Origin of the sequence: Paraburkholderia susongensis (assembly GCF_900177725.1) — a bacterium.
Lineage (GTDB): Bacteria > Pseudomonadota > Gammaproteobacteria > Burkholderiales > Burkholderiaceae > Paraburkholderia > Paraburkholderia susongensis.
Genome location: NZ_FXAT01000006.1, coordinates 344859 through 457389 on the forward strand (window position 1 = coordinate 344859; position 112531 = coordinate 457389).

90 protein-coding genes and 3 pseudogenes (1 of these 93 running past the window's edge) are annotated in these 112531 nt (G+C 62.1%); 63 read left to right on the forward strand and 30 right to left on the reverse strand.

The genetic code is table 11. The features are described from left to right. Positions 1-1214: the 5' portion of an ABC transporter substrate-binding protein gene (locus B9Z01_RS20425; protein ID WP_244196093.1), read on the reverse strand. Its footprint begins 313 nt before the window's first position; 1214 of the gene's 1527 nt are visible here — the first part of the coding sequence; the start codon lies at positions 1212-1214; its stop codon lies beyond the left edge, outside the window. A 129-nt stretch (positions 1215-1343) separates the two neighbouring features. Between B9Z01_RS20425 and B9Z01_RS20430 the strand changes: the two genes are divergently transcribed. Beyond that, positions 1344-2234: a LysR family transcriptional regulator gene (locus B9Z01_RS20430; protein WP_167387533.1), complete on the forward strand. Its 891-nt coding sequence runs from the start codon at positions 1344-1346 to the stop codon at positions 2232-2234. A gap of 239 nt (positions 2235-2473) precedes the next feature. Beyond that, positions 2474-2773, forward strand: coding sequence for a hypothetical protein (locus B9Z01_RS20435; RefSeq protein WP_085486331.1), 300 nt, complete (start codon positions 2474-2476; stop codon positions 2771-2773). A gap of 425 nt (positions 2774-3198) precedes the next feature. Here the strand turns inward: B9Z01_RS20435 and B9Z01_RS20440 are convergent, their stop codons facing one another. From B9Z01_RS20440 to B9Z01_RS20480, 9 genes are all read right to left on the reverse strand, one after another. After that, positions 3199-4626, reverse strand: a complete 1428-nt coding sequence (locus tag B9Z01_RS20440) for an aldehyde dehydrogenase family protein (protein ID WP_085486333.1) — start codon at positions 4624-4626, stop codon at positions 3199-3201. 13 nt (positions 4627-4639) lie between these two features. Continuing rightward, positions 4640-5404 (reverse strand): SDR family NAD(P)-dependent oxidoreductase, encoded by a 765-nt coding sequence (locus B9Z01_RS20445; protein ID WP_085486335.1) that lies wholly within the window; start codon positions 5402-5404, stop codon positions 4640-4642. An 18-nt stretch (positions 5405-5422) separates the two neighbouring features. Continuing rightward, positions 5423-6397: a carbohydrate kinase family protein gene (locus B9Z01_RS20450; protein WP_085486337.1), complete on the reverse strand. Its 975-nt coding sequence runs from the start codon at positions 6395-6397 to the stop codon at positions 5423-5425. A gap of 15 nt (positions 6398-6412) precedes the next feature. Beyond that, positions 6413-7411 (reverse strand): ABC transporter permease, encoded by a 999-nt coding sequence (locus B9Z01_RS20455; protein ID WP_085486339.1) that lies wholly within the window; start codon positions 7409-7411, stop codon positions 6413-6415. Next, entirely contained in the window at positions 7408-8442 is a 1035-nt protein-coding gene (locus B9Z01_RS20460; protein ID WP_085486341.1) for an ABC transporter permease, read from the reverse strand. Before B9Z01_RS20460 ends, B9Z01_RS20455 begins: the two co-directional genes overlap by 4 nt. Beyond that, positions 8439-9974, reverse strand: coding sequence for a sugar ABC transporter ATP-binding protein (locus B9Z01_RS20465; RefSeq protein WP_208626111.1), 1536 nt, complete (start codon positions 9972-9974; stop codon positions 8439-8441). The genes B9Z01_RS20460 and B9Z01_RS20465 overlap by 4 nt, the downstream gene beginning before the upstream one ends. Positions 9975-10114: 140 nt before the next feature. Next, positions 10115-11131 carry a sugar ABC transporter substrate-binding protein gene (locus tag B9Z01_RS20470; protein WP_085486343.1) on the reverse strand — a complete coding sequence of 339 codons (1017 nt, stop codon included), beginning with the start codon at positions 11129-11131 and terminating at the stop codon, positions 10115-10117. Between the two features lie 24 nt (positions 11132-11155). Continuing rightward, positions 11156-11800 carry an L-fuculose-phosphate aldolase gene (locus tag B9Z01_RS20475; RefSeq protein ID WP_085486345.1) on the reverse strand — a complete coding sequence of 215 codons (645 nt, stop codon included), beginning with the start codon at positions 11798-11800 and terminating at the stop codon, positions 11156-11158. A 14-nt stretch (positions 11801-11814) separates the two neighbouring features. After that, entirely contained in the window at positions 11815-12603 is a 789-nt protein-coding gene (locus B9Z01_RS20480; protein ID WP_085486346.1) for an SDR family NAD(P)-dependent oxidoreductase, read from the reverse strand. Between the two features lie 422 nt (positions 12604-13025). Between B9Z01_RS20480 and B9Z01_RS20485 the strand changes: the two genes are divergently transcribed. The 9 genes from B9Z01_RS20485 to B9Z01_RS20525 all read left to right on the forward strand — a co-directional run bounded on the left by B9Z01_RS20485 (position 13026) and on the right by B9Z01_RS20525 (position 22618). Then, complete coding sequence (locus B9Z01_RS20485; RefSeq protein WP_085486348.1) at positions 13026-13829, forward strand: GntR family transcriptional regulator; 804 nt, start codon at positions 13026-13028, stop codon at positions 13827-13829. Between the two features lie 173 nt (positions 13830-14002). After that, the gene (locus tag B9Z01_RS20490; protein ID WP_085486350.1) at positions 14003-15967 is read left to right on the forward strand and encodes an acetoacetate--CoA ligase; all 1965 of its coding nucleotides are present in this window, start codon (positions 14003-14005) and stop codon (positions 15965-15967) included. Beyond that, positions 15964-17121: a thiolase family protein gene (locus B9Z01_RS20495; RefSeq protein ID WP_085486352.1), complete on the forward strand. Its 1158-nt coding sequence runs from the start codon at positions 15964-15966 to the stop codon at positions 17119-17121. The genes B9Z01_RS20490 and B9Z01_RS20495 overlap by 4 nt, the downstream gene beginning before the upstream one ends. After that, the gene (locus tag B9Z01_RS20500) at positions 17118-17558 is read left to right on the forward strand and encodes a Zn-ribbon domain-containing OB-fold protein (RefSeq protein WP_085486354.1); all 441 of its coding nucleotides are present in this window, start codon (positions 17118-17120) and stop codon (positions 17556-17558) included. The genes B9Z01_RS20495 and B9Z01_RS20500 overlap by 4 nt, the downstream gene beginning before the upstream one ends. 9 nt (positions 17559-17567) lie before the next feature. Further along, positions 17568-18743, forward strand: coding sequence for a thiolase family protein (locus tag B9Z01_RS20505; RefSeq protein ID WP_085486356.1), 1176 nt, complete (start codon positions 17568-17570; stop codon positions 18741-18743). A 40-nt stretch (positions 18744-18783) separates the two neighbouring features. Then, positions 18784-19230: a MaoC family dehydratase gene (locus B9Z01_RS20510; protein ID WP_085486358.1), complete on the forward strand. Its 447-nt coding sequence runs from the start codon at positions 18784-18786 to the stop codon at positions 19228-19230. A 78-nt stretch (positions 19231-19308) separates the two neighbouring features. After that, on the forward strand, positions 19309-20643 hold the full coding sequence (locus tag B9Z01_RS20515; RefSeq protein ID WP_085486360.1) for an MFS transporter: 1335 nt from the start codon (positions 19309-19311) through the stop codon (positions 20641-20643). Between the two features lie 28 nt (positions 20644-20671). Beyond that, positions 20672-21931 carry an MFS transporter gene (locus B9Z01_RS20520; protein WP_085486362.1) on the forward strand — a complete coding sequence of 420 codons (1260 nt, stop codon included), beginning with the start codon at positions 20672-20674 and terminating at the stop codon, positions 21929-21931. A gap of 75 nt (positions 21932-22006) precedes the next feature. After that, the gene (locus B9Z01_RS20525; RefSeq protein WP_085486364.1) at positions 22007-22618 is read left to right on the forward strand and encodes a TetR/AcrR family transcriptional regulator; all 612 of its coding nucleotides are present in this window, start codon (positions 22007-22009) and stop codon (positions 22616-22618) included. Between the two features lie 167 nt (positions 22619-22785). Here B9Z01_RS20525 and B9Z01_RS20530 read toward each other — a convergent pair whose 3' ends face one another. Further along, positions 22786-23478 carry a GntR family transcriptional regulator gene (locus B9Z01_RS20530; protein ID WP_085486366.1) on the reverse strand — a complete coding sequence of 231 codons (693 nt, stop codon included), beginning with the start codon at positions 23476-23478 and terminating at the stop codon, positions 22786-22788. Between the two features lie 239 nt (positions 23479-23717). On the opposite strand from B9Z01_RS20530, the gene B9Z01_RS20535 reads away from it, so the two are divergent. The 5 genes from B9Z01_RS20535 (at position 23718) to B9Z01_RS20555 (ending at position 29209) form a co-directional block, all read left to right on the forward strand. After that, complete coding sequence (locus B9Z01_RS20535) at positions 23718-24608, forward strand: dihydrodipicolinate synthase family protein (protein ID WP_085486368.1); 891 nt, start codon at positions 23718-23720, stop codon at positions 24606-24608. A gap of 125 nt (positions 24609-24733) precedes the next feature. Further along, positions 24734-26077: an MFS transporter gene (locus B9Z01_RS20540; RefSeq protein WP_085486370.1), complete on the forward strand. Its 1344-nt coding sequence runs from the start codon at positions 24734-24736 to the stop codon at positions 26075-26077. Between the two features lie 97 nt (positions 26078-26174). Further along, positions 26175-27176: a dihydroxyacetone kinase subunit DhaK gene (locus tag B9Z01_RS20545; protein WP_085486372.1), complete on the forward strand. Its 1002-nt coding sequence runs from the start codon at positions 26175-26177 to the stop codon at positions 27174-27176. Next, positions 27173-27781 carry a DAK2 domain-containing protein gene (locus B9Z01_RS20550; RefSeq protein WP_085486374.1) on the forward strand — a complete coding sequence of 203 codons (609 nt, stop codon included), beginning with the start codon at positions 27173-27175 and terminating at the stop codon, positions 27779-27781. The genes B9Z01_RS20545 and B9Z01_RS20550 overlap by 4 nt, the downstream gene beginning before the upstream one ends. 240 nt (positions 27782-28021) lie before the next feature. After that, entirely contained in the window at positions 28022-29209 is a 1188-nt protein-coding gene (locus B9Z01_RS20555) for a porin (protein ID WP_085486376.1), read from the forward strand. A gap of 91 nt (positions 29210-29300) precedes the next feature. Here B9Z01_RS20555 and B9Z01_RS36665 read toward each other — a convergent pair whose 3' ends face one another. Then, positions 29301-29423, reverse strand: a complete 123-nt coding sequence (locus B9Z01_RS36665; protein WP_275937509.1) for a hypothetical protein — start codon at positions 29421-29423, stop codon at positions 29301-29303. Between the two features lie 324 nt (positions 29424-29747). Between B9Z01_RS36665 and B9Z01_RS20560 the strand changes: the two genes are divergently transcribed. The 18 genes from B9Z01_RS20560 (at position 29748) to B9Z01_RS20645 (ending at position 55749) form a co-directional block, all read left to right on the forward strand. Beyond that, complete coding sequence (locus B9Z01_RS20560) at positions 29748-30371, forward strand: nucleoside/nucleotide kinase family protein (RefSeq protein ID WP_085486378.1); 624 nt, start codon at positions 29748-29750, stop codon at positions 30369-30371. A gap of 370 nt (positions 30372-30741) precedes the next feature. Then, entirely contained in the window at positions 30742-31386 is a 645-nt protein-coding gene (locus tag B9Z01_RS20565) for a response regulator (RefSeq protein ID WP_085486380.1), read from the forward strand. Positions 31387-31655: 269 nt separating this feature from the next. Continuing rightward, positions 31656-32195, forward strand: a complete 540-nt coding sequence (locus tag B9Z01_RS20570) for a fimbrial protein (RefSeq protein ID WP_085486382.1) — start codon at positions 31656-31658, stop codon at positions 32193-32195. Between the two features lie 90 nt (positions 32196-32285). Then, positions 32286-33059, forward strand: a complete 774-nt coding sequence (locus B9Z01_RS20575) for a fimbria/pilus periplasmic chaperone (protein WP_085486384.1) — start codon at positions 32286-32288, stop codon at positions 33057-33059. 12 nt (positions 33060-33071) lie between these two features. Continuing rightward, positions 33072-35912, forward strand: a complete 2841-nt coding sequence (locus tag B9Z01_RS20580) for a fimbria/pilus outer membrane usher protein (protein ID WP_085486386.1) — start codon at positions 33072-33074, stop codon at positions 35910-35912. A gap of 83 nt (positions 35913-35995) precedes the next feature. Next, on the forward strand, positions 35996-36556 hold the full coding sequence (locus B9Z01_RS20585) for a fimbrial protein (RefSeq protein ID WP_244196094.1): 561 nt from the start codon (positions 35996-35998) through the stop codon (positions 36554-36556). Positions 36557-36610: 54 nt separating this feature from the next. Further along, entirely contained in the window at positions 36611-37294 is a 684-nt protein-coding gene (locus B9Z01_RS20590) for a DotU family type IV/VI secretion system protein (protein ID WP_244196102.1), read from the forward strand. Then, positions 37291-38964 carry an OmpA family protein gene (locus B9Z01_RS20595; RefSeq protein WP_085486388.1) on the forward strand — a complete coding sequence of 558 codons (1674 nt, stop codon included), beginning with the start codon at positions 37291-37293 and terminating at the stop codon, positions 38962-38964. The genes B9Z01_RS20590 and B9Z01_RS20595 overlap by 4 nt, the downstream gene beginning before the upstream one ends. Positions 38965-39168: 204 nt before the next feature. Then, positions 39169-39702, forward strand: coding sequence for a type VI secretion system contractile sheath small subunit (tssB, locus tag B9Z01_RS20600; protein WP_085486390.1), 534 nt, complete (start codon positions 39169-39171; stop codon positions 39700-39702). Between the two features lie 46 nt (positions 39703-39748). Beyond that, a complete protein-coding gene (gene tssC, locus B9Z01_RS20605) occupies positions 39749-41251 on the forward strand; it encodes a type VI secretion system contractile sheath large subunit (RefSeq protein WP_085486545.1) in 1503 nt (500 codons plus the stop codon). 108 nt (positions 41252-41359) lie between these two features. Further along, positions 41360-41842 carry an Hcp family type VI secretion system effector gene (locus tag B9Z01_RS20610; protein WP_085486392.1) on the forward strand — a complete coding sequence of 161 codons (483 nt, stop codon included), beginning with the start codon at positions 41360-41362 and terminating at the stop codon, positions 41840-41842. Between the two features lie 141 nt (positions 41843-41983). Next, positions 41984-42529 carry a type VI secretion system lipoprotein TssJ gene (tssJ, locus tag B9Z01_RS20615; RefSeq protein ID WP_085486394.1) on the forward strand — a complete coding sequence of 182 codons (546 nt, stop codon included), beginning with the start codon at positions 41984-41986 and terminating at the stop codon, positions 42527-42529. A 5-nt stretch (positions 42530-42534) separates the two neighbouring features. After that, positions 42535-43884 carry a type VI secretion system baseplate subunit TssK gene (gene tssK / locus B9Z01_RS20620; RefSeq protein ID WP_085486396.1) on the forward strand — a complete coding sequence of 450 codons (1350 nt, stop codon included), beginning with the start codon at positions 42535-42537 and terminating at the stop codon, positions 43882-43884. Continuing rightward, positions 43881-45215 carry a type VI secretion system protein TssL, long form gene (tssL, locus tag B9Z01_RS20625; RefSeq protein ID WP_085486398.1) on the forward strand — a complete coding sequence of 445 codons (1335 nt, stop codon included), beginning with the start codon at positions 43881-43883 and terminating at the stop codon, positions 45213-45215. The genes tssK and tssL overlap by 4 nt, the downstream gene beginning before the upstream one ends. A gap of 13 nt (positions 45216-45228) precedes the next feature. Beyond that, positions 45229-49245 carry a type VI secretion system membrane subunit TssM gene (gene tssM, locus B9Z01_RS20630; RefSeq protein WP_085486400.1) on the forward strand — a complete coding sequence of 1339 codons (4017 nt, stop codon included), beginning with the start codon at positions 45229-45231 and terminating at the stop codon, positions 49243-49245. Positions 49246-49313: 68 nt separating this feature from the next. Next, a complete protein-coding gene (locus B9Z01_RS20635; protein WP_085486402.1) occupies positions 49314-51956 on the forward strand; it encodes a type VI secretion system Vgr family protein in 2643 nt (880 codons plus the stop codon). Between the two features lie 84 nt (positions 51957-52040). Beyond that, entirely contained in the window at positions 52041-52307 is a 267-nt protein-coding gene (locus B9Z01_RS20640) for a PAAR domain-containing protein (RefSeq protein ID WP_085486403.1), read from the forward strand. Positions 52308-52323: 16 nt separating this feature from the next. Continuing rightward, positions 52324-55749 (forward strand): RHS repeat-associated core domain-containing protein, encoded by a 3426-nt coding sequence (locus B9Z01_RS20645; protein WP_085486404.1) that lies wholly within the window; start codon positions 52324-52326, stop codon positions 55747-55749. Here B9Z01_RS20645 and B9Z01_RS20650 read toward each other — a convergent pair. The 8 genes from B9Z01_RS20650 to B9Z01_RS20685 all read right to left on the reverse strand — a co-directional run bounded on the left by B9Z01_RS20650 (position 55654) and on the right by B9Z01_RS20685 (position 64257). Further along, entirely contained in the window at positions 55654-57060 is a 1407-nt protein-coding gene (locus tag B9Z01_RS20650; protein ID WP_420814703.1) for a GlcNAc-transferase family protein, read from the reverse strand. The two genes, B9Z01_RS20645 and B9Z01_RS20650, sit on opposite strands and share 96 nt — an antisense overlap. 85 nt (positions 57061-57145) lie before the next feature. Further along, positions 57146-58090 carry a fimbrial protein gene (locus B9Z01_RS20655; protein WP_244196095.1) on the reverse strand — a complete coding sequence of 315 codons (945 nt, stop codon included), beginning with the start codon at positions 58088-58090 and terminating at the stop codon, positions 57146-57148. A gap of 152 nt (positions 58091-58242) precedes the next feature. Then, entirely contained in the window at positions 58243-59352 is a 1110-nt protein-coding gene (locus B9Z01_RS20660; protein ID WP_085486410.1) for a type VI secretion system protein TssA, read from the reverse strand. A gap of 17 nt (positions 59353-59369) precedes the next feature. After that, entirely contained in the window at positions 59370-60416 is a 1047-nt protein-coding gene (tssG, locus tag B9Z01_RS20665; protein WP_085486412.1) for a type VI secretion system baseplate subunit TssG, read from the reverse strand. Beyond that, the gene (gene tssF, locus B9Z01_RS20670; RefSeq protein WP_085486414.1) at positions 60417-62297 is read right to left on the reverse strand and encodes a type VI secretion system baseplate subunit TssF; all 1881 of its coding nucleotides are present in this window, start codon (positions 62295-62297) and stop codon (positions 60417-60419) included. Position 62298: 1 nt separating this feature from the next. Then, a complete protein-coding gene (gene tssE / locus B9Z01_RS20675) occupies positions 62299-62817 on the reverse strand; it encodes a type VI secretion system baseplate subunit TssE (RefSeq protein ID WP_085486416.1) in 519 nt (172 codons plus the stop codon). After that, positions 62814-63650 carry a type VI secretion system accessory protein TagJ gene (locus B9Z01_RS20680; RefSeq protein WP_085486418.1) on the reverse strand — a complete coding sequence of 279 codons (837 nt, stop codon included), beginning with the start codon at positions 63648-63650 and terminating at the stop codon, positions 62814-62816. Before B9Z01_RS20680 ends, tssE begins: the two co-directional genes overlap by 4 nt. Then, positions 63634-64257 (reverse strand): TagK domain-containing protein, encoded by a 624-nt coding sequence (locus B9Z01_RS20685; protein ID WP_085486547.1) that lies wholly within the window; start codon positions 64255-64257, stop codon positions 63634-63636. Before B9Z01_RS20685 ends, B9Z01_RS20680 begins: the two co-directional genes overlap by 17 nt. Positions 64258-64926: 669 nt before the next feature. On the opposite strand from B9Z01_RS20685, the gene tssH reads away from it, so the two are divergent. Then, positions 64927-67605, forward strand: a complete 2679-nt coding sequence (gene tssH / locus B9Z01_RS20690; protein ID WP_085486420.1) for a type VI secretion system ATPase TssH — start codon at positions 64927-64929, stop codon at positions 67603-67605. Between the two features lie 1012 nt (positions 67606-68617). Here tssH and B9Z01_RS20700 read toward each other — a convergent pair. Continuing rightward, on the reverse strand, positions 68618-72004 hold the full coding sequence (locus tag B9Z01_RS20700) for a hybrid sensor histidine kinase/response regulator (RefSeq protein WP_085486424.1): 3387 nt from the start codon (positions 72002-72004) through the stop codon (positions 68618-68620). Positions 72005-72267: 263 nt separating this feature from the next. Between B9Z01_RS20700 and B9Z01_RS35020 the strand changes: the two genes are divergently transcribed. From B9Z01_RS35020 to B9Z01_RS20710, 3 genes are all read left to right on the forward strand, one after another. Next, the gene (locus tag B9Z01_RS35020) at positions 72268-72864 is read left to right on the forward strand and encodes a hypothetical protein (protein WP_143809005.1); all 597 of its coding nucleotides are present in this window, start codon (positions 72268-72270) and stop codon (positions 72862-72864) included. Between the two features lie 107 nt (positions 72865-72971). Then, on the forward strand, positions 72972-73355 hold the full coding sequence (locus B9Z01_RS20705; RefSeq protein WP_085486426.1) for an SHOCT domain-containing protein: 384 nt from the start codon (positions 72972-72974) through the stop codon (positions 73353-73355). Positions 73356-73552: 197 nt separating this feature from the next. Then, complete coding sequence (locus B9Z01_RS20710; RefSeq protein ID WP_085486428.1) at positions 73553-74107, forward strand: hypothetical protein; 555 nt, start codon at positions 73553-73555, stop codon at positions 74105-74107. Between the two features lie 92 nt (positions 74108-74199). On the opposite strand, the gene B9Z01_RS20715 is transcribed toward B9Z01_RS20710, so the two are convergent. Then, the gene (locus B9Z01_RS20715) at positions 74200-75798 is read right to left on the reverse strand and encodes a phospholipase D family protein (protein WP_085486430.1); all 1599 of its coding nucleotides are present in this window, start codon (positions 75796-75798) and stop codon (positions 74200-74202) included. 300 nt (positions 75799-76098) lie between these two features. Here B9Z01_RS20715 and B9Z01_RS20720 point away from each other — a divergent pair, with 300 nt between their 5' ends. After that, entirely contained in the window at positions 76099-76887 is a 789-nt protein-coding gene (locus tag B9Z01_RS20720) for a hypothetical protein (RefSeq protein WP_085486549.1), read from the forward strand. 23 nt (positions 76888-76910) lie between these two features. Here B9Z01_RS20720 and B9Z01_RS20725 read toward each other — a convergent pair whose 3' ends face one another. Beyond that, positions 76911-77555, reverse strand: coding sequence for a helix-turn-helix transcriptional regulator (locus B9Z01_RS20725; RefSeq protein ID WP_085486432.1), 645 nt, complete (start codon positions 77553-77555; stop codon positions 76911-76913). Between the two features lie 100 nt (positions 77556-77655). Beyond that, positions 77656-78651: an ornithine cyclodeaminase family protein gene (locus tag B9Z01_RS20730; RefSeq protein WP_085486434.1), complete on the reverse strand. Its 996-nt coding sequence runs from the start codon at positions 78649-78651 to the stop codon at positions 77656-77658. Positions 78652-78942: 291 nt separating this feature from the next. Here B9Z01_RS20730 and B9Z01_RS20735 point away from each other — a divergent pair, with 291 nt between their 5' ends. The 5 genes from B9Z01_RS20735 to B9Z01_RS20755 all read left to right on the forward strand — a co-directional run bounded on the left by B9Z01_RS20735 (position 78943) and on the right by B9Z01_RS20755 (position 83389). Further along, positions 78943-79731 carry an ABC transporter substrate-binding protein gene (locus B9Z01_RS20735; RefSeq protein ID WP_085486436.1) on the forward strand — a complete coding sequence of 263 codons (789 nt, stop codon included), beginning with the start codon at positions 78943-78945 and terminating at the stop codon, positions 79729-79731. Between the two features lie 120 nt (positions 79732-79851). Then, complete coding sequence (locus tag B9Z01_RS20740) at positions 79852-81093, forward strand: NAD(P)/FAD-dependent oxidoreductase (RefSeq protein ID WP_085486438.1); 1242 nt, start codon at positions 79852-79854, stop codon at positions 81091-81093. Between the two features lie 243 nt (positions 81094-81336). Next, the gene (locus B9Z01_RS20745; protein ID WP_085486440.1) at positions 81337-82410 is read left to right on the forward strand and encodes an AI-2E family transporter; all 1074 of its coding nucleotides are present in this window, start codon (positions 81337-81339) and stop codon (positions 82408-82410) included. A 26-nt stretch (positions 82411-82436) separates the two neighbouring features. Further along, positions 82437-82976, forward strand: coding sequence for a helix-turn-helix domain-containing protein (locus B9Z01_RS20750; protein ID WP_085486441.1), 540 nt, complete (start codon positions 82437-82439; stop codon positions 82974-82976). Further along, positions 82973-83389: a VOC family protein gene (locus tag B9Z01_RS20755; RefSeq protein WP_085486443.1), complete on the forward strand. Its 417-nt coding sequence runs from the start codon at positions 82973-82975 to the stop codon at positions 83387-83389. The genes B9Z01_RS20750 and B9Z01_RS20755 overlap by 4 nt, the downstream gene beginning before the upstream one ends. 21 nt (positions 83390-83410) lie before the next feature. Here B9Z01_RS20755 and B9Z01_RS20760 read toward each other — a convergent pair whose 3' ends face one another. The 4 genes from B9Z01_RS20760 to B9Z01_RS20775 form a co-directional block, all read right to left on the reverse strand. After that, positions 83411-84511, reverse strand: coding sequence for a CobW family GTP-binding protein (locus B9Z01_RS20760; protein ID WP_085486445.1), 1101 nt, complete (start codon positions 84509-84511; stop codon positions 83411-83413). Between the two features lie 18 nt (positions 84512-84529). After that, on the reverse strand, positions 84530-85498 hold the full coding sequence (locus tag B9Z01_RS20765) for an MBL fold metallo-hydrolase (RefSeq protein ID WP_143809011.1): 969 nt from the start codon (positions 85496-85498) through the stop codon (positions 84530-84532). Positions 85499-85672: 174 nt separating this feature from the next. Further along, entirely contained in the window at positions 85673-86476 is an 804-nt protein-coding gene (locus tag B9Z01_RS20770) for a transporter substrate-binding domain-containing protein (RefSeq protein WP_085486449.1), read from the reverse strand. Between the two features lie 245 nt (positions 86477-86721). Beyond that, complete coding sequence (locus B9Z01_RS20775; protein ID WP_085486451.1) at positions 86722-87645, reverse strand: LysR family transcriptional regulator; 924 nt, start codon at positions 87643-87645, stop codon at positions 86722-86724. Between the two features lie 284 nt (positions 87646-87929). On the opposite strand from B9Z01_RS20775, the gene B9Z01_RS20780 reads away from it, so the two are divergent. The 13 genes and pseudogenes from B9Z01_RS20780 to B9Z01_RS20840 all read left to right on the forward strand — a co-directional run bounded on the left by B9Z01_RS20780 (position 87930) and on the right by B9Z01_RS20840 (position 104928). After that, positions 87930-89201 carry a 3-isopropylmalate dehydratase large subunit gene (locus tag B9Z01_RS20780; RefSeq protein WP_085486453.1) on the forward strand — a complete coding sequence of 424 codons (1272 nt, stop codon included), beginning with the start codon at positions 87930-87932 and terminating at the stop codon, positions 89199-89201. 2 nt (positions 89202-89203) lie between these two features. After that, complete coding sequence (locus B9Z01_RS20785; protein ID WP_085486455.1) at positions 89204-89704, forward strand: LeuD/DmdB family oxidoreductase small subunit; 501 nt, start codon at positions 89204-89206, stop codon at positions 89702-89704. Positions 89705-89776: 72 nt separating this feature from the next. Beyond that, positions 89777-90418 (forward strand): RraA family protein, encoded by a 642-nt coding sequence (locus B9Z01_RS20790; protein ID WP_244196096.1) that lies wholly within the window; start codon positions 89777-89779, stop codon positions 90416-90418. Positions 90419-90452: 34 nt separating this feature from the next. Then, positions 90453-91658: an aminotransferase class I/II-fold pyridoxal phosphate-dependent enzyme gene (locus B9Z01_RS20795; protein ID WP_085486459.1), complete on the forward strand. Its 1206-nt coding sequence runs from the start codon at positions 90453-90455 to the stop codon at positions 91656-91658. Positions 91659-91699: 41 nt separating this feature from the next. Next, on the forward strand, positions 91700-92602 hold the full coding sequence (locus tag B9Z01_RS20800) for a transporter substrate-binding domain-containing protein (RefSeq protein ID WP_085486461.1): 903 nt from the start codon (positions 91700-91702) through the stop codon (positions 92600-92602). Positions 92603-93003: 401 nt separating this feature from the next. Beyond that, positions 93004-95424 (forward strand): glycoside hydrolase family 95 protein, encoded by a 2421-nt coding sequence (locus tag B9Z01_RS20805; protein WP_085486463.1) that lies wholly within the window; start codon positions 93004-93006, stop codon positions 95422-95424. Positions 95425-95512: 88 nt separating this feature from the next. Further along, entirely contained in the window at positions 95513-97648 is a 2136-nt protein-coding gene (locus B9Z01_RS20810; RefSeq protein ID WP_085486465.1) for an alpha-galactosidase D, read from the forward strand. Between the two features lie 30 nt (positions 97649-97678). Beyond that, positions 97679-98902, forward strand: a complete 1224-nt coding sequence (locus B9Z01_RS20815) for a hypothetical protein (protein WP_085486467.1) — start codon at positions 97679-97681, stop codon at positions 98900-98902. Between the two features lie 301 nt (positions 98903-99203). Beyond that, positions 99204-99614 (forward strand): annotated as a pseudogene (locus B9Z01_RS20820) (transposase family protein); the annotation flags it as partial. Positions 99615-100643: 1029 nt separating this feature from the next. Further along, positions 100644-102023, forward strand: a complete 1380-nt coding sequence (locus B9Z01_RS20825) for an alginate lyase family protein (RefSeq protein ID WP_167387535.1) — start codon at positions 100644-100646, stop codon at positions 102021-102023. A 38-nt stretch (positions 102024-102061) separates the two neighbouring features. After that, positions 102062-102193: pseudogene (locus tag B9Z01_RS20830) on the forward strand (IS5/IS1182 family transposase); the annotation flags it as partial. Positions 102194-102434: 241 nt separating this feature from the next. Next, positions 102435-102881: an SRPBCC family protein gene (locus tag B9Z01_RS20835; RefSeq protein WP_085486471.1), complete on the forward strand. Its 447-nt coding sequence runs from the start codon at positions 102435-102437 to the stop codon at positions 102879-102881. A 1177-nt stretch (positions 102882-104058) separates the two neighbouring features. Beyond that, positions 104059-104928 carry an MOSC domain-containing protein gene (locus B9Z01_RS20840; protein ID WP_085486473.1) on the forward strand — a complete coding sequence of 290 codons (870 nt, stop codon included), beginning with the start codon at positions 104059-104061 and terminating at the stop codon, positions 104926-104928. A 34-nt stretch (positions 104929-104962) separates the two neighbouring features. Here B9Z01_RS20840 and B9Z01_RS20845 read toward each other — a convergent pair whose 3' ends face one another. Continuing rightward, positions 104963-105757: an AraC family transcriptional regulator gene (locus tag B9Z01_RS20845; protein ID WP_244196097.1), complete on the reverse strand. Its 795-nt coding sequence runs from the start codon at positions 105755-105757 to the stop codon at positions 104963-104965. A 197-nt stretch (positions 105758-105954) separates the two neighbouring features. Between B9Z01_RS20845 and B9Z01_RS20850 the strand changes: the two genes are divergently transcribed. From B9Z01_RS20850 to B9Z01_RS20875, 6 genes are all read left to right on the forward strand, one after another. After that, positions 105955-106722, forward strand: a complete 768-nt coding sequence (locus tag B9Z01_RS20850; RefSeq protein ID WP_085486475.1) for a crotonase/enoyl-CoA hydratase family protein — start codon at positions 105955-105957, stop codon at positions 106720-106722. Between the two features lie 97 nt (positions 106723-106819). Continuing rightward, the gene (asnB, locus tag B9Z01_RS20855) at positions 106820-108727 is read left to right on the forward strand and encodes an asparagine synthase (glutamine-hydrolyzing) (RefSeq protein WP_085486477.1); all 1908 of its coding nucleotides are present in this window, start codon (positions 106820-106822) and stop codon (positions 108725-108727) included. 108 nt (positions 108728-108835) lie between these two features. Beyond that, on the forward strand, positions 108836-109738 hold the full coding sequence (locus B9Z01_RS20860; protein ID WP_085486479.1) for an EamA family transporter: 903 nt from the start codon (positions 108836-108838) through the stop codon (positions 109736-109738). A gap of 77 nt (positions 109739-109815) precedes the next feature. Continuing rightward, positions 109816-110733 (forward strand): AurF N-oxygenase family protein, encoded by a 918-nt coding sequence (locus tag B9Z01_RS20865; RefSeq protein ID WP_085486481.1) that lies wholly within the window; start codon positions 109816-109818, stop codon positions 110731-110733. A gap of 99 nt (positions 110734-110832) precedes the next feature. Beyond that, positions 110833-111825 (forward strand): 2Fe-2S iron-sulfur cluster-binding protein, encoded by a 993-nt coding sequence (locus B9Z01_RS20870; RefSeq protein ID WP_244196098.1) that lies wholly within the window; start codon positions 110833-110835, stop codon positions 111823-111825. 26 nt (positions 111826-111851) lie between these two features. Continuing rightward, positions 111852-112178 (forward strand): hypothetical protein, encoded by a 327-nt coding sequence (locus B9Z01_RS20875; protein ID WP_085486485.1) that lies wholly within the window; start codon positions 111852-111854, stop codon positions 112176-112178. A gap of 182 nt (positions 112179-112360) precedes the next feature. On the opposite strand, the pseudogene B9Z01_RS36340 reads toward B9Z01_RS20875, so the two are convergent. Next, positions 112361-112531 (reverse strand): annotated as a pseudogene (locus B9Z01_RS36340) (ectoine/hydroxyectoine ABC transporter ATP-binding protein EhuA); the annotation flags it as partial.

Below are 112531 nucleotides of genomic sequence, written 5' to 3' on the forward strand. Positions count from 1 at the left end.
CTGAGCGACATTTCATAGTTGCCGGCCTTGGTCGTGCTGAACTGCGTGCTCGCCTCGATGGTCTGCAAGTCGACCTGTACGCCGATCTGCGCCAGTTCTGCCTGCAAGGCGCTCGCCACCTGGCGCGCCACGGTGTCGCCGCCGGGCACGAGCATCGAGGTCTTGAAGCCGTTGGCGAGATTGGCCTGCGCGAGCAGCGCCTTCGCTTTCGCGACATCGTGCGGCCAGGGCTGCAACTGCGTGTTGTTGTACGCCATCACCGGCAGCGACGATGTGGCCGCGCGCCCATTACCGCGCAGAATGCCCTTGATGATGCCGCTCTTGTCCACCGCGAGGTTGAGCGCCTCGCGCACACGCGGGTCGCCGAACGGCGGCTTCGTCGTGTTCAACTGCACGAGGTCGATGCGGAACACGGGCGCGCTTTGCACGGCGATATTCGCGTCCTGCTTGAGACCGTCGACCTGGTTATACGGAATGCCGACGATGGCATCGAGCTCGGCCGCCTTCAGCTTCAGCACACGCGCGTTGTCCTCGGGCACGATCTCGACGCTCACGCCATCCACGGAAGGCTTGCCTTTTTCCCAGTAGTACGGGTTCTTCTCGAAGACCTGGCGCTGGCCGCGCGCCCAGCTCTTGAGCACGAACGGCCCCGAGCCCACCGGATGATCGAAGAACGCCTGGCCTTGCTGCTCCACGAGCTTCTGCGGCAGGATCGAGGCGCTGAACATGGCGAGATTGTTGAGCATCGGCGTGAAGGGCTTGTCGAGCTTCATCACCACCGTGTGGTCGTCCACGGCGCTGTAGCTCGTGATCGGCTTGAAGAAGCTGGCCCACGACGATTTTTCCCCGGCCGCGCGCTTGAGCGAGTACACCACGTCGGAGGCCGTCACGGGCTGGCCGTCGGAAAAGCGCGCGTCGCTGCGCAGTTTGAAGCGGAATTCCTTGCCGTCGGCCGAGACGGTCCACGACTCGGCCACGCCGGGTTCGAGCCGCTTGCCGTCGCGGCTCGGGCGCACGAGCTGGTCGTAGATCAGCAGTTCGGTCCAGATGGACGGGTTGTCGCTCGAAGCAATGGGATCGAGCGTAAGTGCGTCGGCGCGCACGCCGAGGCGCAGCGTCGCGGCGCCGCCGTCGTGCGCATACAGCGACGACACGAGCGCAAATCCGGCAAGGCTCGCCTTCAAGACGAGAGAAGTACGGTTCGTGACGGGCACAGGCCTCTCCATGAGTGGGTACGTATGGCCTGAGTGTCGAAGGGACAAATTTTGGCGTCAAATCACAAGATCACCCCAATGCATAACCTTGTGTTATACGTTGCGGGGTCAACGAGAGGGGAATGCGCCATGCGCCTGCGGCATATCGAGGTGTTCCATGCGATCCGGCAGACCGGCTCGATCAGCCAGGCGGCGAAGCTGCTGGGCGTCACGCAGCCGGCCGCGAGCAAGGTGTTGCAGCACGCCGAACGCTCGCTGGGCTTCAAGCTGTTCGAGCGCGTGAAGGGGCGCCTCTACCCCACCGTCGAGGCCGATATTCTTTACGTCGAAGTGGACCGGCTGCATCAGGGCCTCGACCAGCTCAAGGCGCTCGCCTTGAACCTGCGGCGCTATCCCGAAGGGCGGCTGCATGTGGGCTGCCTGCCCAGCATGGGCCTCTCGATTCTGCCGCGCGTGATACGCGCGTTTCGCGAACGCTATCCTTCCGTGACCTGCGAGGTCGAGACCAATCATCTCGACGCGCTGGTTTCAGGGCTGCGCAGCCGCCAGCTCGATCTTGCGGTGATTTACGGCGAGGAGACGTTTCCGGATCTGCGTTCACAGCCGCTCGGCGAATGCGAGCTGGTGTATCTGGGGCCGCAGGCGGGCGCGGATTTCGCGCTGGAGTCGCTGTATGGAGAGGACCTGATCGGCATAGTGGCCAACGACAGCATCGGGCGCATCATCGCGGGGCGCTTCGCGCAGCTCGGCGTGAAGCCGAAGCCGCGGATCGAGGTGCAAACCTACTACGTGGCGTGCGCGATGGCGGCGGAGGGCTGCGGCGCGACCATCGTCGACGAGATCACGGCGCGCAGCATGCGGCGCGAGGGCCTGCACATCCGCCGCGTGCAACCGGTGATGACGGTGCCGCTCGCGGTGCTCACGCACGAGCGCAACGTGATACGCGGCTTCTATGACGGCTTTACGGCACTTTTGAAGGAGGCGGTGGCGGTTTCGTCATCTGAGTCCGCCGCCGGGTAGACAATCTGAAAGGAGTCGTTGTCGGTGTTGACTTGAACGACGGCTCGGGGTCGAACGCAATGACCATGGAACAAGCTGGAACATTCAATTCTATTCGTTTCACTTTGTACAGCAACCCGTCCGTTGTTTCGAACACAACATCGGCCTTCGTCGCCGGGCAGGCGCGCTCTGGATGTGCAACGATAGGCGTGCAACTCGCACTTGTCTGAAGACGCTAGACAACCCAACGGGGAGGGAAGATGAGAGAAAACGCCGAGACGCTATTCGTCGCTTCCGAGGACATGGCAACAGCGTTGAACCTGCTGGAGAGCATTGAGATTGAGGTCGGATTCGATAGCGATGATCCGGAGAGCATCGAGCAGGCGATCCTCGCCGTCGAGGAGGCGATCGATAATCGCCTGGTGGGCTATCGCGGCGACGCACGTGTCGAATCGGCGATTCTTCGCGTGAAGTTCGAGTTCCGGTGCGCGATCCTCGATCAGGCCTCGTCCGATGAGGCTGGTGACGAGGCCATCAGCAGCGTCCACACCCTGCATTGATCATTTCGGGTCCATATTCCGGTTGCCAGCCGGGATCGAATGGGCCACGTCATGAGGCGCTGATTCGATCCATCAAGAGATCCGAAATTCACAGACAACACAAAATAGATGAGCGTGAAATTGGATGCTATCGCGCGGAGAACTTCCAATCATTTACAACGTTCGTTATCCAAACTATAACGCCACCTATTTCAGCATCTTCCCCTTATCGCGACAAAATCGATCTTTCCGCTTACCTCGCCATCAACCTGACTGCGCCTCCTGATATCGGCCTTTCCGCTTATAGCTTGACAGCAAGCCAGGTACAATCCTCCAGACATTCAATCCAAATCCAGAAGCAACGTTGCTTTGAGCCGCCGAAGTTCGGCGCCGTCAAATGCGCCGAACCCCGGAAATTACCAAAACGCTTCGCGCGACACCAACCTTTACCCGCCATAACCCGCAATGGCCTTGATCTCCAGATAATCGCCGAGGCCGAACTCCGCATGCTCGCGGCCGTTGCCCGATTGCTTGTAGCCGCCGAACGGCGCGTTCGAATCCCACGGCGCTTCGTTGATATAGACATTCCCCACGCGCATCTTCGCGGCGACGCGCCGCGCGCGCTCCTGATCCTTCGTCTGCACGTAGCCCGCGAGCCCGTACGGGCTGTCGTTGGCGATGGCGATGGCTTGCGCTTCGTCGTCGAACGGAATGATCGACAGCACCGGCCCGAAGATTTCCTCGCGCGCGATGCGCATGTCGGGCGACACATCCGCGAACACCGTCGGGCGCACGAAGTAGCCTTTGGATATGCCTTCCGGACGGCCCGGGCCACCGGCCGCAAGCGTCGCGCCCTGTTCGATGCCGCTTTCGATCAGCGACTGGATGTGCGCATACTGCTTTGCGTTGACGACCGGCCCGAGGTCGGTGTCCCCGTTCTCCGGTGCGCCGACGCGAATGCCGTTGGCCGTGTCGGCCGCGATGCGCGCGGCGCGCTCCATCATCGCGCGCGGTACCAGCATGCGCGTGGGCGCGCTGCACGACTGGCCGCAATTCAGATAGCTCGCACGCACGCCGAACGCGACGGCGCGCTCGAAATCGGCGTCCTCGAAGATGATGTTGGCCGACTTGCCGCCCAGTTCCTGATGCACGCGCTTGACGCTTTGCGCCGCCGCCGTCGCCACCGCGATGCCCGCGCGCGTCGAACCGGTGATCGACACCATGTCCACGCGCGGGTCGCGCGACAGCGCTTCGCCGACCACGCTGCCATCGCCGTTGACGAGATTGAACACGCCTGCGGGAAAGCCCGCGTCGTGGATCATCCGCGCGAACAGCAATGCGCTGTACGGCGAGAATTCGCTCGGCTTCACGACCATCGTGCAGCCGGCCGCGAGCGCGGGCGCGACCTTCACGACGAGTTGATTCATCGGCCAGTTCCACGGCGTGATGAGCGCGCACACGCCGATCGGTTCTTTTGCGAGCAAGGTCGCGCCGCGCTGCTCGGTGAAGCTGAATTCGCGCAGCACGCGGATCGCCGTTTCCAGATGCGCGCGGCCCAAGGCGATCTGCGCGCTGCGCGAGAAGCCGCTGGCGACGCCCATCTCGGCCGTCATCAGCTTCGACATTTCATCGGCGCCCGCGTTGTAGAGTTCGAGCAGACGCGTCAGCAAGCCGAGACGCGTTTCACGCGTCGTCGCTGACCACGCATCGAAAGCGCGGTGCGCGGCAGCGACAGCGGCGTCCGCGTCCTGCGCATTGCCCATCGCGAGCTGGCCCGTAACCTTCTCGGTCGCGGGATCGACGATGGCGAAAGTATCCTTGCCGCGCGGCGCGACCCATTGGCCGTCGATGTAAAAGCGATCCGTATCGATCATCGCCCGTCTCCTTTCAATGGAAGTAGATGCCGCCGCAGACGTTCAGCGCCTGCCCGGTCACGAAGTCCGATTGCTCCGACGCGAAGAACAGCGCTGGCCCGACGATGTCTTCTGGCTTGCCGAGCCGCTTGAGCGCCGCGACTTCTTCCCAGTGGCGCACGGCTGCCTCGCTGCCAAGATTGTTGCGGCCCATCTCCGTCAGGATGATGCCGGGGCAGATCGCGTTGACCGTCACGCCGTCCATGCCGACTTCCTGCGCGAGCACACGCGTGAGCGTAATGACGGCGGATTTGGTTGCCGCGTAGTGCCCTTGCAGCGCGACGCCTTGCCGTCCCGCGATCGAGGCGATGTTGATGACGCGTCCCGACTTGCGTTCGCGCATGTGCGGCACGATGGCCTGACACATCATCAGTACGCCTTTCACGTTGACGTCGAAGTGCGTGTCCCAGGTCTTCTCGTCGAGGTCCTGCAGCAACGAAAGCTTGAGCACGCCCGCGTTGTTGACGAGCACGTCGATGCGGCCCGCCTCTTCGAGCGCGCGGCGCGCGACATCGTTGATCTGCTCGCGCTCGCTCACGTCGAGCGTGTAGAGATAAGCCTTGCGATTGCGCAAGCCGATCATCTCCGCGGTCTTGCGCAAATCGCCTTCCGTCTGCGGCAGATCGGTGACGATGACGTCATAGCCCGCATCCGCGAAACCCAGTGCCAGCGCCTGCCCGATGCCGCGGCTCGCGCCCGTGACCAGCGCGACGGGCGTCGTCGTGTTGTTGCTTTGCATGTCGATGTTCTCCGTGAATCAGAATTGAGAGGCCGTCAGCGGCGCATCCTGGCGTGTGGGCAGCGAGCGCATCGCCTGCAGCGTGTCGTCGAACGACTCGAGCTTGCCTTGCGAGCCGAGGCCCATCGCGACCTTCGCCGCCACTGCCGACGCGAAGCGCGCGCACTCGCGCAGACTCCAGCCCTTCGTCAGTCCGACGATGATGCCCGCCGTGAAGCTGTCGCCGCAGCCGGTCGTATCGGACACGGCAATGTCGAACGCGGGCAGTGTGAACGGCTCGCCGCTTTCCGGCGCGACATACACGCCGTGCGCGCCGAGTGTCAGGATGCAGTTCTTCACGCCGCGCGCCTGGAAGAAGCGCGCGACCTCCGCGACGTTGCTCGTTCCCGCCATCTCCGATGCCTCGTCGATGCTCGGCACGAAGTAGTCGAGATACGGCAGACACGGCTCGACCAGCGCGATGGTCTCCGGCGTCGCCTGGATCAGATCGAAGGTCGTGACGCGGCCCAGTTCCTTCGCGCGGCGCAGGAGCGCGACGGTCGGCTCGCCGTCGAAGGCTTTCATGAGGCCCGTGCCGCCCACGTGCACGATGCGCGCGTCGAGCGCGGCGTCGAGGGTGTCGGCGCGCACGGTGAAGGCGTTCGCGCTGCCCGGCACGTGCAGCGCGGGGCGCTCGCCGTTGGGGCGCACGGGCAGTATCGTCGCGGAGGTTTGCACGTCGCTGGTGCGCGAGACCAGATCGCAATTGACGCCGTAGCCCTTCATCTTCGTGACGAGGAAGTCGCCCATGTCGTCGGTGCCGACGGTCGTCACCGAGCGCGTGCGGATGCCGAGCATCGCGCAGGCGACCGAGGTCGCGCCCGCCGTGCCCGCGACCGTCATGCAGATTTCCTCGATATAGGCGGCGCGCCCGCTGGGCGGAATCGCCGTGACCGGGCGTCCCAGCACGTCCAGCACGTGAAAGCCGATACAGCTAACGTCGAATGTAGTCACCTTTGTTTCCCCGCATTAGTGAGAGCGGCGGCCCAGCGCGAAGCTGGCCGCGAGAACGACGAACACCAGCACGCCGATGCCGACCTGCTGCCAGTAGAAATTCCAGCCGACGAGCAGCAGCCCGTTCTTCATCGCGGCGAGCATCAGCACGCCGATCAGCGTGCCGATCACGCTCGGGCGGCGTTCGCTGCTGAGCGTAGTGCCGATGAAGGTTGCGCCGATCGCATCGAGCAGGAAGGCGTTGCCGGACAGCGGCACGTAGGACTTGACCGTCGCCGAAAGCAGAATGCCGGTGATGCCCGCGAGCAGCGCGCACGCGACATACACCCACGACAACTGGCGCGCCACGCGAATGCCCGAATACCGCGCGACGCCGGGCTGCACGCCGAGCGCGACGATCTGCCGCCCGAACACCGAGCGATGCAGGAGCAGATACACCGCGATGACGCACAGAAACAGCACGATGACGGGCGTCGGCACATGCAGCAGCGCGGAGCGCGCGATGCTGTCGAACGCCGCAGCCGGCTCGCCGGTGATGAGATAGATCGGCTGCCCGCCGCCCGTTGCGAGTTGCTGCGTGCTCTGGCCGATGAACAGCACGCCGAGCGTGGCGAGGAACGGGCTGATCTTGAGTCGCGTGATGAGCACCGCGTTCAGCAGCCCGACGAATACCGCGACGCCCAACCCCGCCGCGATGCCCGGCAGGATGCCGTGACCCGCGCCGAGCATCATCACGAAGACCATGCTGGCGAGATCGACCGCGACGCCTACCGACAGATCGATGCCGCCCGAGGACACGACCAGCGTCAGCCCGAGTGCGACGATCGCCAGCAGCACGACGTTGTTGACGAGTACGTTGAACAGATTGGCCGGGCTCAGGAACGTGTCCGTGACGAGCGAGAACACGACGCAGATGAGCGCGAACACCACGATCAGGCTGTAGTTCGCCGCGAGCTTGCCGATCTTCGAGAAATGGCGCGACTGTGCGCCGGCAGGTGCGGGTGTGGTGCTCATCGTGCGCTCTCCGGTTTGCGGGCGAAGGACGTGGTCGCGACGACCAGCAGGATCAGCGCGCCCTGCACGCCGTTCACCCAGTAGCTCGATACGTTCAGCAGCTGGAAGCCGTTGGCGAGGCATCCGATGAACAGCACGGAGAGCAGCGTCCCGCCGATGGTCGGCACGAAGCGCCGCGAGAACACCGTGCCGAGCAGCGCGGCCGCGAGCACGGACAGCAGCATGTCGCCGGAGCCGGGCGTACTCGAACTCAGGCGCGATACCGTCAGCACGGCGGCGATCGCCGCGCACAAGCCGCTGAACAGGTACGTGAACATCAGATAGCGTCTCACGCCGATGCCAGCCGAGGCCGCCGCTTCCGGATGGCCGCCGACCGCGTACAGCCGCAGCCCGAAGCCGGTGTAATGCACGAGCAGGATCATCACGACGGACGCGAGAATGAATGTCCACGCGAGCGCCGAGATGCCGAGGAAGGACGCCGAACTGATGAACGTCATCAAGGGCGAGGACACGCTGATGACCGTGTTCTGCGTGACCGTCAGTTCCACGCCCGCCGCGATGTTCATCACCGCGAGCGTGGCGAGCAGCGGCAGAATGCCGAAGTTCACGACCGCGATCGCGTTGAGCAGGCCGATCGCGAGTCCCGTCACGGCGACGGCGGGTAGCGCGAGCGCATCGGAATAGCCGAGCGTGAGCAGCTTCGCGTACACCGCCGCGCATACGCCCAGGTTCGCCGCGATCGACAGGTCGATGCCGCCATCGGTCACGTTCGAGCCGCCGCCTATGATGACCATCGACATGCCGAATGCCATCACGCCGAGAATCGCCGATTGCTCGACGATGTTGATGAGATTGCCCGGCGTCGTGAAGCCGGGCGCGCCGATCGCGAAGTACAGCAGGATCGCGGCGAAGGCGCCGACCGCGGCGAGCCGGATCGCCAGTCCGCCGATGGCCTTGCGCCGCTGCCGTGCGGGCACGGCTTCCTGATCGGCGGCGACGTTTTCCAGCAGGGCGCGTTGCGCGGCTGTCATACGGAAACTCCTTCGGCAAGATGTGAACCCGGCTGTGAGCCTGATGAAGCGGCGAGCAACTGGTCGCTGTTCAGCCTCTCGCCACTGAATTCGCCGACCAGCGCGCCGCGATAGATCACCAGCACGCGGTCACAGAAGTCGGAGAGTTCGAGCAGATCGGACGAGAGCATCAGGATCGCCGCGCCTTCGCTCGCGAGACGATTGAGCAGCGTGTAGATCTCGACCTTCGCGGCGACGTCGACGGCGACCGTCGGTTCGTCGAGCACATAGACTTTCGACTGGCAGCTCAGCCACTTCGCAATGGCGACTTTTTGCTGATTGCCGCCCGAGAGATTACGCACGAGCGCATCGCCGCCGGGCGTCTTGATCGACAGTTCGCGGATGAAATCGCCCACCGCCGAGCGTTCGTCGCCGCCGCGCATGAAGCCGATGCGGCTATAGCGCGTGAGGCTCGCGAGGCTGACGTTCTCGCGCACCGAGAGGCCGAGCGCGACGCCGTGCGCGCGGCGGTCTTCGGGCAGCATGGCGATGCCGTTCTTCACGGCGTCCATCGGCGAGGAGAGCGACACGCGCTTGCCGTCCACCGACACCGTGCCTCGATCGGCCTGACGCAAGCCGAACAGGCACTGCACGAGCTCTTTCGCGCCGGAGCCGAGCAGGCCCGTCAGGCCAACGATCTCGCCGCGCCGCACGCAGAGGCTCACGTCGCTGAAGCTGCCTGCGCGCGAGAGATTCGATACCTCGAGCATCGGCGGGCCGAGCTTCAGGTCGCGCGATGGAAACATCTCGCCGACGTCGCGTGCGATCATCATCGAGATGATGTCGTCCATCGGCGTGGTCCTGGGCGACACGACGCCCACGTCGGTGCCGTTGCGCATCACCGTGACGGTATCGCACAGCGACTCGATTTCCTGCATGTAGTGCGAGATGAAAATCACCGCGATGCCGTCGTCGCGCAAACGGCGCAGCACCGTGAACAGGTTGTCGACTTCGCGTTTGACGAGCGCGGCGGTCGGTTCGTCGAGCACCAGCACTTTCGCCTGCTGCGCGAGCGCTCGCGTGATCTGCACGATCTTTTGCTGGGCGGTCGTGAGGTCCTGAATCAACAGGTTGGGCGGCAACTCGAGATCGAAGTACTTCTTCAGCAGTTCGGCCGCGCCGCGCTCCATGCGCCGCTTGCTGACGAATGGCCCGATGCGCGGTTCGTGCCGCAGGAACACCGCCTCGCCGACCGTCGCCGTGGGCACGAGCAGCCGGTCCTGATGGATGAAGTGCACGCCGAGCGCCTCGACGCGCGCGGGCGTCAGCCGTTCGACACGCTCGCCCATGATGTCGATCTCGCCGGCGTCCGGCACGTTGATGCCCGCCAGCACCTTGATGATGGTCGACTTGCCCGCGCCGTTCTGCCCGACCAGCCCGTGTATCGTGCCGCACGCGACTTCGAGATCCGCGTCCGCGAGCGCCTGGACCGCGCCGAAGCGTTTGCTGATGCCCTTCATCGAGATCGCGATGCGCCGTTCGTCGTTGCGCATGTTGCCTCCTTGAACACGCTGCCATCGGCTTTGCTGAGCCGATGGCGTCAATGCGAAACAGCCAATGCCTGAACGATTGTCTGAGCGCTTATTTGCCTTACTTATTGGCCTTACTTACTTGCCGCGCTCATTTGCGTCACTCACTTGCCGCCGACCTTTTCGGCTTCGTCGAGAATCGGCTTGGCCGTGACATTGGCGTTCTTCTTCGTGACGAGCACGGCCGGCACGAAAGTGAACGGCGGAACCTGCTCGCCCGACAGATACGCCGCCACGTTCGCCGCCGAGGTCTTGCCGATTTCATACGGACGCTGCGCGCCCACCGCGCCCGCCGGTGAGTTCGGATCGGCGACCATCTTCACGACATCCGGGCTGCCGTCGATCGCGTACGTTTTGATCTCCGTGCGCTTGGCCGCCTGCACCGCCTGCGTCGCGCCGATCTGCGGCACGTCCCAGCATGACCAGATAGCGTTGATCGAGCCTTTATTCGGATACTTGGTCAGCATGTCGGAGACGTTCGAATACGCACTCTGCACCGTGTTCGGGATGACGTCGCGCAGTTCCGGCTGAATGATCTTCACGTCCGGGAACGCGCTCAGCACGTACTTCATCTGGTCGTAGCGGATCTTGCAGACCGGCACGCTGTAGAAGCCGTTGAAGACCAGCACGTTGCCCTTGCCGCCCATGTCGGACACCATCTGCAGCGCGATTTCCGCGCCGAGATCGTAGTTGTTCGACGTCGTCACGTTGAGCGAGTAAGGCGTCGCCGTGTCGATGGTGAAGAGCGGAATCTTCGCCGCGCGGATCTTTTCCAGCCACGGATTGAGCACGTTCACGTTGCCGAGAATCTCGATGATCGCATCCGGCTTCTGCGCGATCAGCGTTTGAAGTTGCGCGATCTGCGTCTGGTCCTTGCGGCCCGCGTCGAGCGCGATGGCCGTGCCGCCGAGCCGCTTGATCTCGTCCTGCGCGCCGCGGAAGGCCATCAGGTCCCAGTAGTGATCGGTGCCGGTGATCGACACGCCGATGCGCTTGCCCTTCAGCGAAGGTTCGGCATGCGCCGTTTGCGCGGCGAAGGCGAGTGCGGAAAGGAGCGCGGCCGCGATCGGCAGAAAGCGCAGTGAGCTGGGAAGGGGGTGTGCAAGCATCGGTTTTTTCATCGTCGTCTCCTGATTGTTGGGCTTTTAGTCGCGGTGGCCGTAATTGCTCATGCGTGCAATCACGTTGCCGATCTCATCGACCGACAAAAGCGGCGGTTCCTGCACCTGAAGACACGTCAGATACTGACGCGCCAGTGTTTCGACTTCGACGGCGAGCCACATCGCGCTGTCGAGCGAGGTGCCGGTCGCGATCATCCCGTGATGCGCGAGCAGGCACGCCTTGCGGCCTTCGAGCGCGGCGAGCGCATTGGCCGACAGTTCTTCGGTGCCGAAGGTCGCATAGGGTGCGCAGCGGATATCGCTGCCGCCCGCGACGGCGACCATGTAGTGAATCGGCGGAATCGGGCGCTCGAGAATCGACAGCGACGTGCAGTAGACCGGATGTGCGTGCACCACTGCGGTCACGTCGGCGCGGGCGCGCAGGATGTCGAGATGAAAGCGCCATTCGCTCGACGGCTGACGCTTGCCGTGCGCCTCGCCGTCCATGCTCATGAAGACGATGTCGTCGGGCTGCATTACGTCGTAGGGCATGCTCGTCGGCGTCACCAGCATGCCGTCTTCGTGACGCACGCTGATGTTGCCCGACGTGCCCTGGTTGATGCTCAGCGCGTTCATGCGACGGCATGCGTCGATGATCGACTGACGTTTCTGGAGATCGTGTTCGGTCATGGTCGGCCTCGCGGTTACCAGCAGGTGTAGCCGCCATCGATCGAGACGATCGAGCCGGTCATGTAGGACGAAGCGGACGAGGCGAGAAACACCACCGCCGACGCGATTTCAGACGGCTCGCCGCAGCGGCCCATCGGCGTCATGTCCATCCACACGTCGAAGAGTTCGGGGCGCGCGCGCATCGCCAGTGTCATCTCCGTGCCGACGTAGCCGGGCGCGAGCGCGTTCACGCGGACGTTGTCCTTCGCCCACTCGGTGGCGAGCGCTTTCGTCAGCATGTGCACGGCGCCCTTGCTCGTCATGTACGATGCAGCCGTCTGCGGCCGGTTGACGATCAGCCCCGACATCGAGCCGAGATTGACGATGCTTCCCGCTCGTTGCGCCACCATGTGTTTGCCGAACGCGCGCGACACCCAGAACGTACCGTTCACGTTGATATCCATCACCTGGCGCCATTCCTCGTCGGGCGTCTCGAGCACGCTGTTCAGGCGCGCGATGCCCGCGCTGTTCACGAGCGTGTCGACGCGGCCTTCCTTTGCGATGACCTCGTCGGCGACGCGGCGCACGGCGTCGGGGTCGGTCACGTCGACGGTGTAGATCGCGGCGTCGACCTGCTCGTCGCGCAGCTTTTGTTGCGCGCGTTCGAGCGCGGCGGCATCGCGGTCGAGCAGGATGGGACGCGCGCCGCACTGCGCGAGCGCACGCACCGACTCGAAGCCGATGCCGCTTGCGCCGCCTGTTACGACGGCCTGCGTGCCGGAAAGATCGAAACGCTGGGGATAGCGAAGCGGTGTGGACGACATGCGTTTCCTCGGTGATCGGTCAAATCATAGTACCGACTGATCGGTACAAATATTGAGCAAAACTCCGCCCTGAGCGAAGGATTGCGGGAGAGAAAGCGCATCCATGCCGCATCGCTCGGCGAGGCGAACGGTGCGTGCGGGCAATGCGGATACGGGATGCGATTCGGCTGCGGCGAGCGAGCCGTGTGATGCGCCTAGGTCGAACGGGGCGAGGCTTTCGGCACGATGTCTGTCTCCTTTTTCATCACTCTGCTGAGGACTTGACGTGGTAGTTACCAGTTGGTTATAACCAGCATCATGGTCAACGTCGTTGGCGCTGTCAAGATGAATTTCATCGTTGTGCGCCTATCGCTGACGATTGCCACCGACAACGGCCACCCGAACCTGACCGATAATTGAAGCAAAAACACGAACCGACCCGTATGACAGATATCGCAGAACCCATCGATCTTCACGACCTGCTTGGCGGACCCGAGCAGTTCGACCGTTCCGGCCCGCTGCCGCTGTGGGTGCAGGTCAAGAATGTGCTCGAAGCGGCGATCCGTCATCCGGGCGTGAATCCGCGGGCACGCGTGCCGTCCGAGCAGAATCTCTGCGACCTGCTCGGCGTGTCGCGCCCCATCGTGCGGCTCGCGCTCGATTCGCTCGTGAAGGCGGGACTCATCACGAAGGTGCCGCGGCAGGGCATCTACGTCGCACCGCGCAAGACCGACGTCGATTTTGCGTCGATGAACGAAAGCCTCTTCGCGGAGATCAGCCGCGGCCACAAGGTCACCACGCGCGTGCTGCAAATGGAGCGCGAGCGCCCGACGCAGCGCGAGCGCGAGATGCTGGCGTTGCCGCCCGGCGCGGACGTGTTTCGCCTGTACCGCCTCTATTCCGTCGACGACGTGCCTACCGCGCTGTCCTGGCTGATGCTCGCGGGCCATCGCGTGCCGGGCATCGAGGCGCTGATTGCCGACAACGTGTCCGCGTACGGCGTGATGCGCGAGCGCTACGACTTGCGCATCGAAGCATCCGAGCGCTGGTTCGAAGCCGCCGTGCCGAACGAAGAGCAGGCCGCGCTGCTGCAACTGTTGATCGGGCAGCCGGTGCTATCGATCGAATCCGTGGGACGCACGGGCGATCATCAGCCGCTCGAATACTATCGCTGCCTCTACAGCACGGCGTTCAGCCGCATACACGTGACGGCCCACACGCGCGCGCAACCACCCGCGTCCGACTGATATCGGATCCGGTGTAACGCGGGTGTAAACCCGCGCATCGCCACAAATGTTTTGACACGCCATGCGTTGCTGTTTACTGTACCGATCAGTCGGTACGTAATCGGTACAACGATGCGCGACGCAGTGCGCGGCCCCTGGCCCGCAGGCATCGACCAGCTCAAAGACGGAGACATATGAGACGCGACGCCCCGCCGCTCTGGCAACCCGGGCCGGATGAGTTCGAACGGTCCAATCTCGCGCGCTTCGCGCGCAGCAACGGTTTCGATCCGAAGGATTACGAAACGCTGCATCGCTGGTCGATCAGCGACTTCGACGGCTTCTGGAACGCGCTGTGGGACTTCTCCGGCGTGATCGGCGCGCGCGGCGACGTCGTGCTGCAACGCGTGAGCGAAGGCGAAATGTTCGGCGCACGCTGGTATCCACAAGCAGAACTGAACTTCGCCGAAAACCTCCTCGTCGGCGACGATGCGCGGCTTGCCGTCATCGAGGCGAACGAAAGCGGTGTGGTAGCGAACGTCACGATGGGCGAGTTGCGCGAGCGCGTCGCGCGGGCGCAATACGGCTTGCGCAAGCTCGGCGTTGGCCGCGGCGATTGCGTCGCGGGCATCATGCCGAACAACACCGATGCGCTCGTCGCGCTGCTCGCGACGGCTTCCATCGGCGCGATCTGGGCGTCGTGCTCGCCGGACTTCGGCGCGCCGGGCATCATCGATCGAGTGGGGCAGGTGCATCCGAAAGTCGTGGTTGCGGCGCGCTCGTACGTGTACAACGGCAAGCGCTTTTCCATCGACGAGAATCTGCGCGCAGTGCTCGCGGGCATGCCTGGCGTCGAGCATCTCGTCGTGTCGGGTGACGACGCTGCGCCGCTCGAAGGCGCATCCGTGCACAGTCTCACGTGGCGCGAGTTGTGCGCGGACGCGAACGCATCGCTCGAATTCGAGCGCGTGCCGTTCTCGCATCCGCTCTACGTGATGTTCACGTCCGGCACGACGGGCTTGCCGAAGGGCATCGTTCATACGACGGGCGGCGTGATCCTCCAGCATCGCAAAGAGCATCTGATGCATTGCGACGTGCGCCCCGGCGACGTGATGAGCTGGTACACGAACACCGCATGGATGATGTATCACTGGCTCATTTCCGGGCTCGCGAGCCATGCGGCCATCGTGCTGTACGACGGCGCGCCCATCGTCAAGCGTGCCGATGGGCTCGATTACGGCGTGCTGTGGCGCATCGCGCAGGAAGCGCGCATCACGCACTTCGGCACCAGTCCGCGCTATCTCGGCTCGCTCGCCGAAGCGGCTTACGAACCGGGACGTCAGCACGATCTCGGCGCGCTGCGCAGTGTGCTGTCGGCGGGTGCGCCGGTCACGCCGGAACAGTTCGACTGGCTCTATGCGGCCGTCAAGCGCGACATGATATTCGCGTCGATTTCGGGCGGCACCGAGATCATCGGCTGCTTCGTGCTCGGGTCGCCGCTGCATGCCGTGCATCGCGGTGAAATCGCGTGCAAGGGATTGGGTCTCGCGGTCGATGTGCTCGATGAGCGCGGAGCATCGATCATCGGGCGCAAGGGCGATCTGGTTTGCACAGAACCGTTCCCGAGCATGCCGCTCACGTTCTGGGGCGACAACGGCGAGGCGCGTTATCGTGCCGCGTACTTCGATGCACGCCCGGGCATCTGGACGCATGGCGATCTCGCCGAGCAGAACCATCACGGCGGCGTCGTGATCTACGGCCGGACCGACACGACGCTCAAGCCCGGCGGTGTGCGTATTGGCACGGCGGAAATCTATCGCGTGATCGACACGCAACCGGAGATTCAGGATTGCATCGTGTTCGGCCGTCCCGTCGGCGACGATGAGGAAATCGTGCTGTGCGTCGTGATGAAAGCGGGCTTTACGCTCGACGCCTCGCTCATCGACAGACTGCGCGCCGAAGTGCGCAAGAAGGCTTCGCCGCGCCATGTGCCGCGCGATATCCATCAGGTGTGCGCCGTGCCGTACACGATCAATGGCAAGCGGGTGGAAGGCGCGGCGCGCTCGGTCGTGGCGGGCGTGCCGGTGAAGAACCTCGGCTCGCTGTCGAACCCCGAATGCCTCGCTGAATTCGCCGCGCTCTATGCGAAGGAGCCGGCATGAACGCACGCTCTCTCGGCGCGATCGCGGGCATCGCCGAACTGAAGTCGGTGCGCCGCACGCAAGGCGCGACGACGCTGCAATACATCGCGCAGGCGGTGTTGCACGCGGTCGAGGATGCGGGACTGGAGAAAGACGCCGTCGATGGCCTGCTGGTCGGTCCGCAAGTGGGCGAGACGCCGCAGCACGTGCCCGCGACCGTCGCGGAATATCTCGGCATCGAGCCGTGCATGTCGAACGTGGTCGATCTGGGCGGCGCGAGCGGCGCGGGTATGGTGTGGCGCGCGGCGGCGGCCATCGATGCCGGCATGTGCGAAACGGTCGTTTGCGTGCTCGCGAACGTGCGCGAGGAACCCGCGCCGCGTTCGCCGAACCGTAATCCGATCCGTGAATTCGACGTGCCGTTCGGCGCATCGGGCGCAAACATCTCGTATGCGTTGCCGATGCAGCGTCACATGTCCGAGTTCGGCTCCACACCGGAGCAGTTCGCGCGCATCGCGTCGATCGAGCGGCAGAACGCGCAACTCAATCCGGAATCGATCTTTTACGGCCAGCCCGCGAGCGTCGACGATGTGCTGGCCTCGCCGGTGATCGCGAGTCCGCTGCATCTTTTCGAAATCGTGATGCCTGTTGCGGGCGGATGCGCGGTCGTCGTGACGAGTGCGGAACGTGCGCGCTCGCTGCGGCATCCGCCGGTGCATCTGCTCGGCGCGGGCGAGAAGATTACGCATCGCGCGATCAGCCAGATGCCGGTGCTCACCAGCGGTCCGCTCGAGCCCGCGATGCATCACGCGCTCGAGCGCGCCGGGCTCGCCGCGCACGACATGAGCCTGCTGTCGCTATACGACTGCTACACGATCATGGTCGCGCTGACGATGGAAGACGCGGGCCTGTGCGAGCGCGGCCAGTTCGGCCGCTGGATGGACGATCACACCTTCGGCCACGACGGCGACTTTCCCCTCAACACGCACGGTGGCCAACTCGGCTGCGGACAGGCGGATCTCGCGGGCGGCATGGCGCATATCGTCGAAGCGGTGCGTCAGCTTCGCCACGAAGCCGGCGCACGGCAGATTCCGAACGCGCAGACCGCGCTCGTCACCGGCAACGGCGCGACGGTGAGCGAGGCGACCGCGCTGGTCCTGGGAGCGGACGCATGAACGACGTCTTCAGTAGTCTGGAAGTACCCGGCCCGATTCCGACGGCGATCAGCGAGCCGTTCTGGAGCGCGCTGCGTCGCGGCGAATTCACGCTGCAACACTGCGACGCATGCGGCAAAGCGATTTTCTATCCGCGCGCGCATTGCCCGCATTGCTGGAGCGAGCGCATCGCGTGGCGCGCGGCGAGCGGACGCGGCACGGTAAAAAGCTTTTCGGTGATTCATCGTCCGGGGCACTTTGCGTGGGCAGCGGTCGCGCCGTATGTGATCGCGCTCATCGACCTGGAAGAAGGCCCGACGATGCTCTCGCAACTCCTCCTCGACGATCCCGCCGATGCGTGCGTCGGCATGCCCGTGACGATGCGGCCCGTCGAGATCGGCAGGTACACGCTGCCGTTTTTTGCGCCGTTGGCCGATGCACGCCACGGGACAGCTTAGGAAGCAACCATGGGACAAACAACCACACAGGATGCGTGGCTGCTCGACGGCGTGCGCACACCGTTCGGCAAGTATCGCGGCGCGCTCGCGTCGCTGAATTCGCTCGAACTCGGTCAGCGCGCCATCGGCGAGATGATCGCGCGTCATTCGCAAGCGCGCACGCCGGACGCCGTGCTGATGGGCTGCGTCGTGCAGGCGGGGCTCGGACAGAATCCGGCGCGCATTGCGAGCGTGCGGGCCGGCGTCGAGCCGACGACACCCGCGCTCACGCTCAACAGCGTGTGCATCGCGAGCCTCGAAGCGGTATGCGATGCGACGCGCCGCATTCGTGGCGGCGAGGGCGACACGTATCTCGTCGGCGGCTTCGACTCGATGACACGCGCGCCGTCACTGCAGCCGTCCGAATTCGATCCCCCCGATGCGCCGCCGACCCGCAGCGCGCTCGACAGCGACGGCCTGCGCTGCGCGCTCACCGGTGAATCGATGGGCGTCGTGTCGGAAGCATGCAACCGCGAACTCGGCATTGGGCGCGAGGAACAGGACGAATGGGCGGTGCTGTCGCAACAGCGCGCGGCTCGCAGCGCCGCGTGGCGCGAGGAACGCGAGATCGTTCCGGTCGAGACAGTGGAAGGAACCGTCAAGTCCGATCAAGGCATTCGCGCGGATTCGACGCTTGCAAAAGTCGCCGCGCTCAAAGCGGCATTCGGCGACGGCGGCACGATCACCGCGGGCAACGCATCGCAGATGTCGGACGGCGGCAGCGCGGGACTCGTCGTCAGCACGGCGGCGCTGGAGCGCGGCGCATCCACGCCGCTCGCGCGCATCGTCGACTGGGGCTGGGTCGCCGGACCCGACGCGACGCTGCATCTGAAGCCCGCGAACGCGATCCGCAAGGTGCTCGACAAGCACGGGCTGAAGCCGTCCGACATCGACCTCTACGAAATCAACGAAGCCTTCGCCGGCGTGACGATCGCGTCGGCACGCGCGCTGAGCCTGCCGAACGACGTCGTCAACGTGAACGGCGGCGCGATCGCGATCGGGCATCCGCTGGGCGCATCGGCTTTCCGCCTGCTGCTCACGCTCGCGCTCGAAATGAAGCGGCGTGGCGCGCGGCGCGGTATCGCATCGCTGTGCGGCGGGGGCGGACAAGGCATGGCGGTACTGATCGAAAACCCCGCGGCTTGAACACTTTCACATCAGTCACTAACTCAACGAGGAGGACACCATGAGCGACAACAACGGCTGGACCAGAACGCTGGGCGGCATGCCCGCAGCGGGCGCGAGCGCCGAGCGCACGAAGACGATGAGCATGCGCGACATCGAACTCTTCACCGAGATCACCGGCGACCGTAATCCGCTTCATTACGACGAAGCGCTGGCGAAGGCGTCGCCGTTTGGCGGGCTGATCGTGCAGGGCGGCGTGACGTCGGGAATCCTGAACGCGATCGTCGCCGAGGAATTGCCGGGGCCTGGCTCGGTGTTTCTCGGTATGGAGCTGAAGTTCTCGAAAGGCGTGCTGGTCGGCGATACGGTGACGGGCAAGGTCACCGTGAAAACCGTGCGCGAGGACAAGCCGATCTGCACGATCGAGGTCAGCGTGACGAACCAGAAGGGCGACGTGTGTCTGAGCGGCACGGCGACGACCTATACCACGCCGCTCAAGCAGGGCTGAGTCGCAAAGAAAGTCGCATAACCAGAGGTCACGCAATGAGTTGAAGCAGCACCCACTACACAACATCAGGAGACGGCAATGACGGTAAGGGTGGCGGACGGTCAGGTTCTCTCCGGCCGGGTCTCGTCCGCGGAACACCGCAAGGTGGCGGTCGCGAGTCTGGTCGGTACGGCAATCGAGTGGTACGACTATTACCTGTACGGAACATGCGCGGCGCTGATTTTTCCGCACCTGTTCTTTCCGTCGATGGATGCGTGGGTCGGCACCATCGCGGCGTTCGCCACCTATGCGGTGGGCTTCGTGGCGCGGCCGGTCGGCGCGGCGGTGTTCGGCCATTACGGCGACCGCATCGGCCGCAAGGCGATTCTCGTGTTGTCGTTGTGGATGATGGGCGGCAGCACGATCGCGATCGGCTTTCTGCCGACCTACGAGAGCATCGGCCCGTGGGCGGCAGTGCTGCTGAGTGTGTTGCGCCTGATTCAGGGCTTCGCGGTCGGGGGCGAATGGGGCTCGGCGGTCGTGATGGCGGTCGAGCACGCGCCCGCCAACCGGCGCGGCCTGTTCGGCAGCTTTCCGCAGATCGGCGTGCCGGCCGGCTTGCTGCTCTCCACGCTGGCGTTCTTCATCACGTCGGTGAGCATGAGCAACGCGGATCTGATGGCATGGGGCTGGCGCATTCCGTTCATCGCGAGCATCGTGATGGTGATGGTCGGCATGTTCATCCGCCTGAAGCTGCACGAGTCGCCCGTGTTCGAACAGATGAAGCGCCGCCAGCAGGACGTGAAGGCGCCCGCGATGGAAGTGCTGAAGTCGCATCGCCGCGCGCTCTATCTGACCATCGGCATGAAGCTGTTGCAGAACGCCGTGTTCTATATGTACAGCGTGTTCATGCTGAGCTACATCACCGGCACGCTGAAGATGGACCGCTCCGTTGGTCTGGGTGCGATTCTGCTGTCGAGCGTGATCGGTTTCGCGACCTTGCCGGCGTGGTCGTATCTGTCCGATCTGATCGGGCGCAAGAAGGTGTATCTGTTCGGCACGATCGCGTCGACGTTGTTCATCGCGCCGTTCTTCTGGATGGCGCATACGGGCTCCGTCGTGCTGATCGTGATCGGCATGGTGATCGGCTTGAACGTGTTGCACGACGCGATGTACGGCCCGCAGGCGGTCTATTTCTCGGAACTGTTCGGCACCAATGTGCGGCTGTCCGGCGCGAATATCGGCTATGCGGTCGGCGCGGTGCTGTCGGGCGGTTTCGCGCCGATGATCGCCACCGCTCTGCTGAAGTGGAACGACGGCGGGACGTGGGGCATCACCGTGTATTTCATGGCGCTGGGCGTCATCAGCGTGATCTGCACGATGATGGCCCGCGAAACGTGGCAGGACCGGCTCGACCCTGAGGCGCGCCAATGACCTGCGCACGCAACCGGAACGGAGCGGCATGAGCGTCAGCAAAACCGTGACTGCCACGCCCTGCCGGGCGTGGCTCGTGGACCGGCTCGGTCCGGTGGCGGCGATATCGCTCGCGCAACTGTTCGGCACGTCGCTCTGGTTCAGCGCCAACAGCGCCGCCGACGACCTCGTGCGAGCGTGGCACGCCAGCGCCGCCGACATCGGCTGGCTGACGAGCGCGGTGCAGTGCGGCTTCATTCTCGGCACGCTCGGCATGGCGCTGTCGGGAAGCGCGGACCGCTTTCGCGCCAGTTCCATCTTCCTCGTCAGCGCGCTGCTCGGCGCCGTGTTCAACGCCGCGTTCGCGTGGTTCGCGCATGGCGTCGCCGGTGGCGCGGCGTTGCGCTTCTGTGTGGGCGTGTGCCTCGCGGGTATCTATCCGATGGGGATGAAGCTGATCGTAAGCTGGGCGCCCGAGCGCACCGGTGCTGCGCTCGCGCAACTCGTGGCGATGCTCACGCTCGGCACCGCGCTGCCGCACGCGCTGCGCATGGCAGGCGCGGCGCTGCCGTGGCAGGAGGTGATCGTCGCGTCGTCGGTGCTGGCGGTGCTCGGGGCGATCGTCATCGGCGTGCTGGGCGACGGGCCGCATCTGAACGTGAAAGCGCGTTCGGCGGATGGCGCGCCGCCCGACGCGCCGGGTGTACTGAGTGCGTTCCGGTACAGCGCATTCCGCTCGGCGGCGTTCGGCTACTTCGGGCACATGTGGGAGCTTTACGCGTTCTGGACCGTCGTGCCGTTGTTTCTGGCGAAGGCCTCGGTCGCCTCCGCGTTGCATCTGAAAAGTGTGTACGGCCTGTCGTTTCTCGTCATCGGGACGGGCGCGCTCGGGTGCATCGCCGGCGGCGCGTTGTCGAGGCGCATCGGCAGCGCAAAGGTCGCGGCCGGCGCGCTCGCGATGTCCGGCGTCTGCGCGGTGATCTTCGCTGTCGGCTGGCGCGCGTTGCCGCCCGTCGCGCTGCTGATGCTGCTGGTCGCGTGGGGCGCGGCTGTCATCGCCGATTCGCCGCAGTTTTCGGCGTTGTCGGCGCAGGCGTGCCCGCGCGCGCTGGTGGGCGGTGCGTTGACCCTGCAGAACTCGATCGGCTTTGCGATCACCGTCGTGTCGATTCCGGCGACCACTGCGCTGTTCGAGCGCATCGGACTCGACGCCGCGTGGGTGCTCGTGCCGGGTCCGGTGCTCGGGCTGATCGGCTTCGCGCCTTTATTGATGCGGGCAGACAGGACACCGGACCGACCGGTACAATGAAGCGCATCGAGATCATCCCGCCGTCACCGACGTGACGGCAACCCGGCGGGAGCGGTCGAACCGGCAAGGAGAGCCATGGGAACGGTGGAACCACGCGGCGAAATCGGTCAGCGCGAACGCATTCTGAAGATCGCCGCCAGGCTGTTTGCGGAGAAGGGCTACCACGCCATCGGCATGACCGAGCTCGGCGAGGCGGTGCAGCTCGGCCGTGGCGCGCTGTATCACCACATCAGGAGCAAGGAAGACCTGCTCTACGATATCTCGCGCGAATACATCGCGGACCTCGCCGATTTCGCCGAACATACGGCACGTCCGGAGCCGGACCCGCGCAAGCGTATCAGGATGCTTGGCAAGGAACTGGTGCTGAAGATCGCGGCGAATCAGGCCGAGTTGACCGTGTGTTTCCGCGAGATTCATTCGCTCACCGAGCCGCGGCATTCGGAAGTGCTCGCGCTGCATCGCCAGTACGAGAAGGTGTGGCGCGACACGATGGTGGACGGCGCGGACCTGGGCGTTTTTCGTCCCTATGATCCGATCGTGCTCAAGGGCGTGCTCGGTATGTACTTCTACAGCTATCTCTGGATGCGCACGGACGGACGCCTGTCGCCACTGCATATAGCCGAACGCCTGAACGAACTTGCATTGAGGATGGTCGACCTCGACACATCCTCCGATCCAGTGAATTAACCGGCCCCTCGTTTGCGGGGGCGATCGTGCGCCGGCAACGACAATTTTCCGGCGACCTCATTCGATTGCTTTTCGTCCGGCACGCTGGCGCGCCTTTCCATGTTCAGCGTCATTTGTCGCGGTATCGCCTGCCTGATGCGAGCGGCCTTGCCGGGTGCTAACCCGAGCTAACTACCGCGGTCTTCGAGCAAGGCCTGGAGCACGCGCTGCTTCGAGCGTTCTATGTGCTCCATCATCTGCGTCACGGCCGCGTTTTCGTCGCGTGTCTTCACCACCTTCAGGAACTGCAGGTGCTCCTCCATCGCCGGCAGGATGCGCATGGGCCGTATGACGTGCGCATCGAGGCGAATGAGCCGAACGTGCAGGCTGTTGACCCGATAAAGCTCCGACAGGATCTCGTTGCCGATCGAGTCCACCATGAAATCGTGCAGGCCCCAGTCGATCGCCTGGGCGTCGCGATCGAGTTCCGCGTCCGGCGTGGCGGCGCGTGCCCGCTTGAGAATCGCCTGATGCTCGCGTTCGATGCGCGTGAGATCGGCGTCGCTCACGTTGCGCACGAAGTGGAGCACCGCCTCGCGCTCGATCATCGCGCGGATCTGGAACGCATTGCGCACCAGCTTCAGATCGACATGTGCCACCTGCAGTCCACGCTTGGGCACAGTCCGGATCAGTCGCGCGGCTTCGAGCCGCGGAATCATTTCGCGCACCGCTGCCAGCGGCAGGCCCAACAGTTCCGTCAATTCTCGCTGCGACACGAACTGTCCCGGCTTCAGCCCGGCGTTCATGATCTGCTGGCGGAATCCTTCATAGGCCATATCGCGTTGCGCGAGAGTGGGAGAGCGCGGCTCGATGGCTACCATTGTTTCGGATGCTCCATTTTTTCATTCAGCCAAGGATAAACGATGAGCGTGTTTTGATGTCGCGTAACCGCGCGCTCACATCGTACGTATTTTCACTAATACCGAGGTAACATGTTACAGATATCATTCTAACCTGTGACGGATGCAATCAAGTCCGCATCGCACTGATCGGCCGGGGTCAATCATGCATTCAGCTGCCGGCCGTCGATCCTCTCAACTTCTCGATCCAGACCCGACTCATGAGCCTCGACCTCACCGGCATCATCCCTCCCGTCGTTACACCGTTCACCGCAGACGGTGAAATCGACGAGCAGGCGTTTCGCAACGTCGTTCAGTTCAACATTCGCAAGAAGGTGCACGGCCTGTGCGTGGGCGGCAGCAGCGGCGAGGGCCACACGCTGAGCCAGCAGGAGCTGGCGCGCTTGACCGAGATCTGTGTCGAGGAAGCGGACGGCCGTGTTCCGGTCATGGTCGGCATCATCGCCAACAGCACGCGCGATGCGATTTCCCGCGCGAAAGCCGTCGAGCATCTGCCGGTCAAGGCATTGCAGGTCACGCCGGTGCACTACGTGTTCAAGCCGGACGAACAGGCCACTTTCGAGCACTTCAAGGCGCTCACCAGCGCGGTCGATATTCCCGTCGTGATCTACAACGTCGTGCCGTGGAACTACCTGTCGCCGGCGTTGCTCATCCGCCTCCTGAACGAGTTGCCGGGCGTGCAGGGCGTCAAGCAGAGCGCCGGCGACCTCAAACTGATGGCCGATCTGCTCATCGGCGCGCCGAAGCATGCGCGCGTCTACACGGCGGTTGATGCATTGCTGTATCCGTCGTTCGCGCTTGGCGCGCACGGCACGATCGCGGCGAACCCGGCCGCGGTGCCCGGCGTCTGCGTGTCGCTGTGGAATGCCGTGAAGAGCGGCGACCATGAGCGCGCGCGCACCATCCATGAAACGTTGCTGCGTTTCTGGAACGCAATCTCCGCCGACAATCTGCCCGCGAACATCAAGACCGCGTTGACCTTGCAGGGTTGCGACGCCGGCCTGCCGCGCATGCCGATGCCGCGCACGACTGAAGTGCAGCTCGTCAACATCAAGCGCGAACTCGACGCCGTTTTGCGCTTCGACGCGTAACGAACAGAACGGGTTTTGCGGTGCGCACGCGAGGCCTCCGGCCGCGCGAGTGCGGGCGCGCGAATGCTGCGAAAGTGGCATGCGTGCCCGCGCCATCGCCCGAGACAAAAGTAACGAGGAGACACATGACACAACAAGCGGAGTCGTTGAATTCGCGCTCTTCCGGGACCGCGAACCGCGTCGCGGATCGCAGCACGCGCCGCGAATACGCGAAGGTCGCGTTCGCCAGCGCAATCGGCACCATGGTGGAGTATTACGACTTCACCCTTTATGCGACGGCCACAGCGATCGTCTTCAACAGGATTTTCTTTCCGTCCGATAACGCGCTGATCAGCACGATCGCAGCATTCGCCACATTTTTCATCGGCTATTGCGCGCGACCGCTCGGCGGCATTCTGTTCGGGCATTTCGGCGATCGCGTCGGGCGCAGGAATATGCTGCTTCTGACCGTGCTCATCATGGGCATTGGCACTTTCCTGATCGGTCTGATGCCGACCTACGCGCAGATCGGTGTTTGGGCGCCGGTCCTGCTGCTCGTGCTCCGCTTGCTGCAAGGTATCGGCATCGGCGGCGAGTACGGCGGCGGCATGGTCATGGCGATCGAGCATGCGCCGCCGCGCATGCGGGCGTTCTGTAGTTCGGTCGTGCATATCGGTTTGCCGGCGGGCTTCCTGCTGCCCATCGCGCTGATGGGCGGCCTCTCCGCCGCGCTGACCGATGAGCAGTTCCTGAGCTGGGGATGGCGCCTGCCGTTCATCGGCAGCATCGTGCTGGTCGGTCTCGGGCTCTTCATTCGATTCCGTATCGACGAATCGCCGGACTTCGAAGCCGCCGCGCGCGAGAAAGCGCCACCGAAACTGCCCCTCGCCGAAGCGCTGCGCGAACATTGGCTGCGCATCCTGCTCGGCATCGGCGCGAAGATTGCCGAGAGCGGCCTGTTCAACATCTACGCGGTCTTCGCGATCACGTATGCGGTGACGGTGCATCACCTGCCGAAGTCGCTCGTGCTCAACGGGATTCTGGTGGGATGTCTGGTCGAGTGCGTGACGCTGCCCATCTTCGGCTGGTGCGCGGACAAGTTCGGCCGCAAGCCTGTGTACGTGGGCGGCGCGCTGTTGCAGGCTGTCTTCGCGGCGCCGTTCTTCTGGATGATGGACGCAGCCACGGCGCCGTCCATATGGATCGCCGTGTCGATCGGTCTGGGGCTGGGTCACGGGGCGATGTTCGGCGCGCAGGGCGCGTTCTTCTCGGAGCTGTTCCCGGCGCGCGTGCGCTACACGAGCTTGTCTCTCGTGCAGCAGATCGGCCCGATTCTCGGCGGCGGTCTCTCGCCGCTCGTCGCGACAGCCTTGCTGATGCAGTTCAATTCCTACTGGCCGATTGCGGCGTATATGGCGGCGATCGCAGTGCTTTCCGCCCTGTGCGCGCTGGCGCTGCCGGAAACGAAGCCGGCCGCCGAATGCCGTTGATGCCTGGGGCTTCATCGCCCGGGTTTCCATAAGATCGATTACGTAACAAGGACGCTGTCGCGCGCGACGGCGGCGTCCTTCTTCGTCTGGAGCAAACGTGAAGAAGATATTGAACGAACCGAATGACTACGTCGATGAAATGCTCGACGGTCTATGTGCCGCTCATCCGGATGTCTACCAGCGCCCGGACGACGCACCACGCGTGGTCGTGCGCGCGGGTGGCGCGATAAGAGGCAAGGTCGGCATCGTGACGGGCGGCGGCTCGGGCCATCTGCCGGTGTTCCATGGCTACATCGGGCAAGGCTTGCTCGATGCGGCGGCCGTGGGAAACGTGTTCGCGGGGCCGCGGGTCAACGATTGCCTCGTGGCGATGCGCGCTGCGGATGGCGGCGCAGGCGTGCTGCAACTCTACGGCAACTATGGCGGCGACCGGATGAACTTCGAGATGGCGAAGGAGTTCGCCGAACTCGGAGGCATGACGGTGGCGTCGGTGCGGATTGCGGACGATGTCGCGAGCGCGTCGCCGGAGGAAAAGGAGAAGCGCCGCGGCGTGGCCGGTCTCGTCTATGCCTTCAAGCTGGCCGGCGCGAAAGCGGAAGAGGGTGCACCGCTTGCCGAAGTCGCAAGCGTTGCCGAGCGCGCCGCCAATGCTTGCCGGTCGATCGGGATAGCGCTGGCGCCGTGTGTCGTGCCAGAGGTGGGGCGCGCGTCGTTCGAGATCGCCAACGATGAAATGGAGTTCGGCATGGGCATTCACGGCGAGCCCGGCATCTGGCGCGGCAAGCTCAAGCGTGCGGACGAACTCGCCAACGAGATGCTCGAACGGCTGCTCGCCGACATGTCGCTCACGCGAGGCGAGCGGGTCTCCGTGCTGGTGAACAGCCTGGGCGCGACGCCGCTCGAGGAACTCTACATCCTGTATCGCTCCGTGCGTGCGGCGCTGAGCGAGAAGGGGATCGATGTAGAGACGCCGCTGGTCGGACGTTATGCGACGTCAATGGAAATGACAGGGGCGTCGTTGACACTCATGCCGCTCGACGACGAGTCCGCGCGTCTTCTTGCGGCTCCTGCGAACTGCCCCTTCTGGAACGCGCGATGACGATCAATGCAACAGAACTGAAGAATGCAATCGCGCGCGCGTGTGGCGGACTACATGCCGCCGCGCCGCAACTCAATGCTCTCGACGGACTGCTCGGCGACGGCGACCTCGGCGCCACGCTGGACAAGTGTGCGACCGAAGTCGAGGCCGCTTTGCCTCTCATGAGTGACACGCTGAGCGACGTTTTTAGTCGCGCCGCGCTTGGCTGCGCGAACGCTTCAGGGTCGAGCTTCGGCACGCTGCTCGCGCAGGCGCTGCTTACCGCGGCGAAGCAGAGCGAGCAGACTACTGAACTCACGCGTGAGAATGTGATTGCCATCATTCGGCGCGTAACCGATGTGCTGTCCGCAAGAGGCGGCGCCAGGCTGGGCGACAAGACGGTGCTGGACACGCTGAATGCGGTGGGGGATGCGCTTGAAGCGCTCGAAGTCGGAACGGCGTCCGATGCCTGGAAGCGTGTCGCGTGCGGAGCGATCGAAGAGACACTCAGCGCGTTTCGCGGCCGTCCGAATCGCATTGGACGCGCGCGAATGTTCGCGGAGCGCTCGGTGGGGCAGGACGATCCGGGGATGGTCGCGCTGCTGCGTATGGCGCAGAGCCTTTGACGCTCGCTCGGGTATGAACGTCTCAAACCGCTCCAGGCGACAGGCGCACCTCAATTCGGCTCGCTGAGGAATCAGCCGGAGCGAGCCTTCTCCAGATTCAAGTTCCCTGAATCGCACGAGTTGCGAGGAGAGCGTTCGACTCAGAAAGCGCGCGAATGAACGATCCCGACAGATGTAGCACAGGCAATCGTTTCGATTTCTCTGAATCGATAATAAATAGTATGACTAAGGAAAAAAATAATGAAAAAATTGGCTTCGGTAGCGGTATTGAGCGTCTTGGGCGCGAGCGCCTCGCAGGCTATGGCGCAAGGTTCAGTCACATTGTATGGCCTGGTCGACGCAGGCCTAAGTTACGTCAGCAATCTGAATGGCGCGCATGCGTGGCAGGCGACGACCGGCAAGGCCAGCGGCTCGCGATTCGGGCTTCGTGGCACTGAAGATCTGGGCGGCGGTCTGAGCGCAGTCTTCACGCTGGAAAATGGATTCGGTGCGACGAACGGCACGTTGGGTCAGGCGGGTCGTCTGTTCGGCCGGCAAGCGTTCGTGGGCCTCAGTTCGAACAGGATCGGCACGCTCACTGTCGGACGGCAATACGACGCAATCGCGGATCTGGTGGCGCCGCTTTTCGGACCGGGCTTCTGGTCGACATCGGCTCACATCGGCGACAACGACAATCTCAACCAGTTCTTTCGCCTGAACAACACGGTCAAATTCCGTTCGATCAATTTTTATGGCGTCTCCGTCGACGGCGTTTATTCACTCAGCAATCAGGCCGCAGGAAACGAAGGGACCGGATTCGGCAATAACCGCGCGTGGGCGCTGTCTGCGAACTACGTGAACGGTCCGTTTTCCATCGGTGCGGGGTATCTTCAGCTCGATCATCCGAACGCAGTCTCCAATACCGGCGGAGCGGTTGGCGGCGCGTCGACCAGCAACGGCGACGACTACAGCTCGGTCTTCTTCTATGGAATGGATGGCGGTGTCCGGCGTCAGCGCATCTTCGCTGCTGGCACCAGCTATGTCTTCGGCAGTGTCACCGCTGGTTTCGGCTATAGCCTGTCGGACATCCAATACAACGACGGCGCAAGGCGGCGCCTCAACAACTACGAAGCGAACCTGCGCTATCAGCTGACACCGGCTGTCCAGCTCATCGGGGTCTACGCATTCACGGATGGTCACGCGACCAATCTTCCCGGCGCTTCCTCGGATAGCCTGCATCCGAAATGGCATCAATTCACGCTGGGCGCTGATTACCTCCTGAGCAAGCGCACCGATATCTATGTGTCCGCGGTGTATCAGAAGGCGGTCGGCGATGCCTCGACGCTCATCAATGGCGAATATCGGACGGTCGCCAGCATCGTGTATGCGGGCACATCTTCGTCGGCCAGTCAGATCGCGGTGTTTACGGGGATCCGGCATCGATTCTGAGTCGCAGCGCAGTTGGCGTGGGCCCGCTTCGCGATGCACCGTGACGGTTTCGAGCGTCGCCTGGCGGCCCGTCGCATCTTCTTACTGGACATCATTCCGGCAGCGCGCCGACGAGTTCGTCCACCGTTGCTGGCATGAACAAAGTGTCGTTGATCAGTTGGATTGCGCCGATCAGGCTCGCTTCCCGGTCCAGGCTGCTGTTGATGATCTGCACCTTGCAGTTGGCAAGCGGTAGCGAGCGCCGGTAGACTGATCTGGCATTGCGCTCACGATGGTCGGTCTGGACGTCACGAGCCCGGCGAAACAGACCGTGCTGGACGACCCGCCGGCGATCACGGTCTGCGCGGCCCCATCACGTTCGAGAGTTTCTTCCCGGCAGTGGTCGCGCAAGGCTTATCTGCCGACCTGGCCGTGTGGCGTAACCTGTGGGACGATGGCATGGATCTGGCGCGCCAGGCGAGCAGCTTTGTCGCCACGCACGCGAAAGCCGCGGCGATGCGCGCCGCAACCACGAATGACCAATGACAGGGTGCTGTGCATGACGATCGAATCCCATCTCCAACGCATCCGCAAGAAGATCGCTGGCGGTGCGCGCGTAATCATTGGGTTGACGGGTGCGCCAGGCGCAGGCAAGTCGACGCTCGCGCAGGCGCTGCTCGAGCGCCTTGCGGGCCAGGCGGTCGTCGTTCCGATGGACGGCTTTCATCTCGCGAACGTCGAGCTGGCCCGGCTCGGCAGAGCGGACCGGAAGGGCGCGGAAGATACCTTCGACAGCGCGGGCTATGTCGCGCTCCTGCGCCGCCTGCGCGCGCCGCACGCGGACGAGATCGTCTACGCGCCGCTGTTCCGGCGCGAGATCGAGGAGCCCATCGCCAATGCGATTCCGGTGCTGCCCGGCACGCCGGTGATTATCACCGAGGGCAATTATCTGCTGCTCGACCAGGGTCATTGGCGGTATGTGCGCGAGCTGCTCGACGAGATCTGGTTCGTCGATATCGACAGCGAGCTGCGTCGTGAGCGGCTGGTTGCACGGCATATGGAATTCGGCCGGTCCGCCCGGGCGGCGGCCGAGTGGGTCGAACGCACGGACGAGCCGAACGCACGGTTGATCGAGTCGACGCGCGTTCGAGCGGATTATGTGATCAGCATTGGGGCGAGCTGACGGACACAGGTTTACGGTCTCGTCGAAGTCCGGCGAGACGATTGCTTCAAACTGCCATCGGGCAGCTCGTGCCGGCGAGGGAAACGGAAGCTCAATGGCGGCACGATATCCTGCTGCGCAGCTATCCCGCAACGCCCACGTCCTAAGCCTGTCCTGAATCAGCGTCCTTCCCACCGGAAAATATAAGATTTTTCCGAGTCTATTTATTCTTGCCGCGTCATACAATCCGTGCGCACGTTGGACTGGAGAAATATCTGACGACGGTTTTGTCCGTTTCCAGGTGGTGTGACAAGGCGTTGTTTTTTGTAGATGTGTGCGTGCCCGGGGCTTGGCATGCAAAGGGATTTGCCAGCATAGCCATGGAGTACAAGTGAGGAAAATAAGAGTGGGTATTGCCGACGATCATCCGTTTATTCTGCTGGGTGTCGAGCATATCCTTCAGTCCTGTACGGACATCGAGACCTGTTTCAAGAGCGAAAGCATCGGCCAGTTGCTCGATCTGCTGGTGGAAGTACCGGTGGAGGTCCTCTTGTGCGACTACGAGTTCGAGGGCGATTCCTATGCCGATGGCCTGAACCTGCTCGACCGGATCCAGCGCGTCTCTCCTGCCACGCAGGTTGTGTTTCTGAGTTCGCATTGTTCCACGTATATCGTTTCCGCAGCCCTCAATTCCGGTGCGGCGGGCTTCATCGGCAAGGGACGCGAAGGTTTCGTCAATCTCGCCACTGCTGTTCGTACCGTGAGAAACGGGAGCATCTATCTGCCCGACTCCCTCGCGAACAGGATCCTGTTTACCGCCGGCCGCACGACGGAGACCAGTTCCTCTCGGAGTGCATTGTCTGAAAAAGAGGCGACGGTCGTAAGAATGATCTGCGATGGGATGTCGATCAGTGCGATTGCTAAACGGCTCAAACGCAGCCCGAAGACAGTTAGCAATCAGAAGAATGCCGGTATGAAGAAGCTTGGTGCAAAAAACGATATCGAGCTTGTTACAATCATGCGCGAGTGGAATTGATCGCGGCCCTCGTCCGTCTTTCCTCGTGGCATTAATAGTTCTCTCTTCCCTCTCCCCCTTTCAGAATTTTTGACCTGACTGTTGATGCAGTGAGGTGCACAGGCGCGCTTTTTTCTTAGTCAGGCTCAAGCAGATCTTCATTTTGGGCGACGGCCTATTAACAGCGATCCGTCCCGATGACATCATTCCTCTACCTTGATGATCGCTGGATGCGCCGGCTTTACAAGGATCTGTAGTCTGAAATCACAACAGGAAGAGGATTCAATCTGATGAAAAAGCAAGTCACGCAACTGATGATTGCACTGATGGGCCTGTCTGCCGCGTCGATGGTTTTTGCGCAAGCAGCACCGGGTACGGGACGGGTAACGTTCAATGGTCAACTGACCGACGACACCTGTGTGATCAATGCTGGCGACGAAGACCAGACGGTCACGCTGGACACGCTTTCTTCGCAATCGCTGGCTGTCGCCGGGCAAGTCGCTGGTTCGAGGATGTTCGACATTTCGGTTTCGCAGTGCCCATCGACGCTGAGCAACGTCGCTGCGCATTTCGAGACAACGAATATGAACCCGAGTACTCGCAATGCGATCAACCAGGCTAGCGCTTCGCCGGCTCAAAACGTGGAAGTGCAATTGCTTGACAGCAATGGCACGACGCCGATTCTGCTCGGCAGCACGGGTACGTTCGTGCCTATCGACGCCACGGCCGGCACCGCGAAGATGAGCTACGGCGGCCAGTACTATGCAACGGGCAAGAGCACGGCCGGTAATGTGACGGCAATCGTTCGTTATACGTTGGCATACCAGTAAGCCAGTCAAAGCTGAATGACATCGGGTTGCTTTTCCATTTCGAAGGCAGCCCGGGTCGACGTTTCGGCTATTCGGTCGCTGGAGGAGCGTATGCGTTCTATGAAGTTTCGTTTCCTGACGGTTGTCGCAGCCGCCTGTAGTGCAGTGACGTTTGCTGCGCAGGCTGCTATCACGATTACCGGTACACGAGTCATCTATCCGGCTCAAAACCGCGAGGTCAATGTTCGACTGAACAACGTCGACAGTCGCCCAGTCCTGGTTCAGGCCTGGCTTGACGACGGCGATGCCGCGGCCGCCCCGAATGAAATCAAGGTGCCATTTGCGCTGCTGCCATCGGTATTTCGGGTCGAGCCTCATAGGGGGCAGGCTTTGCGCATCATGTTCACGGGTGGCGACATGCCGAAAGACCGTGAGTCGGTTTATTGGCTGAACGTGCTGGAAATTCCGCCCAAGCCTAAGGACTCGGATAGTCGCAACATGATCCAGCTCGCGTTCCGCACCCGCATCAAGATGTTCTACCGGCCGGCATCGTTGCTCGACGATCCGACGGCGGGGCGTGCACTACTCAAATGGCATGTCGATTCGGGTGACAAGGGCGAGCGCGTTATCCGGCTGGACAACCCTTCGCCTTACTACATCTCTATCGGCAAAGTCGATGTGACGGCGGGAAATAAAACAGTTTCCCTGCGGCCTGACATGGCTCCGCCGTTTGGGCACGTCGATTTCGTGCCGCAGGCGGGAAAGCTCGATATCAAGGTTCCTGCAACGGTTTCCTACACGGTTCTGAACGACTTCGGCACAGAGATCAAGGATTCGGCAGAACTTGAAGATGCGCAGAAAGTAGAAGTGCAGAAAAACCAATAATCGGATTACGGAATGTCGGGTGTGCGGAATAACAAGACGGCGGTGGGATCGGAGCTCGGTGGCGTCCCTTTTAGATGTCATCCGCTCGCTTGGGCGGCAATCGTGGCGTCAGGGTGTTGGGCATTTTCTGCGAATTCCGCGCATGCCGCTTGCGTGACGGACCAATCAGGAGCAGGAGTGTCCGGTGATTGTACGGCGCCCGAGTTGCCGCAGCAGGCCGCGACCACCAGCACGGAACCTGCGCCTGCGGTGGGGACAGCCATAGCGCCGACTCCTGATGCGGCGCCAGTGGAGCCTCCACAGGAGGTCGAGTTCAACCCGGCGTTCTTCAGTGGCAATGTTGCCGATCTGTCGCGCTATACGCGGGGTAACCCCGTCGCTCCCGGACTCTATCCGCTTGAACTCTTCGTTAACGGCCACAAGAGTGGACGTTTCGACGTCCAGTTTCAGGCGGTGCCGGGTTCGGATATTGCCGTGCCATGCTTCACGATGGCTAATCTCGACCGGATAGGGGTGGATACCAGCCGCCTGCTCGAGCGCCTCAAGGAAGCAGGCAAGGCTGACTCTGGTGACACGGAATCTGCATCACTGTGCATGCCGCTGTCGGAAACTGTGCCCGGTTCAGTCGCGTCGTTCAATACCGCGGACCTGCAACTCGATCTCTCGATTCCGCAAATCGAAATGCGCAAGGAGGCCATTGGCTATGTCGACCCTTCCCGGTGGGACGACGGCATCAATGCGGGCTTTCTGCAGTACAGTCTCGCGAGCTACACCAGTCACCAGAACAATAGCGGCACCGATCTGAACAGTGCCTATCTCGGCTTGCAGAGCGGGATCAATATTGACGGCTGGCGTTTGCGCCAGTGGTCCACGGCAAGCTGGCAGAACCGCTCGTCGGGCATGCACTGGCAAAGTGTCGCGTTGTTCGCACAGCACGACATTACGGCGCTTAAGAGCCAGTTGACGATTGGTGACAGTTCGACGAGCGGCGACGTCTTCGATTCGTTCAACGTGCGCGGCGTGCAGCTTTCGAGCGACGACCGCATGTTGCCGGATTCGATGCGCTCTTACGCACCGGTAGTGCGCGGCGTGGCTGATACGAATGCGCGGGTCACCGTACGCCAGAACAACATCATCGTGAGCGAGACCAGCGTGCCTCCCGGGCCGTTCGAATTGAGCGACCTGCCGGCCACCGGCTACGGCGGCGATTTTCAGGTCACCATAACGGAATCCGACGGCCGTCAGCGGACCTTTCTCGTGCCGTTCGCTTCCGTGCCACAGTTGTTGCGGCCTGGCGTGTCGCGTTTCAACGTGACGGCCGGTGTCTATCGCGATACTGTGCTCGATGCTCATCCCTGGGTGGCGCAGGCGGTTTATCAACGAGGTATCACGAACCTGTTGACCGGCTATGCCGGCGGTCAGCTTTCCGAAGCGTACTGGGCGGGTCTCGTCGGTGTGGCGCTCAATACGCCGCTTGGTGCGGTGGCCTTCGATGTAACCACGGCGGGCGTCAATATTCCGGGTGTGTCGAGCGGTCGTCCGGGCTATAGTGCGCGAATCAGCTACAGCAAACTCGTTCCTGGTCCGAACACGAACTTTTCAGTTGCGGCGTATCGCTATTCGACGGCGCGCTTTTACAGCTTGCGGGACGCGGTCTACGCGCGCCATGGCAACGAGGACATCGCGGCTTTGTACGACTACCGTACGCGCAGCCGTCTGCAATTGAATATCAACCAGCCGATCGGTCAATCGAGTTCGTTCTATATCTCCGGAAGTTCGCAGAACTACTGGGGTAGCGCGAAGGGATACGATCTGCAGTATCAGGTCGGTTTCAACAGTTCGTACAAGCGCGTTTCCTATTCGGTGTATGCGCAACGCACGCGCCTGCAGAACTCGCAGATCAGCACGCAGGTCGGCGTGAACCTCACCATTCCGCTGGGCCGTGCCGATTCGAATGAACACCATATGTTCGATTACCTGACCACCAACCTGTCGGGTGGTTCAGGTGGTGACAGCACGCTTCAGGCTGCGGCTACGGGTAACACGACCAGCGCCACACCGGTTAACTACGGCGTCAACGCGTCGCGAATCGTCTCCAGCGACAACCGCGCCGTTTCCGCGGGCGGCTACGCGATGTACCGCGCGCCGTTCGGCACCTACAGCGGCAATGCGTCGATCGGCAATCAGACGCGTCAGGCCGCATTCAATGCCGACGGCGCGGTGGTCGTGCACAGCGGCGGCGTGACATTGAGTCCGCCGCTGGGTCAGGCGTTCGCGCTCGTCGAGGCGCAAGGTGCAAAGGGCGGTCGGATCGTCAACGGCCAAGGCGCACGCATCGACAGCAACGGTTATGCGGTGGTGTCTTCGTTGATGCCTTACCGTGTCAACACAGTGGCGCTCGACCCGAGCGACGTGCCGCTCGACGTCGAACTCGGCAACACGAGTGAAGAGGTGGTACCGCGTGCCAATTCGCTGGTGAAGGTGAAGATCACGACGACGCAGGGCACACCTATTTTCGCCGAGGTCGAGGACCAGCAAGGCAAAGCTTTGCCCATGGGCACGGAGTTGTTCGACGAAACCGAGAAATCGGTGGGCATTGTCGGCCAGGGCGGCCTCGCCTATCTGCGTGGCCTCGAAGGCCAAGGCAAGCTGCGCGTGCGCTGGGGCGCCAGCTCGGCCGACGAGTGCGTGATGGCCTACACGATGCCGGACGACAAGGTGGACAGCAGCCAGCCAACGGGAATCGTCGCGCGTATCAAACTGAACTGCGATCCTGCTTTGGTGTGGGCTCCTCCAGCGAAGAGCGCTGTAAATCCCTCGTCGGGTGCAGATCTTGCCAATTCTCTTCACTGATTCGCGAGCCATGGCGCAGAGGGAGCAGAAACCTGCTTCAGTGCTATGGCCCCGATGATTGCGCCGACAGTGGGGGTCGGGAAATGAAAAATATCGAAGAATACTTCCGGATTGCGGGGCTGATGCTCGGTCTCGCGGTCAGCACTCTGTTTATGCCTGCCAGCGTGAGCGCGCAGTCTTCGCCCACGGTCCAGCTCAATTTCACGGGTACCTATATTGCGACGACGTGTCCGCTCGTCAGTTCGCCCGACATGACGGTGACGCTGCCGACGATTCCAACCCAATCGCTTTCTACGGCGGGGGAGCCCGCAGGCACGAAGGTTTTTACCATCACGATCCAGTGCGCAAGCGGAGTAACGGGAGTGCGCGTGTATTTCGAAAGCGGCTCGACGACAGACCCGACGACGGGTTATCTCAACCCGCAGGCCGTGAGCGGTGTGAATTCGGCGACCAACGTGCAGGTCAGGCTCGCGAATGCGGATGGTTCCCCGATCAGGATCGGCGACCGGTCCACGATGAAAATCATTCCGATCACATCGACGGCTCCGACACCGGTGGACTTCATCGCAAGCTATTACTCGACCGGGCGGGCCACTGCCGGCATGGTGAACACGTTCGTGACCTACGTCGTCGAAATGCCATGACGCCGCCTACGAACCTACTGCCCTGCAATGATGTTTGATTCACCCGCTACGTTGATGCGAGCGACCGCGCTGCATGCAGCATTGTTGCGCGGCGGCGCTGAGATACCTGCGGTTCACTTCTGGCGCGCGCGCTGTAGCACTTTGATTGAGACAACGCGGCAAGACATGCACGATGCGGGATATCCGCCCTCGGACGCCGACGAAATCAGTCTCGCGCAAAGTGTACTGCTCGACGAATTGACGCTACAGGCGTTGCCATCGGGGCAGCAGGGCGAGTGGCTGCGCGAACCGCTGCAGATGCGCTTTCATGGCCTGCACGACGGCGCTGCCAGAGTCTGGGAGCGCATCGACGCGTTGCTCGACGGCGTTTGCCAGGACCGCGCCGCACTCGAGTTATATGGAATCGTGCTCGAACTCGGCTTCGATGGCGGGCGAAGAGATGCAGGCGCTTGCCGGCAGCGTATCAAGTCGGTGCTGAACCCGTTAGCGCGTGGCCAAGCGACAAAGTCCATATCTATTTCGACCGAAACGGTTGAAACCACCGAAACGGCTGTCGCGATGACGCGTGCCGTTTCGCCGTCGCGTATGTATTGGATTGCCGGTGGCGCGATCGTTGCAGCCGTCGCCGTCGTTTTACTGTGGTTGACGTTCGACATCAGTCTCGACGCTGCGGCCGATCGTTTGTCGGGACAGTCCGCGATGCAGGGTGGCCTCGTTCGGGAGAGCCCTTCGTCATGACGTTCGTCGAGCGCTACCGTGCGCCGCTAATCTGGATTGCGCTTTGCGCCGTTGGCCTGATATGGCTGTGTTTGCCGCCTGGTTCCCAACCGTCGTGGCCCGTCGTGCTCGGCCTGATCCTGCTGACAGGGCTGGGCGCGGCCGCTCTACCTGCTTACGGGCAACGGCGCGCGGGCCACCGCGCGAGCCACAAGGACGAAGCAATTCAACCGGATCCAGTGCGCGAGTTGCCCATCATTCTCGTGGTTGGCCCCTATGCCTCGGCGGTATTTGCGCAGGGCGCGCAGGCGTCTACGCTGCGGCGCAACGGCGACGCGGCCTGGATGCTCGTCAGAACTCCAGACGAATTGGCTCGATCAATCGCTACGATCAGAGCGTCACATCAGCGGTTGCCGGACGCCGTATTGATGCCCGTCATCCCGGACGGCGATTGCGATGATGCGGTGATTCGCCGTGAATTCTCCCGTTGGCGGCACGAACTCGACGCCAGCGCGTCCCACCGCGCGTACATGCTGCCCTGCTATATCGCGATCTATGCGTGCCTCGGCACCAACGGCGACGCGACTGCGGGCGACGCGGCCACGAAACCGGTCTGGTTCGGCGACCTCATCGACATATCGGCGGCTCAGCGGGGAATCGAAAATGCGCGGCAACGGGTACGGCTGATCCGGCGTCAGCTCGATGAGGCGTGGTTTGCGATCGCACAACCGGAGCGTATGACGCAAGCCGGGTTTGGGCACGCAGTGTTCGACTGGCTCGAGGACGCCGCGCTGCTGCCGATTCTTTCCTCGCTCACGAACACGGCTCCGCTCTCGCTGCATGGGTTGTTGCTGGCCGACATCGGCTATTCGCCGGTGCGCCCTGGTGCCTGGACACGATGGTTGACCGGCAAGACAGGCTTGAGACCATTGCCGATAGCACCGAAGGCTCAACCGTTGCCGCTGCCCGGGATCATTGCGCGGCAGGCCGCTCTTCAGGTCGCGAAGCGCGAGGAGCGGCACAAACCGCGTTGGGGGACGCTGCACGCCGTGGCGGCGTCGGCCGTTGTGGCGGCCGTCGCGATCGGCGTGTCGGCATGGGCGAATAGCCGGATGGTCGCGCGCGTCGCCAGCAATCTCGATGCCTACCGGCGCACACCCGAGGCACAGGCGGACGCGAAGCGCGAGCGGCTGGACACGTTGCGTAGCGAGTATGCCGAACTGACCCACTACGCGAATACCGGCGTCCCGGCCGGGCTCGGCTGGGGACTCTACCGGGGCGATGTGTTGCGGGCCGCGCTGGAGCCGGTCATCTCGGCAGCGCATCCGCCGCCGGGCGTGACAATCGACAACCTCTCGCTGTTCGACAGCGGGAAAACCACGCTGAAGCCTGGCGCGGAGTCTCGACTCAAAGGCGCTCTCGATCTGATTCGCGCAAACCCCGACAAGCGGATTCTGATCGCGGGCCATACGGATAACGTCGGCCCGAGCGCGGCGAATCTGCTGCTCTCCGAAGCGCGTGCGCGAGCGATCCGCGACTGGCTCGTCACTACCGCATCGCTGCCTGTCACGCGTTTTGCGATTCAGGGGTATGGCGATACGCGCCCGGTCTCCAGCAACGAAAACAGTCTGGGACGCGAGATGAACCGGCGCGTCGAGATCACCCTTGTTCCCGATTCCGGCGTGCACTGAAGACCTCCGCTACAGGTATCCGTCGCAATTTTTTGCGACGGCATCGACTACTCAGTCGATCAGATTAACGAGATCGATATTTGGGCGACGGCCCATATTCTCAAACGAGTTCGACACCTACTATTAGCGTCTTGCGGAATCGCTTCTCTAAAGCTTGCTGTATCGCCGCGTGTCCTTTCCTTGAGCGAATAACGTCAGAGCATCATGCCCGTTTCTAACAGTTCCCAAAAACTCATTGCACGTAACCGTGCCCCCCGTGTTCAGATCGAATACGACGTAGAAATTTACGGTTCGGAAAAAAAGGTCGAATTGCCATTCGTGATGGGTGTGCTCGCAGACCTCTCGGGCAAGCCGCTCGAGCCGCTGCCCGCCGTCGGCGACCGCAAGTTCTTCAACATCGACATCGACAACTTCGACGAGCGCATGAAGGCCATGAAGCCGCGCGTCGCGTTCGCGGTGCCGAACACGCTGACGAACGAGGGCCAGTTGATGGTCGACATCACGTTCGAAAGCATGGAAGACTTTTCGCCTGCCACGGTCGCGAAGAAGGTCGACGCGCTTGCGCAGTTGCTCGACGCTCGCACGCAGCTCGCCAACCTGCAAACGTATATGGATGGTAAGAGCGGTGCCGAAAACCTCGTCAGCAAAGTGCTGAAGGATTCGGCCCTGCTCGAGGCGCTGGCTAAGGCGCCCAAGCCGAAAACGGCGTCCGCCGACGAGTCGGCAATCAACGAATGATTCCTGCTTTCCGAGCGAAAGCACAGCCTGAACCAGTGGGGGAATGATGGCCCAACGTCAATCGAATATCCACGCCGCAGCAACATCGAGCGTGGCCGGTCAATCTGATTTCAACGAGCTTCTATCGCGCGAATTCAAGCCGAAAACAGAACGTGCGCGCGAAGCGGTCGAAAACGCGGTGCAGACGCTCGCGCAGCAGGCGCTGCTCACGTCTGTCACCGTGTCCGATGACGCGTACAAAAACATCGAGTCGATCATCGGTGAGATCGATCGTAAGCTATCCGAACAGATCAATCTGATCCTGCACCACGAAGACTTCCAGAAGCTGGAAAGTGCATGGCGCGGCCTGCATCACCTCGTCACGAACACGGAAACGGATGAGCAGCTGAAGATCCGCTTCATGGATGTGTCGAAAGACGACCTGCGACGCACGGTGAAGCGCTACAAGGGCGTTGCATGGGATCAGAGCCCGTTCTTCAAGCAGATCTACGAAGAGGAATATGGTCAACTGGGCGGCGAACCGTATGGTTGCCTGGTTGCAGACTACTACTTCGACCACACACCGCCCGACGTCGATCTGCTGGCGTCGATCGCGAAGGTGGCGGCGGCGTCGCATGCGCCGTTCATTACCGGCGCGGCACCGTCCGTGCTGCAGATGGATTCGTGGCAGGAGCTTGCGAACCCGCGCGACCTGACCAAAATCTTCACGCAGAACCTCGAGTACGCGCCGTGGAACTCGCTGCGCAATTCGGAAGACTCGCGCTACATCGGTCTCGCCATGCCGCGTTTTCTCTCGCGCCTGCCGTATGGTATCAAGACGAACCCGGTTGACGAATTCGATTTCGAGGAGGCGACCGACGGCTCCGATCATCGTAAGTACGTGTGGTCGAACGCGGCCTACGCGATGGCGGTGAACATCAACCGCTCGTTCAAGAAATACGGTTGGTGCACGCTGATTCGCGGCGTGGAAAGTGGTGGCGTGGTCGAGAACCTCCCATGCCACACGTTCCCGACCGACGACGGCGGGGTCGACATGAAGTGCCCGACGGAAATTGCGATTTCCGACCGCCGTGAAGCCGAGTTGTCGAAGAATGGCTTCATGCCGCTGATCCACCGCAAGAACACCGACTACGCGGCGTTCATCGGTGCCCAGTCGCTGCAAAAGCCGGTCGAATACCACGACGCGGACGCAACCGCGAATGCGAACCTGTCCGCGCGTCTACCGTATCTGTTCGCTTGTTCGCGCTTTGCGCACTACCTGAAGTGTATCGTGCGCGACAAGATCGGTTCGTTCAAGGAGCGCGACGAGATGCAGCAATGGCTCAATGAATGGGTCATGAACTACGTCGACGCAGACCCGGCGAATTCGTCGCAGGAAACCAAAGCGCGCCGGCCGCTGGCCGCGGCTGAGGTGGTGGTCGAAGACGTCGAGGGCAATCCCGGCTATTACCAGGCGAAGTTCTTCCTGCGCCCGCATTTCCAGCTCGAGGGCCTGACGGTTTCGCTGCGCCTTGTCGCGAAATTGCCGCTCGTGAAGGAAGCGGCCTGAGTTGACGGCTACCGTTCATCCGGTGATTGAGCGAAGGACAGGCGCTCACTAAATATGCCTGACGTTCATTGAGCATTTTTAATACAACAAGTCGCAAGGAGTAGTTTCATGGCGCAAGACATCTTTCTCAAAATCAGCGGGATCGATGGTGAGTCGGCAGACGCGAGCCACAAGGACGAAATCGATGTCCTGAGCTGGTCGTGGGGCGTCTCGCAGCAATCCAACATGCATGTTGGCTCCGGCGGTGGTGCGGGTCGCGCAACGGTCGAAGACCTCACGTTCACGCATTACATTGATCGTGCAACCCCGAACCTGACCCAGTACTGCCTGACCGGCAAGCACATCGACGAAGCAAAGCTCGTCGTGCGCAAGGCCGGCGGTAACCCCCTCGAGTACATCAAGTTCACGATGAATGACGTGCTCGTCACGTCGGTAAGGCCGTCGGGCGTGAGCGACAGCGAATCGCGTCCGGGTGAAGAAGTACGTCTGTCGTTTGCCCGCCTGAAGCAGGAATACGTGGTGCAGAACGCGCAAGGCGGCAGCGGTGGCGCGATCACGGCAACGTTCGACATCAAGAAGAACAGCGCCTAACTTGCATGTGTTCCTGAATCGTGGCCTCGCCGGCATGTCCGGCGAGTTGTGCCGCGATCGTTGGCCAGGGTGCCGGACTGGATGCCAGCACCCTGGTTAATTTATTCAGGGCGACGCGCAAGATCACCTTGATTCCGTCAGATGGTTCCGAACTTATTTTCTCGCGTCGCGATATGGCTACGCCTGGCGGGCTGGCTGGCCCTGAGTGGGGCAAGCGTATGTCTGAGCGCATGCGGCAGTACGCCCGCGCCTGTCGTCAAGGAGCAAACGAATCTACGGCTGCGGATCGCCGCAAGCGACGACGTCAACCCAAACGAGTGGGGTAAGGCGGCGCCGATTCTGGTCCGCGTCTACGAGTTGAAGTCTGCGACAGCATTCGAGAATGCCGACTTTTTTACGCTGCAAAGCGACGACAGAAAGATCCTTGGTGAAGATGCCCTGGTCGTCGACGAATTCATTTTGCGTCCCGGCGACGAGCGCGAGATAACGCGCAAGTCGAACCCAGCCACCACCGCTGTCGCCGTGCTGGCCGGCTACCGGGAGCTTGGGAAGTCCATCTGGCGCGCGGTCTACCGCCTGCCGGTGGCACCGGACGCGTCGTGGTACCGGATTGCCATTCCAGACAAGCAACAGAAGCTGAAGATCCGGCTTGACCAGCGTGCTGTTTCGATTTCAAAGTCAGACTAATTTCGATGAGTTGGTATAACAAGGTTGTTTGGAGCGAAGGACTGTTCCTGCGTCCGCAGCTGTTTCAGCAGCAGGAACGGTATCTCGAGTCTCTCGCGCATCGCCGGAGCGCGCCACTGAGTCCGTTTTTCTGGGGCTTCAGCCGGTATGAAATCGATCAGGAATCGCTGTCGTTCGGCAAGCTCGTGTTCAAGAGCGGACTTGGCGTATTTCCGGACGGCACGCCGTTCGATGTTCCGGGGCTGACGCCGCCTCCGCCGCCGTTGACGATCGGCCCTGAGCATCAGGATCAGGTGATTTACCTCGCGGTCCCGCTGCGTTTGCCCAATACCGAGGAAACGGCCTTCACCGAGCAGAGCGGGTCGCTCGCGCGTTATCTTGCGTACGACATGGAACTGCGCGACAGCAACGCGATCGGCCAGGGGCCGAAGCCGGTCCAGCTTGCGAATTTGCGTTTGCGGCTGTTGCCGGAGAAGGAACTCACGCAGTCGTGGATCGGCATTGCGTTGACGCGCGTGAAGGCACTGCATGCCGACGGCGCCGTGTCGCTCCACAGTTCAGACCACATTCCTCCCGTCACCGGCTACGGCGCGAGTCCGGTGTTGCGCGAGTGGACGATGCAGCTGCACGGTCTTGCCAGACTGCGTGCCGACGCGCTCGCCGCGCGGCTGTCCGGCACCGATGGCCGCACGGGCACCGCAGCCGAAGTGGCCGACTATCTGCTGCTGCAGGTGCTCAATCGCTACGAGCCGTTGCTCGAGCATATCTGCCAGATCGAAGAAACCGCGCCCGTGAACCTGTATCGCGAGCTTGCTCTCTTTGCCGGTGAACTGTCGACGTTCCTGCGTCCGCAAACACGGCGCCCGGCCGCAGCGCCCGGTTACGACCATGCGCGGCTCTATCGCAGCATCAAGCCGCTCGTCGACGAAGTTCACCATCTGCTGAACCAGGTGCTGATCCGTGGCGCGCAACCGATTCCGCTCACCGAGCAGGCACACGGCATCCGCACGGCGGCTGTCCTGTCGACCGAACTGGCCGGCTATTCGACCCTCGTGCTCGCGGTGGGCGCGCAGATGCCGCCGGAGCAGTTGCAACAGCAGTTCCTCGCGCAGACGAAGATCAGCCATCCGCAACGTTTGCCGGAACTGATCCGCTCGCACCTGCCGGGGCTGACGATGGCGTCGTTGCCGGTTCCGCCGCGCCAGATTCCGTTCAACACGGGTTTCATCTATTTCGAGCTGTCGCGCACGGGGCCGTTCTGGGAGCAGATCGCGCGGCATGGCGGTCTCGCCCTGCATATCGCCGGGCATTTTCCGGAACTCAAGCTTGAACTGTGGGGCGTGCGTCAAAAATGAGTACAGGTGCATACGGAGATGACGCGTTCGACTTCCTGTCGGACCCGGACAGCTCCGCCTCGCGCAAGGACCTGCCAGCGGCATTTCCGGCCGGACGTCCGGCAACGGGGAGCGTCGCCGGCGAGGAGCCGGTCGTCGATCCGGCCGCGTTCGATCCACCGGAAGATCTGCAGACGCGTCTCGAACGCGTGCAGCTCGCGCAGAACCCGCTGCTCGAAGCCGCGCAGCCACTCTTGCGCATGCTTGCCGACATGCCGGCCTCGCTCGATTCGCCTGCCGCGGTCGCGAGCCTGCGCTCGTTGCTCGTGCGCGAAGTTGGCGCGTTCCAGAAAGTCTGCGACAAGGCGAGTCTGCCGTGGAAGCACGTGGCAGCTGTCCGCTATGCGCTCTGCACCGCGCTCGACGAAGCCGCGAACCGCACGCGCTGGGGCGGCGGTGGCGTGTGGGCCTCGCGCGGCCTGCTCATCACGTTCGAAGGCGAAGTAGACGGCGGTGAGAAGTTCTTCCTGCTGATCGGCCGCATGGCGACCGACCCGCAGGAGTACATCGACGTTCTCGAAGTGCTGTACCGCATTCTCGGCCTTGGCTTCGAAGGGCGTTACAGCGTCGTCGTGGATGGTCCGCGTCACCTCGAACAGATTCGCCAGCGCTTGCTGACGCTCATCAGCGGCGCGCGCGACACGATGCGTCTCGAACTGTCGCCGCATTGGCGCGGCGAGGGGCCGGGCAGGATGCGGTTGCTCAAAAGCGTGCCGGTCTGGGCCACGGCGGGCGTCGCCGCGCTGAGCGTGTTCTCGCTCTTCGCTTGGTACAAGTACCGGCTGCTGTTCGAAAGCAACGCGCTCGAAGCGAAGATTCTCGCGATTGGGCAACCGGTGCGAACCCCGGTGCCTGTCGTGCATGAGCGGCTGCGTCTGTCGGTCCTGCTCAAGGATCAGATCGCGCGCGGCCAGGTGACGGTCGACGAGGACGAACGCAGCAGCAAGGTCGTCTTTAGAGGCGACTACGTGTTTCTGCCGGGCCAAAGCCGCATCCGCCCCGAACTGGACCCGGTGCTGACGAAGGTGGCGCAGGAAGTGGCGCGCGTGGGTGGCCACGTCACCGTAACGGGACACACCGACAGCCAGCCGATTCACACGGCCGAGTTTCCCGATAACGAAGCGCTGTCGGTACAGCGCGCGGCGTTCGTCGCCGACGCGCTGAAAGCGCACGGAGTGCCCGCCGATCGCATCGTGGCGATCGGCAAGGGCGATACACAAGCTGTCGCGGATAACACCACGGCGGAAGGTCGTTCCCGCAATCGACGCGTGGAAGTCTCTGTCACGCAATAACGGGAAAGCCTGCATGTCTTATTTGAATCGCTTGTCGAAGCTTGTTTTTTCGCGCCAGACGCTGATGCTCGCGGTGATTCTCGTCGCCGCCGCCGCTGTCTGGTTCATCGGGCCGCTGATCGCATTCGGTGACTATCGCCCGCTCGAGACGGTCCTCTCGCGCACGCTGTCGATCGTCGTGCTGCTGGCGTTGCTGTTGTTCTGGCTGCTCGGCTGGTCGCCGGTCCCGATCGGCGTCGCACTGCTTTTCCTTGCGCTTTGGTATTTCGGACCACTGATCGCATTCGGCGACGCGCATCCGTTTAGCGCGCTGTGGTCTCGCGTGCTGCTGATTTCGGTGCTGCTCGCGTGCTACGCGATCTACGGCATTTATCGCCTGTTAAAGGCCGTGCAATCCGACGGCGCGCTGCTGCAGCGGCTGCTGCATCCGTTCGCCAATAAACCGGACGCGAAACCGCTCGCGCGCGAAGAAATGCGCGCGCTCAACTCGGTGGTCGCGAAGGCCATCGAAAAGCTCAAGCACATGCGCGGCGGCCCGGCCGGGCTGCGGCGCCTGCTGGAAAACCAGCGCTATCTGTACGAGTTGCCGTGGTACATGGTGATCGGCTCGCCAGGCGCCGGCAAGACGACGCTGATCCTGAATTCGGGCCTCGATTTCCCCGACGCCGACCAGATGGTGGCGACGTCGCTCAAGAAGCGCGTCGAAACGGCGAACTGCGACTGGTGGTTCGCGAACGAGGCGGTTCTGATCGATACCGCAGGCCGTTACACGTTTCAGGACGCGGTTGCGCAGAACGGTGCGAGGCAGGAGCAAAAGCAGGAGGAAAAGCCGGGAGAGAAGGAAGGGGAGCAGCAGCAAGATCCGAAGAGCGCGAACGCGGCGGAATGGCACGGCTTCCTCGCGCTACTGCGCAAACGGCGGCCGCGCGCGCCGATCAACGGCGCGTTGCTGACCGTCTCCGCCGAGGAGTTGCTGACGCGCGCGCCGTCCGAGCGCAAGGCGCTTGCCGCATCTATGCGCGCGCGGCTTGGCGAATTGCGTCAGCAATTGGGTATCCGCTTTCCGGTCTACGTGCTCGTCACCAAGCTCGACTTGCTGCCGGGCTTCGGCGAGTATTTCCAGTCGTTCACGGCGGAAAGCCGCGCGCAGATTCTCGGCTTTACGCTGCCGTATCAGCAGGAGCGCGAGGAGCATCGTCGCGATGCACTGCGCCTGAGTTGCGTCGCCGAGATGCGTGAACTCGAGCAGGGACTCGAAGACGGCATCAATACCCGTTTGCAGGAGGTGTACGAAGTCGACCGGCGCCGGAAACTGTATGCGTTGCCATCCGAATTCCGCAGCCTGTGCGCGGAGCTGACCGAGCTGCTCGCGCTCGTCTTCCTCGACTCGAAATATGACGACACGCAGTTGGGCAGTACACTGCGCGGCGTCTATTTCACGAGTGCGGCACAGACTCACGATGTGGTGTGCGCCGACCGCACGACGCTGTTGCAGCGATTGCGCCGTGGGCTGACGGGCCTGTTCGGCGGCGAGTCGAAGATGGCTGTGTCGTCGTCCGGCGATGGTGCGCCCACGGCTTATCGCGGCTATTTTCTGCGTAACCTGTTCCAACGCGTCATTCTCGCCGAAGGGCATCTCGTGCGGCCGAACCTGTATTGGGAAATCCGCTTCCGTGCCTTGCGTCTCGTTGGGCATCTGCTGTCGATCGTTGTGGCCGTGTGGCTGATCGGGGCCCTGATCGTGAGCTTCGAGAACAACCGCGACTATCTTGCCGTGATTGGCACCAGGACCGATGCGCTTGCCACGCGTGTGATGTCGCAGCGCAAGGCGCCGCGGCCGGGCGCGCTGGGGCCGGTGCTGTCCGCGTCGCGCGATCTGCCGCAGTTCCATGGCATGGACCTCGGCAGTCCAGGCATCGCCTGGCGCTATGGACTCTATACGGTGCCCGCCGTGAGCGACGCGGCGAGCGTGACCTACGGCAATCTGCTCAACCAGATGTTGCTGCCGCAGATCGTCAACCGGCTCGAAGCGGGACTCGATGCACAGATCGGCGCGCAAGACGCGGACGGCGTTTATCGCACGCTGTCGGTTTATCTGATGCTGTTCGACCGCTCGCACTACGACGCGAAGGCGATCAAGGCGTGGGTGCTCAGCGACTGGGAGCACGCGGAGAGCGTCGCGTCGCTCGGCGAGCGCAGCGTGATGGCGCGCCATCTCGACGCGTTGTTTGCCGACGGCGAACCAGCGGTGCCCGCAAGGCCGGTCAACGCGCCGCTCGTCGCGCGCGCCCGCAACTTCCTCGGCCGCAATCCGGCGTCGGGGCGGCTCTACGAACGGGCGACGAACGCGATGACGCCGGAGGCGCCCGAGAGCATCACGTTGATCAGTGCCGCAGGGCCGCAAGCCATGGCGGTTTTTTCGCTGGCCGAGGGCTCGACGCTCGAGCGGGGCATACCGGGTCTTTATACCTATGAAGGCTACCACGCGGTTTTTAACCGGCGCCTGCCCGAATTTCTCGAGCAGGCGCAAAAACAGGATGCGTGGGTCATGGGCGAGGCCGATGCGTCGGCGCGGTGGAAGCTGGCGGCAAACGGCGACATGCTGCGCACGCGCAAGGACCGGCTCGCCGACGAAATCCGCCGGCAGTATCTGACCGACTATGGCAACTACTGGCAGCAGTTTCTCGATGACGTGAGGCCGGTCTCCGGCGGTGACGGTACGCTCGCGCTTGACCTCCAGACGCTGCGCACGCTGGCCGCGCCCGATTCGCCGCTGGCGCGGCTCGCGCGCACAGCCGTGCACGAGACGTCGCTGTCGGTGGCCGAGGGCGCAGACGATCCTTCTCTCGCCGATAGCGCGATGAACGCGATCACCCGGCGCTCGCAGGCCGCTCGCGCCGCGAGCGCCGTGGCCGCGACCGCGACGATCGGCCAGATCGCGCAGCAGAAGATGGAACGGGAACTGGTCGGCAACCGCTTCGCCGCGCTGCGCGAGGTCGTGACCGGCCGGGCCGATGCCGGCGGTGGTTCGGCGCCCGCGCAGACGCTCGCGAGCGGCGGCGGCACGCTGCGGCTCGACGCGATCATCGGCCTGATCAATGAGCAGTACACGCACCTCGTGATGGCCGGCAATGTGCTCGCGGCCAACACCATGCCGCCCGTCGACGACCTCGGCTCGACGCTGCAACTGGAGGCGGAGAAGCTGCCCGCGCCGTTTCGCGCGGTGCTGGCGGGCATCGCGTCGCAGTCGATGCGCAAGGTGGACCGTGGCGTCGGCTCGCTGCTCGCGCTGCAGGTCGAATCGAGCGTCGGCGCGGAGTGTCGCGGCGCGATCGAAGGCAAATATCCGTTTGCGGCAAGCGCCCAGGAAGTCGACGTCGACGATTTCAACCGCGTGTTCGCGGCGGGCGGGCTGCTCGACGACTTTTTCCAGAAGACGCTCGCGAGTCACGTGGACACGAGCATCCGGCCTTGGCGCTACAAGTCGGTGAGTCCGGGCATGCCGCCGATGCAGGGTCCGAGTCTCGAGCCGTTCGAGCACGCGGCCACGATTCGCCAAGTGTTTTTCCGCGATCCGGGCGCGAACCGGATGGCGTGGAAGATGGGCCTCAAGGTCGTGTCGCTGGATCCGGAAATCACCGATCTGCTGATCGACATCGACGGGCAGAGCACGCGTTACGCACACGGGCCGGTGACGACCTTCCCGGTGACGTGGCCGGGGCCGCGCGGCGGATCGATGGCTGGCATCACCGCGAATCCGCGTATCCGTCCGGACACGTCGACCATCACGGCCGAAGGACCGTGGGCGCTGTTCCGTCTGATCGACCGCGGCCGGGTGACGTCGACCTTGTCGTCGAGCCGCTCGGCAGTGGACTTCAGTTTCGACGACCGTCACGCGGTGCTCGAACTGACTTCAGGCGCACAGTCGGGGCCGCAACTGACGGGCCTGCTGAGAGGCTTCCGTTGCCCCGGTGACGGGAGCGCAGCAGGCGGCCGGGCGGCGGCCTTGCTCGCCGATGATACCCAGTAGCGCGTTCGAAATACCGGTACGCAATTTCGCACTGGATTGTTTTCGATGAACAGAATCTAGAGGAGTGCATGTCAAATAGTACGTTGAACAATGTCGCTATTCGGAGCCGTGCGGTAACGGTGTCAAGCGAAGCGATGCCGCAATTGCTGGGGCAGCCTGCGCTCGAGTTCATGTCATTGAGCGGCAAAGAGTATCTGGGCAAACCGTTCGAGTACGAACTGTTCCTGCGCACGCCCGACGATTACACGGTGCCGCTCGCCGTTAGCGCCAACATCGACCTGACGGCGCTGCTCGGCAAGGAAATGACCGTCACGATGGAGCTCGACCAGCCGGCCGGCGCCGCGCTCAGCACGGATGCAGCGCAGCGCGAGATCACCGGGCTCGTCGTCAAGGCGGGATACCTGCACAGCGAGGGTCGCTACAACGTCTATCGTGTCGTGCTGAAGCCGTGGTTGTGGTTGGCGACGCTCACGACCGACTACAAGATTTTCCAGGACAAGACCGTCATCGAGATCATCGACGAGGTGTTGAAGGACTATCCGTACCCGGTCGAAAAGCGTCTCGACGTGAGCCGCTATATCGTGACTGGTGAAAGCCCGCGCAACGAGCCGCGCGCGTACCAGGTGCAGTACGGCGAGACCGATTTCGATTTCATCCAGCGCCTCATGGAGGAATGGGGTATTTACTGGTTCTTCGAACATTCGGACAGTAAGCATCGGCTCGTGCTGTGCGACCATATTGGCGTGCATCGCAAGTCCGCGAACCCTGCGTATCAGACGCTCGCTTTCCAGCCGCAGAACGGCAAGACCGACGCGGAATACATCAGCACGTTCTCGATAGCCGAAACGCTGTGCACCGGTCACTACGTGGCGAGCGACTTCGACTTCACGCGTTCGCGGGCCGATCTGCGCGCGATCAACCAGCAGCCGCGCGACACGAGCTGGAACACGCTCGAGCTTTACGACTGGCCCGGCGACTACACCGACGGCAACCACGGCGAACTGCTCGCGCGCACGCGCATGGAAGCGTTGCGCGCACCGGGTAGACGCGCCGACGGCAGCGGCAACGTGCGCGGGCTTGCGTGCGGCCAGACGTTCGAGCTGACCAACTACGACTACACCGCGGCGAATTGCGAATACCTCGTCATCGGGACAAAGCTCGAACTGACCGGTACTGCGGATGAATCGGGCGGCAGTTACGAGTACACGTGCAACAACCAGTTCGACGTGCAGCCGACGAGCGAGATGTTCAGGTTGCCGCAGGACACGCCGAAGCCGCGAGTCAGCGGTCCGCAGTCGGCCATTGTCGTGGGGCCGCCTGGCAACGAGTTGTGGACCGACGAATTCGGCCGCGTGAAGGTTCGCTTTGCCTGGGATCGCTATGGCCGCAACGTCGAAACGGATTCGTGCTGGATTCGCGTGAGTCAGGCGTGGGCCGGCACGAGCTTCGGCGGAATTTATATTCCGCGAATCGGACAGGAAGTCATCGTCGATTTCTGGAACGGCGACCCGGACCGTCCGCTGATCACGGGAAGCCTCTATAACACGCTGACGTCGCCGCCGTGGGAGCTACCCGGCAACGCGACGCAGAGTGGTTTCATGAGCCGCTCGATAGAGGGCGGCCTGCAGAACTTCAACAGCATCCGCTTCGAGGACAAGACGGGTGGCGAGGAAGTCATGATCCAGGCGGAACGGCAAATGAACCGCTTGACGAAGGTCGACGAGTCGCACGTCGTGGGCTCCAACTTCTCGGTCGGCGTGGGCAGCGAGTTTTCGAGCAAAGTGGTGGGCACGGCGACTTACGAGGTCGGCCTTGCGCAATCGCTGAAGGTCGGCGGCGCGGAATCGACGGCGGTTGGCGGTGCATCCATGCTCACGGTTGGCGGTGCGCGTGTCGTAACGATCGGCGGCGTGTCTACGCATACGGTGGGCGGTGCCTACGTACTCGACGCGGGCGGGGCGCTTTCCATCGTATGCGGCAAATCGTCGTTGACGATGACACCCGATGGGAAGATCAAGCTCATCGGCGATGAAATCCGGGTTCAGGGTAACGAACGAGTGGTCGTGAAGGGTATGCCGCTGGAGCTTAATCCTGGCGACGCCGACTGCGGCGGTGGTGCAGTGGTTCCAGTTCCGATCGTGGCCCTTGGCGTGGCGGCGCCGGATGTTCCGCAGTTGCCTATCGAACCGGCACCGGAGCCGACACCGGAACTTACGCCGGAAGAGGCGCCGGAAGAAACACCGGAAGAGACACCGGACGAAACGCCGGACGAGACACCGAACGAGACGCCGGACGAGACACCGAACGAGACGCCGGACGAGACACCGAACGAGACGCCGGATGAGACGCCGGACGAGACGCCGGATGAGACACCGGACGAGACACCGGACGAGACACCGGACGAGACGCCGGAAGAGACACCGGAAGAGACACCGGAAGAGACACCGGACGAGACGCCGGACGAGACGCCGGACGAGACACCGGATGAGACACCGGACGAGACGCCGGACGAGACGCCGGATGAGACGCCGGACGAGACGCCGGATGAGACGCCGGACGAGACACCGGACGAGACGCCGGACGAAACACCGGATGAGACGCCGGACGAGACACCGGATGAGACACCGGACGAGACACCGGACGAGACACCGGACGAAACACCGGACGAAACACCGGAAGAGACGCTGCCACCATCTTTTGCAGAGATCTAACCCGGCGTCCCACAACCCTGCATGGCAGCCGTGCGTTCCCGCGCACGGCCCCCACTTCCTGCATTCACGAGGAGACTATCCGTTATGTTTCCAGCCGCCCGCAAAGGCGATGCAACCGGGCATGGCGGTGCGATCGTCACCGGCTCGCCATCTGTTCTGATCAACGAAATACCGGCGGCGCTGGTCGGTCTCAGTTCGGCAACCTGCCCGCTGCACCCTTCAGCGCAAGCCGTGGTTGTCGGTTCGGCCACCGTATTCATCAACGATCTGCCCGCAGCTTTGGTCAGCGGCATGACTTCATGCGGTGCGCCGATCTCCGCCGGTTCGCCGGACGTGCTGATCGGTTCGTAACGCTAAGGATCGCGACGTGGAGACAGGAATCGCTGGGATAGGCGGGGAGCTGGTCAAGCTGCCCGGTGTCGTATTGCCATTAGCGAGTGGTGGGCCGCCGGCCGATCGCTACCGGCGGCCTGGTGACGTGGTCGACCGGTATCGCCTGCGCCGTGCGTTGTCGGGCGTCCTGTGTCGCTCGGTGGATGTGATTACCGGCAGCAAGGTCTGTCTTCCCGCCGACGAAGCCGACTTCACCCTTCGTGGCCGCTTTCCGCTCGAGTGGTCCCGTTACTATTCGAGCGCACGCGTCGAGGTCGGGCTGCTTGGCGCGGGCTGGCGTACCCGCTGGGAAATCACGCTGCACAAGATCGACAGCAGGCTTGTCTATGCCGACGAATACGGCAGCACGCTCAGTGTGCCGTTTCCGGAGCGCGGCACTCAGGTCATCGCACCGTCGGCGCAGTTGCATTTCGCGCATCTGCCGGATGGCCGCATCGTCGTTGCCGATTTGACGCCGCATTACCGGGTCTTCGGCGACTTCGACGCAAACGGAATCGCGCGGCTGAAATACATCGAGGACCTGCACCGGCAGCGCGTCGGCTGCATCTGGGACGCCGAAGGGCGCCTGCTGCGCATGCGCGGCACCTGCGGTCACGAGTTGCGAATGCACTATGAAACCCGAATGGGCGCGCGCCTTGCCGCGATCGAGTGCGTCGATGGCGGCCCGGGCGGCGCGCTCGTTCAGTATGGCTATAGTCCGAACGGCGAGCTGACGGAGGTGCGTAACCGCATCGGCGCCATCGTTCGCCGCTTTGCCTGGCGCGATGGACAGATCGTCGAGGAAGCCGGGCCGCTCGGCATGGCGACGCGCTATGCGTGGCAGACGATCGGCGGCGTCGCGCGCGTGGTCGAGCGCGCTACCTCGGAGGGCGCACGCGACCGCCTGACCTACGACATTGACAGCCGCGTGAGCCAGGTCACCGACGTGTTCGGTCACGCCGCCAACTGGCAATACGACGAGCACGGCCACGTACGGTCGCATACGGACTTCGATGGACGACGCTATCGCTTCGACTATCGCGATTCCGCCGCGCCGACCGCCGTTTGGTTACCCGGCGAGCGTGTGGTTCGCCTCGAATACGATGCACTCGGACGTGTCGTGCAGGAAACGGATCCGCAGGGCACGACCCGTGTCACTGAATACGCGTTCGCGTCGCGCGAGCCTGCGTCCGTGACGCTGAGCGACGGTCGCACGTGGACGTGGGCGCGCAACGAGCGTCTGCAGCCCGTGCACGTTCAAACGCCGGCCGGTGAAATCACACGCTTCGAGTATGGCGCCGACGGCTGCGTTGCACGCTCGACCGACGCTCAGGGCGTCGCGACCACCTACGCGCACGACGCGTGGGGGCAATTGATCCGGCGCACCGCGGCCGACGGCGGCACGACGCACTATGAGCGCGACGTCAACGGCTACGTCGTTCGCGTGACCGATGCGCTCGGTGCAGTCACGCTCTTCGAGCGCAATGGGCTCGGCTGGCCGCTGAACGTCACGCGTCCGGACGGACAGGTGGAGCGGCACGTCTGGAACGCCGCGGGCCAGCGGACTTCGTTCGTCGGACCGAGCGGTCATAGCCGGCACTGGTATCGCGACCGGCGCGGCAACGTAGTGCGCGCGGTCGACGAGGAGGGACACGTGATCGTGCGGCAGTACGATGCGCATGGCCGTCCTGTGCGCATCGAAAGCGCGAACGGTGCGATCCAGATGCTCGAGTGGGGCGCGCGCGATTGCCTGTCGATTACCGACGCGGATGGCGTCACGCGCAGCTTCGTCTATACGGGTGCCGGCCAGATTCACAGCGTGACGTCGAAAGCGGGCGCGCACACGCGTAGCGAGACGTTTGCCTACGATGCAGCGGGGCGGCCCGTCGAGCGCGAAACGCAGCATAACCGATACGTGTACCGCTATGCCGTGCGCGGCGGCCTCGAAGCGATTAGCCGCACGCCGACCAGCGAAGGCGAACTGCTCGGCATCGGCGCCGATGAAATCCGTTTCGAGCACGACGCGGGTGGCCGTCTGATCGCGGAGCACGGAGCAAACGGCGAACTGCGTTATACGTACAACGCGACTGGCCGGCTCGTCGCGACGCGCCTGCCGCAGGGGCAGGAGCTACGCACCCGCCGCCTCGAGACCGGCGAGATCGCCCTCGTCGAAGTCGATGAACGCGAAGTGGCGCGCTTCTGGTACGACGCGATGCGGCGTCCGGTCGCGCGCACCCAAGGCCGCTTGCGCACGCATACGGGCTATTCGCCGCTGGGCCAGCCTATATGGTGGCGCTCGGTGACGAGTGACGAGTTATCCGCACCCGCGACGCCGTCCGAAAGCGATATGCAGTTGTGGCGCGAAGTGGATTACAGTCCTGCCGATCTACTGGTCAGAATCGGCGGCCCTGCGGCAGGTCAGACCTGGTACGACTACGACCGGCGCGGCTGCCTGCTGCGGCGCGTGTCGGAGCAACTCGGCATCGAGTATTTCACATGGGACGCCGCGAGCAATCTGCTCGATACGCCAGGTGGCAACTGGTTCCCGGCCGTCTATGCCGATCACCGGATACGGGAATGCCGCGGCTATCGCTATGAATACGACGCGTGGGGACAACTGGTGCGCAGGAGCGGGCGCGATCATACGTTGTCGCTCGAATGGGATGCGGAAGGGCGGGTGATCGCCGCGCATCGCAAGGGGCACACTGTGCGCTACCAGTACGACGCACTCGGCCGGCGTGTCGCGAAACGCGTTGAGGCCAGTTCGCCGCAGCGATCGCAAACGCCCGAGCAGGACGAACTCACGCGCTATCTGTGGCAGGGACACCGGCTTGTCCAGGAGCAACGCCCAGGCGCGTTGCGTACCTACCTGTATCAGCCGGAGCCGCCGGGTTCAACTGGCTTTGCACCGCTTGCCTGCGTGGACCAGACGCTCGCTGACGACGGCAGTATCAAGGGCACGCAGATTCGTCACTACCACACCGACGGTGCTGGCACAGCGATCGCACTGACTGATGAGATCGGCAAGGTTGTGTGGCATGGGCGCTATCGCGCGTGGGGGGACCCTGTCACGCAGGAGTGGGGACGCAGCGATACGGTCGCGCAGCCGCTTCGCTATGCCGGCCAGTACGCGGACGAAGAAACGGCGTTGCACTACAACGGCACGCGTCTTTACGATCCGGACGCGGGCCGCTATATCAGCTCCGATCGCACAGGCGATGGCGGTATCAGCCCGTATTGCTACGCGCCGAATCCGCTGACGTGGTGCAACCCGCTCGGCCGTGCGAAGCCGGAACGGCTTCCGTATCTCGTCGGCGTGGAGGCCTCAGATAACCACGGCGTGCCCGACCCGGCTCAACAGATTGCCGGCCTCGTCGAACAGTTCGACGACGTACCGGGCTGGGATCCCCTCGAGGGCTGAGACGAAGATGACATGGAAGTCGAGCCAGTTGTTTGTCCGATATTCGGATAGGCTGCTGGTATCGGCTAGCTTGCGGTGGAGTACGGTCTCGCTACCGTCGTGAATGGTGACGACAGCCGATGCTGCGCACGCCAGCGTATCTTGCGTGCCAGGCGTCGCCGCGTGCTTATTGAAGATGTTCCGATGCAGACAGACGCGAATGTCATTGGCGCGCCGTAGCGAGGCTTTCCACGTCGTCTCGTCGGGACGTGGCGTGCCGGGCGGCAGGGGGGGCTCGTGATTCAGCGTCGCCTCATGGACGCCCCGGCACGTGAAGCTGATGCCCGCGTAGGTCTCGTATTCCGCCAGAGTGCGCTCGTTACCCAGTCCGTATTTGCCGAACTCCTGCTGTGTATATGTTTCACCGTCGATGCCAAGCAGTGCACGATTGCGCCGGTACGCGCGGGCGTTGCGCTCCGACCAGTGTTCGTCGATTTCGCCTCTTTGTTTTGCCTGACTGGTGTGGTCGTCCCACATCTTCACACGGTGCCGGCGTGTGTATTCGTGCCATGCAATCAGGTAGTGCGGATGGTATAGATCGTAGCCGTGCGTGAATGCGCGCACGGAGATTGATATTTCCTCACCGAGAAAGAAATAGTCGGGATCGTGCTGGACTGCTTCGGCGAAGTGACCGTCAGCGAACGTGAAATGTCCGCTGTAGAAGCGCGCGCGAACTGGGTGTTGGCGCGCTTTTCCGGCGGGCAGACGTTTGCCGCGAAACGTCACGACACCTTCCGTACCGAAGCGATCGAAGTTCAGACATTGTGGATCGCCGCGCAAGTGCGCGTCGTTCGCCGGATCAAACCCGGGGAGATAGGCAGTTAGCATCGGCTTCGGACTTTCGCCGCGCAGCAATTCGAGCGTGTCGATCAACTGCGTGTCCCACCTTTCGACAAAGCGGTGGTGCGAATCGAGCTGCAGCGTATAGCGCTCGCCGCCGTAGCGTTGCTGAAGGAGGTTGCGGGCCCAGCATGCGCCTTGCGTCATCATGTGCGGCACGTCGATCAGCTCGACTTTAGCGCCGCGATAGTCGAGATGCTGGATTGTCCAGTTACTGGCCGTTTCCGCGCGCCATTTGCCGAAGCCCTGCCGCCAGAATCCGCCTAGTGTTTCGTCGGGCGCGTGCTGCCAGCAGACGACAATGCGCAGCCAATCCGGCGTTTTTGCCTTGTTGATCAGATCGAGCAGCGTGGGGATCAACTGAGAATCGCGGTAGCTCGCGATCTGCACGAAGATCGAGTTCGGCGATGTGCCGACTGGTGTGGCTGCGATTGTCGCGGTTGGTGCGGCAAGTGAAGTGACAAGTGAAGCGGTCATGCTGTGGAATTCCGGTCGACGCAGGTAGTCGGTGGCAAGGTTAGAGAATGGTCATGGTGAGTGTGGCGGTTGCCTGGATCTTGCCGGCGGTTGGCGTTGCGCTTCCCACGCGCAGGACGGTCGCCTCGAGCGAGAACGGCGATTGCATGCCGCCGTTTGGCGTATGGACGAGCGTGCTCGCCGGATCGTCCGGCCTCAGGATCGTACCGGTGGACACGTCCTTCAGGCGGATAGCGAGATTCGTCGCTCCGGTGTTCTTCAGCATGCTTGCGTCGTTGGGATCGGGTGTGCCGGCCAGCGCCGCGGTGATCGACGCCGGTGGCGTCGGCCCGGAGCAGAGCACAGTGAACTGGACTGGCTGCGTGGGACCCGACGTGGTCGACACGTCCGTTGGGCCGAACAGGCCGAAGTCGATGTTCAGCGTGCTGCTATTGACCGAGCAGCTCGGCAACACCTTGACGTTGATGCCGCTGCCGTTGATTGATAGAACGGTCTTGCCGTCGCCGTCGGTCTGGCCCGAACCCACCAGGCCAAACTGGACGTTGACATTGCTCGCGATGTCGCCGGTCTTGAACAACTGGATCCGGAACTGAGCGCCGGCGCCGAAGTAGTTGTAGACCACCTCCTGGGGACCATTCGTGCCCACGGCGGCCTGGATCGGAAACGGGAAATCCGACACGGTGCCGCTTGCGCGAATGTAGCTGAGCTTGAACCCGATACCCGGCACATTGGTGTTGTAGATACCCGCGATGCTGGACGGAGTCGCCCCGACGAGGTTCATCGTCAAGGTGCCGCCGTTCGTGCAGGCCATGACGCCCGTTTGGATGGGAAATGCGGTGGACAGGCCCGTCGCGATCAACGAACCGATCGCGAGGCCGGGATCGATCGACACCGAATTGTCCTGGAACTGGACAGTGGCTTGCACCTGCTGATAGCCGGCTCCACCGATGCTCTGCTGGATGATTGTGATATCAGCGGGAGTCAACTGGAGACACGTAGCGGACGCGATACGCGCGATTCCGAGGCTGACGAGTACAAGAAATTTGACGAGTCTTTTCATTGGAAATTATTTTGTGAGCCGATGTGCCGTACGGCTTGACTGACGAAGAAGCATCGGGCGGTGACAGGCGAGATGGATCAGTTGTCGACTTCATCCCATTTGACCAGCAGGTCGGCTGGAATGACATGGGCGAGTTCTGAAAAACGCTTGCCGACCATCCGCTCCGATTGACGCAGCAAGATGATGACGGGGCTGCTCGGTTCGTTCTGTTCAAACCACCTGCGTGTTTCCTGAATCGCCGTGAGTGCGCTCCAGCGGTCCGTGGGCAGCGCTGCGGGTAGCGCTGTGGACGTTGGCGGCGCGGATGCGTTGGGTATTGGGTTTAATAGCGGGTTGAATGGTGTGCCGGATGGTGGCGACGGGACCGCTGAGCCCGGCGCTGGCATCGCAGCGGGCGCGGTGTCGACGGGCGTTTGCGCCGCGGGTCGCGCACCGGCCGGCACCGATGAGCTGCCGCCATCCAGTTGCGGTTGCGCGAACGGCCGCAGCAGTCGAGACAGCGTGCTGAGATCGGGTGCATCGGCGCCGAGCGTTGTGTCGCACCACGCGGCGATACTCGCGGTGAAACGCTGCGCGTCGACGAACGCGGCAACGGCGGCGTCGCGCCGCCCCCAAAGTTCCTTGAGCAGGAGAGTGACGGATTCCGGCGCGAGCGCGTCTTTCTGGCGCGGCATCGCGAATGACTTTTCGATGTCGCGCAGATGCAATTGCAGACCCGCGGCCTTCGGCATGGCGATATCGCGTGCGTCACCGAGGGCGCCGTCGGGGTCGACCAGCGCGGCGATCGCATTCGCGTACATGACGGGGTCGCGCTCGCCGTCCAGCATGGGCAGCGGATGCAGCGCTTCACTGTAGCATTCGAACATCGCATTCAGGAACGCCAGCCCGTCGCGCAGCCCCGTCGCGCCGTCGAGCCGGGCTCGGCAGCGCAACAGGATCACCGCAAGGCGGATGTCTTTCGTGCGCAACAGTAGCGCGCGGCACTCGCGTTCGATCTCGGCCCAGTTGGCGGCCGGCGGAACGTCGACGAAATCGCCGTATTGCGCCTCGACGCGCGGGGCGGCAGCGGCGAGCAGCATCACGAAATCCGGATCGTATTCGAGATCGGGGCCGCAGGGCGCGTCGACGCTGACCGGTTCGAGCAGCTCGGCGTAGCGCAGGAGAGCCGCGGGTGGGTGGGCGTTCATATGGAGAAACTCCAGGATCAGTCGTTGTATTGCTCAGGTTCGAACACCATGCCGACGACAGGCTGTTCGTCCATCGATTCGCCGAGCCATGTCGAGTAGCCGAGTCGTTGGGACGAGCCGGTGCAGGCGGGCGGCGCAGCGCGTGGCTTGACCAGCAGCTTGACCTCCCACGCATACTCGTGGCCGACGAAGGCCCGCACCCATTCGACGAAGGTGGCTAGATCCTCTCCGTGCGGCGTGAGGCGCAGGTACTGGTCGAGGTCGAGCGGGCCGACTACGAGACGGAACTTGTGCTGACGGTCGGGAATCGCCTCGCCGAGTTGTGCACATTCGCCCATGATGGCTGCCTGCCCCGGCACGCCGAGCTTCGTGTGTTCCGATCCGGACAGATGGATCCAATGCGGCACGAACTCCTCGACAGTCATCGGTACACCGAAGTAATGCGACAGCGTCGCGGCGAGGCCGTCCGGATTGCGCGCCTCGCGCACGAGGTGTGCCGCTGCGCTGTAGCGCGCGTGCGTCGGCAGACAGGAATGCTGCGCCTCGGCCGGGTCGACGCCGCTCAGGCTTGCGATGTAGAAGGAAAATGTTTCGTCGCCGGGCCGGTCGAGCGATGCGGTGGCCTGCGCCGATGCCCACGCGCGATAGAACTGTGACAGCGCGCGATGGTGGAAGAGGTCGACGAGGTGAACGAGCGCATGATCCTGATGACTCTCGACACGGCTGTACGCCAGCTCGGTCATGTGCAGCGGCAGCGGCCCCTGCGGTCCCCAGACACCGAGCCCGAACAGGCGAACGTCGAGGCGGCCGTTGCGCGTGCCGAGCGACGCGATTTCGCGCGGCGCGAATGTCATGGTCGGCTGCTGGCTGATCCGGAACGGTTCCTCGCCCGGCAGGCGCGCGTTGCCCGGCAAGGGCATGGCCGGGGCGCGCGCGGAGATCGCGCGCAGCAGGCTCATGAAACCGGATTGCCACGGCGTCTGCGGGTCGAACCAGGCATCGAGCGACTGAGGATCGAGCGGTGGCTGCGCGGGTGCGATAGCGGTCGTGTGCGGCGTGTCCATTTATACCGCTCCGCGTCCGCCCATGCGCGGCCGCCATTGCGTGATGAGGCCTCGCTGCATCGATCGAAGTTCGGTTTCGGTGAAGACGTTGATCGACACATGACGGGCAAGGTAATGCTCGAGTACGAGACCAAACAGATATGGGCTGATGCCGGAGAAACCGGTCTCGTCGACTGTCAGTTCGCAACGCACGCCCCGCCCGTAGACGAGTAACCCCTGGCCCGGCAGACGCCGGACGACGGGTTCGGTGCGCGCGCCCACGAGCGCCTCGATCTGCCTTGCCTGTTCGCGCTCGCCCGGGGTGATGAAGAGCTTCAGCATGTTGCGCAGCGCCTGGCCACCGTCGCCGTGATCGAGTTCGACAAGCGGCATGTAGTTGAAGCTCAACTGGCGAATCAGACGCCACGCCGTTTCACCGCTCGCATAGGGCGCGCGCGGCGCGCTTGGCGCGTGCACGAGGCTGACGCCTTCGATTGGCACCGAGTCGGACATCGTGAGGTCGACCTTGCCGTTGCGTGGGATCAGGCGCGGCAGGTCGCGGTTCGTGACCCATGCTTCGACGGACAGGTAGCGGATGTCGTCGGCGTATGGCGCCTCGACCTGATCGACGAGCGATACGTAGACTTCAGTGCCGATATACGGTGTGCGGGTGCCGTACTTGCGCGCGTTGGCCGACAGCGCGCGTTGCTCGCGACGCACCGAGAAATAGCGGCCGTGGTTGCCGACGTCGCTGTGCAGCGTCTGGTAGAGCGGATTGAATTCGACTTCGAGCGAGGTTTCGGCCCTTTTGCCGAACACGCGCGATACCGAAAAGATTTCGTAGTCGAGTGGCCGCGTGCGATCGGCGAGCAGGTGGAATTCTGTTTGCGCGCGATTGATTTCGACACGGTCGGTGCGCTTGGGAAACAGATTGACGACCGGCGTGCAGAACAGCAGGAAGCGCGACGCGTCGACGTGCGTGGCCAGCTCTTCCGGCAGGCGGTCGAGCAGTAGCACCACTTCGGCTTCGTTGCTGTCCACGCGCGCAAGGCCCGGCGCTAACTGCGTGAGCGCGATGAAATAGAAGCGCTGGCGGCACGCGAAATATTCCTGCAGCAGATTATGACCGTGGAAGGCATTCCAGGTGAGCGGCAGCAGTCCTTGATCCGCTTGCAGGCCTTCGAACTCGACCGGCGATTTCGCGATCACATGCCCTTCGCCGCGCGGCGCGCCATACGTGCGTACCACTGAAGCGACGCTGCCGGCATGAATCAGCTCGAACAGATGCGAGGCAATGCGCTCGTCGCCGCCGAGATAGATAGGCAGGCGGTCGAAGTCCGGCATCTGGCTGAACTTGACCTCGCCCGTCGTGCGCAGGCGCAGCCGCAAGGCGCCGCGCAATTGTTGATGGGGTAGCAGATAGCGATCGGTGTTGGGGATATCCGGCGGCACGGCGGTGAGCCGCGCCTCGGCGATCTCGATCGGCCACAGCGTCACGTCCTGACTGCTGCGGAATTCGCACGCCGTCTGCTCGCCAGGTGGAATTGCCGAGCGCAACATGCTGTGGCGCGGCACCTTCACACCCTTCTTGAAATCGCCGGCGCGCAGGCTGGGCCGTAGTTGTGCGACGGCAATCGACGGAGTGGGCGCGACGTAATTCGGGTAGACCACTTCGAGCAGCCGCTGCGTAAAGCGCGGAAACTCGGCGTCGAGTTTGATCTGCGTGCGCGCCGACGTGAAGCAGAAAGCCTCGATGAGGCGCTCCACATAGGGGTCGGCGACCTCGATGCCGTCCATGCCGAGGCGGCGGGCGATCTTCGGGTGCTGCGCGGCGAATTCGCCGGCCATCTCCCGCATGTAGGTCAGTTCGCTGTTGTAGTAGTCGAGAAATTGAGGATCCATGTCAGTGCTCCCTGCGCGAGTCCATATCGAGCGGGACATGGTTCATTTCGATGTCGAACGCACTCTGAATGCGGAATTCGAGCGGATAGGGCGACCAGTGCATGAGCCCGTCGATTTCGAATATCAACTGGTTGTAGCGGATTGGATCCGTGCTGCGCAGCGGCCGAATGCGCAGCGATTCGGGGATCAGGCGCGGCTCGAAGCGGACGATCGCGGTGCGGACCATCTTCTCGACAGCTTCCCAGTTGCGATTGGTGAGATAGCTGCCGGACAGCGGGGCTATTCCGTAATTGACGACCGACTCGGCCACTGCCGCGTGCCGCGTCGCATCGAGCTCGTCATCGAGGCTGGTCGTGTTGAGCAGTAGGCTCAAGTCACGCTCGATGATGCGATGCATGCGCTCGGCGTTGGGCGCGTAAGCATCGGGATGCTCGGTTTGCCGCTGGGGCGCGTTGTCGAGCAGGCGATCGATGAGCGAGGGCATGTACGCCTGCCGATGCCGGATGTCGGACGGGCTCATGTCTGCTCGTCGTGAATGAACCGGCATTCGCCGATTTCGAGCAGGCCGAAGTCTCCCTTGTCGGTACTCCAGGTTTTCTGGCCGAGCGCGATTACACCGGTTTCGCCGACGTCCTTCCATGTGGTTTCGCGCGCGAGCCGAATCGCGGATGGGCCGTTTTCCGAACCTGGATAGCGTACCGGCAAATAGCCACGCAGCACGGCGGCGTTGCGCAGGCCGACGACGGCTGAACGCCAGACAAGGTCGGTCAGCGCGGTGATCGGCCCGAGCGTGAGCGATTTCATTGCGTCGAACGGCACCCAGCGGTAGCCGCCCGCGACAGCCAGTTCGCACACGGGACCAAGCCGGGTATCGCTGTCGCTCAGCCACTCGAACGCGCCGATCTGTGTGCTTTCGCCGCGCGTTGCCGGCGCGTCGTTAAAGGCGGCGGTGCGCAGTTCATCGGCCGCGGCGAGCTTGCCTTCTCCGAGCCTGATGTTGGCCTGTACGAGTGAATTGGCCCAGGCCGGCAGCGGATCGATCTCGCCCGGTGTGCGCTGACCGCCGAACACCTCGGCGCGGAACATCTCGCTCTGGATCAGCCCGCGATACAACTTCGCGCGCGACGCCCCCTCGGGCTCGAGCGTGGCCCATGTCTGCAACTGCTGCAGCGCGCGCCGCCATTCGCCGCCGAGGCACAGCAGTTCGAACAGCAGCCAGCGCTCGCGCACGCTCGACGGATGCCTGCGCACGTTATCTATCGTCTGCGCCTTGAGTTCGTCGAAGGTCTGCGTGTCGAGCAGGCTGCGAAGTGTCGGAGTGTCTGATACGGGTAGATCAGCGGTCATTTTCATCGGGTGATTCGGGTTCTTCGTATTCAATGGAGTCGGGCGTGGGCATATGGCTGTCCACGCTGACCATGTGGTGTTCCTCACGGGCAAGCGGTGCCGCCGGGCTGGTGCGGCGCGCGGAGACGCCGCGCGGCGCGAGTAGCGCGAGGATTTCGTGCGACTCGTCCGACTCGAAGATCTGGCCGGCGCCGAAGGAGTCGAGGCTGTCCAGCAGCGTGTCGACGTTTTTACCATTCATGAGCAGATCGAACACCGACGATTCGCCATGCGAAGGATCCGCGAGGTCGGCGAATGGATCGTGCTGGGCCCTGATGGGCGGCGCGCTTTCGTGTGCGGTTGTCGTCCTCAGTTCGTGCGTAGTGCCGGTGCTCTTTTGGCTCAGGAGCGCCCGACGGTATTCGAGCGTGAGCGCGGCGAGCGGGTCCGATTCGTGGACGTCGGACGGCGCGAGCATCGTTGTGCCGGCGTGTGCGTCGTCTTCCTGTGCGAGCAGTTCGCGCCCGATATGTAGTGGATCGCAGTGGTTGTCGTCGGCGAGCGCGACCAGATCGCTTAAGTCCTCCGGCTTTGTGAGCACGGGCTCGATCCGGACTGTTGTCGGCGTGCGCATCGGCGGCGCCGGGCGATTCGCTGCAAAAGTGGGCGGCGCTTCGCGTGATGGGTTCGATGGAAAATCGGACATGGGTTGAAAGTCGGCATTCGCGTGTGACTTGTTGCTGCCAGACGACCGGTTCGCCTCAGCGTTGCTGTTCCTGCCTGTGTGGGCCGCGCGGCCAGCCGTGCTCGTGCCAGAGAGGCCGCTTCGCGGAACAGGTGCAGGGACAGGTGGAGAAACGGGCCGCAAAGCAGACGGCATTCGCCCGATGGACTGGATCGTCCTCGCGAACATCCTGAATGCGTCTGCTTCGAAGGGTGAGGTATCCCACCGGGTCAGATATCCGGTCATGATCTGCCCCGTCAACGAACGCGAAGGAAATTTGCCGGTGTAGCGTGCATTGGGGAAACTCTCTCGCGGCGGAAAGTACAAAACGACCCGCAAAAAATGCGGGCTGACGTATGGGTTGCATTAAGGGATGCATTACGGAACAGATGGTACCTGGCACGTCGCGGGCGGAATATGGGCGACGGCCCAAATACACACGGCAGCCGACAAGCTATGCTCTGTCACACGATCACTTCGATCTGCGCGCGCTTTCGAATACACACCCCGGCTAGTGCGCCGAATGTCGAACCGAGGTCGCGTCTCGCTCGCTACAACATCTTCACTTGCTACGTCATCATGTCCATTTCACGCCACGCCCTGTTCGGCAAGCTCGGCACGACGCTCTTCAGGAGTATCGAATCCGCTACCGCTCTCGCCAAGCTGCGCGGCAACCCGTATATCGAGCTGGTGCACTGGCTGCATCAGTTGATCGCGCAGCCCGATAGCGATCTGAATCGCATCGTCAGGCACTGCGGCATCAGCCGCGAATTGCTTGACCGGGATCTGCAAACCTCGCTCGCCGCCCTGCCGTCAGGCGCCAGCGCGCTCGCCGACTTTTCGCATCACGTCGAAGCCGCCATCGAGCGCGCGTGGGTAGTCGCAACGCTTGCGTTCGGCGACCGGCGGATTCGTGCTGCGTGGCTCATGGCCGCGCTCGTCGAGACACCGGAGTTGCGGCGCGTGCTGCTGTCCATCTCGCCCGCGTTCGGCAAGATTCCTCTCGACGGCCTTCATGATGCGCTGCCAGCGTGGATCGACGGCTCGCCTGAAGCGGACGATACGCCGTACGATCAGAGCGATTTCTCATCCGCGATGCCGGGCGAGGCGTCTGGTGCGTTGGCTGCGCCAGCGAAGGGCGCCGCGCTTGCGCAGTTCTGCGTGGACCTGACCGCGCGGGCGCGGGCCGGAGAAATCGATCCTGTGGTCGGCCGCGAACTCGAGATTCGCACCATGATCGACGTGCTGTTGCGCCGTCGCCAGAACAATCCGCTTCTGACTGGCGACGCGGGAGTGGGCAAAACCGCGGTCGTCGAGGGGCTCGCGCTCGCAATTGCGGTTGGTGACGTACCGCCGAAGCTCGCCAATGTCCGGTTGCTGAGCCTCGACGTGGGCGCGTTGCTTGCAGGCGCGAGCATGAAGGGCGAGTTCGAAGCGCGCCTGAAGTCAGTGCTCGAAGAAGCGACAAGGTCTGCGGCGCCGGTCGTACTGTTCGTCGACGAAATTCACACGTTGATCGGTGCGGGCGGTCAGGCAGGTACTGGCGACGCGGCGAATCTGCTCAAGCCCGCACTCGCGCGCGGCACGCTGCGCACGATCGGCGCAACTACGTGGGGCGAGTACAAGCGGCACATCGAGAAAGATCCGGCCCTTACGCGCCGTTTCCAGGTGCTGCAGATCGCGGAACCGGAGGAATCGTTTGCCATCGACATGGTGCGCGGCCTCGCACGCACGCTTGCCAGCCATCATGGCGTGGTGGTGCTCGATGAGGCGATTCGAGCGGCCGTCACACTATCGCATCGCTACATTCCGTCGCGCCAACTACCGGACAAGGCGATCAGCCTGCTGGATACCGCTTGCGCTCGAGTTGCCTTGTCCCAGCATGCGCCGCCGCGTGAATTGCAGCGTATTCGAGAACGGTTGCAGGCCGGGCGTGTCGAGGCCGAACTGCTGGACAACGAGGCGCGCATCGGTCTGGGCGACGGTACTGCGCTCGCTAACATCAAAGCGGGTATCGCCATACTGGAGACGGAGGGGTGCACTGTCGAAGCTGCGTGGCGGGCGCAGGCCGAGGCGGCAAAAGCATTGGCCTGCGCCCGCGAGGCGCTGAACGAGCCCGTCGAAGCCAACGCTTCGCATGGCGCCGACACGTCGATTGGGACATTGCGGGCGCTGGAGCGGACGTTGTCGAACTTGCAGGCAGATACTCCGCTTGTGTTCCCGGAGGTCAACGAAGCAATCGTCGCTGAAATCGTCTCGGACTGGACCGGCATTCCGGTAGGACGCATGGTGACCGATGAGGTGAGCGCTGTGCAGGTGCTGCCCGCCACGCTTGCTTCCCGTGTGATCGGCCAGTCCGACGCGTTGCAGCAGATCGGCGAGCGTGTGCAGACCGCGCGTGCCGGGCTCGCCGACCCGCGCAAGCCGCTCGGGGTGTTCCTGCTCGCGGGTCCCTCCGGCGTCGGCAAGACCGAGACCGCGCTCGCATTGGCCGAGGCGCTTTATGGTGGCGAGCAGAACCTGATCACGATCAACATGAGCGAGTATCAGGAGGCGCATACCGTCTCCGGACTGAAGGGTGCACCGCCCGGATACGTGGGTTACGGTGAAGGCGGTGTGCTGACTGAAGCGGTGCGCCGGCGTCCATATTCCGTCGTGTTGCTCGATGAGATCGAGAAAGCACATGGCGACGTACACGAGATGTTCTATCAGGTGCTCGACAAGGGCTATATGGAGGACGGCGACGGACGTTATATCGACTTCCGGAACACGACCATCCTGATGACGAGCAATGTCGGCTCCGATCTGACTGCGAGCCTGTACGCGGATGAGATGCTCGCGCCAGATACGGACGGGTTGCGCTCGGCGCTTGCACCGGAATTGTTGAAGGCGTTTCCGGCGGCGTTCCTCGGTCGCGTGACGGTCGTGCCATATCGCCCGCTTGGATCGGACTCTCTTGCACAGATCGTGCGGCTGCACCTGGATCGCGTGGTTCAGCGCATGGCGGAAACCAACCGAATCGAACTGGGCTATGGTTCAGGCGTGGTCGACTACATCGTCGGGCGCTGCCTCGTGCAGGAGACCGGTGCGCGTCTGCTGATCGGTTTCATCGAGCAACACGTGCTGCCACGTCTGGCGCGGCAGTGGCTCGACGCATTCGCATCGAAACGTGCGCTTACGCGCATCGCGATTGAGGTGGCCGATCCCGTCGCGGGGCCTGCCGATGCGCTCGTGTTTCAATCGTTCAGCGTTGTATGACCGAGTAGTCGTGTTTTCCCGAGCGACGAGGTCTTTTCCTCAAAAGTGTCCGACGCCTATGCTGATCTCGGCCGTCGCAGAGGTGGCCGTCAGGGTGACGAGGGTGCCACGTTACCGCGCGTTTACCAAAAGGCGCGTCTCCAGCCGTTCCAGGCGCTGGTATTCAGATCAATTCACGCTGTAGACCGGACGTTTTTCGGACTGCACTGATATTAGGTCGGCAGGTGCGGCATTACCATACACGCTCTTTGGTGTTTGTCATGGAGACAACCACTAGCTCACCATTTCTGATCGAAATGGTGGGTCCGCACAGTCGCACTACGCTCCCGCAATATTCCTACGTTTGCGGGTCAACCTCCGTGCATGTTTTGAGGGTTGCAAGGCTTGTTCGCGATATGCACCCAAACCTCAAGTTGAACAGATCCCGGTTGTGAATTACACGCTTGCCCTTCGCTTTTTTGCCGTCATGCTGACGATACTGTCCGTCGTGCTCGCTACACTCGTGATGCGACACGATCCAGTACCTGTGCAAAGCATCGTCCGAATCGATTCTTTGCGGCCTGCGCAATGGCCCAGCATTCTGGTCCGTGCGGGCGTTGTGTGTTTGCTCGCGTCGTTTGTGCTTCTTTTGATGGTCTGCGATCTTCTTTGCGATTAATTTCTTGCGTTGGGCTGTCTTGAATCAAGCCCGACGATTCTCCAGCATATGGACTTATCTCAAACTTGGATGCTGCTATTAGCAGCATTCGTCTTATATTGCACCGTTCTCGTTTGGCTTGGTTAAAGCAGGCCTGAGCAGTTTTATTCGCTCGGGCGTGCAGAGAACAGGTGTTCAATTCGGATCAGCCTGCTTCGCTTCAAACGCTGGCCCATGCGGCGTAGTCTGCAGGATCTGCAACAAACAGCTTGCTATATATTCGCGCTCAAGCGGTTTCGCGCTCCCTTTGCACGTGACGCAGTATCGTCGTTTGAGCCTCGCCGTCGAACGCATCGGGCTCTGCACACTGCGACGCTATTCGTGCGTCAGTTCGCTTTCCTGTGTATCGCGCAGACAGGCTGCGATATCGAGGCTGCCAAGGCCCGCGAGACCGGCTTGCTCGATACGGATCTCGAATGCCGCACAAAGATCCGCAAGCTCATATTGCCTGAGCACGCCCAGCGCACCGCGCAGCGAATGCAGTTCGGCGAGCACGCACGGTGCGTTGTTGTCCCGCTGCGCGGTGGCGATCGCCGTGAGCGACGTGTCGAACGAATCGTTGAACATCTGACGCAACTCGGCCGGCAATGCGCGACCGCCGAGCAAGGCGTCGTCTGTGTCGTTGGTTTGCGTGCCGATTTCCACCTGGGCTTCCGGTTGCGAATCCGCTTGCGATCCAGTTTGCGCTTCCGTTCGATACGCTATCTGCGACACGGCAGCGGGCATCCCGGCGACCTCGGTCAGGATTGCCCTCAATCGCGCGAGCGACAGGGGCTTCGTCACCATCCTCGCAATGCCCGCCGCTTCGCAGCGCTCGCGCTCTTCTGATGTAACCGACGCTGTGGCCGCGATCACAGGCATATGCGGCCAACGCTGATGCACTTCACGCGCCAGCGTGTAGCCGTCGATGAGCGGCATCGACAGGTCGGTCACGAGCACGTCGAAGGTCTCACGCGACAGCCACGCGAGCGCTCGCGCGCCATCTTCGACGACCGTCGCGTCGCAGCCGAGCATCGTCAACTGTTCTTCGAGCAGGCGACGGTTGACTGCATTGTCTTCCGCAGCCAGCACCCTGAGCCGGTGCGGCAGCACCTGCGGCGTATCCTTTGTCCATGCGAGCGGCACGTCACGCAGCGTATGCTGCAAGGCCTGCGCAAGCCCCATCAGGCTGAAGCTCGACACACGCACGACCCGGCCCGACGCAACCGGATTCACAGGGCCGGCGGCGGTGCAATCGATGACCCACGACGCGCGTTCGATCAGGTGGCTCTCGCCGTCCACGTGCCACGTATCGCGCTCGCCAAGCAGAATCAGAGTGCGGGTTTTCGTGAGCGTCGGCTGATCGGCCTGTGCCAAATGGGGATACGCATTCACGGTCAGCCCCCAAGCCTGCAACACGGACACCGCGTACGCGCGCGATGCCTCGGCAGCGGCCACGAGCGTCACCGATTCACCGGCGAACTGCGGCATGTCGGGCGCGGCCTGTGGTGCGCCGAGCGGCACCCGCACCGTAAAGCAACTGCCGTTGCCGGGCTCGCTTCTCATCGCGATGCTGCCGCCCATCGCCTGTGCGAGCCCCAGGCCCGTGCCGCCGAAGCGGCGGTTGATGGAGGTGTCCGCCTGGCTGAACGGCTGGAAGATCGCGGCTTGCTGCCGCGCGCTCATGCCGATGCCGGTGTCTTCGACTTCGATCTGCAGGTCGAGTCCGCCGGGAGTCGACATGTCGGGTACCGATACGCGCAGCGTTACCGCGCCGCGTTCGGTGAACTTGATCGCGTTCGAGAGCAGATTGTTGATGATCTGGCCGAGCCGGGTAGGGTCGCCGAGCATCGGCTGCGAAGCGGCGACGCCGAGATCCGCGACGAGCTGCAGATCCTTCGACTGCGCGAGCGGCGCAAACATCGTCAGCGAACGCGCGACCACGTCGAGGGCGTCGAACTCGATATGCTCGAGCGTCATCTCATCCGCCTCGATCTTCGAGAAGTCGAGCACGTCGCTGATGATGGCGAGAAGCCCTTCCGACGACGTGCGGATCGTCGTGAGACGGTCGCGCTGCAGCGCGTCGAGCGGCGATTGCGCGAGCAGTTCGAGATTGCCGAGCACGGCGTTGAGCGGCGTGCGGATTTCGTGGCTCATCGTGGCGAGGAATGCCGACTTCGCCGCGTTGGCGCAGTCCGCGGCCTGCCGCGCTTCGCGCAGATGCTGTTCGAGGCGCTTGTGCGCGGTCACGTCGGTGACGGTGACCACCAGCACGTCCTCGCCCTGGTAGCGTGAGGGCGTCGCACTCAGGGCGACGTCGATTGAATCGCTGTCGTGCGTGGGCAATGTTAGCTCTTCGTGCATGACTTCATCGCTGTCATGTGCGCCGCTTTGCGCGCGGGCGCGATAGCGCGCGGCCAACTCGGCCGAGAGCGTGGGCGCCGGCATGACGACGCGTTTCGCTGCCTTGATCATGATCGGGCTGCGCAGGAGCGGCGTGCCGTCTTTCAGCGCGATCAGTCCGAGCCCGACGGGCGCGGTTTCGATCAGTGTGCGGCTCAACTGCTCGCTTTCGAAGAGGCGCTGCGAGCGATCGAGCGCCGGGCGAACCGCGCGGTTTTTGAAAGACATCAGGAACGTCCACGCGGCTACGAGCGTGAGGAGCGTCATTGCCGCACCGATCCCCAGATGCAGGCCAATGCCCGCGACGATATCGCGCCACGTGCACGTGTGTACGAGCGTCCAGCCTGTATCGCCGAGCGGCCCGGCGATCGTAAACATGCCGTCGTGCCACGTTTCGCCGCCCTTCTTCGTCAAGGCGAGCGTGCGTTGGTCGAGGAGCGTTTCGGCACGCGCTTGTGGGATCGTGCTGTTGATGATCGTTCCGTCGCCGGCGACGATCATGTAAGCGCCGTCCGAGTGCTCGTCCCCGATGAGCGGCGCAATCAGGAAATCCGGTTCGTATTCGGTGGCGAGCATTGCGAACGGCGTGCCGTTGTGGAGTAGCGGCGCGGCGAGCCGGATCGTGAGCTTGCCGGTCAGCGGGCTGACCGCGGGAGGTATCCAGAATAATTGCCGATACGGTTGGGCAGGCGTGCCAGGAGGGGTGTCGGCGAGGCGGGTGAGGCCGTTGGCGAGCGCGGCTATCAGCCGCTCGCGGTCGGCCGCCACGGCGGTGGCCGGCCACGGCTCGCCGTCCAGCGAAGACGACATGATGCCGGCGATGTCGTACTCGATACCGTAGAAATAACCGGGAAGCTGCCGGCCGCGTGCGAGCGAATGAATGGCGCGCGAACGGCTCAGTTGCTCAGCGAGGACAAGATAGCGGCGGATTTCGTCGTCCCGCAGCGCGCTGGCGTTGACTGCGAATACCCGCTGCGGCCGTTCCGCCGAAGTCGGTTGCAGCACGATGCCGCCGTCGTGTTTGCGAAATTCGTCGACCAGCGCCTGATCGACCTTCGTGCCGTTCGGCCATGCCAGTTCCGCGCCTACGAGCGCGATACGGAACGACGCTTCACCGACACGGATCTGCTCCATGATCTGGTTGTGAGAAACGACGAAGGTCCGGCGCTCGACGGCGACATGCGCGCGCACCGCCGACAGCATCGCGAGAATAAATGCGATCAGCAACATCAAGGTCGTCACCGCGCCGCCGCCGAACACGAGCAGCCGCTTGTAGCGGCGCAACTGATTCAGCACGTTGTAAGGAGAACTGGCGGACATGGCGATACGGGAACATTCTGTGGACGCGCGGTGCGTAAGGGGACAAGCTGTCTGTTACCGGTTTTCAGTCATTCCAGCTTGACGAGTGTGGCAGAGCGCCTCCCTCACTTAAATGGGATTTGTCTTATTTGTAAGGCGTAGGGATTTCAGACACTTCCTAAATTTGCCGGTCCGACCGGCTCGGAATCTGCGCACCGGCGAGGGCGAGTGAGGATGTTCCGGAGCGTCCATTCAGTGCGCCGTCCCATTCCGATCTCTCCCCATTGCGTGGAGGTTTCGATGAGCAACGCGAAGATCCATATGCGCGTGTCGATGACTATCCTGTTCTGCGCTCGGCGTCAGGCACGACCTTGCTGTCGTTCCTGACGCGCCGCTATCACGATCCGAAGGTCATCGTGTTTTACGACGATCGACCCTGCCGCCCTCGTCGTGCAAATGTGGCGGCGTGGTATTCAATCGAATCGGGCAAGCGTCTGGTGTACGCATGGCACGCGCTTCTTTTGCCGCTGCAGAAGCGTTGCTTCTTTGCCATGTCTTTCATGTTCGTATGGAATGCCTGGCTAAACACATGTGTCGATAGAATGACGTTGAGTTGCCTGCAATATGGGATTGACCTCAATAGCGGCTGCAACGGGGCCTCAAAAAGTCCTCGCGTTATTGTGCTGATATACGTTATAAAGATTAAAAAGGTCGGCATCAGGGATTGGCGTCGAGCGGCGCAAGGAGGACAGATGGAATATTCGCTGAACGAACCGCTTGCAACTTCACGCAGGCCGCCTGAGGCTTACGCGCGATTTTCATGCAATGCTTATGAATTCACATTTACGTTCACATTCGCAGTCGACATGCTCTCATGGTAAATTTTCAGCGCTGCTGTGCTGGCTACATGAGCGATCCATAGCGGGCAACCAATAGGTCGAAATACATCAAGCCTTTCAATTGCAACTGGAATAACTGGAGAACAACAATGCTTTTCTTTAATGACGGTTTCACATTTACGAATTTTCTGGCCGATGCTTTTTCCATTTTCATGTTTATCCTGTGGTTCTGGCTGCTCATTACGATTTCGGGCGACCTGTTCCGCCGGCATGACGTCTCGGGGTGGGGCAAAGTTCTGTGGGTGATTTTCCTTATCATCCTGCCGTATATCGGCATATTCGCGTACCTGCTCACACAACATCGCGGCATGGCGGAGCGCGATCAGGCTCGCGCCAAACAGGTGCGCGAAGACCTGCGCCAGGTGGTGGGATTCAGTGTCGCCGACGAATTGGAAAAGCTCGACAAGCTCAAGGCATCCGGTTCGATTTCCGCTGACGAGTACGCGCGTCTGCGAGCCAAGCTCGTGCAATAAACGGTGCGGATTGCATAGCCGCCGTGAGCGAGCCTTCTGTCCCGATCACTCATGGCGGCGGTCTGACGGTAACGGCAATCCGGCGGCAGCCTGGTAGCAACCTGGCAATAGCCCGTCGTCAGCCCGTCAGGCGACGCTAGTCTTTCGGGCACATCGCACCGGACTCATCGCACGCTTGAACGTAACGGGAGGAATCCATGTTTACCCGCCTCGCTCGCGTTCCCTGCTCCACTGCGCGCACTGCGCGCGCGTCCATGACTTTGCGTCGCGCCGCGGTGACGTGCGTGGCGGCGTTGATGCTGGCGGCCTGCGCACAGCCGTGGCAGCAATTCCAGGCCGGCCAGGATCAGTCGGCGATCATTGCCCGGATGGGGCCGCCGCGCGAAGTCTATGAGTTGCCCAATGGCGGCCGCCGGCTCATGTGGCCGACCCAGCCGATGGGCTCGACTACCGTTGCCGCCGACGTCGACGCCTCCGGCAAGATCGTGAGCGTGCGCCAGGTCTTGCAGATCAGTGAATTCAATCGCGCGGAAATCGGCAAATGGACGCGCGACGACGTGCTGATCAATTTCGGCCGGCCCGTGCAAACGCAGTTTTTCCGCCGCTCGCAACGCGAAGTCTGGTCGTACCGTTACGTCGAAAACAACATCACGCACCTGCTATTCAATTTCTCGTTCGACACCAACGGCGTCTTGCGTGAAACCGCGCGCACGCCCGATCCCTTACGCGACCGCGACCTGCGGCGCTTCTGATTCTTCCCGCAATGTAGCGGCCCAGCCAGGCATACCCCGGTATGCCTGGCAGTCTTGATGGTTCCGCTTTTGTATTGTTGCGTGCTGGTTGGCTACAGCAGCGACTCGATGGGAAGAACCGACAACATCCACACACCGAGCCGGCCATACCAGGTCGTGTTGGGTTCGACGTCGTGGCGGATTTCAGTGTCGCCGTTACGCTCGATCCAGTAGAGCTTGCCGTTCTCGTCGAGCCGCACCGTATACGCGACCTGGGGCAGCAGCGCGAGAAACTTCCTGTCGATCTGGGTCGCGAGATCGGGGCTGTCGATCACGAGGCCAAGCTCCGTATTCAGGTACGCGGAGCGCGGATCGAAATTGAACGAGCCAACGAAAACGCGCTGGGAGTCCACCACGAAAGTCTTCGCATGCAGGCTGGACCCCGAGCTGCCGAATGGGCCCGGCGACGGCTCTTTCTTGTGAGCGGTGCCCGGCACGCGTCGCAATTCGTACAGATGGACGCCGTTCCTGAGCAACTCGACGCGCCGTTTCATGTAGCCGGAGTGAACGGCGGCAACGTCCGTCGCTTCCAGCGCGTTCGTCAGCACACGCACATCGACGCCTTTCGCGGCGAGGCCGGTCAGATACTGCGTGCCCGTGCGAGCCGGCACGAAATACGGCGAAACGAGGTCGAGTTCCTGCGTCGGCTCACCGAGTACTTCCCGCAGCTGATGTGAAATGAGCGCTTCCGGCGGTGCGTTGTTCAGGCCTTTCGCAGGGTCGTCGCTGATCAGATCCGTCTTCGCCCAGTCGAATTGCAGGGTGTCGTCGAGCATTTTCTGCACGACGTGCGGACCGCGCAGCGCCTCCATATAGGACGCGGCCGCCGGGTCCTGCTCGATCGCTTGCGCCTTGCGCTCGAGCGTGGCCAACTGATCGACGCTTTCGTGCGGCAGAATCCGCTCGACCGGGTACGCCGACGCGCTTGCCCAGTAGCGGTCGAAGTCTCGCGCGACGTCGGCGGCGGCCGGCCCGACGGCCAGCACGTCGAGGTCCGCGAAAACGACGCCGTCGGTTGCATCGAAGTACTCGTCGCCGATATTGCGGCCGCCGAGAATCGTGGCGGTGCTGTCGGCGGTCAGCGACTTGTTGTGCATGCGTCGATTGGCGCGCGAGAAATCCGTCAGGAAGCCGAGGAATTTCGGCTTGCGCACCACGAATGGATTGAAGAGGCGCACCTCGATGTTTGGATGCGCGTCGAGCGCCGCGAGCGTCGGGTCGAGCGAAGAGGGAATGCCCAGATCGTCGAGCAGGAGCCGCACGCGCACGCCGCGGTCCGCGGCTTCGTGGAGCTCTTCGAGAAGCAGCGTGCCGGTCAGATCGTTGCGCCAGATGTAGTACTGGATGTCGAGCGTGCGCTGTGCCGAACGGATCAGGTCCATGCGCGCGGCAAACGCCGTGTGCGCATCCGACAGCGGATAGATGCCCGCGAGGCCCGCATGCGAGGCCAGCTCGGGCGCGATCGCGCGGCCCAGATCGGTAGTGGCGGCCTGTGCGGGAGTCAACGCGCTCGACTCCGTGCGATTCTCGAGCGGCGGTAACGCACAGCCGCCTAGCAGGCTCGCGCACAGCAGCAGTGCGGATATTGCGCCCAGCCGCCGATGAGGCAGGTGACAGCGGAGGTGGAACAGGTCGTGTTTCTGCGGTTGCATGGAGTCCAGGGGTTCCTCTGGGTCATCGCGACCCGGCTGGTTTTACAATTGAAACATCGCGGAAACGTCATGGGAACATCGCGCCAGCACTGCTCGCCAGACCCGGCGCCTTGCATTGTGCAAGCAGGATACTATGAGCGCAAAATAGTCGGTGCCTGCAAACCGGTCTTGTTGCGCAAATGGCTTTGTCCGATGATACCGGCAGGCCGCGCGAATTCGAACGAGGATCAACCCAGGCCGCATTCGAATTGCGCCGCGTCAGCGTCCCTTGAGTGTTCGTCCATTGCGGAGTCGAGCAACGTGAAGATTTCCCGTTTGCTGTTTGGCAGCGTCATGCTTTTCGTGGTGGGCGCCGTGTTGCAGCTAATATGGCCGCTTGCGCAGTCGGCGTCCTATCACCACTTCGCCGATCATCGTTCGCTCGGCTCGCTGCACAATGCGTCGGACGTGCTGTCGAACCTCGTCATTCTGCTCGCCGGTATTCTCAGTCTCGGATGGGTGAGGCGGCATGCATCGAGCCAGCCGGCGCAATTCCCCGGCATGGTGGTCGTTGCGTTCGGGCTCTTCCTGACCGCGTTCGGCTCTGCTTACTACCACGTGGCGCCGAGCGATGCGACGCTCGTCTGGGATCGTCTTCCGATGACGATCGTGTTCGCCGGCATTCTCGCAATGCTGTGGACCTCAGCCACCGGACAGCGCATAGGCTGGGTGCAACTGCTGATCATGGTCGTCGTGTCGCCCGCGACCGTCGGCTACTGGCTCGTATTCAACAGCCTGTGGCCTTACGCAATCCTGCAGTTCGGCGGGCTCATGCTGATCGTCGGCATGACGCTCACGCGCAAGGTAGATGGCGTGTTCGCGTGGACGCTCGTGATCGTCTTCTACGGGGTCGCGAAGATTTTCGAAAGCCTCGATTGGCAGATATGGGAGTTGACGCATCACGTGGTCGCCGGCCATGCGTTGAAGCATGTCTCGAGCGGCCTCGCTGGCGCGGCGATTATTCTGGTCGCGAACGCGCCGCTGCGATCCGTTGCGCGGATCGTCCCGCCACGGCCGACCGGCATCGGTCATTCAGGCACGCCGCGCTGACGCGCTGATGTAGTGACGCGCCGCTACTGCACCGCGTCGCGCAAATCCCTGATGTGCTGGTAGACGGTCGCGCGTCCCATACCGAGCACGTTCGCCACGTAATTCGCCGCGCTCTTCCCCTTGAACGCGCCCTCCGCCCACAGAGCGGCGACGAGTTCACGCCGGTGATCGCGCGTCAGTGAATTGAGCGCCAACTGGCGTTCCTGCAGCCACGTGTGCAGAAACGCGTTGATCCTCTCCTGCCAGTCGTCCTTGAACAGGGCCTCCGGCTGCTTGACGACGCCGGCACCTGAAATCACGAGATCGATCACGCTTTTCACTTCGTCGAACACGGCGATGTTGTAGTTGATGCACATCATGCCCGCGGCCGAGCCGGTGTCGTCGAGCAGGACGGTGCTGACGCAGCGCATGCGCCGGCCGTCCCAGTTGAGCTTCTCGTAAGGGCCGATCGTGCCCGGTTGCGCGACATGATCGATCTCTTCGAGCGCGGATTCGTCGCCCAATTCGCGCTTCGACAGATTGTTCGCGATGTACGCGACCGTCTGACTCTGAAGATCGTGAATGACGACTTCGACGTATGGGAAAAACAGCTGTGCGATACCGTCGGCGACGCGGCTATAGCGGTCGAGCAGCAGCCGGCGAGCCGGTGTGGATTTTGTCTTGCGCATGAAGTGGGGTGCGGGTTCGTGGATGACGGCCAGCGCCTTGTGTGCGTTGGCATACGCTGATTCGCGATGCCATGGCGCTGTCGCCTTCCTGTGAGCCTTACTATTTTGCCACGCCGTTCTGGGCGCTCAGATAACGGAATAGTTCGTAGGCGATGGCGACGTCTTCGAGACCAAGCCCGATCGAACGGAAGAACGCGTGCCGCTGGTACGACGGCGGCTGCTTCGCGTGGCCGCTCACGAGTTCGGGCAGATCGGCGAGCACGTTCTGCGCGGACCAGCCATGCAGCTCGGCGGCGAGCTTCATTTCGCCGGCGCTCGCGGGCGTCGTGCGCCGATAGTCGCAATACACGTCCATCCCCGGCAACCATGCGGGCGGCACTTCGTGTGCGTTCGCGACGTTCGTGCTGATCGACGTAATCAGCGCGGGTTTCGTCAGCATGCCTTCGGACAGTACCGGCTTGCCCGACGACGTGCACAGCGCGACCACGTCCGCGTCACGCACGCAGTCTTCGAGCGTCGCGCTGAGGGTCACGCGCGCATCGAGCGCGGCGACGGCGGCGCGCTGCCCGGCATGGGCCTCGTTGGTTTCGTTGACGAGGGCGAGCCCCGGCGAGAACACCTGAATCGAGTCCCACGGCCGCAACGGCGCGATATGGCGCAGATGCGCCTGGCCCACCGTGCCGGCGCCGACGATCGCGAGCCGGCGCGCACCGGGCGCCGCGAGATGGTCGACCGCGAGCGCGGTGGCGCCCGCCGTGCGCTCGACGGTAAGCAGGCCGGCATCGCACCACATGAGCGGCTGGCCGGTTTCCATCGACATCAGTGCGGTCCACGCGGTGATGATCGGCTTCGCATCCGTGACGATGTACGGCGACAGCTTTGCGCCGAACACCTTCGCATCGGCGATGGCGCCGAGGTACGTGATGAAATCGCCCGCGTTGCCGGGAAAGAGCGTGAGGCTTTGCGGCGGCTGGACCGCCTGCTCCGCGTGCAGTGCACGGAACATGCCGGCGAGGGCGCGGCGCACGTCCAGCCGCGGCAGCGCGTCGCGCACGGCGTCCTGCTGGACGATGAACGGGGTAGGGTCTTGACTCATATGTCTGCTTTCCAGGTCGATGCCAGAGGGTCCGGCGTTGGCTTAATTCTAAAATCAAAGTCCAGTCTGGATAATTCTTTTTGAAAAGCTTTGCAATTATTCTGGTCCAGAATAGACTTCTGTTCCAGAGCAGCGGCAGGATTGCGTCCATTTCAAGGCGTCGCGAGGTCCTCCTGCTGTTTCGGCTGGCCCACTCGTGGCCCACGAGTGGGCCACTTTCTCGACCTTGTTGCCCGTTTTCACCGACTGTTCCCGTTCCTGTCGACGCCTTCTTTTACGCCCGGACCCATCATGACGCTCAAACACACGCTTTCCGTTTGCCTCGCCGCCGCCCTCGTCGCCGTGACTGGCGCAGCCAACGCCGAAACTGGCGGTACCCTGCGCTTCGGCATCGAGGCGTCCTATCCTCCGTTCGAGAGCAAGACACCGGCCGGCCAGCTGGTTGGCTTCGACGTCGATGTCGGCAACGCGGTCTGCGCGAAGCTGGGCGTGAAGTGCGTGTGGGTCGAAAATTCGTTCGACGGGCTGATCCCCGCGCTCGAGGCGCGCAAGTTCGACGTCATCAATTCGGCGATGAACATCACGGCCAAGCGTAAGCAGAGCATCGACTTCACCCCGGCGATCTACGTGGTACCGATCGTAATGGTGGTCAAGCGCGGCTCGCCACTGCTGCCGGACGTGAAGAGCCTGCAGGGCAAGCGTGTCGGCGTGCTACAGGGTTCGTCGCAGGAAGACTTCCTGAAGCAGCATTGGGCGAATGCGGGTGTGTCGGTGGTGTCGTATCAGGACCAGGATCAGGTCTATGCCGATCTGACCGCGGGGCGTCTCGACGCCGCGGTGCAGGAAGCGCAGACCGCGCAGCAAGGCTTCCTCGACAAGCCGGCAGGCCGCGACTACGTGATCGTGGGCGAGCCGCTGAAGGATCCGGCCACGCTCGGCGAGGGCACCGGCTTCGGTCTGCGCAAGGGCGACAAGGCGCTCGCCAGTAAAATCGACACCGCGCTCGACGAGCTGAAGAAGGATGGCACGCTGAGCAATCTGTCGGTGAAGTACTTCAAGCGCGACATCATCGCGAAGTAAGCCTGCCGGACAGATTGTCCGGGAAGCGCCGCCCGGGTCCGGGCGGCGCAAATTTAACCGCGCATGCACTCGCGTACCCCCAACACCCCCACGCCCACCCGCGCTGGAACAGAGCCCATTATGGATTTCGACGTCATCGTATTGGGAGCAGGCATTGTCGGCGTGTCGGCCGCGCTGCATCTGCAGGATCGCGGACGTCGTGTCGCGCTCGTCGACCGGCGCGGACCCGGCGAGGAAACCAGCTTCGGCAACGCGGGGCTGATCGAAAGCTCGTCGATCGTGCCGTACGGTTTTCCGCGCCGGCTCGGCACACTGCTGCGCTACGCGCGCAATCAGTCGACCGATCTCTACTGGGACTACAAGGCGCTGCCCGCGTTTGCCGGCTGGCTCGGCCGCTTCTGGTGGGAGTCGTCGCCCGAGCGGCTCGCGTCGGCGGCGCGTGACATGCTGCCGCTGATCCGCCGCAGCGTCGCCGAACACGATGCGCTGATCGCGCGCGCGGGTCTGGAAAACCTCGCGCACGACGGCGGCTGGATCGAAGCGTTTCGCACACAAAGCGAACTCGACGATCAGACCGCGGTCGCTCAGGCGGCCGTGCGCGACCACGGTCTGCGCGTCACGCCGCTCGACGCGGCGGCGCTGCGCGCGCGCGAGCCCGCGCTCGCCGCAGGATTCTGCGGCGCGTTGCACTGGCAGGACCCGAAGAGCATCTCCGATCCCGGTGCGCTGACGAAGGGCTACGCACGTCTTTTCGTGCAAAACGGCGGCACCTTGCTGACCGGCGACGCCGCTACGCTGCGCGAGAAAGGCGACGCGTGGACCGCGCAGACCAGCGCCGGAGAGATCAGCGCGAAAGAAGCGGTGATCGCGCTCGGGCCGTGGTCGGACACGGTGTTCGCGCCGCTCGGCTATCGCATTCCGTTGCGCGCGAAGCGCGGCTACCACATGCACTATCGGCCCGCGCGGACGGTACTGTCGGTGCCGGTCGTCGATACCGAGGAAGGCTACGTGATCGCGCCGATGCGCGGCGGGCTGCGGCTCACCACCGGCGTCGAGATTGCGCTGCGCGAGGCGGCGCCGACCGGCATTCAACTCGAACGTGCCGAACGGATCGCGAAACCGCTGTTCGGCCTGGGCGAGCGTCTGGACAAGGCGCCCTGGCTCGGGCTGCGTCCGTGCACGCCGGACATGCGGCCCGTGATCGGGCGCGCGCCGCGGCACCGGGGCCTGTGGTTTTCGTTCGGCCACAATCATCATGGCCTGACGCTTGGGCCTGTCAGCGGGCGGCTGCTCGCTGACATGATGACGGGCGCCGAGCCGTTCATCGACGCGCGGCCGTTCAGGCCGGAGCGGTTCCGTTAGGCGGCGCCCGAGTTGCGCCGCTTCGATCGGGTTGCTTCAATCGCGTGCCCCGGTAACGCCAGCTCAGTAACATCACCTCAATAGTTCCCAGTTCGCGATCTGTCGCGTTTTGTTTGGCGTGTCATCGTTATGTGCGAAGATCGGTGCTGTCCGCCGGTCGATGCGTCTGTTCGCCATCGCGTTGTTTCGCTGGTCGGCGCGGCCCCGAGGTGAATTGTTGGCGGATCAATGGAGCACTGACAGATGACTGACAGATTGCAGGCGTCCGTATGCGTGGTTGTGCTGCTGCTGATTGTGGGCTGGGTGCTGTATATCGGACGCGCCGTTTTTGTTCCCATTGTGTTCGGCGCGATCGCGGTCTACGTGGTCGTCGATTTCACGCGTCTGCTGCAACGCATTCCGGTCCTCGGCAAGCGGCTGCCGGTGCAGTTGCGCTATGGGCTGTCGATCTTCCTGATCGCGGCCGCCATCTTCTTCGCGGTCGACATGCTCGTCGCGAACTACGACGCCCTCGTCGCGCTCGCGCCGCGCTACCAGGACTCGGTCCTCGCGATGATCCACAAGATCTCCACGCTGCTGCATCTCGAAAGCGAGCCGACCTGGGATTCGCTGCGGCGGAACATGCTCACGCAGCTCAATATCCAGTCGGTCGTGACCGGCATGCTGACTTCGCTGTCGTCGATCATTATCGACATCTTCGTGATCCTGCTGTATGCGAGCTTTCTGCTGGTCGAGCGGGGCACGTTCGGCGAGAAAATCACGAACATGACCGCGAATTCGGAGAACGCGGCGCGGATCAGAGGCGTCGTCACCGACATCAACCGGCGCATCGGGGCTTATCTCGCGCTGAAGACGTTCCTCGGCGTGCTGCTCGGCGCGGTCTGCTGGGTGGCGATGCGCAGCGTCGGCCTCGAATTCGCCGGGCTGTGGGCGGTGCTGACCGCGCTGCTCAACTACGTGCCGTATATCGGCTCGGTGCTTGCCATCGTGTTTCCCCTGCTCATGTCGGTGCTGCAATTCGGCGACCTCAACTCGATACTGATCGTGCTGCTCTCGCTGACCGCAATCCATTTCGTGATCGGCAACATTCTCGACCCGTATATGACGGGTAATTCGCTGAACCTGAGCCCGTTTGCGATTCTTGCGAGCATGGCGGTGTGGTCGGCGCTCTGGGGCGTGCCCGGCGCTTTTCTCGCGGTGCCGATCACGGTCAGCGTGACGATCATCTTCTCCGAGTTCGAAATGACGCGGCCGGTCGCCGTGCTGCTGTCGAAAAACGGCCGGCTCGCTTACGGCAAAAGCCAGCCGGCCGCTTGAGGCCGACGGCGTCGTTCGTCCGAACCATGTCCCGTCGTCAAGACCATCACGCTCAGCCGTCTGCCGCACAGGCACGAGCAACCTCCGGCGCACTGGAAGACCCGGCGCTGCTGCGCCGGCTGCTCCGCGCCAAAGACCGCATGGACGCCGCCTCGCATGAGGCCTGGCCGGTCCAGCGGCTCGCCGAAGTCAGCGGCGTGTCCGAAGCTCATTTCGCGCGCTCGTTCAAGCGGGCTTTCGGCGTTCCGCCGCATCGCTATCTGCTGACGCGGCGTATCGAGCAGGCCATCGCGCTGTTGCGCGACACCGAACTCAGCATCACCGACATCGCTTTCGCGACCGGATGGGAAAGCCTCGGCACCTTCGGCCGCATCTTTCGCGACATCATCGGCCGAAGCCCGGGCGAGATGCGTGCCGAGGCGAGAGCCAGCCAGTCCCAGCTCGAAAGCGTGCCCGCCTGCGTGCTGAAGGCCGCGCAACGTCCCGATCTCACGATCGCAGTTTTGGAGAAGCGCCGCCGCGTGGCTAACGATACAGTCGAGCCCTCAACCAAGGAGGTGTCATGAATCAGGGTGTCAATGTGGTCGGCTTGTACGTCGACAATCAGGACGAGGCGCTGGCGTTCTACGTCGACAAACTCGGATTTCGCGTTCACACGGACGTGCGTAACGGTTCCTACCGCTGGCTCACGGTGCAGCATCCGGAGCAGCCGTCGTTTCAGCTCGGCCTGTTCACACCGGGCCCACCGATTCACGACGAAGCCACCGCGCAAACGCTGCGCGCGATGGTCGCGAAAGGGGCGATGCCGCCGCTCGTCCTTGCCGTTGCCGATTGCCGCGCGAGCTACGAGCAAATGAAGGCGCGCGGGGTGGAATTCACGCAGGAGCCGACGGACCGCTTCGGCAGCGTCGATGCGGGTTTCCGTGATCCCGCCGGCAACGGATGGAAGATGATCCAGGCACCGGCGGGCTCGAAGTGAACGCAAGCCGGGTGCCGGCAGTCAGGTATCGGTGAAGGGTTCTATCCGCACTGCGTCAGCTGCCGCTCCGGCTTCGCGCAGAAAATGCGCGAGCGTGTCTTCGATTACCGATCTCGCCAGTCCCTGCACGATGAACACGAGCCGCGTCGCATGGTCGTCGTCGGGCCACGCCTCGAGCCGCAGCGGTTCATGCAGCAACTGCTGCACGCCATGAAACACGATGGGTCGCGTCTCGCCAATGAAATTGCCGATTCCCTTGACCCGCAGAATGTGTTCGCCGTGATAGCCGAGCAGTACCGTCAGCGCGGTTTCAACCGCGTGCATCGGCAAGGGCTGCGCGTAACTCAGGCAGAAGCTGTCGATGTCCGGATGGGCGGCGCGTGAGGCTGTCGCGCCGCTCATCAGCAACTTGCGCGGCGCAGACGCCGCGCGCAGCCAGGGCCGCAACGTGCGCGGTGTCAGAATGCCGAGCAACTGCCGCGCGTCGATCTCGCCATTGCGCACCGGAATGCGCGCCGCGGCCGGATTCAGCGTGGCGAGCGCGGTCTCGAGGTCGGCGAGCGTAGCAGCGTCGACCAGCTCCGCTTTGGTCAGCAACAGCCGGTCCGCGACCGCGACCTGCTGACGCGATTCTTCGTGACGCGTCAGTTGCGCAGCGCCGTGCTTCGCATCGACGGTCGTCACGATGCCGTCGAGCTGCAAGCGGCCTTCGAGCGCCGCGTCGCCGAGCAGCAGCGAGATCACCGGACCGGGTCGCGCAAGCCCGGTGGTCTCGATCAGAATCCGCTCGAACGCGGGAATCTCGCCGCGCTCGCGCCGTGCGAGCAGTTCGGCGACGGTCGCCGCCAGTTCGTCGCGCACTCCGCAACACAGGCAGCCGTTTTCGAGCAGCGCAACGGTTTCGTCGCGCGACGTACTGACGAACAGATGATCGAGACCGATCGCGCCCAGTTCGTTGATGACCACCGCGCAGCGGCCGAGCGCGGGTTGCGGCAGCAAACGATTGAGCAAGGTGGTCTTGCCCGAGCCGAGAAAGCCCGTCAGCAGCGTGACAGGAATCGTGGCCGGAATCGCGTCCGAAAGCGTGTCCGGATGCGTGTCCGAAAGCGCGGCGGTCTGCATGACGGCGTTCTCCGGCACTCAGATCACCTGCAGGTCTTTACCGACGATGATCTGCCCGTTGAAATGCTTGCGCGCATCGGCGGCCCACATCTCGTCGGTAATCGCGGGGTCGCCGCCCGGCACGAAATGGCTCAGCACCAGCGTCTTCACACCGGCCGCCGCGGCAATCCTGCCGACCTGCTCGGTCGTGGTGTGGCTCTTCATCAGGTGATCGAGCAGCGTCGGGGCGTTGTCGACGGTCTTCATGAGCTTTTCGAGCGCCGGCAGGTACATCACCTCGTGCACGAGCACGTCGGCGCCTTTGGCGAACTCGGCGAGCGCGGGGTAGTAGGTCGTGTCGCCGGAGAAGACGATGGTGCGCTCGCGGGTCTCGAAGCGGTACGCGAAGGCAGGCTTGATCGTGTAGTGATCGACGAGCGTCGTGGTGACGCGCACGCGCTCGTCTTCCATCACGAGACGCGGGCCGTCGAATTCGTGAATGTTGATGAGCGGCCGCAACGGCGGACGGCCTTCCTCGCGCATGCGCACCTCGAGATCGATGGCGTTCATGTCGACGAAATCGTCGATCATCTTCGTCATGCGCGGCGGCCCGTACAGATTGACGGGCGTGCGCAGTCCGGTGGCCCACGCGAGGAACACGAGGTTGCCGAGATCGGCGTTGTGATCCGAATGATGATGCGTGAGGAAGATGTCGCGGATGGCCGGCAGCTTGATGCCCGCGCGGGTCAACTGCAGCGCGACGCCGTTGCCGCAATCGACCACGTACGGCTGACCGTCGACGACCAGCACGTTCGACGGCGCCGCGCGCAGATCGGATGGCGTCGGGCCGCCCTTGGTGCCGAGCAGGATCAGCTGCGTGCCTTTGGTCGCGGGTCCGGCGGTGGTGGCGAGGGTTGTCGCGGTTGCGGTATTGGCCGTCGACTGCGCGTGGGCGTCCTGCATCCAGGGTAGCGCCGCGGTGGTGCCTGCTGTGACGGCGAGGCGCATGAAGTCGCGGCGGGAGCGTCCAAACGGCTGATCACTCATGGGGCGGTGTCTCCTGAGATCGTCGAGGACCAGCGCGATCCGGACCGCGACGAAAAAGAATTGACGCTGAACCAGCCGCGTACCTGCGCCGATCGTCGAAGAGGTCGACGCAGGTACGCGGGAACCGTCAGGACATTACTGCGCGACAGGCTGGGTCACGTCCGTGCCGAACCAGTGGATCGAGATCTTTTTCAGCGTACCGTCCTGCTTCAGTTCGGTCAGCGCATCGTTGATCGCCTTGGCGAACTTCGGGTTGTCCTTGCGGAACGGGATACCCATTTCCTGTTCGGCGCCCTTGAGCACCGCGCCCGTACGCAGCGGCAACTGCGAGTTCTTGATGATGTACGGCAGCATGAGCCGGTCGTCGAGCGTCGCATCGATACGCTTGGCCGCGAGATCGCGCAGCTTCTCGGGCGCGCCCGGATAAGTCAGCACGTTGATGCCCGGCACGGCGCGCGCCATCTGATCGTAGTTGGTGCCGAGCGTCACGCCGAGCTTCTTGTCGCCCTTGAATTCGTCGAGCGATTTGAACTCGCGCTTGTCATCGGCCCGCTGGATCAATTGCGCGGCCGAGTACGTGTACGGCTGGCTGAAATCGAGAATCTCCTTGCGTTGCGGCGTAATGGTGACCTGATTGATGATGACGTCGAATTTGCCGCTTTGCAGCGCCGCGATGATGCCGCTCCATTCGGTCGGAATGAACTCCGGCTTCACGCCGAGCTTCGCGGCCACGGCCTTGGCGACGTCGACGTCGAAGCCTTCGAGTTGTCCGTCCTTGTTGCGCGAATCGAACGGGGGATAGGTGCCTTCGAGACCGATCTTCAGGACTCCGGCCTGCTTGACGCTGTCGAGCAGATCTTCCGCGTGGGCGGCGACGGCGGTGAAGCTGAAGGCCGAGAGAGCCAGGGCGTTTATGAGCAGCAGCTTCGAAAATTTCATGGAGTGTCTCCTCTTTGCTTGAGTATCAGGCTGCACAACGCAACGATTCTACGATCATGGATTCGAGTGCTCGCGAAGAGGGTTGGTGAAAGCATCGCGCCTTCGCGGCACGGTTCACCGCCCGGTCGTGTCGTGCCATAGAACACGGCGAGAACGCGGCGAGTGGCGGGCCTCATCCTAGCACTCCAAAAGTCGTCTGTTTGATCTTTGTTCGAAAGCCGACGGCAGGTTCTCGCGAAGAAATATCAACTGCTCCTGCTGTTCGCGGGCGGATGAAAATCCGGCTTGGAAAAATCGCAGAATTCGCGTGTGAGACTCGCGACATGCGAATAGAGCGGCTGCGGCCCGTCGTTGCGATAGACCGCGTAATACCGCACGGCCGGCAGATCCGGTGTCGAATGCAGTACCGTGAGTTCGCCTTGCCGAACGAAGTCCGCGAAATAAAGCGCTGGCAGGTAGCTGACTCCGACTCCCGCGATCGTCAGCGAGCACAGCGAGATCAGGCTGTTGCCCGCGAAGGCGCGGCGAATCGATACGTTGTTCGACTCGAACCAGCGTTCGTAGATCGCGTCGACGCCCGAGGTGCCGGCCTGCATCAGGATCGGCCACGTGGCGATTTCCTCGAGCGACAGCGTGCGCGTTTCGCCGACCAGCGAAGGGCTCGCCATCCAGGCGAGATGGAGTTTGCGCAGCGGTATCGACGAGAAGCGCGGCGTTCTGATCGTGGTCGGCGCGATGATGAAGTCGATCTCGCCGGCCAGCAGCCGGGACGTCAGTTTCGTGCTGACGTCGATTTCTGGCTCGAACGAAACCGCCGGATAGGCGAGCCTGATCTCGCGCACGAGCCGCGGCAGAAACGTCAGCGCGATCAGCTCGGTAATGCCGATCCGCAAACGCCGGACCTCTTCGACCTGCTTGCCCATCCGTTCGAGCAAACGGTCGCGCGACTGCAGCATTTCTTCGGCAGTGTCGAGCAGATCGCGGCCTTTCGGCGTGAGGCGGGTAGTGCGGTGGCTGCGGTCGAACAGCGGTGTCGAGAAAAAAACTTCGAGTTCGTTGACGCGCTTCGAGATGGCGGACTGCGTCGTATGAAGGCGGTCCGCGGCGGCCGCGAACGTTCCGAGGCGGGCCACCCAGTAGACCGCTTCGAGCTGCTTGAGCGTGATCATTGAGGTTGGAATACAGGGTCTTGGCGGGGTGCGGGCGGGGATGGGGCGGCGTTCGCACCGGTTCGGGAATGACGCACAGTATCGATTGCCGCGGGGCTTTCTGGCAAGCGGCGAGGCCGGTTACCCTTGCCGCAGGTGCTGCCGAACCAGCTGCCGAACCAGGAATTTTTTTCATGGCTCGCGATGCCGTTTACTCCGCGCGCCCGGCCCGTGTCTTTGCGATACTGTGCGGATGTCGCGTTGGCCGTGGCGTCAACGCCGCGTCTATCGATGAGATCGAGGTTATGTCGGGAAAAACCCTGTCTGAAAAGATTCTGTCGGCGAAGTCGGGGCGCGACGTGCGCGCGGGCGACGTCGTGATCTGCGAAGTCGATTACGCGTTGGGTACCGACGGCTCGATTCCGATGGCGCTGGATTACTTTGCCGCGATGGGTGGCGGCCGTGTGCATGCGCCGCACAGGCTGCTTTTCGCGCTGGATCACTACGCGCCCGCGCCGAGCCCGAAAGCGGCGTTGCTTCAGGCCGGCATCCGGCGCTTCGCGAAAGAGCAGGGCATACCCTTATTCGATATCGGCGAGGGCATCGGTCATCAGCTCGTCGTCGAAAAAGGCTTCGCCGCGCCGGGCCGCTTGCTCGTCGGTGCGGACAGCCATTCGGTCACTTACGGCGCGGCGAACTGTTTTGCGACCGGCATCGGTTCGTCGGATCTGGCGGGCGTCATGAAGACCGGCAAGGTCTGGCTCAAGGTGCCGGCGTCGATCCGCGTGAGATTGCACGGCCGGCTCGCACAAGGCGTCTATCCCAAAGATGTTGCGCTGTACCTTGCGCAACTGCTCGGCACCGACGGCGCGACCTACGAGACGCTCGAATTCTGCGGCGACGGCGTGCAAAGCCTCGATTTCGAAGACCGGCTCGTGATCGCGAACATGTCGGTCGAACTTGGCGCGAAGAACGCGATTTTCCCGTATGACGACGCGTGCCGGCGCTACCTCGAAGGACGCGCTGACGATCTCTCAGGCGCGCTCAGCGCCGACGCGGATGCAATCTATTCCCGCACGCTCGACATCGACCTGGCGACACTCGAACCATTTGTCGCCGTACCGCATGCGGTATCAGACAACGTGCGTGTCGAAGCGCTCGAGGCGACACCGGTGCAGATGGTGTTTCTCGGCACCTGCACCGGCGGGCGGACGAAAGACTTCCGTCAGGCGCTCGACGTGTTCCGCCAGTTCGGCCAACCCGCCAGCGGCGTTCAACTGGTGGTCACGCCGGCTTCGCGCGAGGTGCTGCTGGAACTGACGCAGGGCGGCGAGCTGGCCGAACTGATCGCGCTCGGCGCGGTGCTCGTGACGCCCGGTTGCGGCGCATGCTGCGGAACGAGCGGTGCGATTCCCGAGGACGGCGCCAACGTGATTTCCACTGCGAACCGCAATTTCAAGGGGCGCATGGGTAATCCGACCGCGAATATTTTTCTTGCGTCTCCCGAGGTGTGTGCGGCGAGTGCGATTGCCGGCCGTATCGTGAGCCCCAGAATGCTTCTCGCCGGACGCCCATAACCATGACAACTTCGATCAATGGCATTGCGCGGCGCTTCGGCGACAACGTCAACACCGACTACATCATCTCTTCGCGACGCAAGCGGGAATCGCTCGATCCCGCTGTCCTGAAACAGTATCTGTTCGAGACGATCGCGCCTGAGTTCGCGGCGTCGATAGGCGCGGGCGACATTCTCGTCGCGGGCAAGAATTTCGGCTGCGGCTCGGCGATGGAGGTCGCGGTCACGGCAGTCGTCGGTGCGGGCATCAAGGTCGTGCTCGCGCAGAGTTTCGCGCGCACCTATTTCCGCAATGCGGTGAACAACGGGCTCTATCCGATCGAGTGCGACACGAGCCGCATCGCGGAGGGCGCTGCGTTGCACATCGAAATGGGCACGCACGTCATGATTCGATGCGACGGCGTGGCCGAACCGCTGCAAGCCGCGCCGATTGCGCAGGACATGCTCGCCATTCTCGATGCGGGTGGGCTCGTTCCGTATCTGCTTCGGCACCCGAATTTCTAATTTTCCGATTCGGGTCTATTCAAGAGGAAATCCATGAGCCATGCCAACCATTTAGGATTCCGGATATTGCCGATGCCCGCATCGATTCCGGCCGGCATGATCGACGCATTCGGAGCGATCGTCACTCCCCATATCAGCGACAACATGCACCGCTTGTGCGGCGTGACCGGATTGCGGCGTTATCACCGGGAGAAGAAGCTCGTCGGTCGCGCGCTGACAGTCAAGGTGCGCCCGGGCGACAACCTCATGATCCACAAGGCGATCGACATGGCCGAGCCCGGCGACGTGATCGTAGTCGACGGCGGCGCGGAAGTGACGCAGGCGCTGGTCGGCGAGTTGATGCAGATGCATGCGCAGGTGCGCGGCGTGGCGGGGTTCGTGATCGACGGTGCGATCCGCGATGTTGCGGCTTTCCATGCCGCCGATTTTCCGTGCTTTGCGCGCGGCAATACGCATCGCGGTCCGTTCAAGGAGGGGCCGGGCGAAATCAATGTACCGGTCGCCGTCGGCGGTCTCGTGATCGAGGCGGGCGATCTGATCGTCGGTGATGAGGACGGCTTGGTCGCCGTGCCGGCAGATCGGCTCGACGAAGTGCTACAGGCGGCGCAGGCACAGGCGCGGCGCGAGCAGCAACGCAAGGAGGCGATTCTCGCGGGGCAGGACAAGCGTGGCTGGATCGACGCGTTCCTGAAAGAGAAGGGCGTGATCGCGTAAGCACGAAAGGTACGAAGAGTACGAAGGAATCGGCATGAAACTGATTGCAGCGCGCCTCGACCGGATCAAACCGTCGCCGAGTTCGATGGCTACCGCGCGAGTAAAAGAGTTGCGGGCGGCGGGACGGGAGATTATCGGGCTGACCGTTGGCGAGCCGGACTTCGATACGCCGCCGCATATCATCGAGGCAGCTTACGATGCGATGAAAAGCGGCAAGACGCGTTATACGGTGGTCGACGGTACACCTGAATTGAAGCGCGCAGTTCGCGAGAAGTTCGAGCGCGAAAACGGCCTGGCGTTTGCGCAGGATGAAGTGAGCGTCGGCAATGGCGGCAAGCAGGTCATCTTCAATGCGCTGACCTGCACTGTCGATGAGGGCGACGAGGTCATCGTGCCCGCGCCCTACTGGGTGTCGTATCCGGACATGGTGCTGCTCAACGGCGGGCGTCCCGTGATTGTCGAGTGCGATGTCGACAGCGGATACAAGATGACGCCCGCGCAACTGGAAGCCGCGATTACGCCGCGCACCAAGTGGCTGGTGTTGAATTCGCCGTGCAATCCGACCGGTGCGTCCTACACCGAAAGTGAACTGGCGGCGCTCGGCGAGGTGCTAAGTCGCCATCCGCATGTCTGGATTCTGACCGACGACGTTTACGAACACCTGATTTACGACGGTCTGAAGTTCGCGACCTTCGCGCAGTGCAATCCGCATCTTCAGGAGCGCACGTTGACGGTCAACGGCGTTTCGAAAGCCTATGCGATGACCGGCTGGCGCATCGGTTTCGCGGGCGGCCCGAAGGCGTTGATCAAGGCGATGGCGAAACTGCAGTCGCAAAGCACGACCAATCCTTCCGCGATCAGCCAGGCTGCCGCACAGGCGGCGCTCAGCGGTCCAAAAGATTTTCTGGTTGAATGGCGCGCGCAGTTCCAGCGGCGACGGGACCTCGTCGTGGACAGTCTGAACGCAATCGAGGGGATCTATTGTCCGCGTCCCACCGGGGCGTTCTATGTCTATCCGTCGTGCGCTGGTGTAATCGGGCGACGCAGGCCGGACGGGCGAGTGATCGAAAACGACAGCGACTTCGTCATGTACCTGCTGGAGACGCAGGACGTGGGCGTCATTCAGGGTGCGGCGTTCGGTTTGTCACCGGCTTTCCGGATTTCGTTCGCGACGTCGTACGAACAGCTTCAGGAAGGATGCCGGCGCATCGCCCTTGCATGCGAATCGCTGCGGGCATAAGCAGAAACGGAAACTGATAACAAAGCTGACAAGGAGACACCATGCATACGCTGATACAACGCGCGATTCCCGCGCTACTGATAGGCTGCCTGACATTCGCCGCGCAGGCGCAGGATCTCACGGGCAGGCTCGCCGACATCAAGCAGCGCAATACCATCGTGCTGGGCTACCGTGAATCGTCGCTGCCCTATTCGTACTACGACAATAACGAAAAGGTCGTCGGTTATTCGCACGATATCGCGCAGGAAATCGTCAAGGAGATACAGCAGGCGATCAATGCACCGTCCTTGCAGGTGCGGATGATTCCGGTCAATGCGCAAAACCGGATACCGTTGATGCAGAACGGCACGATCGATCTTGAGTGCGGCGGCACGACCAATAACAAGGAACGCGCGCAGCAGGTCGGCTTCTCGAACACGATCTCGGTCACCGAGACGCGGCTGCTCACCAAAGCCAATTCGGGCATTCATTCGTTCAACGATCTGAACGGCAAGACGGTTGCGGTGACGGCGGGTACGACCTCGGAGCGCTATCTGCGCAAATACGTCGAGGAGAAGCACGCGAGCATTACGGTTCTCTCCGCGCGCGATCACAGCGGCTCGTTCCTGAATCTCGAAACGGGACGTGCACAGGCGTTCTTTATGGATTCGGACGTTCTTTCCGCGGAACGGGCGACCTCGGGCAGTCCTGCCGACTATGTGGTGACCGGCGAGCCGCAGACACACGAGGCGATCGCTTGCATGTTGCCGAAGGGCGATACCGCGATGAAGGCGATCGTCGACCGCACGATTGCGAAGATCGAGCAGGACGGTGTGGGTGAGAAGCTCTACAAGACGTGGTTCATGTCGCCGATTCCGCCGAAGGGAATCAACCTCGACATGCCGATGAGCGACACCATGAAGGCGGTGTTCGAGCATCCGAATGATCGGCCAATGGATGATTGAGAAAGACGGGATGGGCGCCGGGTGCGCCCGTTGCGGCTAATTGAGCACCGCATGGCGCCATTCGTGCGCCATTAAAAAACTGCTAGATAGTTAGATATCCTATTAGATGGAGCGCGCTGCAAGAGCGCGTTGTGGAAATGGGTATCGGCGCAGTGAAGACCTCGAAGCAGACGGTGCGGAGGTGTCCATATCAACATGGAACGATCTCCAGATAAAAATAAGGTTTCCTGATTTATTGAGGAACCGAAATCCCCATATATCTCCCGCACAGCGTCAATTCATCCCACTATCTGCGACGCAGTACTAGGGGAATCACCTAATGTCTTACCAATACTTGCAAGTGCATATTTGAACGAAATATTCATAGGTGGATTTAGCATAAATTGCTAACAGGAGACACGATGAAGATTTCAGTCAATCAAAAACGTCGCAAGCTGCTGAAGTTAGGTAGTGCAGCTGCCATCCTCCCCGTTGCGGCACGTGCCGGCGCTGCAACCAGTTCCTCGCCCGGTGCGGCGGGCGACCCCTCCTCAGGTTCATCCGAAGCTTTCAGTTCAGCCAGCGCTGCGGCGCAGGGGAATTCGGCGCTCGTTTCCGCCGAACAGGCGTTGCTGTTCCATTACGACTCACCCGCGGTCGAGTCTTTGATCCAGTTCCAGGGTCTGCCGGTCGGCAACGGGCGTCTCGGTGCGATGGCCGGCGGCGCGAGCGATCATGAAGCGCTCTATCTGAACGAAATCACGCTGTGGTCGGGCAGCAAGAACGTCGTCGATCTGGCCTACACGACGACAGGAATGGGCTCCTACCTGACGCTCGGCAAGCTCTACATCGATCTGCCCGCCCACGCCGGCGCCACCAACTACCAGCGCTCGCTCGACATCAGCAACTCCGTCGTGCGCACGCAGTACCGAGTCGGCAACAAGAACTATCGGCGCGAGATTTTCGCCAGCTTCCCCGACAACGTGATCGTCGTGCGCCTCACGTCCGATGGCGGCAGCTATAACGGCACGGTGTCGCTGGCCGACGGGCAGGGCACGCAGACCATCGGCGAATCGAATCATGCGCTGTCGTTCTCGGGCTCGGTAAGCGGCAGCGGAGAGCTGTACTCGACCTACATGATGGTCGTTCCGGACGCGGGCGTCGCTTCGCTCGACTCATCCAGCGGGCAGATCACGCTGCAGGGTTGCCCGGCGCTCACGATCATCATTGCGGCGCGCACCGACTACAACGGGCGCTACGTCGAAAACTATCTGACGGGTATCAACCCGCGCGACGCGGTGATCGCGGACGTGCAGAACGCCGCGTCCCGGCGCTACAGCGATCTGCTCGAGCGCCACGTGCAGGACTATCGCGCGCTGTTCGGGCGCATGGACCTCGATCTCGGCCGTTCGAGCGCCGCGCAACGGGCGTTGACGATTCCGGAGCGGCTGCTCGCACGGCAAGCGAATCCCGACGTGGCCGACCCCGAGCTCGAAGCGATGTACGTGCAGTTCGGGCGCTACCTCACGATCTCGTCGTCGCGCGGCTCGATGCCGGCGAATCTGCAGGGCCTGTGGAGCACGACGAACAACCCGCCGTGGATGGCCGACTACCACACCGATATCAACATCCAGATGAACTACTGGCTCGCGGACCGGGCCGGGTTGCCGGAGTGTCAGCAACCGTTCGTCGATTACGTCACCGGGCAGTTGCCGTCGTGGGTTCAGTCGACGAAGAATCACTTCAACGACGCCGCCAACGTGAATTACAGCAACTCGAACGGCAACGTCGCGGGCTGGACGGTGGCTATTTCGACGGGCATCTACGGTTCCATCGGCTGGGACTGGAGTCCGCCGGCCAGTGCCTGGTATTGCCGCACGCTATGGAATCACTACCAGTTCACGCTGGACAAGGCTTATCTCGCGCGTATCTATCCCGTGATGAAGTCCGCGTGCGAGTTCTGGCAGGCGCGTCTGATCCGTGACCCCGCGACGGGTCTGCTCATCGACGACAAGGACTGGTCGCCGGAGCAGGGGCCTCATCAGCAGCTCGGGATCACCTACGCGCAGGAACTCGTGTGGGATCTGTTCACGAACTATCTGAGCGCGAGCCAATTGCTCGGCAAGGACGCGGATTTCGCGCGCTCGATCGCGAGCATGAAAGCGCAGCTCTATCTGCCGAAGGTGAGTCCGACGACCGGTCAGCTTCAGGAATGGATGGACGACAGCGTCGTCGGCGAGACCGGGCATCGGCATCTGTCGCCGCTGATCGGCTGGTTCGAAGGCGAGCGCATCACGCTCGATAGCGATCCGAAGCTCGTGGCCGGCGCGAGGGCACTGTTGCTCGCCCGCGGCTTCGACTCGTTCGGCTGGGCGCTTGCATGGCGCATCGCCTGCTGGGCGCATTTCCACGATGCCGCCAACTGCTATTCGATGATTCCGAAGCTGCTGCGCTATTCGGCGGGCAACGACGGCGTGAGCGGCACGTTTGCCAACATGTTCGACGCGTATGCGCTGTCGAGCAATTCGTCGGCATTCCAGATCGATGCGAACTTCGGCGGTCCCGCCGCAATACTGGAGATGCTGCTGCAAAGCAGGATGGATCGCATCACGCTGCTTCCCGCGCTGCCGTCGCAATGGAACACGGGGCACGTGACGGGCGTGCGCGCGAAAGGCGGGTTCGCGGTGGATCTCAAGTGGAACCGCGGCGCGCTGTCGTCCGTCACGCTCACCAGCGTCGGCGGTACACAAACGGCACTGCAATACGGCAACGTGGTTCGTGCCGTAACGATGCGCGCAAACGGCACGGCGCGATTCGACGGCAACCTGCGGCCGATGTCGTAAAGCATCCAGGGGCCGGGCAGCCCGAAACAAAACGCCGCACAGCAGTTAACCCGGAAGTCCCAGTTTCATTTTTCAAAAAAGGAAAATCATGAAGATCCTGGGCCGTACACAGGTATATCTGTTTTTCGTGAGCGTCATGATGGTTTTCGGGCTGTCCGCTTGCGGAGGCGACCAGCAAGGGGCCGCCGACGCAACGAGCGTCATGCAGGCCGCGGCCAACTCCGCAAACGTTTCACCGTCGCAAAACGCCTCGTCGCAAACGCAGGCGCAAAAGTCGATCGCGTTGCCGCCCATGGGCTGGGCCTCGTGGAACGCGTACGGCTGCAACATCAACGAAGATCTGGTGAAAACGGCCGCGGACGTTATCTCCGGCGGCCTGAAGAAAGACGGTGCGTTGATGAAAGCGGGCTACAACTACATCAACGTCGACGACTGCTGGTTCGCGCCAACTCGCGATGCGCAAGGCAACCTGGTCGCCGACCCGGTGAAGTTCCCGGACGGCATCAAGGCGCTGGCCGACTACGTTCACGCGAGAGGCCTCAAGTTCGGCATATACGAAGTGCCCGCCGCCGAAACCTGTGCGCAGCGTAACAACCTGTACGCCGGACATACCAATCCGATGGGCAGCCTCGGGCATGAGGTGCAGGATGCCAACACGTTCGCGGCATGGGGCGTCGACTACGTGAAGTACGACTGGTGCTCGCCGGACGGCACCACCGACGATCAGGTGGCCGGTTTCCAGAAGATGCGCGATGCACTGAACAGCGCGGGCGCCGCGGTGAATCGGCAGATCGTCTTCAGCATCAATTCGAACAGTTTCCATGTCGACAAGACGGGCCGCTCGTATGACTGGGGGCAAATTGCCGATCTGTGGAGAACGACCGAGGACATCACGTACGACACGGGCACGCCGGGCCATCAAAGCACGCCGGATTTTTCCCGAATCGTGAACCAGAATTTCTACGGCAACCTCTTTCCTGAAGCACAGCATACGGGCGCCTATAACGATGCGGACATGATGCTTGCCGGGTTCGGTCTGACTGCCGCGCAGGACCAGACGCACATGAGCCTGTGGGCCATTTCCGGCGCACCGCTCATTCTGGGCGTCGATCTCACGACACCGATCAGCTCGGACACGATGGCGACGCTGACCAATCCGGAGGTGCTCGCCGTCGATCAGGATCCGCGCGGCATGCAGGCGATCCGCGTGGCGGTGCCGCAGAACGGTTTGGGCGTGTGGGCCAAACTGCTGTCCGGTCAGGGCCGCCGTGCGGTGGTGCTGCTCAATACGACCGGGTCCGCCGCACCGATCACGGTGAACTGGAAGGACCTCGGACTGGACCCCGCCGCTTCGGCCGATGTTCGGGATATCTGGGCACACAAGGATCTCGGTTCGCACACGTCGGGATACACGGTGTCCGCCGTGCCGGCCGGCGGCTCCGTCATGCTGACGATCGCAGGCTCGGACGATGCATCGAAGGTCCAGGCGGCCAAACCCGTGGCACATGAAGACGGGCTCGCCTTTACGGTGAATGCAACCACGGGCGGCTACATCGACGTCACTTACCGGAACAATGGCAAGTCCCCGATGAGGGTGCCGCTGATTCTGAACGAGAGCGTACTGACGACGATCCAGTTACCCGTCACCACCGGCCAGGGTCAGGGTACCGTCACGATCTACATGCCGTTCGTGCCGGGCAGCAACAAGCTGACGTTCGTGCCTCCAGGCAAGGGCCGTAGCGCTCCGTCGATCAGCAAGGTGACGCTGATCGCCGCTCCGCAGCCCGCGTTGCCGCCTGTCATCTATGAAGCGGAAAGCCCCACCAACATCGTTCAGGATGCAGCGGTACAGGCATGCAATATCTGCAGCGGTCACGAAAAGGTAGGCAATTTCGTGAACTCGGATTCCAGCCTGCAGTTCAACGGAATCGTTGCGCCTGCCGATGGCAACTATGCGGTCCCCGTGGTTTATATCAGTGCGGACGACGGTGGCGGTAACCCCCGCGCCATGACCGTGAGCGTCAACAACGGTCCGCCGGTTCCGGTGCAGTTTCCGGGCGAAGGCACCTGGGACTTCCCGATCCTGTCGAGTGTTCAGGTCGTGGTGCCGCTCAAGGCCGGCGTAGCCAACACCATCAAGTTCTCTATGGTTTCCGGCAACTACGGTCCCGATATCGATGGTCTGGGTCAGGCGGTCATCCAGCCGGTGAAATCCAGCCAGTGAAACAGTGATCGACGATCCATGGAGACAGGCATGAAAAGCATTTTGATGCGGATAGTCCTGCCGGTCGTATTGGCGGCGAGCGGGATGCAGGCGGCCGTTGCCGCGGACGCGACGGCCCAGCCGAACGCTGCCGCGTCGACAGCATGGGCGAAAGGCTCACGATTTCGCTCCGACGAAGTCGCGGTCCTGTTCGTGATGGGGCAGAGCAACAGCGCCGGTCTTAACTCGCTACCCGCCGATCTGACGTTGACGGGAGCATCGGGTGCCTCGGGTGCCTCGGGTGCCGCAGCCGGCGGCGGCATGCCGGCGCCCAACGTATGGGGTATCCGCAACGACGGCTGGGGGAACATCACCGGCAATGCAGACGGATCGGGTGCGCCATTCACTCAACCGATCTCCGCCATCGATCACGTGTCGTGGGTGAACTGGACTGACAGCACATCGTCCGACATGAATCTCGGCTACTACGGCGGCAGCGGCAATGCCGCCAATTTCGCCGCGTATGCGTGGCAGTCGGCGATCAATGCGGGTGAGCCGCTGCCCGATCTGTACATCATTCATATCGGCTGGGGCAGCCAGGGCGTGGATGTCGCGGACGATGCCTTCAGCGGTTGCTGCGACTGGACCATGCACGGCGTGAATCTCTGGCAACCCCTGCTCGATTCGAGCAAGACGCCGACCTATGCGCTTGCACCGTTTGCTCGCCGCATGATGTACCTCGGGCTGAAGCAGATTCTCGCGACCGGCAAGAAACCGCGGATCCTGGGCCTGCAGTGGAACCAGTGGGAAGCGGAAGCCGCTCCGCTGAATTCCGCCGGCAACGCAACGACGATTCGACGCGCGCCGCAGAATTACGCGCACCTCTTCAGTAGCTTCTTTGCGGCGGTGGGTTCGACCTTCCCGGTGATGATCGTGAAGCCGTTGTCGATTGCCTACGACAACGTCACCAACGGGGTCGCGCCTTATGATCCCGCCGCGCTCGAATCGATGCAAAAAGTGTTCGGCGGCTTCATCGAAGCGAACTCTCGCATCTTCAGCTTTGTCGATGCGTCGAAGTCGCCTGACTGGAATGGACAGCAGCCGCCGGGCTTCGGCATTTTCGACGGCGGTACGCTCGGCGGCGGGGACGGCAGCGTGCACTACAACCTGGACACGCAGAAATGGTTCGGCGAGCAGGCGCTTGCATCGTGCCTCGGGCAGTCCCGAGTCTGCGGACCGCGCATCGACAATCTGCCGCGGCGGTTGCCGAACTGATCGCTGCGAAGCGCTCCAGGCTAGGCGTCGGCTCGCCGGAACCCGGCCTTTTGTCGTCGCCTTCGGCAGCCTGTTCTTCGCTTCGATCGTATTGATTCCTCCGGTACTGCTGTCGTGGCTACATCAAGCGGTCATGCCGCTAACGTAGGCATGCGTGGCCGCACTGGGCATTCTCTGCACCGGCTTCGCCTACGTGCCGTTTTCAGGCTGGTCGAGCATGTTGGGGCGGCTTACGCGGCGTCGATGACATTCCTCGTTCCGATCTTCGGAGTGCCGTGGGGCGTCGCGAAACCGCCGATAGGCGGGACGCAAACCGACGCCGGACTGAGCGGTCCTCGCAGGCATCGTATTCGTGCTGCGCTCGGATCTCGCCTGGAATCTGCTGCCGCAAGAAATGGGCTGCGGCTCAGGCACCGCGTGCTGTTGGAAAGAAACCGGCCCGAACCCAACGGACCAACGCAAGCGCGGCAGCAAGCACTACCTGGTCGTCGATGCGCAAGGCATCCCGATCGCGGCCATCCTGGCCGCCGCGAATTGCAACGGCATCACGCCCTTGTTTGCCAAAATCGGCGAGCCTCAAGGCAGTGGCCTTGGTAAAACACGCTGGTTCATCGAACGTTCCTTTACCTGGCTTGATGCGTTCAGACGGCTCAAGATTTGCCACGAGCGGCACGCACACGTGCATGACGCATTGCTCTCGCTCGCGTGCCAGTCATCACAATCATTGATGGCAATGGCAATGGCAATGGCAATGGCAATGGCAATGGCAATGGCAATGGCAATGGCAATGGCAATGGCAATGGCAATGGCAATGGCAATGGCAATGGCAATGGCAATGGCAATGGCAAAAGTACCTTTATGAAGACTATACCGAGACTAAAACCAGCGGCGAATCGTTGCATCTCGTTTAACGGGCAGAACATCACCTGAACGCCGGGACACAAGCGTGTGCCACTGGGTATTGCGCAATCTCCTGAGGCGCGGTAGGTGCTTGCGGATCAACACGCTCCAGCTAGCGGTCGAGAAGTTGACGAAGGATCACGATGCACCGGTCGTCGAGGCATTCGGTCATCGGATAACCGTTCAATGATCACATAGCCTATTTGTCATCGTTCGTCGTATAACGAAGTGGTGACTTGAACCCTCAACAACGTCGCTGCAATCGCTATTTTCCGGACGTTTGGTACCTACAGAACTAATCCAAGTGCGGGTAATTACCATCTGTACCATAAGAGTAATAATACGTAAGATTTAAGTCATCATATGACTGATGACGATAGTCGATCGAGCCTAATTTGCACCGACAAGCAATTGACCTGAAGAGAGTCTCGACATGACCGTCAGATTCAAAGGATTGCGCTGGCAGATGATCGCGGCTGGTCATGTTTGGTGCTGCGACGAACTATCTTGCGAACCGTTCACTGGGTTTCGTTGCGCCGACCGTGCTGCAAGACCTGCGCATCGGTACCGCGCAATACGGCGGGGATCACTAGCACGTTCCCCGTCGCCAATTTGTTGATGAACGAAACGGATGCCTAAAGACATACCAAGGTTGAAGAGGGATTGCGCCTGGTGGCGCAACTGGGCAGTTTCCTTGCGCGCAACGGGGCGATGAGCCTGACACCACGAAGATTGGGGCGGGCTTGTAGCAGATCATGACGGCGGCCGAGACGCAGCGCGCGCTTCACTGCGAAGCCGAATGATCCGGGATGTGTGTAACCAAGTGATCTATGGAGGAAATATGCTGCAGAGAATTATCCGATTAAAAATACCGCTTTGCTGCGCCGCGCTGCTAATGCTTGGTGCCTGCGGTGGAGAGAGTTCGATGACATCCGGCAACACAGCTAGTACATCTAGCGACACGGCCGGTACATCCCCAACCACGCCACCAGAGGTGCATGCCGCGTTTAAACATCCGGGAATCTTGACAACGAAGGCGAGGCTCGATTATGTGAAGGCTCAGATTGCTGCAAATAATCTGCTGTTTGTCAATGAATTTAATAAATTGAAGAGCAGCCAATCAGCATCGGCGTCTTACAAGGTAGCAGGTACGCTTACCGATGGAAATATTAGCTGTGGAGCAGTTTCATCCGTTGATCATGGTTGTAATGCTGAAAAGGCCGATGCGGCAGCTGCTTATGCCCAGGCGTTAATGTGGTATTTCACAGGAGACGAGACCTATGCAAAAAATGCGGTGTCGATCCTGAATTTCTATGCAAATAATCTGACAGCCGGACATAGCGGATTCAATGGTCCATTGGAAGCAGCATGGAATGCGGAAGTTTTTCCGGCGGCCGCCGAAATCATTCGATACACATATAGCGGGTGGTCCGAGCCTGAGGCCAAGGCGTTCGAGACCATGCTGAAGACGCAGTATTTGCCGGATATTAATGGCGTCAACGGCTACGGGACGGAGGGTAACTGGAAGCTCTCCATGATCGATGGAATGATCGATATTGCAGTTTTCACCAATGATCGCGCATTGTTTGATGATGCCGTTGCGCAATGGAAAAAATGGATTCCCGCGTACTACTACAATGCATCACTCGATGGTAATGCGCCTGTCACGTTTCCAGGTAGCCCAAGCGGTGATTCGCCCACAAATACCTGTGGTCCAGACTGTCGCCAGGCCACCCTCTCACTATGGAATGGCCAAACGGTATTTGATTCGCTGGTGAGTGGAGTCACGCAGGAAACGTGTCGGGATCTTGGGCACGCTCAATACGGAATTGGAGCAACCTTCAATGCAGCCGAAACAGCTTATATTCAAGGCAAGGATCTCTATGCCGCGGAGGCTTCTCGCCTGACGACAGCACTCGAATTCAATGCGAAATTGCTTAATGGAAGCGCGGATCACCAGAATAACGATCTCGTTACTGCGCCAGGAGATCTATTCGGCTCATTATGTAGCAGCGGCACGCCGCCGAATGAATTTCAATACAACACAAAACCTACGATGATGAGGGCATACAATGCCTATGCAAAGCGCAAGGGGATGGTGTTGCCCGAGACGAGCACTTATATAGTTAATGAGGTTATTCCTTTTAAAAATCCCACTGATCACGAAATACAATGGGAGGTTTTGACAGATGGCGACAGTCCGTCCGAACCAATCGACTGACAACTGGTAGCGTCTTTTCGTAATCAAATGGAATAGTATCGTGGCCTCACAATTTTCGTCGGCTCCGCGTGCGCTTCGAACATCGTGCTGACATCCACGAAGCTCTTCTTAAACCTGGCTGCTCTCTCGTCTGCTGGAACAGCTTCAGACGTAGCGAGCAGCCTTTTTGAACTGACATCTTGGTGTCTCACGTAGGCCGCTCACCTGAACTGGGATCGGCTCGGGTGCTTCCCATTGCGTGGAGAGTTCCGGCTGGTGCGGTGTGCGGGGGCGAAGGCTTTTACTGGAAATCGACGGCGGTTCTTTTCCTGATTTATCCAGGGTTTTTCCTGATCTTCGCCATGTCGATACCCGCATCGCCGGGCCGTCGTGAGAGTATGTTCAACCCCTCCAGTGAAAGGCGAACTCATCATGGCTACCGGAACCGTCAAATTTCACCGTGTTTTGCGCTCGACGCCCGAGCGAATCTATCGCGCGTTCCTCGAACCGGACGCGATAGCGAAGTGGCTTCCCCCCTATGGATTCACGTGTCAGGTTCATCACATGGATGCGCGGGTCGGCGGCACTTACAAGATGTCCTTCCGTAACTTCGGCTCCGGCAACGGCCATTCGTTCGGCGGCGAGTACGTCGAGCTGGTGCCGTCCGAGAAGATTTGCTACTCGGATCGTTTCGACGATCCGAACCTGCCCGACCAGATGCAGACGACAATTTCATTGCGGCAGGTGTCTTGCGGAACCGAAGTGAACATCGTGCAGGAAGGCATTCCCGAGGTCATTCCCGTCGAGATGTGCTACCTCGGCTGGCAGGAGTCGCTTGCGCAACTGGCGAAGCTGGTTGAGCCTGAAATTCCTGATTGATACTGCTCGCGGAGATTGATGCCTTTCTCCGCGACAATGCCTTGAATCTCGATGTTTCTTTCAAGGCAGCGTATGGTCTCTTTTTCAATCCTGTCTCATGGAGACACACTACGGCGTCATTCATTCTTTGAAGAATTGAAGCGTCTTCTGTGCGAGTAGTTGACCTCCTTGCACGTCCCATGTCGCGGCGGCGTCCAGGCGTGTTCTCAATTGTTTTCTTGCTTGCTACTGGTTTCAGGTTTTGATGTGATCGGCCATGATGGGGATTTCGGCATGTCGTCAGGATTGCAAACGGTTGAGATCAGGCTGAATTGAAGACCGGGTTGAGGTGGTAAAGGGTGAATGGGACAAGGTACGCGTGAGCCGGATCACGACGCACTGCGCCGGAACTGAAAACCTCAGTGACGCCGTTCGATAAGATGCGGCAGTAGTGCCGCAGGTTAATCATCGTGTAGGCGAGTGTCTTGAACGCGTAGTGAAGAGGGCTGATGCGTTCGAAGCGCAACAGCAGACGGCGAACTTGTCCTCCCAGCCGAACAGCCGCTCGATGGTGTTGACGCGCTCTTTAAAAATGGCCGGCTCGAACAGCGCCTTGAGGCCGCGTTTGGGCCTTTTCCTGCGTCGCTTCGCTCAATTCCACTGGAATCCGTTGTCGGGCTTGGCGTTGGGCCATTTTCCATCAGCAAAGCGACGGATTCTAGTCGCTTCGACGACAACCGCTCGAACCCCTTACCCAGCCGGCCTCTCCGCCAGCTTTAACCGCTGCGAAAAACCTGCAATCAGTAGTTGCGCTGGCGCGCATGCTTCCATATGGTCGGCTTGGCGGCGAGTCATGTCCTCGCCCGCAGCGCTCACAAGTGTGTGCGACAATTTACGTCACGCCTCGATCGCGACGACTTCAATGTATCTGCATGGCGACGAAATCAAGCGTGCAAGGAAGATGGATAAGACCTTCGTCGCTCAAGAATAGTGATGGGAATCAGCCGTGCTTCGGCTAGCGCCTCAATGATCTTCAGCCGGTCCTCGGGAATTCGGACAAAATTGCACGTTGGCCGCACGGCACCCTAGGCAGCACGATGGTACTTCAGGCAGTTCGTCATGCTGTCGCGAATACCCTGACCAGCAGGGCCTTGAGGGCGCCAGCGCGCATGACTCCCCAGCAATCCTAGGCTACACCATGCCCATCATCAGCGAACTTTTCACTTATCCGATCAAGTCCTGTGCAGGTATCGAGCTTGTGCGCACACGTCTCGTCGAGACGGGTCTCGAGCACGATCGAAATTGGATGGTGACCGACGCCGCAGGCAGCATGCTGACGCAACGCACCTACCCGCGCCTTGCGTTGGTGCGAACGGCCCTCGATGGCAACGACCTCGTCGTCGATGCGCCCGGCATGCCGACGCTGCGGACGCCTCTGTCGGCAACTGCACTCGAGGGTGCAGCGACGATAAGGGCGACCGTCTGGCGCCACACCGTCGACGCGCTCGACAGTGGTTGTGAAACTTCGCACTGGTTCAGCGATTATTTGCACAGTTCCGCACGGCTAGCGCGTTTCGCACCGGTCGTGCGGCGCGAGGTCAGCACGAAATGGACGGGTGGGCTGAAAACACACACCAGATTCGCCGACCGCTATCCGCTGCTTGTGCTGGGCCAAGCGTCGCTCGACGAGCTGAACGCACGCCTTGCCTCAAAAGGGGCACCTCCCGTGTCCATCGATCGTTTTCGGCCGAACATCGTCGTCACCGGCCTCGACGCCCACGAAGAAGACTATGTGGAACACGTCGATATCCGGGCGACGGACGGGCATTTCCGACTGCGCCTCGTTAAGCCATGCACACGTTGCTCGGTACCGACGATAGATCAACGCACCGGAACACCGAATCCGGCATGGCCCCGCGAGCCGCTTGAGACGATGTGCACATACCGCGCCAACGCACGGTTCGACGGCGCGCTGACGTTCGGCATGAACGCCGTGGTGGTCGACGGGGAAGGCGCCGCGCTCGAGGTAGGGCAGGCGATCGAAATGGAAATAGGCTTCTGCGTCTGAGAGTGGAAATATTGAGCGCGATGACGAGCCAAATTCAGCACGATACCTGGGGAGGGTCCCGGTATCGTGACAGATAGCGAGCCGGCGAGTCACCGAGGAACTGCTTGAACGCCGCGGAAAAAGCACTCGTGCTGCAATATCCGAGATCGACGGAGACATCCTTCACGCTCGCCCCCAAGCTTAACCGCGAGAGCGCTTCCAGGATACGCACCTGCTGCCTCCATGCCACGAAGCTGAGCCCGGTCGCTTCGCGAAAGCGTCGCGTGAAGGTCCGGCGGCTCATGCTGGCCATCTTTGCCATTTCGTCGACCGACATGGTTTGTGTCGGCAAGTCGAGGATGTGTCTACATGCCTTGGAGAGCCGCGGGTCCTCGGGCAGCGGCACGTTCAACGGCAAGCTGGGCATTCCGCTCAACTCGTCGAGCAACAGGGCTTCGAGCCGCACTCGTCGCAGACTAGGGCCGGTCGGCAATGCCAACATGGATTCGAGGAGATGCGTCAACAAGGCAGAGACGCTGTAGACCTGGCAGTGGGCCGGCAGTGCGGCAAGTCGGGCTGCCCCGTTCCCGATAAATGTGTTCAACATCGTCACGTCTCCATGCATATGCATTTCGTGAGCGATATTGGCCGGAACCCAGATCGCCCGCCGCGCTGGCACGACCCAATTGCCGTTGTCCGTAAACATCGAGATGCCGCCGGTCGTGGCATAGGCGAATTGCCCTTCGTCATGAGTATGCCGGGTGGATACTTCACCAGGCCTGAACGTACGGGCTGCGACCACAACACCCGTCAATTCACGCTTGCGCATTTGCTTCTCTTCGCCGTTCATTAGTCATTTTGCATATACCGGCGTCATATTGGAATTGCTACAAAAACGCCGATCGTTAAAAGCACAAGTGACCAGTTTTTAGTCACTTTATCTTAATGGCCCAATTTTTACACAAGAGCGCCCTCTTTCACAACTTAGTTATGCGAATTACACGTTAGTATGAGCGCCTCACCGAAATTCAAACGGCCGATTAGCAAATGGATAACCATCTCATTAAAGTATCTCGAAAAAATAATGTTTTGTTGGTCGGGCTCGATCGTCCGGAGAAGCGCAATGCCATGCCCAAGGCGATGATGCTGGGATTGCGTGACATATTTTCGAGTATTCCGGACGATGTCGGCGCGGCCGTGCTCTACAGCACCAGCCAGCACTTCTGCTCAGGGCTCGACCTGACGGAAGTCAAGGGGCAATCGGTTATCGATTGCTTCCATTTCTTTCGGGAATGGCATGAAGTGTTTCATCTGATTCAGTTCGGAAAAATCCCCGTTATTGCAGCCATCTCCGGTGCGGCTATTGGCGCCGGGCTTGAGATGGCTACTGCTTGCCATATTCGCGTGGTCGATGAAACGGCTTATTTCTCATTACCTGAAGGAGCGCGCGGTTTGTATGTTGACGTAGGCGCATCGGTGCGCTTTCCTCGGCTCGCCGGTACGGCTTTGATGATGGACATGATGCTGACCGGGCGTCCCCTTCCAGCGGAGGAGAGCGTGTCGCGAGGCGTCGCGCAATACTTGGTGCCAACTGGTACAGCTGTCGACAAAGCAGTCGAACTGGCGGCGATCGCGGCCCGGAATCTTCCGATGACGAACCACGCGATCATTCACGCGCTGCCGCGCATTGTCGAACAAGGTCAGGACGAGGGCTTGTATACGGAAGCGCTGATTGCGTCCGTTGTCCAGTCTGGTCCTGAAACTGCCGTGCGGATGAACGCATTCCTGAACCGAAAGAAGTCTGAAGCCCGGTGACGCAGGGCGGATTCCAGGAGGTCCGCTGTCGCGCACTTTCCTAAGAGACACATAGTGAACCCCCACCAAAAACAATTGATTAATTTGGATTCCTGATATGTGTGGTTACGTTGCAATTTTTTCAAAACAACCTCGCGAGTTCAAGGCGGACCAGGTCAACATCGCGATGGACACGATTCATCATCGCGGCCCGGACAGCCGGTCCATCTGGATCGATCCCAATGGACGTGTCGCATTTGGCTACGTTCGGCTCGGGCTCGTCGGCTTGAGCAACGGCACCCAACCGATCGTTGCTGACGAAGGTGATTTCGTCATGATGGTCAATGGCGAATTCTACGACTACGCGCGAATCCGCGCGGAACTCGAAGAACAGGGCTGCCGGTTCAAGACCTCGTCGGACAGCGAAATCGCGCTGCACTTGTACCGCCGGCATGGGGTTCGTGGACTGAAACAACTGCGAGGCGAATTCGCGATCCTGATCTACGACCGCCTGCGCGAAACGTTGTTCGCGGTTCGAGACCGCATCGGCGTGAAGCCGCTGTATTACGCCGAGCACGATGGCGCGTTCTACTTCGGATCCGAAATCAAGGCGATGGTGGGGGCAGGTCTGCCCCCGCAATGGGACCGGGACGCCTATGCGAATCGGGGCTTCATCCTGCGAGACCGGACGCTGTTCAACGGCGTGCGCAGCGTCAAGCCGGGAACATTCCTGCTGGCGGATAGCTGCGGCCTGCAAGAGAAGACATACTGGGATTGGCAGTTCCCGGCACGCGCCGAAATGGATCACAACCGGAGCGAGGCGTCGATGATCGAGCGCGTGCGCAGCGCAATCGAGGACGCCGTGCGGCTTCGTTTGCATGCTGACGTGCCGGTTGGCGTCTCTCTGAGCGGTGGCCTCGATTCGTCCGCCATGCTCGGCTTGGCGACGGCGCTCGTTGGCAAGCCGTTGCAGGCGTTCCACTTGTCGTTCGAAGGCGCCGACGGATATGACGAGCGACGCTACGCGGAAATCGCGGCGAAACACAACAACGCGGAGCTGCATGTGCTTTCGGTCAGCCAAGACGACTTGGCCGATCACTTCGAAGATGCGCTATGGCACACGGAGATCCCGTTCTCGAACGCGCATAGCATCGCCAAATACATGCTCTGCAAGTTTATTCAGAGCAAGGGCATGCGCGCGGTGCTGACGGGAGAAGGGGCGGACGAAGTTTTCGCCGGCTATCCCCACTACCGGCGCGACATGGTGATGTTCAACAACGACCACCAGGACCGAGCCGAAATCCAGCGTCTTGCCGATCGCATCGAGTCCCAAGGCGATCGCTTCCTCGAGGGACCGACAGTCGACGTGCAGTGGGTCAACAACGAGCTGGGCCACGGCATTGCCTGGATGGAGACGCAGTCGGCGCTGTTCCGCCCTCTGGCTGGCTTGTTCAGGAACGGCTATCGCGAGCGTCATGCGCACGCGACCCCCTACCAGCAGTTCTTCAACCGTCTCGGCGGTCCGTCCTTCGACGAATGGGACCCGGTCAACAAGTCCCTCTACGCCGTCGCCAAATCGAGCTTGCCAAACCTTGTGCTGACGACGCTGGGCGACCGGCTGGAGATGGCTGGCAGCCTCGAAGGAAGGCCACCGCTTCTGGACCACCGCGTCGTGGAAGTCGCCGCTTCGCTGCCCGTGTGGATGAAGATTCGCGGAAGCGTCGAGAAATATGCCTTGCGCGAAGCGATGCGAGCGTATTTGCCACACGAGATCTACGACCGCAAGAAGCAATATTTCCGCGCACCGCCGTCGCTCCTGCATCCGAAGTCGAAGATGTTTCAACTGGTTGCTGACACCTTGTCCGGGCCACTGCTTAATTCGCTGCCGTTCTTCGAACCGTCGAGCGTGCGCGACTTCATGGCGGCTGCCCGGTTGCTGCCGGAAGCGCAGCGCGCCGCGGCCGATCACATCCTGATGGAAATCACGGGACTGTGTCTGCTGCAAAAGCGCTTTTCGCTGAGCTAGAGCGGCTTGGCCGGCCCCTTGTGCCGCTTCGTGTCATCGGGGCCAGCCTATCAGGCAGAGCGACATGCGTGTGCCGCGCCGCATCACCGAATTCTTTCTGGAGAAATCATGGAGAAGAAGCACCTCGCCCTAGCGCTATTTGTGACATTCGTATGGGGCGTCAACTTTCCGATTACCAAGCTCGGCCTAGATTCGATGGATCCATTCGTGCTGACCGGCGTGCGGTTTGCGCTAGCCGCCTTCCCGCTTGTGTTTTTCATCCGCAGGCCATCGGTCCATTTCGGCTATGTTGCGGCGTACGGGTTGATTTTCGGAGTCGGTATGTGGGGGGCGATCAACTACGGAATCGCATCGGGCGTTGCGCCGGGTATCGCATCGCTGATCATCCAGTTGAGCGCGTTCTTTACGATGTTCTGGGGGGCCTTGCTGTTTCGCGAAACGTTGCGCCCTGCGCAGTGGGTCGGTGCGATCGTGGTATTAATCGGCTTAATTGGCATATTCCTCGCGCAGAAAGGCGCGCATCAGGTCTTCGGAATCGCACTGGTCGTACTGAGCGCAATTGCTTGGAGCATCGGCAACGTGATCATCAAGAAGTCGGGGGTCAAAGAGATCTTCTCGTTCATGGTCTGGGCTAGCCTGTTTCCGCCGCTTCCGCTGCTGTTGGGCGCCTGGTGGATAGGAGGGGGGCAGCCGTTCGTGATGACCTGGCGAAATATTGATGGTGTGGCCTTGTTCTCGCTCGCGTTCCAGGTTTACCTGGCAACGCACTTTTCCTACTGGGGTTGGAATTCGTTGATGAAGCTCTACCCGGTTTCGATGGTTGCGCCGCTGTCGCTGATGATTCCAGTCTTTGGCATCCTCTCCTCGATTCTTCTGATCGGTGAGCGCGTGCAGCCCTTGGAATGGGCGTCGATCCTGGTGATCATCGTGGGTCTTGCCATCGGGATCTACAGGCGAGGCAGTGCAACAGTGATTATGCGGGCCGCTCCTGAGACCGCCTCAAAGGCGTGACATAACAACAGCAAACTAGAACAGTGACCGGTGCTACCAAAGCACGGCCGTCATGATGACTTTCGCAGAGTAACCACATGCTTACAGATGACATCGTCGAATCGAGTCATGTCAAAGAAACACTGAAGAAGCTTTCCCTGCTTTGGCGGGATAGAGCCGTCGTCAACAATGGTCCGAAGGACTACACATCCATTGCTTTCGACTCGGCAAAGCCGGATTTCGCGGAATCGCTACTGCCTTTCCGGTCGCATCCGCGATGGTTGAGCGCGGCCCCCGAACTGAAGAGCACGGTGTTGTCGTATGCTTGGGCGATCTACAACCTGAAGACGGTCTACATCGAGTGCGACATCGTCACGCCTGCGTGTGAAGCCCTCATCAAGTCGCCTGTCGGCGGCGGGCACGCGAGGTACGAGTTGCAGCAGGTGATGAGCGAGGCGCTACTCGACGAAGCCCTGCACACGAAGATGTCGATCAGCGCATGCAATTACATCTACCAGCACCGCAAGCTGAAGCCGGTCGACTACACGGATTTCAACCTGGTGACTTGGCGTGCGCGCTTACTCGCGCAATGCGACTCTGAATGGAAGCGCCGCCTGACGACGTTTGCGATCGCATGCGCGAGCGAGACGCTGATCACCGACTACCTGAAGACGCTATCCGACGACGCGGCAATCCAGCCGTTGTGCCGGGAAGTGACGCGTGCCCACGCAATTGACGAATGGGGACACTCGAGTGTGTTCAGCGTGGCGGCGGAGCACATTGTTGGCTCGCTTTCCGAAAGCGAACGTGCGTACTTTGCGAACGTCGTGCCCAAGACAGTCGAAATGTTCGCCGACAACGAGATGGGAGCGTGGTCGACGGTATTGACCTACCTTGACTTTCCACACTGCAAAGAAATTGTCGAAGATTCGGAAAAGATCGGTCATGTCAAGGTGTACCAGGACTCGGTGGCGACCCTGCTGTCCAAGCTGGGCTTGCCGGCGCGGGTTAATTGACAGGGCGCAAGCCCCACCGCGGATGAAATACAAAAGAACACAAGTACTTGGGAACAGATGAAAGGACTCCTTCACTTCAAATGCGAGAACGTTGTCCGGATGTCGAATTCCGTTAACGCATACTGGCTCCGCGTGCTCGACACAGAGCGATACGGCGAATGCGATTACGGAAAACACCTGCTGCTGAAGTATCCCGATGCGGCAAACCGGGTGCAGCGGCGCAACTATTCCATCGTCGGAAGACCGGATGAAGGTCTCATCGAGATTGCGGTAAAACGTCAGGCCGGCGATGGCGTGTCAGCGTCGATTCATCAGTCGCTGACGCGAAACTCCATATTGATTGCCGACGAAGTATCGGGGGCGCTGACCAGCCAATCGTTGTTGCGCTACCGTCGCGTGCTGATGGTATGCGGCGGGGTGGGTGTCACCTTGCCCGTGGGGCTGGCCAGAGGCTTGGCAAAGCTGGCTGAACAAGGCAATCAGGTGCCCGAGGTACACCTGATCGTTTGCGTGCCACAGTATGACGACTTGATTTACTTCACCGAGCTGTTGGCGTTGCAAGCCAGATATAAATGGCTCTCGGTCGCGACCTTCGTGACCCGGGAGAGTGTGCGTCCAGGCATCTCGTACCTGATGTCGGGACGGCCCGACCCGTGCAGGCTTGTCAACCAGATAACGGCCCCGGAGGCGATCCTGCTGTGCGGAAGCGGCGCGTTCGTCGCGGACTGGGAACGGCAGTTGCGGTGCACTTTTCCTGGCGCCATGATACTGAATCAGCATCGGTCGGATACGGAGCGAGTGCCGTCATCGCCCGCTGCGTCCGAGCGAACTTGCAAAATGCTGCTCGCGGGCAGCGATCGGGTGTTGATAGGGAACCGGGGCGATACGCTGCTTGAAACGTTGGAAGCGAACGGCGTGGCCATATCGAATCAATGCCGGATGGGAGTCTGCGGGCGTTGCAGCGTTCGTCTGATTGAGGGCGAGGTCGAGTCCTCATCGTCGATCGGCTTAACGAGCCTCGAACTCGAGAAGGGGTACTGTCTTGCGTGTTGCACCCGGCCTAGCGGCGAGGCGGTCACGCTCGAACTATAGCAAGGGAAAACGGGCGCGTCCCGCATGTGTTTGTCTACTGGTTGCAGGGCGAGTGTCTTGAACGCGTAGTGAAGAGGGCTGAGGCGTTCGAGGTGCAGCAGCAGACGGCGAAACTTGTCCTCCCAGCCGAACAGCCGCTCGATGGTGTTGAAGCGCTCTTTAAAAATGGCTGGCTCGAACAGCGCCTTGAGGCCGCGTTTGGGCCTTTTCCTGCCTCGCTTCGCTCAATTCCACTGGAATCCGTTGTCGGGCTTGGCGTTGGGCCATTTTCCATCAGCAAAGCGATGGATTCTAGCCGCTTCGACGACAACCGCTCGAACCCCTTACCCAGCCCGCCTCTCCGCCAGTTTTAACCGCTGCGAAAACCTGCAACCAGTAGTTGTGCTTTCGCGGTTTTCAACTAGCGTGCCGAGCAGTCTTTGTGAATCCGTCTCTTATGGCCGATCGCAGTCGGGCGTGAACAGCAACAGGCGGCTATAACTGCTGCGCGACTGGCAGTACGCGGGGACGATTTTTGTCACAGCGTACTCAACGCTCAGGTCTCGATCAGATGAAGGAACTGCCTGATGCGTGGACTGCTGCCCTCACCAAAGAAGGCTTGCGGTGTCGTGTCTTCAGCAACCACGCCGCCGTCCATGAAAACGACCCGATCCGCAACATCTCGCGCAAACCGCACTTCGTGCGTGACGATCAGCATCGTCATGCC

Excerpts from the sequence above, each read along its gene's own strand:
- B9Z01_RS20430 (WP_167387533.1), top strand. The coding sequence starts at position 1,344 with ATGCGCCTGCGGCATATCGAGGTGTTCCATGCGATCCGGCAGACCGGC.
- B9Z01_RS20435 (WP_085486331.1), top strand. The coding sequence starts at position 2,474 with ATGAGAGAAAACGCCGAGACGCTATTCGTCGCTTCCGAGGACATGGCA.
- B9Z01_RS20440 (WP_085486333.1), bottom strand. The coding sequence starts at position 4,626 with ATGATCGATACGGATCGCTTTTACATCGACGGCCAATGGGTCGCGCCG.
- B9Z01_RS20445 (WP_085486335.1), bottom strand. The coding sequence starts at position 5,404 with ATGCAAAGCAACAACACGACGACGCCCGTCGCGCTGGTCACGGGCGCG.
- B9Z01_RS20455 (WP_085486339.1), bottom strand. The coding sequence starts at position 7,411 with ATGAGCACCACACCCGCACCTGCCGGCGCACAGTCGCGCCATTTCTCG.
- B9Z01_RS20460 (WP_085486341.1), bottom strand. The coding sequence starts at position 8,442 with ATGACAGCCGCGCAACGCGCCCTGCTGGAAAACGTCGCCGCCGATCAG.
- B9Z01_RS20465 (WP_208626111.1), bottom strand. The coding sequence starts at position 9,974 with ATGCGCAACGACGAACGGCGCATCGCGATCTCGATGAAGGGCATCAGC.
- B9Z01_RS20470 (WP_085486343.1), bottom strand. The coding sequence starts at position 11,131 with ATGAAAAAACCGATGCTTGCACACCCCCTTCCCAGCTCACTGCGCTTT.
- B9Z01_RS20475 (WP_085486345.1), bottom strand. The coding sequence starts at position 11,800 with ATGACCGAACACGATCTCCAGAAACGTCAGTCGATCATCGACGCATGC.
- B9Z01_RS20480 (WP_085486346.1), bottom strand. The coding sequence starts at position 12,603 with ATGTCGTCCACACCGCTTCGCTATCCCCAGCGTTTCGATCTTTCCGGC.
- B9Z01_RS20485 (WP_085486348.1), top strand. The coding sequence starts at position 13,026 with ATGACAGATATCGCAGAACCCATCGATCTTCACGACCTGCTTGGCGGA.
- B9Z01_RS20490 (WP_085486350.1), top strand. The coding sequence starts at position 14,003 with ATGAGACGCGACGCCCCGCCGCTCTGGCAACCCGGGCCGGATGAGTTC.
- B9Z01_RS20495 (WP_085486352.1), top strand. The coding sequence starts at position 15,964 with ATGAACGCACGCTCTCTCGGCGCGATCGCGGGCATCGCCGAACTGAAG.
- B9Z01_RS20500 (WP_085486354.1), top strand. The coding sequence starts at position 17,118 with ATGAACGACGTCTTCAGTAGTCTGGAAGTACCCGGCCCGATTCCGACG.
- B9Z01_RS20505 (WP_085486356.1), top strand. The coding sequence starts at position 17,568 with ATGGGACAAACAACCACACAGGATGCGTGGCTGCTCGACGGCGTGCGC.
- B9Z01_RS20510 (WP_085486358.1), top strand. The coding sequence starts at position 18,784 with ATGAGCGACAACAACGGCTGGACCAGAACGCTGGGCGGCATGCCCGCA.
- B9Z01_RS20515 (WP_085486360.1), top strand. The coding sequence starts at position 19,309 with ATGACGGTAAGGGTGGCGGACGGTCAGGTTCTCTCCGGCCGGGTCTCG.
- B9Z01_RS20520 (WP_085486362.1), top strand. The coding sequence starts at position 20,672 with ATGAGCGTCAGCAAAACCGTGACTGCCACGCCCTGCCGGGCGTGGCTC.
- B9Z01_RS20525 (WP_085486364.1), top strand. The coding sequence starts at position 22,007 with ATGGGAACGGTGGAACCACGCGGCGAAATCGGTCAGCGCGAACGCATT.
- B9Z01_RS20530 (WP_085486366.1), bottom strand. The coding sequence starts at position 23,478 with ATGGTAGCCATCGAGCCGCGCTCTCCCACTCTCGCGCAACGCGATATG.
- B9Z01_RS20535 (WP_085486368.1), top strand. The coding sequence starts at position 23,718 with ATGAGCCTCGACCTCACCGGCATCATCCCTCCCGTCGTTACACCGTTC.
- B9Z01_RS20540 (WP_085486370.1), top strand. The coding sequence starts at position 24,734 with ATGACACAACAAGCGGAGTCGTTGAATTCGCGCTCTTCCGGGACCGCG.
- B9Z01_RS20550 (WP_085486374.1), top strand. The coding sequence starts at position 27,173 with ATGACGATCAATGCAACAGAACTGAAGAATGCAATCGCGCGCGCGTGT.
- B9Z01_RS20555 (WP_085486376.1), top strand. The coding sequence starts at position 28,022 with ATGAAAAAATTGGCTTCGGTAGCGGTATTGAGCGTCTTGGGCGCGAGC.
- B9Z01_RS20560 (WP_085486378.1), top strand. The coding sequence starts at position 29,748 with ATGACGATCGAATCCCATCTCCAACGCATCCGCAAGAAGATCGCTGGC.
- B9Z01_RS20570 (WP_085486382.1), top strand. The coding sequence starts at position 31,656 with ATGAAAAAGCAAGTCACGCAACTGATGATTGCACTGATGGGCCTGTCT.
- B9Z01_RS20575 (WP_085486384.1), top strand. The coding sequence starts at position 32,286 with ATGCGTTCTATGAAGTTTCGTTTCCTGACGGTTGTCGCAGCCGCCTGT.
- B9Z01_RS20580 (WP_085486386.1), top strand. The coding sequence starts at position 33,072 with ATGTCGGGTGTGCGGAATAACAAGACGGCGGTGGGATCGGAGCTCGGT.
- B9Z01_RS20585 (WP_244196094.1), top strand. The coding sequence starts at position 35,996 with ATGAAAAATATCGAAGAATACTTCCGGATTGCGGGGCTGATGCTCGGT.
- B9Z01_RS20590 (WP_244196102.1), top strand. The coding sequence starts at position 36,611 with ATGCGAGCGACCGCGCTGCATGCAGCATTGTTGCGCGGCGGCGCTGAG.
- B9Z01_RS20595 (WP_085486388.1), top strand. The coding sequence starts at position 37,291 with ATGACGTTCGTCGAGCGCTACCGTGCGCCGCTAATCTGGATTGCGCTT.
- tssB (WP_085486390.1), top strand. The coding sequence starts at position 39,169 with ATGCCCGTTTCTAACAGTTCCCAAAAACTCATTGCACGTAACCGTGCC.
- tssC (WP_085486545.1), top strand. The coding sequence starts at position 39,749 with ATGGCCCAACGTCAATCGAATATCCACGCCGCAGCAACATCGAGCGTG.
- B9Z01_RS20610 (WP_085486392.1), top strand. The coding sequence starts at position 41,360 with ATGGCGCAAGACATCTTTCTCAAAATCAGCGGGATCGATGGTGAGTCG.
- tssJ (WP_085486394.1), top strand. The coding sequence starts at position 41,984 with ATGGTTCCGAACTTATTTTCTCGCGTCGCGATATGGCTACGCCTGGCG.
- tssK (WP_085486396.1), top strand. The coding sequence starts at position 42,535 with ATGAGTTGGTATAACAAGGTTGTTTGGAGCGAAGGACTGTTCCTGCGT.
- tssL (WP_085486398.1), top strand. The coding sequence starts at position 43,881 with ATGAGTACAGGTGCATACGGAGATGACGCGTTCGACTTCCTGTCGGAC.
- tssM (WP_085486400.1), top strand. The coding sequence starts at position 45,229 with ATGTCTTATTTGAATCGCTTGTCGAAGCTTGTTTTTTCGCGCCAGACG.
- B9Z01_RS20635 (WP_085486402.1), top strand. The coding sequence starts at position 49,314 with ATGTCAAATAGTACGTTGAACAATGTCGCTATTCGGAGCCGTGCGGTA.
- B9Z01_RS20640 (WP_085486403.1), top strand. The coding sequence starts at position 52,041 with ATGTTTCCAGCCGCCCGCAAAGGCGATGCAACCGGGCATGGCGGTGCG.
- B9Z01_RS20660 (WP_085486410.1), bottom strand. The coding sequence starts at position 59,352 with ATGAACGCCCACCCACCCGCGGCTCTCCTGCGCTACGCCGAGCTGCTC.
- tssG (WP_085486412.1), bottom strand. The coding sequence starts at position 60,416 with ATGGACACGCCGCACACGACCGCTATCGCACCCGCGCAGCCACCGCTC.
- tssF (WP_085486414.1), bottom strand. The coding sequence starts at position 62,297 with ATGGATCCTCAATTTCTCGACTACTACAACAGCGAACTGACCTACATG.
- tssE (WP_085486416.1), bottom strand. The coding sequence starts at position 62,817 with ATGAGCCCGTCCGACATCCGGCATCGGCAGGCGTACATGCCCTCGCTC.
- B9Z01_RS20680 (WP_085486418.1), bottom strand. The coding sequence starts at position 63,650 with ATGAAAATGACCGCTGATCTACCCGTATCAGACACTCCGACACTTCGC.
- B9Z01_RS20685 (WP_085486547.1), bottom strand. The coding sequence starts at position 64,257 with ATGCGCACGCCGACAACAGTCCGGATCGAGCCCGTGCTCACAAAGCCG.
- tssH (WP_085486420.1), top strand. The coding sequence starts at position 64,927 with ATGTCCATTTCACGCCACGCCCTGTTCGGCAAGCTCGGCACGACGCTC.
- B9Z01_RS20700 (WP_085486424.1), bottom strand. The coding sequence starts at position 72,004 with ATGTCCGCCAGTTCTCCTTACAACGTGCTGAATCAGTTGCGCCGCTAC.
- B9Z01_RS20705 (WP_085486426.1), top strand. The coding sequence starts at position 72,972 with ATGCTTTTCTTTAATGACGGTTTCACATTTACGAATTTTCTGGCCGAT.
- B9Z01_RS20710 (WP_085486428.1), top strand. The coding sequence starts at position 73,553 with ATGTTTACCCGCCTCGCTCGCGTTCCCTGCTCCACTGCGCGCACTGCG.
- B9Z01_RS20715 (WP_085486430.1), bottom strand. The coding sequence starts at position 75,798 with ATGCAACCGCAGAAACACGACCTGTTCCACCTCCGCTGTCACCTGCCT.
- B9Z01_RS20725 (WP_085486432.1), bottom strand. The coding sequence starts at position 77,555 with ATGCGCAAGACAAAATCCACACCGGCTCGCCGGCTGCTGCTCGACCGC.
- B9Z01_RS20730 (WP_085486434.1), bottom strand. The coding sequence starts at position 78,651 with ATGAGTCAAGACCCTACCCCGTTCATCGTCCAGCAGGACGCCGTGCGC.
- B9Z01_RS20735 (WP_085486436.1), top strand. The coding sequence starts at position 78,943 with ATGACGCTCAAACACACGCTTTCCGTTTGCCTCGCCGCCGCCCTCGTC.
- B9Z01_RS20740 (WP_085486438.1), top strand. The coding sequence starts at position 79,852 with ATGGATTTCGACGTCATCGTATTGGGAGCAGGCATTGTCGGCGTGTCG.
- B9Z01_RS20745 (WP_085486440.1), top strand. The coding sequence starts at position 81,337 with ATGACTGACAGATTGCAGGCGTCCGTATGCGTGGTTGTGCTGCTGCTG.
- B9Z01_RS20750 (WP_085486441.1), top strand. The coding sequence starts at position 82,437 with ATGTCCCGTCGTCAAGACCATCACGCTCAGCCGTCTGCCGCACAGGCA.
- B9Z01_RS20755 (WP_085486443.1), top strand. The coding sequence starts at position 82,973 with ATGAATCAGGGTGTCAATGTGGTCGGCTTGTACGTCGACAATCAGGAC.
- B9Z01_RS20760 (WP_085486445.1), bottom strand. The coding sequence starts at position 84,511 with ATGCAGACCGCCGCGCTTTCGGACACGCATCCGGACACGCTTTCGGAC.
- B9Z01_RS20765 (WP_143809011.1), bottom strand. The coding sequence starts at position 85,498 with ATGCGCCTCGCCGTCACAGCAGGCACCACCGCGGCGCTACCCTGGATG.
- B9Z01_RS20770 (WP_085486449.1), bottom strand. The coding sequence starts at position 86,476 with ATGAAATTTTCGAAGCTGCTGCTCATAAACGCCCTGGCTCTCTCGGCC.
- B9Z01_RS20775 (WP_085486451.1), bottom strand. The coding sequence starts at position 87,645 with ATGATCACGCTCAAGCAGCTCGAAGCGGTCTACTGGGTGGCCCGCCTC.
- B9Z01_RS20780 (WP_085486453.1), top strand. The coding sequence starts at position 87,930 with ATGTCGGGAAAAACCCTGTCTGAAAAGATTCTGTCGGCGAAGTCGGGG.
- B9Z01_RS20785 (WP_085486455.1), top strand. The coding sequence starts at position 89,204 with ATGACAACTTCGATCAATGGCATTGCGCGGCGCTTCGGCGACAACGTC.
- B9Z01_RS20790 (WP_244196096.1), top strand. The coding sequence starts at position 89,777 with ATGCCCGCATCGATTCCGGCCGGCATGATCGACGCATTCGGAGCGATC.
- B9Z01_RS20795 (WP_085486459.1), top strand. The coding sequence starts at position 90,453 with ATGAAACTGATTGCAGCGCGCCTCGACCGGATCAAACCGTCGCCGAGT.
- B9Z01_RS20800 (WP_085486461.1), top strand. The coding sequence starts at position 91,700 with ATGCATACGCTGATACAACGCGCGATTCCCGCGCTACTGATAGGCTGC.
- B9Z01_RS20805 (WP_085486463.1), top strand. The coding sequence starts at position 93,004 with ATGAAGATTTCAGTCAATCAAAAACGTCGCAAGCTGCTGAAGTTAGGT.
- B9Z01_RS20810 (WP_085486465.1), top strand. The coding sequence starts at position 95,513 with ATGAAGATCCTGGGCCGTACACAGGTATATCTGTTTTTCGTGAGCGTC.
- B9Z01_RS20815 (WP_085486467.1), top strand. The coding sequence starts at position 97,679 with ATGAAAAGCATTTTGATGCGGATAGTCCTGCCGGTCGTATTGGCGGCG.
- B9Z01_RS20825 (WP_167387535.1), top strand. The coding sequence starts at position 100,644 with ATGCTGCAGAGAATTATCCGATTAAAAATACCGCTTTGCTGCGCCGCG.
- B9Z01_RS20835 (WP_085486471.1), top strand. The coding sequence starts at position 102,435 with ATGGCTACCGGAACCGTCAAATTTCACCGTGTTTTGCGCTCGACGCCC.
- B9Z01_RS20840 (WP_085486473.1), top strand. The coding sequence starts at position 104,059 with ATGCCCATCATCAGCGAACTTTTCACTTATCCGATCAAGTCCTGTGCA.
- B9Z01_RS20845 (WP_244196097.1), bottom strand. The coding sequence starts at position 105,757 with ATGAACGGCGAAGAGAAGCAAATGCGCAAGCGTGAATTGACGGGTGTT.
- B9Z01_RS20850 (WP_085486475.1), top strand. The coding sequence starts at position 105,955 with ATGGATAACCATCTCATTAAAGTATCTCGAAAAAATAATGTTTTGTTG.
- asnB (WP_085486477.1), top strand. The coding sequence starts at position 106,820 with ATGTGTGGTTACGTTGCAATTTTTTCAAAACAACCTCGCGAGTTCAAG.
- B9Z01_RS20860 (WP_085486479.1), top strand. The coding sequence starts at position 108,836 with ATGGAGAAGAAGCACCTCGCCCTAGCGCTATTTGTGACATTCGTATGG.
- B9Z01_RS20865 (WP_085486481.1), top strand. The coding sequence starts at position 109,816 with ATGCTTACAGATGACATCGTCGAATCGAGTCATGTCAAAGAAACACTG.
- B9Z01_RS20870 (WP_244196098.1), top strand. The coding sequence starts at position 110,833 with ATGTCGAATTCCGTTAACGCATACTGGCTCCGCGTGCTCGACACAGAG.